We start from the raw sequence: 115,343 nt of genomic DNA on the forward strand, positions 1-115,343 counted from the left end.
GGCAGAGCGTTTACATGAATTAGCCTTCGAGGGGCTGCACTGGTTCGACTTAATTCGTTGGGGAGATGTTGATACAGCATTTAATGACGTAATTCAGGTTAGAAACTCTGGTGTCGATGCTAGTTATAGCGTTAAATACAGAACGGAAACTAAAGGTTTGGTTCCGATTCCTGAAACCGAAATGAGACTATTAAATGGAGTTTACAATCAAAATCCAGGTTGGTAATATTTAATAACGATTAAATAATTATAAAGATGAAAATTCACAATATAAAATATTTACTAATTGCTGTTTGTATGCTGGCCTTTTCAGCATGTGACCCCATTGTAGATGAACAGCATTTACAGAATTCTACTGACGTAGCTGGAGTTGAATTAACATCCAGCCAAAACCCTGCTGGAGGAAACAAAATAACCTTAAGCATGAACACCCCTGGCGTTACAGGTTATTGGAATTATAATTTAGGAAAAGCACTCACTAATGAAGTCACTATTGTTTATCCAATTCCAGGTAAATCTACTTTTACATTTGTAGGAACCTTAGGTGCCGAATTTTTTACTAAAACAATCGATGTGCAAGTTGATAGACTTGATACGCTGCTAGATCAGGATTGGTATGATTTGGTTAGTACCAACACTGCTGCTGGTAAAACATGGGTATTCGATGGTGCCGCTGGTACAGGAGCATTCTATTGGTTTATGTCTCCACCGGATAATCCTGATTCTGCTATGAGTGCTTGGTGGAATGCAGGAGATTGTTGCCCTCCTTTAGACGTTGCTGGCAAAATGCATTTTGATTTAAATGGAGCCGCAAATTATAACCATTATCAGAATGCTACTGCTGCTGCAGAAAAAGGTAGTTTTGTTTTAGATATTGCTAATAAAAAACTATTCATTAATAATTCCAAAATTTTAGGATATGAGGCTGGAAACACTGCCAATGAATATAATGTTATTACGCTTACGGAAGATAAATTGGTATTATATGTGCCAAGAAGTTTAAAGGATCCAGGTACTGGCTGGACATTTGTCTACAAACCTCAATAATATTTTGTGTTAGTTATTTCGAAAAAGGAAGACTTAACGATTCCTTTTTCGAATTTCAAACCTTTTATGCTTCGTTACGGAAATGAAGTGTATTAAAGATTTAAACTATGGTTAGTTTAAGTTAAGTTTATTGCCTGGGTAGCCCATAATTTCGATTATGGGCTATTTTTTTTGCCTTGATTTCAGATTGAAAAGGAGCAAGTTTAATGGTAAAATATATTTAAAATCCTTGACAGTGCATTTTATCAATCAATTTCTGTTAATATTTCTGTCTACTTCTTTTTGGTTTCATTTAGAGTACTATTTAGGAGGCTTTTTATAATGAACACCTTACAGCTTTTTTTAGGCCTTATTTAGTTTCGCCATTCTTGATATATGCTGAATGCTAAGATCATTAAAAGAGCATGCTTTAAATTAAGTAATCATTAAGTTGATTAAGGTCAAAATGAATCCTTCTTGTCATTTTGCGTTAAAATTTGACGTTTTTCCCTTTTTTTGGGATGCTATCTTTCATAAATACTACGCTTTTTTATCTTTAAAAGTAAATAAATTCTTTCAAATATTTTAAAAATAGGTTTTTTCTTATGTTAAAAATAATTATTAATAATGTAAAAAAAGTAGGGTAAAAATATCATATTCTCTTTTTTTTTATAATTGAAAAAAAACAAGGTATTGCTGTTGTAATTATTTGTTTAATAATGATTTAAGTGGTGTTTATGAGTACTACCACGTTGTAGTTTTACTAATTTTTGCCTCAGATTTATTCTAAAAATATAGTGTAGTGTTATTTTACAAAATTAACTTTTCATTAGTACTATTATTAATTTTTATAATTAACTGTATATTAAATAGTTGCTTTTTTTTTGATGTGTTTTTATAATATATTTTTTTTGTTTTTGATGTGTTTTTGTAATGACTCAAGGATGTGAAAAGTGAAAATTTAGTTTTAGTATTGCATCAAATTACTAATTAATTAACCAAAATTTTTAGAAAAATGAAATTAACAAAATTACTTGTTTTTTGTATTTCATCTTTGTTATTCTCGGTTATGGCTGTGGCTCAGGATGTCACAGTAAATGGAATAATAAATGATGAAAATGGTTTACCTGTTCCAGGTGCAACAGTTTTATTAAAAGGTACAACTAAATCTACTGCGTCAGACTTTGACGGAAAATTTCAGATTCAAGCGCCTTCAAATGGATCATTAACAATTACGTTTATTGGTTATACTACAGTAACAGAAGCGATAAACGGAAGAACGAAACTTACAATTCAATTAAAACCAGAATCGCAATCTTTAAATGAGGTTGTAGTTGTTGGATACGGTACTCAAAAGAAATCTGTTGTAACGGGGGCTATTTCTAGCGTAAAAGCTGTTGAACTTGAAAAAGTGCCAAACGGAAGAGTTGAGCAAGCTTTACAAGGTAGAGTAGCAGGGGTTTCTGTTGCAGCTACTTCTGGACAGCCGGGTGCAGCTTCAAAAGTTCGTGTAAGAGGTATTACAACCTTTAGAGAAGGTGGAAATGATCCTTTATGGGTTGTTGACGGTATTGCTATAGATGCTGGTGCAGTGGGTTTTATCAATCAATCTGATATCGAATCTATCGAGGTGCTTAAAGACGCTGCTTCTGCTGCGATTTATGGTACTCGTGCGGCTACAGGGGTTATTTTAGTTACTACTAAAAAAGGAAAATCAGGAAAAATTTCTGTTAACTATAATGGTTTTGCAGGTGTTTCCGCTCCAGCTAAAAGATTAGATATGTTGAATGCTACTCAGTATGCAACGCTTATGAATGAAAAATCTTTAAACGATGGTGGCGCTATTAAATATGCAAATCCAGCTGCCTTCGGTAAAGGAACAGATTGGCAAGATGCAATTTTTAACAATTCTGCTTTCAGATATACACACGAATTAAGTATTAGTGGGGGTGGTGAAAAATCTACTTTCTATGCTTCATTCGGAATTCAAGATCAGGAAGGTATCGTGGCTACTGATATTTCTAATTACACAAAGAAAAACTTCAGATTAAACTCTACGCACAAAATTTCCAAATATTTTACTTTCGGACAGACTTTTGGATACACGCATCAAAAAACGAAAGGTATTGGTAACGTAAACAGTGAATTTGGTGGACCTTTAAGTTCTGCAGTTAATTTAGATCCACTTACTCCATTAGTGGTTACTGATCCTAATGTAGCAAATACAGGATATTACACAAACCCAAATGTTGTTAGAGATGCAAATGGTAATCCTTACGGAATTTCTTCTTTAGTGCAACAAGAGATGACAAATCCCCTAGCATATACTCAAACTAGATTAGGAGGATTTGACTGGTCAGATGATTTTGTTGGTAATGCTTATTTGGAGGCTAACATTACTAGTCACTTAAAATTTAGAACTACTCTTGGTGGTAAGATCGCATATTGGGGGAACGAAATGTTTACTCCGGTTAACTTCTTAAACCCAAACATGAAGGCGGATAGAAATAATTATAATCAGAACAATGAAAAATCGCTTTCTTGGACTCTTGAAAACACATTATCTTATGCTAACAAATTTGGAGATCACAATGTAAGCGTTTTAGCTGGACAAGGTGCTTATGTAGAAAATATTGGTAGTACGATCGGAACAACAATGTTCGGTCTTCCAATTACAAGCTACAAAGATGCTTCTTGGAATTTTGATATCCCGCAAGCAGACAGAACTACAAGAACAAGCGATAAAGTAGAGCACAAATTGGCTTCGTTGTTTTTACGTGCCAACTACGATTACATGGAGAAATATCTTTTTACAGGTATTGTTCGTCGTGACGGTTCTACTCGTTTTGGAGAAAACAATAAATTTGGGGTTTTCCCTTCATTCTCTTTAGGATGGGTAGTTTCTAAAGAAGGTTTCTGGAAAGAAAATGAAGTTGTAAATACATTAAAATTCCGTGGAGGTTACGGAGTTGTAGGTAACGATAACATTGAAGATTTTAAATATAGAGCAACAGTTGTTGGTGGTTACAATTACACGATCGGAAATTCTGGAAGTATTACAACTGGATACGGAAACTCTACCTTGCCAAATGCTAACTTAGGATGGGAAGAAACATCTCAAACTACTGTAGGTCTTGATGCAAAATTATTTAATGATTTTTCTCTTACACTTGATTACTACAAAAAATCAACAAAAGGAATCTTAAGAAACGTTGTAATTCCTGGATATGTTGGAGCTACTGACGCACCTTCTGCAAATATTGCAGATATGGACAATAGTGGTTTTGAGGTTGAATTAGGATACAAGAAAAGACTTGGAGATTTCAACTTAGGAGTTAACGCCAACTTTGCGTACTTGAAAAACGAAATTACTTACGTGGGTTCATCTACTAATTTCATTGTGGGAGATGCTAGTTTCCAATCTATGGGGCCTGTAACTAGAACTCAAGTAGGACATTCATTTAACGAATTCTACGGATATAAAACAGCTGGAATTTTCCAAAATGAAGCTGAAGTTGCAGCATACAAAAACGCGAATGGAGGTTTAATTCAGCCAAATGCTAGACCTGGAGATTTTCGTTGGGTAGATTCTAATGGCGATGGTGCTATTACTGATGATGATAAACAATTCTTAGGAACAAACATTCCTAAATATACTTTTGGTTTCACAGTAAACTTAGACTACAAAAACTTTGACTTTATGGCATTTACTCAAGGAGCTGCAGGAAGCAAAATTTTCCAAGGTTTAAGAAGATTAGATGTTTTAAATGCAAATTACCAAACTAAAGTTTTAGAGCGTTGGGTTGGAGAAGGAACTTCAAACGATTACCCAAGATTGACAAACAACGACCCGAATAAAAACTACACTAACATGTCTGATTTTTACTTGGAAGATGGAAATTACTTACGCTTAAAAGTAGTAACTCTTGGATATACAATGCCAGTTAGTTTATCATCTAAAATTGGAGCAGATAAATTACGCTTTTACGTAACAGGAGAAAACTTAATCACTTTTACAAAATACACTGGATATGATCCAGAAATTGGAGGCCAAGTTTTTGGTATAGACAAAGGAGTTTATCCGCAAGCAAGATCTATTTTGTTGGGAGCTAACGTTCAATTTTAATAAATTAAAGAATCATGAAAACGATAAAATTTAAATATATATATGTGGCTGTAGCAATGGTCATTCTAGGATCTTGCTCTGAAGATTTTGTGACCACAAATCCAGAAGGGAAATTTGATACAAGTACATACTTTTCTAATGAACAACAGTGTTACGCTGCTTTAGTTGGAGTTTATGATCCGTTGAGAAAAAACACAGGAGGTTTTGAAAATTTAGTAGCAATGCTAAATGCTGGTTCTGATGATTTTTATGCTGGTGGAGGTAGTTCAACAGATGGAACAGGAATTCAAAATTTCTCTACACATTCACTTTCTTCAGTTACTATTCCTGCAAGTTATTGGAACGATCATTATCAAGGTATTTCTAGAGCAAATCTTTTATTAGTAAAGTTACCAGCTGCTTCAATGAACGATGCGGTTAGAAGCAGATTTGCAGCAGAAGCTAAAACTTTACGTGCATTTTACTATTTCAATTTAGTAAGATTGTTCAAAAACCTTGCATTAGTTTTAGAACCATTATCTACAGAAACGATCTATAATCCGGAGCAAGTTGCACCAGAGGTAATTTATGCTCAAATAGAAAAAGATTTAACAGAAGCAATTGCATCTTTACCAAATACGGTTGATCCAAAGACAGAAGCTGGAAGATTTAACAAAGGAGCTGCACAAGCACTTCTAGGAAAAGTCTATTTGTATGAAGGTAAAAAACCTCAGGCAGCAGCAGTTTTGGCTGAAGTTAATGGAACTCCAGGAGCTGTAAACCAATACGGTAATGAATTGTTGGAAGACTATAATGATTTATGGGTAACATCAAACAAATTTAACGCAGAGTCATTAATCGAAGTATCTCACAGTAGTGCTGGTAACTCAGATTGGACATTCTGGGGAAGTGGTAAAGACGAAGGAAACTCTTTAAACATCATGGTTGGACCTAGAGGATATTCTAGACCAAAAGGTTCAGATGCACCAGATCTTCCAGCAGGATGGGCTTTCAACGTACCAACTCAAAAATTATATGATGCGATGCAGGGAGATCCACGTAAAGATGCTACAATTTTGGATTTAAAAGCATTAAAAGCAGCAGGAAAGGCAGATTATATTCCGGCTTATCAAGATACTGGATATTTCTTGAACAAATATCTTCCAAGACAGTCAGATGTAAGTACAGGTGGAGGTAACTCAGAGCTGAACTATAAACAAAACTCTTATGTAATTAGACTTGCAGATACTTACTTAATGGAAGCAGAAGCTTTAGGATCTGGACCAAGAGCACAAGCTTTACTTGATGCGGTAAGAGCTAGAGTTGGATTAACATCAGTTCCTGTAACATTGGCAGCTATCAAACACGAAAGAAGAATGGAGTTGGCTGGAGAAGGACATAGATTTTTCGATTTAGTTAGATGGGGAGATGCAGCAGCAGCACTATCGGATAGAGGTTTTGATGCTGGAACAGATGAGATTTTCCCAATTCCGTACACAGAACTTAACGGTACTAAATTGAAACAAAATCCTAACTACCAATAGTATTTACTAATTAACCAAAACAAAAAGAAATGAACCTAAATATATATTTTAGAAAAAGTGTATACCTAATGCTAGCTTTAGCATTAGGAACACTAAACAGCTGTAGCGAAGAAGTTAATGAGAATCCACTTGTTGCTACAAATGTTGATGCTTCGTTTACAATAACACCAGTTGCAGGCGCTATGAATACTTATCTTCTAACGGCACAACCAGTAGGAGTTATTTCTTCAAAATGGGATACGGGTGACGGTGCTAGCCCTGGAAAAATGAATCAAGTGATTTCCTTACCAGATGCAGGAACCTATACAGTTACACATACAGCTATTGGAGCAGGAGCTGCAATGGCAACTTCTTCTCAGCAAATCGTAGTAGCTCAAACAGATCCTGCAAAAGGAAATTTAGTGCAAGGCGGAACTTTTGCAACTGCTGCAGATGTAGCTAAATGGACTAGTGCACAATTAAGCCCATCTGGTGCAGCTTTTTGGACTTTTGCTAATAAAAGTGCGACAATTTACTCTCCAGGCGGATGGGCTCAAGAAGGAATTTATCAAGCTATCGAAGTTGTAAAAGATAGAGAATACACTATCGATATGACGGTTTCTTGCCCTGCTGGTTTAGATCAAACCTTTTTTGAAGTATACGCTGGTAAATCTGTGCCAAAACCAGGTGTTGAATATAAAGACAACTTAGTGATGGGTATTGGTACTTGGGATGGTTGTGGAACAGCTAAGTTTTCAGGAAAATTATCTGGAATTGGATGTAAGAAAAACGCAGCTACAGATACAGTTTCTAACGTAGTTAAATTCTCTGAAAGCGGAACAATATATCTTTTAATTAGATCAGGAAGTAATGCAACTGGTAACGAACCAATTACTGTTACAAAAATTGAGTTCAGAGGAAAATAAAAAGTTAAGTTAAGTTTAAGTTTAAGTTTGGTTGTAAATAGCCCATAATCATTATGAGTATGGGCTATTTTTTAAATCCTTCAAAAGGGTAGAACTCGTTTTTTGATTTCTTCTAAACTTCAATTTAAAAACATAATAATTAGAAGCGAATGAAAAAAAATAGCCTAAAAATTATATGCCTTTTGTTTTCTGCTGCAGCTTTTGCACAACAGCCAAAAACAAAGAAAGAGTTTACAACCGACGGCAAAAAAATAACCGTTTATACTACAGCAGAAAACTCTAAGTTGCGATTAACTACTACAGATAATTTGACTTTTTCTGCAGCAAAGCAGCCTCTAGAAACTGAAACGTCTATTTTTGTACAGCCATCAAAAAAGTTTCAGACTTTTATGGGAATAGGAGGAGCTATCACAGATGCTAGCGCCGAGATATTTGCTAAACTTTCAAAAGAAAAACAAGCAGAATTTTTAAATGCTTACTACGATCAACAAAAAGGTATTGGCTATTCTTTGCTAAGAACAACGATTCAAAGTTCTGATTTTAGCAGTGGAAGCTATTCTTACATTGAAGAAGGAGATAAAGATTTGAAGACTTTTTCGATTGATCACGACAGGCAATACAGAATTCCTTTAATTAAACAGGCCATTCAAAAAGCAGGTGGAAAGCTTACAACTTATGTTGCGCCTTGGTCGCCAAATGCTTTTATGAAAAGCAACAAAAATGTATTGAAAGGAGGGACCTTACTTCCTGAATACTATCAAACTTGGGCTAATTTTTATGTGAAATTTATTAAAGCTTACGAAAAAGAAGGCATTCCGATTTGGGGGACTTCTACTCAAAATGAACCAATGGCGGTGCAGACTTGGGAATCTTGTATTTATACAGCAGAAGCCGAAAGGGATTTTATCAAAAATTACCTTGGACCAACTTTGAAAAAAGAAAACCTTGGAGATAAAAAAATCGTAGTTTGGGATCATAACCGTGATTTGATGAATTATCGCGCCAACGTAATTTACTCAGATCCTGAAGCATCAAAATATGTTTGGGGAATGGGATTTCACTGGTACGAAACTTGGTCTGGCGGTGCGCCGATGTTTGATAATGTAGGGAAAGTAAATGAAGCCTATCCAGACAAAAAACTGATGTTTACTGAAGGTTGCATCGAGAAATTTGACGCATCAAAATATCAATTTTGGGGTAATGCAGAACGTTACGGAATCAATATGATTCATGATTTTAATAACGGAACAGTGGCTTGGACAGATTGGAATATCCTTTTAGACCAAAATGGAGGGCCTAATCATGTTGGAAATTTCTGTTTTGCACCAATTCATGCAGACACTACAACAGGAGAATTAATTTACACTCCATCTTACTATTACATTGGGCACTTTTCAAAGTTCATTCGCTTAAATGCTGTTCGCGTAAGTACAGCTGCAAGCAAAAGCACTTTATTAAGCACTTCTTTCTTAAATGCTGACGGGACAATGGCAACCATTGTCATGAACCAATCAGCTAATGATCTTACATACAATTTAATTATTGGTGATAAAAAGGCAGAAGTAAAAATTCCGCCTCATGCTATACAGACACTTGTTTATTAATATTTTGTAGTGAAGTAATGAAGAAGGCTAATTTGAATTAGTTATTAGCCTTCTATTTGCTTTACCTTAAAACTGTTTATAGAAATATGAAAGTTACAACTCAAATATTGCTATCAACCTTTGCCTTTATTCTAGTAAGCTGTTTTAACTCAGAAATAATAGCTCAAAAAAATAATAAAATAAAGGTTTTTACTACTGCGGAAAACACAAACTGGAAATTGTCATTAACAAATGATTTGATTTCAAACAGCACAGCAAAAATACCAGCAGTATCTATTATTGTTAATACTAAAAAAACAGACCAAACCTTCCTCGGAATTGGAGGTGCAATTACAGATGCAAGTGCAGAAGTTTTTGCAAAACTTTCGCCTAAAAAACAGCAGGAATTCGTAACTGCTTATTACGATAAAAACAAAGGGATTGGATATACTTTGGCTAGAACAAACATTCACAGTTGCGATTTCAGCAGTGATAGCTATACTTATGTTTCTGAAGGAGACAAAGATTTGAAGACTTTTAATATAAACCACGATCGTAAATATAGAATTCCCTTAATTAAAAAAGCAATCGAAACAGCCGGCGGGAAACTAACCTTATTTGTTAGCCCATGGAGTCCCCCAGCTTTTATGAAAGACAATAATGATATTTTGCACGGCGGCGTTTTATTGCCTGAATTTGCTCCAGCTTGGGCAATGTATTATACGAAGTTTATAAAAGAATACGAAAAAGAAGGAATTCCGATTTGGGGCTTGACCGTTCAGAACGAACCAATGGCGAGACAAAGGTGGGAATCTTGTATTTACACTCCAGAAGCAGAAAGCGATTTTCTTAAAAATCATCTTGGGCCAACTTTAGAAAAAGAAGGTTTAGGTTCTAAAAACGTTATTATTTGGGATCACAATCGCGGAGATATGCTAACCAAAAGAGCTGATCTTGTTTTCTCAGATCCTGAAGTTTCAAGATATGCTTGGGGAATTGGATTTCATTGGTATGAAACTTGGAATGGAGGTCCGCCTCAATTTGAATCTGTCGCGAAAGTTCATGAAGCATTTCCAAACAAAAATCTTCTATTTACCGAAGGCTGTATCGAAAAGTTTGATGCTTCTAAATATCAATTTTGGGGCAATGCAGAGCGTTACGGAATCAATATGATTCATGATTTTAATAATGGAACTGTCGGTTGGACAGACTGGAATATTCTTTTAGACGAAAAAGGCGGCCCTAACCATGTTGGAAATTTCTGTTTTGCACCTATTCACGCCGATACAATAAAAGATGAGTTAATCTACACGCCAATGTATTATTATATTGGCCATTTCTCAAAATTCATTAGACCAAATGCAAAAAGAGTGGTGGAAACCATAAGCGATACATCTTTATTGAGTACTTCTTTTAAAAATTCTGACGGACAATTGATTATTATAATAATGAATCAATCTGAAAAAGAGATTGTTTATTCTATAGTAAATCAAACGAAAAAAACTACAATTACAATTCCGGCACACGCTATACAGACGGTAGTATACTAATCGTCAACTAACTAAATAACCGCGAAAAATGAAATTTAATTTAAAGAACTCCATAAAAGCATTTTTATTTATGGCTGCCGTATTGGCTCAAGTAAAATGCTCTTCTTCAAGCGATCCAGCAGAAAATCCGCCTGTAAATCCACCAGTAACGCCTCCAGTAGTGGTTACAAACGATGTTGATTTTTGGCTTACAAAAGGAAACCAAAGTGTTTTATTGGCAAAACAATCAGGAACATTAGGATTTGGTACAGCAGCAAATGCTTATGCAAATATTGAAGTGAACGCTGCGCAAAAATATCAGACTATTGATGGTTTTGGATATACGCTAACAGGAGGAAGTGTAGACGTTATAAATCAGTTAAACGCAACGAAAAGGACTGCTTTGTTAGAGGAACTATTTGGTTCTGGTGAAAATTCAATCGGAGTAAGTTACATCAGAATCAGTATTGGAGCTTCAGATTTAAGTGCGACCACTTATACTTATGATGACCTTGCAGCAGGACAAATAGATTTAAATCTGGAAAAATTCAGTTTGGAAAAAGATAAAAATCTAATTGCCATGCTAAAAGAAATTTTAGCAATTAATCCGAAGATTTTAATCTTGGCAACGCCTTGGTCTGCACCAGTTTGGATGAAAGACAATGCTAGCTTTAAAGGCGGAAAACTGAAAGTAGAATATTTTGATGTCTACGCTAAATATTTTGTGAAGTACGTTCAGCAAATGAAAGCAGAAGGAATTGCGATCGACGCTGTAACTCCTCAAAACGAACCTTTGCATGACGGAAATAATCCAAGTATGTATATGTCTGCTGTAGATCAAGGGAACTTTATTAAAAACAGTTTAGGACCTGCTTTTAAAGCTGCAAATCTAAACGTAAAGATTATTGCTTACGACCACAATTGCGATAATCCAAATTATCCAAAAGCAATTTTAGCAGATGCAGATGCATTTCCGTTTGTTGACGGATCGGCTTTCCACTTGTACGCAGGAGATATTAGTGCTTTAACTAATGTTTTTAATTCTTATCCCACTAAAAACGTCTATTTTACCGAACAATGGACTTCCTCAGAAGGCAGTTTTGATGGCGATTTAAAATGGCATCTTCGAAATGTAATTATCGGATCAATGAGAAACTACAGTAAGAACGCCCTTGAGTGGAATTTGGCCAACAATCAAAATTTTGGTCCCAATACCGATGGTGGCTGCACCATGTGCAAAGGGGCTATTACGATAACTTCTGGTGATAGTTTTCAACGCAATGTAGCGTACTATATTATTGCACATGCTTCAAAGTTTGTTCCAATGGGATCTACTAGAATTGAAAGTAATTCTGGTGGAAGCCTTCAGAATGTAGCTTTTATTACGCCCACAGGTTCTAAAGTATTGATTGTTGAAAATGACGGTGCTGCAACGGAAACTTTTAATATTAAATTTAATGGAAAATGGGTAACAACTTCGCTAGAGGCGGGATCAGTTGGAACGTATACTTGGAAATAGCCGTGTAAAAGTAAAATTCATTTTTAACCTGATTTTTTTTGTTATTAACAAAACAAAAAAGTAGAGGAAATAATATTTATCTTGATATTCAATTTATTAACTAAACCATTTAAATAGTAAAAAGATGAAAATGATTAATCTCGCAAATCGAGCAGGAGTATTTACTTTGATTCTATTGTTTATATTTCAGTCTTGCAGCAGTAACAACGATACAGCTACTAATCCTGAAACCGAAGTTCCAGATAAAATTTCTGTGCAAGTCGACGTAATTGGTAAAACCGCTGAAATGCCTAATGGAGACGGAAGCGGAAAAATTAATGTAAAGATTGACGCTCCAAATGCAAAATCATATAAGATTGTGGTGAACAACGAAACAAAAGAGTTTACAACGAACAATTTTACTTATGAATTTACGCAGCCGGGAACCAAAACATATGCGATTGAAGTTACTGCCTTTAATGGAGTAAAATATACGTACGCTTCTACAAACGTAAATATTTTTGTAGCAAGAAAATTAATCTGGTCAGATGAGTTTAATACAGATGGAGCTCCTGATTCTGATAAATGGGGATACGATTTAGGAAACGGAAACGGTTTTGGAAATAATGAATTGCAATATTACACCAACCGCCCTGAAAATGTAAAAATCGAAGGAGGCATTTTGAAAATTACAGCAATTAAAGAAAACTATCAAGGATTTCAATATACTTCAAGTAGAATGCTGACAAAAGGCAAGTTTTCTTTTAAATATGGAAGAGCAGAGATTCGTGCAAAATTGCCAGCTGGTGGTGGTACTTGGCCAGCTTTCTGGCTGCTTGGAGATAATATTGATACAGCAGGATGGCCATTATGCGGAGAAATTGACATTTTAGAATCGGTTGGAAATAATCCAAATGTTATCCATTCGTCACTGCATTCTCCTGGTCGCTCAGGAAATACGCCTGATACCAAAACAACAACAGCCTCAAATACGACAACTGAGTTTCATATTTATGCTGCTGAATGGGATGCCGAAAACATTAAATTTTATGTAGACGATAATTTGTTTTACACGTACAAAAACTCAAGTACAACTCCATTTAACGCTAAATTCTTTGTGATTGTAAATTTTGCAATGGGAGGAAACTTTGGAGGAACTGTAGATCCAAATTTTCAAAAAGCAACTTATGAAATTGATTATGTAAGAGTATACAATTAACATAACTTTTAAATAGATTTTTTTCTTTAAAGCCTCGTAAACACTAGCTTTACAAGATTAAAATTTTTTAACATGAAAAAGATAAACAAACTTGTTTTTGCAGTAATGCTGCTTTTAGCCGTGAACACATTTTATGGTCAGAATTTAAAGATTATGACTTACAATATCCGTTTGGATGTTGCTTCAGATGGAGAAAATGCGTGGCCAAATCGAAAAGATTATTTTACGTCTCAAATTGGTTTTTACAGTCCGGATGTTTTTGGAGTTCAGGAAGCAACACCAAATCAAGTGCTAGATATCGCATCGGCTTTGCCAAATTATAACAAGTTCGGAGTAGGAAGAGAAGAAGGTGGTTTAGGAGAAGCCTGCACGATCTACTATAAAAAAGACCGTTTTAAAGTCGAGCAGTCTAATACTTTTTGGTTATCTGAAACGCCAAACGTAGTTTCAAGAGGTTGGGATGCTGCTTGTAACAGAGTTTGCACATACGGACTTTTTAAAGATCTAAAAACTAAAAAAACATTTTGGGTTTTCAATTTGCATTTAGATCACATGGGTGAAGAAGCAAGAGTGAAAGGTGTACAGCTTGCTCTTTCTAAAATGAAGGAACTAAACACCAAAAATTACCCAGCTTTTTTAATGGGTGATTTCAATTCGGAACCTAACACAACACAAATTGGCGAAATCAAAAAAGTAATGGATGATACCAAAGACGTTTCAATAGAAAAACCTTTTGGACCTTCAGGAACTTTCAACGATTTCAAGCACAATGAACCCGTAACATTATTATTAGACTATATTTTTATTTCAAAAAATAGCGGTCTAAAAGTTCAAAAACACGCAGTGCTAAGTGATTCTAAAGATTTAAAATATCCTTCGGATCATTTGCCTGTCTTAATAGAAATAGATTAAAATGAAAAACATCAACAAAAAACTTCAAATCCTAGTTTTACTGCCTTTAATTGCAATGCAGTTCAACTGTGGATCTTCAACAAATGCTATAAAAAATACTGGAAAAGTTTCTTCTTGGATGACCACTACAGACGAAACTTCAAAACTTAAAAAACAAACCGATTTGGCTTTTGCATCAGAAACAAATTCAAATCAAACTATTGAAGTAAATCCAGTGGAGAAATTTCAAACTGTAGAAGGTTTTGGTTTTTCGTTAACAGGAGGAAGTGCTCAAGCCATTAAAAAATTGGATAAGTCAAAAAGAGAAGCGCTACTTCAAGAATTGTTCTCAAGAAAAGACAACGCAATTGGTTTAAGTTATTTAAGAATTAGTATTGGAGCATCAGATTTGAATGAAAAAGTTTTTTCGTATGATGATATGCCAGAGGGACAAATCGATTTGAAACTGGAACACTTTAATCTTGGACCAGATTTAGACGATGTAATTCCGGTTTTAAAAGAGATTTTAGCTATAAATCCTAAAATTAAAATTATGGGTTCTCCGTGGTCTCCGCCAGTTTGGATGAAAGACAACGGAAGCTCAAAAGGCGGAAGCTTACAGCCAAAATATTACCAAGTTTATGCAGAATATTTTGTGAAGTACATTCAAGCAATGAAATCTCACGGAATTGTTATTGATGCCATTACACCTCAAAACGAACCATTACACCCTGGAAACAACCCAAGTTTATTGATGTTGGCAGAACAGCAAGCCGATTTTATTGGAAATAATTTAGGTCCCGCTTTCGCGAAAGCAGGAATCAAAACCAAAATCATTGTTTACGATCACAACTGCAACAAACCAGAATATCCGTTGACAATTTTAAGAGATCCAAAAGCAAATCCGTTTGTAGCAGGATCAGCTTTTCACTTGTACGAAGGAGATATCAGTGCCTTGAGTACGGTTCATAACGAATTTCCAAATAAAGATTTGTATTTTACCGAGCAATACACAGGAACAGGAACCAACTTTGAAACAGATTTAAAATGGAGCGTGAAAAATGTGGTAATCGGGTCTATGAGGAACTGGAGTAAAAATGCACTTTCATGGGGTTTAGCAAATGATGAATTCTACAAACCTTTTACACCTGGAGGATGTTCCACTTGTAAAGGCGCTTTGATGATTGATCAAAATCAAAACATCAAAAGAGAAGTAGGATATTATATTATCGGGCATGCTTCTAAATTTGTTCCAGAAGGTTCGGTAAGAATTGGAAGTAATATTGCAGGAAACTTATACAATGTGGCTTTCAAAACTCCATCAGGACAAACTGTTTTAATTGTAGAAAACGATGGAGCTTCGGCAGAAACATTCAATATTAAATACAACCAACAACAAACCACAACCACACTAAACGCTGGAGCAGTCGCTACTTACGTTTGGTAAAAACTTAAACTATGAAAAAAGTAACCACAATTACGCTGTTTATGCTGTCCCTTATGGCGTCGGCTCAGCAGCAGTCAATAGATCAGAAAGTCAATGATCTGTTGAAGAAAATGACCATTGAAGAAAAAGTCGGCCAGCTGAATCAGTATACTGGAGACAATCAGGCAACTGGACCAATTACTATTAATCCGAACAAACAATCCGAAATCAAACAAGGTTTAATTGGTTCGATGTTAAATGTTATCGGAACCAAATATACCAGACAATATCAGGAATTGGCGATGCAGTCAAGACTTAAAATTCCGTTGTTGTTTGGACAAGATGTTATTCATGGTTACAAAACGACTTTCCCTCTTCCTTTAGCAGAAGCGGCAAGTTGGGATTTAGCAGCAATCGAATTAGGCGCAAGAGTTGCAGCTACAGAAGCAGCGGCGAGTGGAATTCATTGGACATTTGCTCCGATGGTTGATATTGGTCGCGATCCTCGTTGGGGACGTGTAATGGAAGGTGCGGGAGAAGATACTTATTTAGGTTCTAAAATTGCTTATGCACGTGTAAAAGGTTTTCAAGGAAATAAATTTGGTGAATTAAACTCTGTTATGGCTTGCGTAAAACACTTTGCGGCATACGGAGCAGGAGTTGGAGGAAGAGATTACAACTCAGTAGACATGAGTGAAAGAATGCTTTTGGAGACTTATTTGCCTCCGTTTAAAGCTGCTTTGGATGCTGGTGCTGCAACATTTATGAATTCATTTAATGATATTAACGGAATTCCTGCAACTGGAAATGCACATTTGCAAAGAGATATCTTAAAAGGAAAATGGAACTTTCAAGGTTTCGTAGTTTCAGATTGGGGATCAATTGGCGAAATGGTAGCGCACGGTTATTCTAAAGATTTAAAAGAAGCGGCTTACTCAGCTATTACTGCGGGTAGCGATATGGATATGGAGAGTAACGCATACCGTTATAATCTAGCTCAGTTAGTAAAAGAAGGACGAGTTTCTATTGATTTGGTTGATGATGCGGTAAGACGTATTCTTCGCAAGAAATTCGAATTGGGATTATTTGATGATCCTTACAAATATTCTGATGAAAAACGTGAAGAAAAAGCTTTAAATAATCCAGAGCACCGAAAAGTGGCCCGCGAAATGGCAGAGAAAAGTATTGTTTTGTTGAAGAACGAAAACCAGACTTTACCCATTTCTAAAAGCGTAAAAACAATTGCGTTTATTGGACCAATGGTAAAAGAATACAAAGCCAATATGGGATTTTGGGCTGTAGAATTACCAGAAGTAAATTATAATAAATGGGTAGTTTCACAATGGGACGGTCTTCAAAATAAAGTAGGCAAAAACACGAAGTTATTGTATGCAAAGGGTTGTGATGTTATTGGCGACAATAAAGATGGTTTTGCAGAGGCAGTTGAAACAGCCAAACAAGCTGACGTTGTCATTTTGAGTATTGGTGAAAGACATGATATGAGTGGTGAGGCAAAAAGCCGAAGCGATATTCATTTGCCAGGTGTTCAAGAAGAGTTAGTAAAAGCAGTTATGGCAACAGGAAAGCCTGTTGTCGTTTTAATAAATGCTGGAAGACCTTTAGTTTTTAATTATACAGCAGATAATGTTCCAGCAATTCTATACACTTGGTGGTTAGGAACAGAAGCCGGAAATGCAATTGCAAATGTATTGTTTGGAGATTACAATCCGTCTGGAAAATTACCTATGACTTTCCCAAGAGAAGTAGGGCAAGTGCCAATTTATTACAACCACTTTAGCACAGGAAGACCAGCTAAAGATGAAAATTCAACAAACTATGTTTCGGCTTATATCGACTTGAAAAACTCTCCAAAATTTCCTTTTGGATATGGTTTAAGTTATACAACATTTGATTATTCTGGTTTGAAATTATCTTCGACTAAAATAAAAAGCAATGAAACAATTAAAGTTTCTTTCCAACTGAAAAATACTGGAAAAGTAGCTGGAGAAGAAGTAGCTCAGTTGTATTTAAAAGATAAGTTCGGATCTGTTGTACGACCAGTTTTAGAATTAAGAGATTTCCAAAAAGTAAAATTAAATGCAGGTGAATCTAAAACAATAGAATTCACAATTGACAAAGAGAAGCTTTCTTTCTACAATAATAAATTAGAATGGGGAACTGAACCAGGAGATTTCGAAGTAATGATCGGAACTTCATCAGCAGATATCAAATTAAAATCTGATTTTGAATTAGTAAATTAAGTTTAAAAAAAACGGGGTCTTAAAAGGCCCCGTTTTTTTATGTCAAATTTTATTTTAGACGTTTCTTGAAACTGTATTTCAGCATATTCAATAAACCTTCTTCGATAATATCAATTCCGATTCCGAAATTACTATCCGCAACTTCATGATGCGCATTTCTAAAATCTTCAAAATCTTCACTTGGAATTTCTAAATTGATCAATGGTTTAAAATCAATACTTGTAGAAGCACCATTTTTAGTTACTTTTTTGCGACTTGTAAAATCAAAATAAGGATTTGTAATTGTACTTTCTTGAATTGTATATTTCTCCTGTGTATCTATTTTTTGATCTGTCGTTAAGTTGATTTCGTATTTCTCGTTATCAAAATTATGCCAGAACGAAAGATCGGTGTGCATAAAATCGCGAGCATTATTTTTAACTACATTGCGATCAAAATACATTAAAAAACGATTTTTTTCAGCATCTGTAAAGTATGGGTTCTCGATTGTGGCATTGTACTGAATGGTAAACTCGTTCAGTTTTTTGTCATCGCTTACAATTTCAATTGATGCCTCTTTAAAAATGGTTCTGATATCAGTTCCGTTTCTATCATTAGAATAATTTAAAGTATAAAACAAGAAATTATTCCAGCTGTCTATGATTTCTCTTTTGTTTGTATTTTTGAAATATTTGCGCATATAATTGGCACGATTTCCTTTGTAAGTCGTAACCAATTTTAATGTTCCAGTATTGTTTTGAGCAGTTAAATCAGCTTTCTCATTTATACCATAATAAGGAAATTTGTAAGGCTCTTTAATTTGTAATTCCAGATTTGGTTTCACTTCCAGATAATGCATAAAATAGATGTAACCGCGATTTTCAATTAATCCAAATTCATCTCTCGAAGTAGCATCAACAAAATAGGTTTCGCCTTTATAATTGATTTTTACAATTACGTGATTAAAAGTCAATAAAGACGGAAGGTAATATTTAATGTAATGATCAGAATTGAAATTAACCAAAACTACAGAAGAATCAATATTGATATAATCTAAAACCACTTTCAATAAAACCGATTTTGCTTTGCAATCTCCTTGTTTGTTTTCATAAGTTACCGATGGTTCTTGCGGTTTGTGGCCGTTCATTTCATCAGCATTAAAAATATAATAAACATGATTCTGTACATAATCAATTGCAAACTGTAATTTTTCGTCTTGATCGGCAATTGCATCCAGTTTCTCTACCAGTTTTGGAGCAAATTCGGTCAAAGAAGCTTTGCTGTAGATTTCTTCGTAAAGAGGAGAAATATAATTTGATAAATCAATCCAATTGCGATCTGTAGCAAAATCAATAAATGGAGCGATTTCTCGGTTAGAATCAAAAGAGTTAATGTAGTTTTCTTGTTCAATTACAAGTCTTTCTCCTTTTTTTAAGTGATTGATTTCTGGTTCCAAAACATTTCCTTCTTCATCTCTGTAAAATGTCTTTTTGTATGCGATTGGTTCTTTCCTGTCATTAATAAAAGAAAATTTGTACTTGCCGTAAGCCCAATATGTACTTGGCGTTACATATACATATTTAAGAAACTCTTTTCGCATAAAATCACGATCTGTAAAAACCTTTGTACGAGAATCTTCTGTAATTAAAACATCATAAAGACGCAAATCTTTAATAGTAATATTTACTTTCTTGTTGCTGCTTAGTATACCGCCTTCACTCTGGTTTTCACTGTCTAGAACTTTAATTTTAGTATCTTGAATTTTGTCAATCAAAACACCATCTCTTAAAACACTAATTCTGTGTATTACGTAAGTTTCATTTTCTTCTACAACAACATCACGTACCGAAGCACTTTCAAGATTTGAAGGTTCGTTAAGTGTATAAGCAACGCAAGCATATTCACTGTTTTCAGTATCGCTTGTGTAGTAAATTTTATCTAAGAAGTAGCAGAAATCGCGGCCTTCTTCAACTTGCTTGTTAGAGAAATCGGATTCTTTGATATATTCGATAAGCTGATCGTCATTAATTATTGGAGCCCAATTTTCTGGTTTTTGAATTTTGTAACTTTCTGAGTCAATGATATTTTCCATGTACTTTTTCTATAGGTGTATATTCTTACGTTCAAAACAGCTAAAATAAGTAATAAATAACCATTTTCTTTCATGCTAGTATGAAATTTATAATAAAAAACCTCACCGAAGTGAGGCCCGTATTATAAATTATAAAAATGCGTAGTATTATTTTAAGACTGTATTTATAAAATCCATTGCGCCAATTCCTTTATAAGATGCATACAACGCTTTTTCGTAAGCTTCTCTTTTTGCTTTTTTATCTTTTGCATCAGTTTCAACAATCATTTCGTTGAAAATTCGCTCCTGTTCTTCACTATATTTTAGAGATTCTTCCAGAAGATAGGTTTTCGAAACAAATCCGAACGAAGACCAGATTCTCGTTGTAATTTTTTTGTTGATGTCTTTTAAAGGATTGGTAATCATAACTTCTGTATTTAGATTTCTACGCTCACTTGAAGAAAAATGGAAACAGCTTGTATTATTTTTCTTTGTATTTGATCTTAATTTTAAAAATTAAAATCAATAATGTGTTATTATGACGCAATGTACTTATTTTTTTTAAATTTGATTTTAAATTTTCGTTAAAATTGTAGTTTCAACACTTCTGTTTTTTACTGAAAATTAGCCCTTTGTTTTTAGAAAATATTTGAGGTTTATAAAAATGAAGTAAATTGCAACGTTATTAAAATAAAGAATTCATACAAAATCGGATGTTAAAAGACATTTTAGATAATAACGAAAATTACCAACCAGGACTTTCGATAGATTGTGTCATTTTTGGTTTTCATGATAATCAGTTAAAAGTTTTATTGATTAAAGTGGAACGCGCCAATAAATGGTCTTTGCCCGGCGGATTTATTCCTGTAGATCAAGATATTGATACGGCAGCAATCACGGTTTTGAATGGTAGAACAGGTGTTGACGGTGTATTTTTAAGGCAATTTGCAACCTTTGGAAAAGTAAATCGAAACAAGCAGCATTTTGATAAAAAAGCGCTCGAATATCTGCAAATTGAAGAAGAAAAAGGAAAATGGCTCACTCGCCGTTTTGTTACAATTGGATATTATGCTTTGGTAGATTTTTCTAAAATTCTTCCAAATCCGACAGGAAGATATGAAGTCGTTGAATGGATTGATCATAACGAAGTTCCAGAATTGATTTTAGATCATAAAGAAATTCTCGACAAAGCATTGGATACTTTACGAACAGAATTGAATTTAATGCCAGTTGGTTACAATTTATTGCCAGAGAAATTTACCATTCCAGAATTGCAAAAATTGTATGAAACGATTTTGGATAAAAAACTAGATCGAAGAAACTTTTTACGCAAAATTACCAATATCGGAATCCTTACTAAATTGGATGAAAAGAAAAGTAACGTTGCGCACAAAGCACCAAATTTGTATTCTTTTGATAAAGAAAAATACGATGAGGTGCTGAAAAACGGCCTCAATCAGGGCTGGTAATAGTTAGTTTTAATCTTTAAAATGATATTTATGGTTTCAATTGAAGAATTCAGAAAATTAGCAATGTCATTTCCAGATGCAACCGAAGAGCCTCATTTTGAGAAAACTTCCTTCAGAATCAAAAAGAAGATTTTTGCCACTTTTGATGAAAAAAACAATCACGCCGTATTAAAATTAAACGAAATAGACCAGTCTGTTTTTTGTTCGTCAAGCGAAAAGATTTTCTATGAAGTTCCCAATAAATGGGGAAAACAAGGCTGGACCATTGTTGAACTTTCAAGAGTAAGACCCGAAATGTTTGAGGATGCTTTAATACTTTCGTATGAAAATGTTGCCACAAAAAAGAAATAACATGTTATCTCACAATCGTTCTAAAAGTCAGATTTACTCGAGGTTTTTGAGTGCTTTTTGTCGGAGGTAATCGATGCAACCAATACGTTTGCGTTTCATCTTTCATGACCAATAAACTTCCATGTTCCAAAATCATTGAAACTGTTTCTTTAGATTCTTTATGTTTAAAAGCAAACTTGCGTTCTGCACCAAAACTTACCGATCCAATGGCACCATTTTTCTTTAAATCTTTTTCAGCATCGCTGTGCCACGCCATTCCTTCTTCGCCAGTATGATATAAATTTAGTAGACAAGAATTGAACGTTTCTCCCGTTTTTTCTTCAATAATTTTCTTTAATTCCAAAAGTTCAGGAGTCCAAGGCAATGCTTTTTTGGTGGTATTCGAATACGTATATTCAAATTCCTCATCGCCGTACCAAGCCACTTTTCGTTTGGTTAAAATCAATTTTCCGAAGATAACAGCTTCATCATTTTTCCATTCGATGGTGTTCAATAAAGTATCACGATAGAAATCTGCTTCCTGTCTAGAGAAGCATTTTCCATAATAATTCACCGTCCCATCTTTCGGAAGCAGGTTTGTTGTTTCGTCTATTTGAGGATTAAATAAGTCCATTTTTCCAGTTTTGATATTCGGTTTTCATGCAATGTCCGCAAGGTCTGAAACCATTCTCTCGGGCTTCATTTTCAGATAGAAAGAAAACCCGATTTTCCCGTTTCATTCTCTTTCCCGAAGAACATTTCAGTGTTCCGTAGATTTTTAATTTTCGGTTGCCACCAAAGCAAATTTCGCCATTTTTAATTTTATTTCGAAGATCGGAATCTGAAATTTCATAATGTTGTACCATTTCTTTTTTAGGTGTTTTTTATCGTAGAGACGCACTGCAGTGCGTCTACGCAAAGATTGTCCAGCATCTAACTATAATTTATTAATTTTGCCACAGATTATATGGATTATAATGATTAAAAAATCTGTTTAAATCTGCCAAATCTGCGAGAAAAATTTCTTTGTAGATTAGCGTTGCGTAGACGCACTGCAGTGCGTCTCTACGATATGCTTTGTGTTAAGACAATCCGTCATGGAAAATAATCCCCAACGTATATCTTTCCCCCGAATGAATTTCACTTACACCATGTTTCATATTGACACGATAATACCCTTTTGTTCCTTTCACAGGTCTGAAGTTGGTTGTGAAAACGAGAATATCTCCCTTTTTAGGTTTTAAAACAATCGCTTTTGATTGCGCTCTAGGCGTTTGTTGTGTTAAAACAAATTCGCCTCCAGTAAAATCTTTGTCAGGTTCATTTAGAAAAAGTACAATTTGAATTGGAAAATAAACGTCTCCATATAAATCCTGATGCAAAGTATTGAAACCGCTTTTGCCGTATTTTAGAATTAAAACCGTCGCTTTCAATTGATTATTTTCATGACATTGCTGTAATAATTCGGAATGATGTATTGGAAAAACTTTACTGATATTCAAAGCTTTCATCCAAGAATTAGCAATCGGAGCCAGTTTAGGATAAATAGAAGAACGAATATCCTGAATCAAATCGGGCAAGGGATAATTGAAATATTTGTATTCTCCTAAACCGAAGCGATAGCGTTCCATAACTACGGTTTTTCGATATAAATTTGGATTGTCATAATCGAATTTTAAGTCTTCGCATTGTTCATTATTTAGGATATTTGGAATAATGGCAAAACCATTTTCGTGCATAGATTCGGTGATGCTTTCCCAATTTTGAGAAGCAATTTTTGATTGTATATTTTGCATAAAATGAGAAATTAATTTTTTTTATTGTAGAGACGCACTGCAGTGCGTCTACTCAAAGATTGGCCTTTTTTTGCCACAGATTAAAGGATTACAATGATTAGAAAATCTGTCTAAATCTGCGAGAAAAAATATCTTTATGGATTATGATTGCGTAGACGCACTGCAGTGCGTCTCTATTATCATTGGAATTTGGAATTTCTTCTTTTAAGGATTTATTTGCGCGCCTTCCCAGCCGATAATAGCTGTTTTTCGGGTATTTCCCCACATATAACCGCCAAATGTTCCTGAGGATTGGATAACACGATGACATGGAATTAAAAATGCAACAGGATTACTTCCAATAGCTGTTCCAACGGCGCGAGATGCATTTGGTTTCTGAATTTGATTTGCGATAGAACCGTAAGTAGACAATTGTCCCATTGGGATTTTGAGTAAAGCTTCCCAGACTTTTAGTTGAAAATCGGTTCCTTTTAAATGCAGTTTAATTTCGGATAATTTGCTCCAATCGTTTTGAAAAATAAATAGCGCATTTTGTTGCGATAAATCGAGTTTTTTAGAAAATTGGGCGTTCGGAAATTTATCTTGTAAAGCGATAAATCCAGTCGTTTCATCTTCGGCGAAAGCCATAAAACAAACGCCTTTTTGTGTTGAAGCCACAACAATATTGCCAAACGGACTTTCGGCAAAACTGTAATTTATGTCGAGATTTTTTCCTCCGTTTTTATATTCGGCAGGCGTCATTCCTTCGATGTTTACAAATAGATCATGAAGGCGACTGGTGCCCGAAAGACCTGTTTCAAAAGCGGTTTCAGAAACAGTTGCCTGATTTTCTTTGAGTAGTTTTTTGGCGTGTTCGATACTGGTATATTGCAAAAACTTCTTCGGACTTGTTCCTGCCCATTCGCTAAAAAGCCTTTGAAAGTGAAACGGACTCAAATGCACTTTTTCCGCAACTTCATCGAGATTGGGTTGATCCTTAAAATTAGCTTTGATATAATCTATAGCTTCAGCGATACGATTATAATTGATGGTTTCCTGTGTGTTCATCTTCTTTCCATTTTATAATACAAATATCGATTGGTTTTAGAAGGTATAAAATCTGAAACTTGCTTTGTTTTTTATAACCGCAAAAGGCGCTATGAATTACGCAAAGTTCGCAAATGTTTTTTTGGCTCGCAAAGTCGGGAAGGCGCAAAGTTTTTTTTAAAATTGTCATCCTGAGCGAAGTCGAAGGAACACAAAGATTGGTAAAACTTAAATAAAACCTTGCTCCCGAATTATCGGAATTGAGAAATGTATATTTATTGTAATTCCTTCTCCATTTTATAATTGATCAGCTCAACTCCCAAACGAATATTTTTTTGCTCGACTTTTACAACAAATCCTTTCTTTTGAAAAAAGGTTTTTGCTGTTATACTTACGTCTGAAGTTATAACTTTTGAACGATTATTTTTGGCTTCTAGTTCTAATTGGTTTAGGATTTTATATGCAATTCCCTGTCTTTGAAAATCTTTATGCATGTAGAAAAAATCAATGTAATTTCCATCTTTCAACGTTCCGAATCCTGTAATTTGATTTTCAATTATAGAAAGTAATACAAATTGATTTTCAATAACGTCAATCCAGCGCTCTTTGTTTTTTACACTAGAAATCCAAGCTTCAATTTGTTCTGGATTATAATCGTTTTTGCAAACCGATTGAATGGTTTCGACGTACAATTTTTGCATTTCTTCTAAGTCTGAAATTGTGGCTTTTTTGAAGATCATTATATAATTGATTTATAGTTGTTTTCAGGTCGTGATAGTATCAAATGATACTATCATAATACTCTAAAATGATTCAATGCGCTACAGTTTTTGAAAAAACATTAATTACAATTACACCAATTATAATCAATGCCAAGCCAATAATAGCTGGTAAATCAGGGATTTCTTTGAAGAAAATAGCTCCGATAATAGTAATCAAAACAATCCCAACTCCAGACCAAATCGCATAAGCAAAACCAACAGGAATTGTCCTGATTGCAAAACTTAAACAATAAAACGCGCCACAATAACCAATAGCAGTTATAATGCTCGGAAGCAGTTTCGTAAATTCTTCAGACTTTTTTAATGCCGATGTGGCAATGATTTCGAAGATTATGGCTGCGAATAGAAATAAGAAATTCTTCATGAGTTTGGCTTTTTGCAAAGATAAACTTTAAAGCGGAATGAATTATTTCAGATTGTCTTTTGCTGAAGAAACACTAATCAATTTATAACCGCTTTCTGTTCGCAAAAATTCAAAATGATCTTGTCCGTGATCTGTTTTGTTTTTCGGATTGATTATAATGTTCTTAACAGGATATTGCCAATCTTTAGATTCGTTGCAATTGTTGAAATAGATGTTATATTCGTCCGATTCAAAAATAAACGGATTTAATCCGTTAGAAGAGATAAAGTAATCTGAGTTTGTGTTTTTAAGCTCTTGAAGTTTTAGTTTTAAATAAGTGTAATTCTGACTGATGAATTTAGTTTTAGGTGCGTTGATCCAGCCATCAGGTTCTTTCCAATACGTAATTTTATCGAATGAATGTTTCTCTAAATTAGCCTTAGACAAATCCTTGAGCAAGGTATTTTCTAGCCAATATTTAAATTCTTTATCATAATTGATGAACGAATAATACAAACCATCAATGCCAAGAAAGCTATCTCTTTTTTTGTCTTTACTTGACTCTTTTGATTTTTCTAGGGAATAAAAATTAAGATCATCATTGTATGGGAAATTTTCAATTAAGATTTTATTGTTAATGTCAATGAGAAATTCTTTTCCTCCAGTCCATGTAAAATGTTCATCGTCAATTTTTGTTTTTATTGCGTCTTTTAAGACAATAATCATTCCGTTTCTTACTTTTGTTAAGTTGCTGTAAAGGGCTGGTATCGCGATTTTTCCTTTTCCATCGAAGATTCCCATTTTATTGGTTTTATAATCTGTAAATCTAATATATCCTTCGTTTTCGCAGTCTGGAGTATTATCAAAAAAATATAAGCTGTCTTGTCCAACAATTTTTCCTTGCTTAGTTAAATAATAATTTTTCCATATATCGTTTTCTTTTCCAGTAACGGCTATTATGTTTTCGAATTTGTTTGCCGTAATAGGGCCTGAAAATTTTGGTTCAATTTTAATAAGACCACTTTTGTCTTTAAATCCTATTAGCGTACTGTCTTTGTTGGAAAATGAAATCCAAATATCATTGCTTTGCCCAAATGCCAAAGAATTGAAGAAAAAGTATATAAGAAGTGCAAGATTTTTTTTCATAAAAAAATATTTAGCCTAAAGATAGGATAACGTTTTTGGAAATGAAATATTCTGGATTAACTAAATTACTTTTTTAAAAAACGTGAGCGTGAGGGATAGGAATAAGCTACCGAAGTAGCATGGATAGCCCGACAGCATCGCGATAAGAGGGCAAGTAAGCGTAAAGTGTATTTGCCCTCTTATCGTGATGCTGGCACGCCCAAATGATCTTTTTGTTTCAAGTTTCTGTTTTGTTAAAAAATGTGGCCAAACTTGAAACCTGAAACTTGAAACCTAAAACCTAAAACTTTTATTTTAAGGATTAAGAGACAATCCGACGCTGAAAAACAATCTTACTTTGTCTATATTATTTATCCAAGATGTATCAAAATGAATTGGACCTAAAATGGACTGATAGGAAATGGCCGCTCCTCCTGATATGACAAGGCTAGGTTCAATATTGTCGTCCCATTTTCCTTTAGGATTAAAGGCATGGTCGATGTAATTGTCAAAAGTATCAAAGCCAACGGTTGCAATATTAAAATGCGGTGTCAAATAGATTTTTCCAGTAATATTTACTTGAGAAGCGAGTTTAACTCCCATGTATTGCGTAACATTTAACTCATCTTCGTGAAGACCCGCTAACTGAAAGCGATTACTGCCAGAACTTGGAATTATTCCACCTAAGAAATATTTTGCGGCGAAACCCAAACCTGAAAATGAAAGTTCATTTTCTTTAAGTTTATCTTGAAAAATAAAATAAGAATCAAAGCCGGCAATTCCCGTAACTTTCTTTTTTAAAGTTACTCTTCTTTCAAAACTAAAACCAAATTTTGTATAGCCATTTGTTGAGCCCGAAATAGTGCTTAATTCTGGATCATTAAGAGAAGCCTCTATATCGGTGAGAAATGATCTTGAAATATTCGATTTTATTATGGTTCCGTTAGTAGCAAAGAAAACTTTATCCATATCGTTATAGGAATAGTGGAGGTTGAATTCGATATTATTAAAATTGTAGTTATTTAATGAAGGGGAGTTTGGATTGTACTCCCGATTGTACTTTGGTTTTAAATTGGTGTAATGATAATTTAAGCCAAAACCGAAGTAGCTTTTTAGAGAGTTTAAATTTCTGTTTATTTCATTGTTGAATTCGAAAGCATTGTAAAGCATATTATCTGAAGCCTTTCCATTGATGTAAATTTCTTGCCTCAAAAAAGCACCATAACCTTCAGTCATCCACCACCATTCTCTGTGCCCACCAAAATTTTTCTGATAATTGATTCTAGCTTTTGGCTGTTCTGCGATATCAGCGGTTATCAAGAGACGGGAAGCATCCGCGAGAACGTTTCTTCCAGTGTAATTAAAAATGATGCCAACACCTCTGTAGGTATCGTAATGAATTGAAGTGTTTAGCTGATTTTTGGCGCGCTCAAATCCAAATAAGGTGATTCCGAGTTTGTCTTCGTCTTTTATGAAATAGCTGTAGGTTATCTCTTCAAAAAGATTAGTTCCCATAGCTCTATTTAGCCCGTCAATTAAATCTTTTGTGGTGTATTTTACATTTGTTTTAAGATTTGCTCTCCCTATTACCAAAGGAAGGTTTTCTGGACTTATTTTTTTATAAACGATAGTGTCTAGAACAAATTCTTTGGGCATATCGGGCAATTGGTGAGTGCGTTGCCGAAATTTTTTTAGTTTTTCAGATAGCTCAATTAAGGCAGGAAGATTTTGATTTGTTGCAATTCTACCGTCTTTATAGATTTCATCGCTATCGGCAAAATCTGCCGTTGAGAAACGCAGGTTGGGCAGGTGATCTACTAATATCGTGCACAAATCACGATTTGCGGGATTTTTAATATTACTCGGAAACATGCTGGTTTGCATTAGCACAGTCATAATATTATTTAGTTTGTCGACAGGTTCCATTCCGCCACCCACGTCGCTACCAATAATAATGTCGGCACCCATTTGTTTGGCAACATCTGTTGGGAAGTTATTTAGTACTCCGCCATCTACCAATACTGATTTTTCGTATGGCATTGGTTTGAAAATCGCAGGCAAAGACATACTGGCTCTCATGGCATAAGCTAAACTTCCTTTGCTTAAAATAACTTCTTTTCCTTCAGCCAAATCTGTAGCCATTGCTCTAAAAGGTATCGGCAGACTGTCAAAATCTTTAACGTTATAGACAGGAAAGGTCAATTCGGAAAGATATTCTCTAAGATTTTGATCGTTTAGAAGGGAACCAATACTATTAAGTTTACCATCTTTAACACCTATTCCAACAAGATATCTTTGAAATTCTCTTTTTTCTTCAGCGCTTACAGCTCGCAACGATTGGCCTCCGCCAAGGAGTTTATCCCAGTTAATATTTTTGGTCATTGTTTCAATGCTGTCTCCAGAGTAGCCCATTGCATACAAACCGCCAATGATGCTTCCCATACTATTTCCAACAATAAGATCCGGGACAATGTGTAAAGAGTCAAGTTTTTGCAAAAGTGGAATATGAGCAATTCCTTTTGCTCCACCACCGCTTAAGACTAATACGACTTTTGGCTTTTTTTCCTGAGAAAAAGTAGTTTGAGAGAGACTTATTAAAAATAAGAAGACGAGTAAATAAGATGCTTTTTTCAAATCTATAACATTTATTACTTTGATAAATAGAGACTTATTTCAAACATTAAAAATAAGTAATATTTATAAAAGAATGATTTTTTGAGGAAAAATTGTTTCAAGTTTATGCAACGTCACTTGAAACCTGAAACAAAAAAGAAACCCGACAAGTTTTAAAAACTTGTCGGGTTTGATGTATTTCTAAAAATCAGAAATCTACAATCTTAAATCTAAAATTGATTTAGTATCTGTAGTATTCTGGTTTAAATGGACCATGAACTTCAACACCAATATAAGCAGCTTGATCTTCTCTTAGAACTTCAAGTTCAACACCTAATTTAGCTAAGTGTAAAGCAGCAACTTTTTCATCTAAATGTTTTGGTAACATGTAAACTTCATTTTTGTAAGCTGCACTGTTGTTCCATAATTCGATTTGAGCTAAAGTTTGGTTTGTAAATGAGTTACTCATTACAAAACTTGGGTGACCTGTAGCACAACCTAAGTTTACTAAACGACCTTCAGCCAAGATGATGATATCTTTACCGTTGATGTTGTATTTGTCAACTTGTGGTTTGATTTCGATTTTAGATGCACCGTGGTTTTTGTTTAACCAAGCCATATCAATTTCGTTATCGAAGTGACCAATGTTACAAACAACCGTTTTATCTTTCATTTGCTCGAAGTGCTCTCCAAGAACGATATCTTTGTTTCCTGTAGTAGTAATGATGATATCAGCATTAGCAATTACAGTGTTTAATTTTTTAACTTCATAACCGTCCATTGCAGCTTGTAAAGCACAAATTGGATCGATTTCAGTAACAGTTACGATAGAACCAGCACCTCTGAAAGAAGCAGCCGTTCCTTTTCCAACGTCACCGTATCCACAAACAACAACTCTTTTTCCAGCTAACATTAAGTCAGTTGCACGACGTACAGCATCTACAGCTGATTCTTTACATCCGTATTTGTTGTCAAATTTAGATTTAGTAACAGAATCGTTAATGTTGATTGCAGGCATTGGAAGAGTTCCAGCTTTTACTCTTTCGTAAAGTCTGTGAACACCAGTTGTAGTTTCTTCAGAAAGACCTTTAATTCCAGCAACTAATTCTGGGTAACGATCAATAACCATGTTAGTTAAATCTCCACCGTCATCTAAGATCATGTTCAATGGTTTTCTTTCTTCACCAAAGAATAAAGTTTGCTCGATACACCAGTCAAATGACTCCTCGTCAAGACCTTTCCAAGCGTAAACTGAGATTCCAGCAGCAGCAATAGCAGCAGCAGCTTGATCTTGAGTAGAGAAAATGTTACAAGAAGACCAAGTAACTTCTGCCCCAAGAGCAATTAAAGTTTCGATCAAAACAGCAGTTTGGATCGTCATGTGTAAACATCCAGCGATACGAGCTCCTTTTAATGGTTGTTCGTCTTTATATTCAGCGCGAAGTGCCATTAAACCTGGCATTTCAGCTTCAGCTAGTTCAATTTCTTTTCTTCCCCAAGCCGCTAGAGAAATGTCTTTTACTTTGAAAGCCACATAAGGCGTTGTTGTAGTACTCATTTATATTATATTTGTCTAATTGTAAATTTTTTGCAAATTTAAGCAATAGCTTTTGAATTTTACTATTTTCTGTAAGATTTGTGAAATCTTTAATTTCTTAATCTCTAGAATGTTAGTTTAGGAATCGTTTTTGAACCGTATAAGTAATATAAGTTCATTTAAAAAGGTTCTTAACTATTACCTTTGTCGCTAATTGCTTATGCTTTTTAAAATATATAAGTGATATAAGTTTATTTAAAAAGGTTTCTTAACCATTACCTTTGCTACTAATTGCTTATATTTACTAATACATTAATTTTAGCCACAGTTATATTTCCTTATATGACTTATATGGTTTAAAATTAAATTTACAATTCACCATTCATAATTTACATTTAAAAAGAAATGCCTTTATTTCAGACCATACAATTTAACAATACTACTAAAATTTTAATTTGGGAAATAACCGAATCCTTTGATGAATTGTACAGTCAGGTTACTTTGAAGGAAAAAACCCAACGAAGATTGGACGGGATGAAGTCTCAAATGCATCAGCGTGCTTTTTTAAGCGTTCGGATGCTGATTCAGGAAATGGGCTTTACGGATAAAGACCTGCATTATGACGAATTTGGTAAACCGTATTTCGACTGTCATAATCATATTTCAATTACGCATTCCTACCATTTTGCAGCGATTATCATCAGCCATGAAAAGGTTGGAATTGATATGGAATTGCAGCGAGAAAAGATTCAGAGAATTGCGGATAAATTTACAGATTTTGAATGCGATTATTTAGATCCGTCATCTGTAGAAGAATACATAAAAAAACTTACCGTAATTTGGGGAGCCAAAGAGGCGATCTTTAAAATCAGAAATGAAAAAGGTATTAGTTTTAAAGATCATATTAACGTAAATGATTTTTCTTTAAACGAAAGTAAAACCTTATCAAGCCTTCATTTTGATAATCTCATAAAAGACTTTGATGTGCATTATCAAGAAGTCCAATCAGATAATTTTGAAGGTAAGTTTACTTTGGTTTATGCTTTTGAGAAGTAACGACAAAGTTGGGCATTGCGAGGAACGAAGCAATCTCATTTGCTAAATCAATCTTAGTGTGATTAGCTTACGCTCCGTTCGCTTCACTCGAGTGCTTTGTTCCTCGCAAGGACTTATACTTCACTTTCTTTTTGTCTATGCTGAAACATACTCATATATAAAAAAGTGCTCATTTTTCTGGCACGTCTTTTTAATGTATCAGCATTTTCTCCTTCAAAATGCTCATCTATAGTTTGAAACCAGTGATTTAACCATATTCCAAATTCGTTTGTTGTGATTTTTTCGTCAAAATGAGCATCGACTTCATTATGAACCGCATGCGGATTCCCTTTGTATTTGCGAACGCCAAATAAATTGGTTTCCCAAAAATCAGTTAGTTTTTCGAGATGCGCATCCCAATCAGAAATCATTTCATTAAAATAAAAGCCGATTTCTTCATCGGCTCTTATTTTACCATAAAACTGATGAACCAAAAAGGAAACATCAGCTCTATTTTCTATTTGTTTTCTCATAGAATTAAACTATTTAAAAGTATAAAGAACAGGCTTAAAAATCCGCTTAACATTATAAGGTTGAAAACTACTTTGTGTTTCATTTGCGCCAAGATAGAGGTATTTGCGAAAACACAAGTTAAAACAATAATTCCTAGTTGAATCATTTGCGGAATTGAAGTTCCATTAGCTAGAACATACATTGCAGCGGCGCCTCCTAAACAGCTTTGTCCAATTACTGCCATTGCAGCAGAACCCATATAATTTCTATTGAAAATGTCGAATGTTGTTTGATATAGTGTCATGATATTCAGTTTTTTATATCAACAAATTTACGCCGACAATAGTGCTGCATTTTATGACTTTAATCATAAAAAGAGAATTTTTTTATCTGTATACTTTTCGATTTATAATCTTCAATTCGCCTTTTTTCTCTAACGCTTTTATGGTTCTAATGACGGTTTCGACGCGTAAACCAGTTAGATCTCCAATTTGTTGTCTAGTAAAATTAATCAAATAGCCATTTTTGTCTTTTTGAAAATTAAAATAGGCAATTCCGTGATCGATTAGTTTTAAGACACGATGTTCTGGTTCATGTGTCGAAATTTCTGCAGCCATAATTGATTTATAGTACAGTCGCTGTGCAAGGTTTTCAATTATTGTAATGCTGACTTTTGGATTTTCTTCTAAAAGCTTCATAAAGTTTTCTTTTGGAAGAATAAAGATCACAGCGTTTTCTACAGCAATTGCATTCGCAGGATATTTTTGATTCAAAAATAGAGGAGGCTCTCCAAAAGATTGACCGTTATAAAATATACCTTGAATAAATTCGCGTCCGTCATCATTATAATTACTCATCTTTACTTCACCAGAAATAATTTGATAGTAGTGCAATGGCAGATTTCCTTCTTCGAAAATAAAATCATTTTTGTCAAATGCTTTTTTTATAACACCGTATTTTTCTAGTAATTCAACTGTAATCATAATGTATTATTTACGTTATCAAAAAACGTTCAACAAATATAATTCATTCAAGATAGTTCTTCTACATTAAAAATCTTTTACTTTTACACCCTGTATGCAAGAACAAGTACTCACGATTAGACAACAAATTTTAGATGCTAAAAGTAACGGCCAAAAATTACTGGCAGTACTTTTGGATCCGGATAAAATTGAACTGGAAAATTTGAATTATTTAATTGACAAAATTAATCGGTCTCCGGCAACACATGTTTTTGTTGGAGGAAGTATTGTTCAGAATACAATTCTTGAGGAATTGATTGCTGCATTAAAACAAAAGACTAACCTTCCCGTTATTTTATTTCCTGGAGATCCATCTCAGATTTCGCCAAAAGCTGATGGCATTTTGTTTCTATCGTTATTGTCTGGCAGAAATCCAGATTATTTGATCGAATATCAAGTTCAAGCGGCGCCAATTCTTAAAAAGACTAATTTAGAAGTCATTTCTACAGGTTACATTTTGATCGAAAGTGGTAATGAAACGGCTGTTGCCCGTGTGAGCAAAACAAAACCTTTAAGCAGAGAAAATCTTGATTTGGTTCTGGCAACGGCTCAGGCGGGTGAAATGTTAGGAAACCAATTGATTTATTTAGAAGCAGGAAGTGGCGCAAAACAACCCGTTCCGACAGAAATGATTGAACTGATTTCTCAAAATGTAAAAATTCCTGTTATTGTTGGTGGGGGAATTGTAGATTTGCAAGGAATTCAAAAAGCATATATGGCTGGTGCAGATTTGGTCGTTATTGGAACTGCTTTTGAAAACAACAGTCATTTTTTTGACCTATAAATGCCTAATACCACTTTATCAATGATAGATTTTTTTCTAGACAGTTATAAGAATGCACCTTTATGGCATATTGCTTTAGAGTTTTTAGTTTTTGTTTGTGGGATTTTAAGTGTTTGGTTTGCTAAAAAAGAAAACATTTGGGTCTATCCAACAGGATTAATTGCTACTGTTATATCAGTTTATCTATTATATATTGCAGGCTATATAGGCGACATGATCATTAATGCGTATTTCTCCATTATGAGTATTTACGGATGGTATGTATGGGCTAAAGGAGGAACTGCAGAAGACAACCTACCGATTACCCGTACAAATTTTAATGAAAAAATAATCGGAATCTTACTGTTTATTGTAACCGTTTTTGTAGTTTTCGGGATTTATAAGTATTTCGATTATGAAATTCATAAAGACAATTATGTTGACATGATTTCGTCAGGGATATTTTTTGCTGGCATGTGGTACATGGCCAGAAAAAAAATAGAAAACTGGACACTTTGGATTATTGGTGATATTATTGTTGTGCCTCTTTATGCTTATCGCGGCTTAGGGATGTTGTCACTTCAGTATATAATTTTTACAATTTTGGCTATTTCAGCTTATTTAGAATGGAGAAAGATCTTAGACAGCAAAAAACAAACATCATAAAAATTGCTTTGTTTGGACCTGAAAGTACAGGTAAAACAACCTTAGCAAAACAGCTTGCAGAGTACTACGAAACAGAATGGGTTCCTGAGTTTGCACGTGATTATTTGCAAGAAAAATGGGAAGAGAATAAGCATATTTGTGTAGCTGATGATATGATGCCTATTGCTTATGGGCAGACTGCATTAGAAAACGAGAAATTGGCAAGGGCAAACAAATATTTGTTCTGTGATACCAATTTGATGGTAACCAAGGTGTTTTCTGAAATGTATTACGGTTTTTGTGATCCGCTTTTGAATGAAGCGGCATTAAAGCATGAATACGATTTGTTCTTCTTAACAGACATTGATGTTCCTTGGGAAAAAGACGATATTCGCGATACTCCTGAAGGAAGAGAAACGGTGTTTTCTGTTTTTAAGGAAACTTTAATTGATACAAAAAAGCCTTTCATAATCTTATCTGGTGATAAAGAAGCGAGATTGGCAAAAGCAACATCGATTATTGATAATTTGACTATTGCTAAAGAACATGATTTCTCATCTGCAGATTTTGTGCAGGTATATAATCGAGGAATTTCTTTTGATGCTATTTTAAAGCAGTTAGAGTTTTTTAATAACGGAATTGTAAAGAGTAATTTAGTAAATCCTGCGACAATTGGTAATGGAATTCTAAGTTTGTCAGAAAGTGACTTTGAAGAAAAAGTTTCTTTTTTTGATGACGAGAAAGAAAAATTAAAAATTAAAAAATTTGTTCCAGCTTCAGGTGCGGCAACAAGAATGTTTAAATTTTTAACTGCTTTCTTAAATGATTTTGATCTTCAGAAAGAAACTATAAATGCCTATATCAATAGAAAAAAAGATAAAGAATTAGCTCTTTTTATTGTTGGTATGGAGAAGCTTCCATTCTTTAACGAAGTAGACCAAAAATTAAGGGAAATTTATCCTGATTTTGAAACCCTTGAAAGAGATTACAAGAATTACTACTTTATAAAGTTATTACTTGCTCCTGAGTATTTTGATTTTGCGAATAAACCAAAAGCAGTATTGCCATTCCATTGGTATGAAACTCATATTGCGAATCCAATTGAAGAACATTTAAATGAATGTGTGCATTATGCTACTTCAAATATGGTTTCTAATTTGCATTTTACAGTTTCAGAAATCCACCAAAACTTATTTTACAAAGGAGTTGATGAGGTTATACAAAAAATTGAGGAGCCTTCAGGCGTAAAAATCAATATTGGATATTCATATCAAAACAAAAGCACAGATTCTATCACTATTTATGAGGATAATCAATTAGTAAAAGATAAAAATGGTCATTTAATTTTTAGACCAGGTGGTCATGGTGCTTTAATTGAAAATTTAAATAATCTGGATGCAGATGTAATTTTTATAAAAAATATAGATAATGTTATTCAGAATCATATAGACAAAATTACGTTGTATAAAAAGTCTTTGGCTGGTGTTTTAATTGAAATACAGCAAAAAGTTTTTTCTTATTTGAAAGCAATTGATCAAAATGAAATTTTAGAAAGTCATTTAGAAGGTATTGTATTGTTTTTAAAGGAGAAGCTTAATATTGAGATGAATAACGATTTTAATAAATTTACTTTTGAGAATAAATTAAGTAAGGTTAAAGAACTTTTAGACCGACCAATTCGTGTGTGCGGAATGGTTAAAAATGAAGGAGAACCTGGAGGAGGGCCATTTTGGGTTTTGAATGATAAAGGAGAAGTCTCACTTCAAATTGTTGAAACCTCTCAGGTAGATTTGACTAATAAAAAACAGCAGATTATTTTGGCTGAAGCAACACATTTCAATCCAGTAGATTTGGTTTGTGGTATTAAAAACTATAAAAACGAGAAATTCGATTTATTACAGTTTGTAGATCAGAAAGCTGGTTTTATTGTAGAAAAAAGTTTTGAAGGAAAAACAGTGAGAAGTTATGAGTTACCAGGATTATGGAATGGTTCAATGGCTAATTGGTTAACGATTTTCGTTGCTGTTCCATTGATTACTTTTAATCCAGTAAAAACGGTAAACGATTTATTGAAAGCGGCACATCAGCCACAATAATATGGAAGCAGAAAAAATCATATCAGAATTAAACTTTAAAGCTGTCCGCAGTAGTGGTTCTGGCGGTCAAAACGTAAATAAAGTTTCGTCTAAAGTAGTTCTAAGTTTTGATTTAAATGCGTCACAAGCTTTATCTGATGATGAAAAATTGCTTTTGAAAGAAAATATAGCGGCACGTTTAACATCTGAAAACATCCTGATTTTAAACTGCGACGAAGACCGAAGTCAGCTTAAAAACAAAGAAATTGTAATTAAAAGATTTCTGGAAATTGTCAAAAAAGGATTGTATGTTCCGAAAGTTAGAAAGGCTACAAAAGTACCTAAAGCGGCAATTAAAAAGAGAATCAAAGAAAAGAAAAACATTTCTGATTTGAAACAATCAAGAAGGAAACCAAAGTTAGAGTAAATACCAATTTTAAAATACCAAATTCCAAAACAGTCGTAGAAAGCTATTTTGGAATTTGGATTTTTTTTTTTTTGAATTTAAAGAAATCATATTTGGAATTTCACAAATTGGAATTTTAAAAAGAATTTCTTTTTTGGCGTTTTAAATATTTTAACACTAAATTTGCACTGTCTCAAAGGGGTGCTCTAAATAACGAGCTGAGATCATACCCAAAGAACCTGAGCGAGTAATGTTGCTAAGGGAAAAACGACACTATCGAGCTTACACACTTTATTTTGTCGGGAAACACATTTATTAATTTAACAAAAGAATAATTCCCCCTTTTATTCGTAATTCTTTACGAATGAAAACTATTTTTGAAGGTACTAAGGTACTAAGTTGTAAAGGTTCTAAGGTTGAAAATCTAAATAGAACCAAATCTATTTTCTTTACTCTATCCTCTATTTTCTTTACTCTGCACTCTTTTGCGCAACAACAGCAAAAAGACTCTACAAAAGTAAATTCTCTTGATGAGGTTTTGGTTTCTGCGGTTCGTGTTACTTCGAAGACTCCGGTGAGTTTTAGTAATATGGACAAAAAAGAAATTAAATATAGAAATTTAGGTCAGGATATTCCTGTTCTGATGAACTATATGCCTTCGGTTGTAACTACTTCAGACGCAGGAAATGGCGTTGGTTATACCGGAATTAGAGTGCGTGGAAGCGACGCAACACGTGTAAACGTTACCATAAACGGAATTCCATACAACGATGCAGAAAGTCAAGGAACATTTTGGGTAAATATGCCCGATTTTGCTTCTTCTGTAGAAAGTCTTCAATTGCAGCGTGGAGTTGGAACGTCTACAAATGGAGCGGGTGCGTTTGGAGCTAGTTTAAATTTATTGACAGATAATTATGCTAATAAAGCAACTGGCGAGATTTCAAGTTCTGCTGGATCATTCAATACATTCAAAAACACAGTGAAATTTAGCACTGGTTTGATGAATGATCATTTTGAAATTGCTGGACGTTTGTCTACAATAAAAACAGATGGTTATATTGATCGAGGAAGCGCAGATTTAAAATCGTATTTTCTTCAAGGAACTTATGTTGGCAAAACAACCTTGATCAAAGCTTTGGTTTTTGGTGGAACTCAAAAAACATATCAATCTTGGAACGGAATTGACGGAGAAACATTAAACGATAACAGAAAATATAATTCGGCAGGAGAATACACAGATGAGTTTGGTGTAACGCGTTATTATGATAATGAAACGGATAATTACAATCAAGACCATTATCAATTGCATTGGAGCGAATCTCTTTCTGATAAATGGAGTACAAATTTTGCGTTGCATTACACAAAAGGAAAGGGGTATTTCGAAAATTACAAAGAAGATGCAGACATGACGGAGTACGGTTTAAATCCCGTTGGAGCTGTGACAACTACAGATTTGATTCGCCAAAAATGGTTGGATAATGATTTCTACGGAACTACTTTTTCTGCTAAATATGTAACAGAAGATTTGAATGTTATAGTAGGCGGAGGCTGGAACAAATACGAAGGAGATCATTTCGGAAAAGTAATCTGGGCTAGATACGCTTCTCAATCTGAATTAGGAGATCATTATTACGATGATTATTCGGCAAAAACAGACGGTAATATTTTCGCGAAAGCAAATTATCAATTCACAGAAAAATTAAGTCTGTACGGAGATCTGCAATATAGAAATGTAACATATAAAGCGAATAGTGCAGAAACTGGTTTAGTAGACGATAACTTCAATTTCTTTAACCCAAAAGCGGGTTTAAATTATGCTTTTACTCAAAATAGCACTTTATATTTTTCGTACGCAAGAGCGAATCGTGAGCCAAATAGAACAGATTACGAAGGTGGAAACGTAAAACCAGAAAAATTAAACGATTACGAGTTGGGCTGGAGGTTTAATACAGAGAAATTCCAATTGAATTCGAATGTATATTATATGGCGTATAAAGATCAGCTAATCTTAACGGGAAGACTAGATGATGTTGGAAACCCAATTCGTGCCAATACGGAGAAAAGTTACCGTTTAGGTTTTGAGTTTGATGCTACAATTGCGCTTTCTGAGAAATTTACTTTAAGACCAAACTTTACTTTAAGCAGCAACAAAAATGTTGATTTAGCAGTTGATGGAGAATTTTACGGTACAACAAAAATTGCTTATTCTCCAGAAGTTATCGCAGGAAACGTTATCGTGTATAAACCAATTGAAGGGTTGTATCTTTCGTTATTGCAAAAATACGTTGGAGAACAATACATGAATAATATTGAACTTCCGGCAGCAAAACTGGCAGATTACTTTGTAAATGATTTTAATGCTTCTTACGAAATAAAACCTAAATCAATTTTCAAATCGATTGCCATTACTGCTTTAGTAAATAATATTTTTGATAAAAAATATGTTTCAAATGGATACATGTGGGATGTTTATCCATACTACTATCCCCAAGCGGGAACAAATTTCTTAATTGGTTTAAATTTGAAATTCTAACAAATTAAGACATAAAAAAGCCTGAAGAATAATTTTCAGGCTTTTTTTGTGTCTTAATTATATACATGAACAACAGTCCCGGAATATTCTACTCGATATTGTTTCATTGGATATTCTTTCCCTCCAAGTCCTGTAAATAAATTATATTGTGTTTTATCGCAAGAACAAACGGCATAAATTCCGTCTAGTGTCATGGCTGTGCAAGAAGTCAAAGCCTGATTTGGGCAAGCTGCATCAAATGCAGTATAAGTTCCTTCGCCTGTTTTCATAACAATAATTCCTTTTGCACCATAATTGGCTACATAAACAGGATTACTTACATATCTTAAATTATTATAAGTCGGAAGATTGTAGTCAAGATAGGCGTTTATAGAATAATTGGGAATGTAAGGATTGTTGTTGCTTCTGTTGTTGTCGCTACAAGAAAATAAAATAGCAGAAAATGCGATAAAAAACCAGATTTTTTTCATTATTTGAATCAGAATTAGTTAAAACAAAAATAATTTATTTAGATTTGAAATCTATATGATTAACATATAATTATGTACTATTAAAAATTATAGTATATTTGTGGTAAGAAAATCCCGTCGCGATGGGATTTTTTGTATTTATATAAACGATGAAGTTATGAGTAAAGTATCTTATTATACAGCTGAAGGATTAAAAAAATTAAAAGATGAATTGGAGCACTTAAAAAGTGTAATGCGTCCAAAAGCATCTCAAGATATTGCAGATGCAAGAGATAAAGGAGATTTGTCTGAAAATGCAGAATATGATGCCGCAAAAGAAGCACAAGGTTTATTAGAAATGAGAATTTCTAAACTAGAAGAAGTATATGCAAATGCAAGATTAATTGACGAATCTCAGTTAGATGTTTCTAAAGTTTTGGTTTTATCGAATGTAAGAATCAAAAACCAAAGTAACGGAATGGAGATGAAATATACGCTTGTTGCGGAAAGTGAAGCCGATTTAAAAACAGGAAAAATCTCTGTAACTTCTCCTATTGGTAAAGGTTTACTTGGGAAATCTGTTGGCGAGGTAGCTGAAATTACAGTTCCAAATGGAGTTTTAAAATTCGAAATTCTTGAAATTACAAGAGACTAATTCTAGTTTAACCGTTTAATCGTTAAAATCGGTTAAACGAATAAACGATTAAACAAATAAACGAAATGGCATCAATATTCACTAAAATAGTAAACGGAGAAATTCCTGCATATAAAATCGCTGAAGATGAAAATTATTTAGCTTTTTTAGATGTAAATCCAAATGCTAAAGGACACACGCTTTGTATTCCGAAGCAAGAAATCGATAAGATTTTTGATATGGATGAGGATTTGTATTTAGGTTTAATGAAATTTTCAAAAAGAGTTGCTGCAGCCCTAGAAAAAACAGTTCCATGCAAAAGAGTCGGCATCGCTGTTGTTGGGCTTGAAGTGCCTCACGCTCACGTACATTTAATTCCGTTAAACGAAATGGATGAAATGCGTTTCATTAATAAAGTATCGCTTTCAAAAGAAGAATTCGAAGCTTTAGCAAAAGATATTCAATCTAATTTGTAATACAGAATTGTCAGGCTGAGCGAAGTCGAAGCCATTAGTTATATATTTAAAGTGCAGTAAATTGATTACTGCACTTTTTTATTTAATGCAATCTGAAAAGTCGTTCCTTTTCCAATTTCAGAATTAAGGACTTTAATTTTTCCGTTGTGGTATTCTTCTACAATTCTTTTAGTTAAAGAAAGACCTAGTCCCCAACCACGCTTTTTTGTAGTATATCCCGTTTCAAAAATAGTTTTAAATTGCTTTTTAGGAATTCCGGTCCCTGAATCTTTAATATTGATTTTTACCTGATGCACATCTTGCTCGATCTGAAGATCTAGTGTTCCTTTTCCTTTCATAGCATCAATTGCATTTTTTACCAAATTTTCTATAGTCCAGCTGTGCAATGTTGGGTTTATCATTCCTAAAATGGGTTCATTTGGTGCTTGAAATGAAAAGGCAACTTGTTTAGAAAAACGAGATTGCAAATACTCATAAGCCGTTTTGGTTTCTTCCACTATGTCATGAAGTTCTAATACTGGAATCGAACCAATTTTAGAGAAACGATCTGTAATGGTTTGCAAACGTTCAATATCTTTTTCAATTTCGGTACTAATCGAGGAATCTATATTTTCGGTTTTTAAAATTTCTACCCAACCAATTAATGAAGAAAGTGGAGTTCCAATCTGATGTGCCGTTTCTTTCGCCATTCCCGCCCAAAGTTTGTTTTGGGTCGCCATTTTAGTGCTTTTGTAAAAATTATAAATTAAAGCAATACAAAGAAAAATAATTAGAAGCAACGCAATTGGATAATACTTCAGTTTGTTTAATAATGCAGAATTGCCATAATACAAGGTTTGATATTTTCCTGGAGCATATTCAAAAGTAATTGGTTCATTCTCGTTCTTTAGCTTATTTAAAAAAGCCGTTCTTTTTTTCTTATCATTGAGAATCTCATCTGGAACGTTTACAGAACTTACCACATTATCATAAAGCATGATAATGCCCGGAATAGAAGTATTGTTGCTAAAAATTTGAAGAGGTAGTTCTACGTCGGTGTTTTCGTTTGCATTTACAAGCGTAATCTGTGCATTTACAAACAAGTTCATTTTTAAACGCTCCTCATTTTTAAAAATTTGGAAGAAAGAATAAGTGTTCCAAAGAATTAGAGAAATGATTATAAAACAAACAGAGATAATAATCCAGCGGATTGTATTTGTTCTTTCAGAAAAAGACATATCAGTTATTTTGAGGTATAAATATAACGAAATATATACATTTTATATTTTGCCAGTGCCTAAAGATTTTTCGTTTTTATCTGTAAAACTATTTCTTCGAATTAAACCATTTCAATACTTTTGTAGTTGCAAAAATGAGATTTTGTCCAAATTTTAAAGTATGATTAGTATTAACCCAAAAGAGATTCCAACGGTCAAATTGCAAGGCTATCTGCAAAGCTCAATTGGTCCTAGGCCTATTGCTTTTGCAAGTACAATTAGCGAAGAAGGGATTCCTAATTTATCTCCATTTAGTTTCTTTAATGTATTCAGTGCCAATCCGCCAATTTTGGTTTTCTCTCCATCAAGACGTGTTCGAGATAATACGATTAAGCACACTTTAATTAATGCCGAAGCAACAAAAGAAGTTGTGATTAATGTTGTAAATTACGATATCGTACAGCAAACTTCTTTAGCAAGTACAGAATATGGAGATGGAGTAAATGAATTTATCAAAGCGGGATTAACGCAAATTCCGTCAGATCTTGTAAAACCATATCGAGTAAAAGAATCTCCAGTTCAGTTTGAATGCAAGATTACGCAGATTATTCCGTTAGGTACAGAAGGAGGAGCAGGGAATTTGATTTTGTGCGAAGTAGTGAAAATTCATATTGCAGAATCTATTTTAGATGAAAATGGAGCAATTGACCAACATAAAATAGATTTGGTTTCGAGACTTGGAAACAACTGGTATTCAAGATCAAATAAAGGGCTTTTTGAAGTGGCAAAACCCTTGACAACATTAGGAGTAGGAGTAGATGCGATACCTAGTTTTGTAAAAGAAAGCGATGTTTTTGATGGGAACGATTTGGGAAAATTGGGCAACATAGAATCCTTGCCTACAACAGAAGAAGTTACTATATTTGTGAAAGAAAATTTCGCAGTCAAAGGAGTTTTAAGCTCAGATGACCAGAGAAAAGTACACTTAGAAGCCAAAAAATATCTGGATAATGGCGATGTAGAATCGGCTTGGAAAGTGCTTTTGGCTAAGAAATAAAAAGAAATAGAAACAATAATTAATATAGACGAAGATGGAAGTTACAGGAAAAGTAAAAGTGGTTAACCCAGAGCAGCAAGTTAGTGCCTCATTCAAAAAAAGAGAGTTAGTTGTTACTACTGAGGAGCAGTATCCACAACATATTTTAATCGAATTTACACAAGATAAATGCGATTTATTGAGTAGCTATAAACAAGGAGATGCAGTAAAAGTTTCTATCAATTTAAGAGGAAGAGAGTGGGTTAATCCACAAGGAGAAACTAGATATTTCAATAGTATTCAAGGTTGGAGAATCGAAAGATTAGCTCCAGAAGGACCTGCACAAGGAGCGCCAATGCCAGCTGCAGAAACTTTCGCACCAGCAACAAGCATTAACGAAGACGAACCAGACGATTTACCGTTCTAAGAGTTTAGAAATTCTGATATTGAAAATTCCAAATTCCAATTCATACAACTGAATTTGGGATTTGGAATTTTTTATTATTCAAAGAGGGATTGGAATTTGGACTCGAGCGTTCGCGAACAGGCGAAGCAATTTAAAATTTGATTATTTTAAAAGATGTATTATTTATTCAATGATTTATTTTTTCCACCGGTAACCGAAGCCGATGAAGAAGGTGTTTTGGCTGTAGGAGGTGATCTAAGTTCAGAACGGTTGCAGTTGGCTTATAAAAGTGGTATTTTTCCTTGGTTTAATGAAGGAGAACCCATTCTTTGGTGGGCGCCAGATCCAAGAATGGTATTGTTTTTTGATGAATTGGTAATTTCCAAAAGCATGAAAAAGATTCTCAATAAGAAAATCTTTAAGGTTACTTACAATAAGAATTTCAGAGAAGTAATTTCTAATTGTCAAAAGATCAAACGTGAAGGTCAAGATGGAACTTGGATTTCTGATGAAATGATTGAAGCTTATTGCAAATTAAATAAAGAAGGAATAGCAAAATCTGTTGAGGTTTGGCAAGACGATGTTTTGGTTGGCGGTTTATATGGAATTGATCTGGGAGATATTTTCTGTGGAGAAAGTATGTTTTCTAAAGTTTCAAATGCTTCAAAAACCGCATTTATTGCTTTAGCCTTATATTTGAAGAAAGAAAATTACAAATTACTAGATTGTCAGGTTTATAATCCGCATTTAGAAAGTTTGGGTTGCCGCGAAATTGATCGCGAAGAATTTATGTCCATTTTAAAAAGTAAATAAAAATGAGTACAGTTTACAGTGTAAAAGAAATTTATATCTACCCAATAAAAAGTTTGGCAGGTATTAGTTTGAAAAGTGCTAATGCAGAAGAAATGGGCTTTGAAAATGATAGAAGATGGATGCTGATTAATGCTGAAAATGTTCATGTTACGCAAAGAGAATACCCAATCATGAGTCAGTTTTATCCAGAGATTTCAGGAGATAAAATTAAAATTACTTTTGAAGGAGAAACACATGAATTTTCGATTACAGAACATTTAGATACTGCCATAGAATCGCAGGTTTGGGATGATAAAAGTGAAGTTTTCGAAGTAAATAAAGATTCTTCAAAATGGTTTAGCGATAAATTAGGTTTTGATTGCAGATTGGTGAAAATCAATAAAATTGGTGCCCGTAAACATGAAAGTTCAAGAACAAATGAAATATACAATGTTAGTTTGGCCGATGGGTATCCCTATTTATTAATTGGAACGGAAAGTCTAGATTTTTTAAATGAAAAATTAGAAGAAAAAATTACCATTAAAAGATTCCGTCCAAACATCGTTGTAAGCACAAAAAATGCTCACGAAGAAGATGATTTTAAAAACTTTACAATTGGAAAAGTTCAGTTTAAAAACATAAAACCTTGCGGAAGATGCATTATGGTAAACAACGATCCGCAGAAAGGAATTGTAAAAAAAGAACCTCTAAAGACCTTGAGCAAATACAGGAATGTAGACAACTCCGTTTTATTCGGAACTAATATTGTTAGTCTGAATTCAGGAATTATCAGTGTAGGTGATGAGGTTGTTTTCTAAAAATTAAGCTTCGTAAAATTCCAGTTTAAAGTATTGAAAATTACCAATTCATTGTTTAAAGTTGGTAATTCTAGAATCAATTTAAGCGTTTCATGAGCCATCATATTGCCTATAATTCCAGGTAATGTTCCTAAAACGCCATTCAAATTGCAATTTGGAACATCTTTTGGATCTGGCATTTCCGGAAATAAGTCACGTAGATTTTTACTTCCATTATGATTGAAAACAGCAATTTGTCCTTCAAACTTTAAAATACTTCCATACACCAAAGGCTTTTTCATTTCAATACAAGTATCATTGACCAAATATCGAGTCGAAAAATTATCAGAACCGTCTACAACAATATCATATTGTTCAATAATTTTTGAAGCATTTTCAATAGTTAATTTTTCATTAATCGTAACAGCTTCAATCAACGGATTTAATTTAGAAACTACTTTTTGGGCAACAATAGACTTTTGCTGACCAATTTCACTTTCAGTATATAAAATTTGTCGGTGAAGATTATGAATTTCAATAGTATCAAAATCCATAATTCCGATAAAACCAACTCCAGCCGTAGCAATATATTGTAAAATTGGGCAGCCTAAACCGCCAGCTCCAATTACTAAAACTCGTGCTTTTTTTAATTTTTCTTGACCTTCGTCGCCAATTTCAGGAAGTATGGTTTGTCTGTTATAACGAAGGAATTCTTGTATAATGCTCATTTTATAATTTTAGATTTCTGATTTTAGAGTTTAGATTGGTGAATTGCGATTGAAAATCTGAAATCTACAATCTAAAATTTGAAATAAAACTTCGGTCCCAATCTTTCCAAACTGGTTCGTAGCCTGCATTTTTTATGATTTTTGAAATTTCTTCGGCAGAGCGTTCATCGCTGATTTCAAATTGTTCTAACGATTGTGGATCGACAACATAACCACCTGGATTGGTTTTAGAACCCGCGCTCATACTTGTCACGCCAATCGGAATAATATTGTTTCTAAATTTTTCATTTTCCCTTGTTGAAATAGAAATTTCTAAATCTTCATTCCACAATCTGTACGCGCAAATTAACTGTGTCAAATCTTTATCATCCATAATGAAATTCGGTTCGATAATACCTTCAGCAGGACGAAGACGCGGAAAAGAAACCGAGTATTTAGTCTGCCAATATTTCTTTTGCAAATAATCTAAATGCAAAGCGTTGAAAAAACTATCCGTTCGCCAATCTTCCAAACCTAATAAAACGCCCAAACCAATTTTATGAATGCCAGCAGTTCCAATTCGGTCAGGAGTTTCCAATCGATATTCGAAATTTGATTTCTTGCCTTTGGTATGATACTTTTTATAAACTTCTTGATGATACGTTTCTTGATAAACCAAAACAGAGTATACTCCAGCATCATGCAAACGCTCATAATCTTCTGTCGAAAGCGGCTGCACTTCAACAGAAATAATCGAAAATTCTTCTTTGATTAAGTTGATCGCATTCAGAAAATAATTGATGTTTACGGTATAATTTGCCTCGCCAGTAACCAATAAAACATGATCAAAGCCAGTATTTTTTAAAGCTTCCACTTCTAGTTTTATCTCGGCATCGGTTAGTGTTTTTCTTTTGATTTTATTGTCTAAACTAAAGCCGCAATAGGTGCAAATGTTTTGGCATTCGTTGCTCAGATATAAGGGAGCATACATTTGGATCGTTTTACCAAAACGTTTTTTGGTGATTTCATGGCATTTTTGCGCCATTTGTTCTAAATAATTTTGCGCAATAGGAGAGATCAAAATCAAAAAATCATCGAGATTGTATTTGGTTTTGGTCAAAGTTCGTTCGACATCTTTGGATGTGGTTTTGTATATTTTAGATTGGATTTCGTCCCAATTATATTGCTCAAAAATAGATTTGAATGTTTTCATGATGTTTAACCGCAAAGAGCGCAAAGGTTTACGCAAGGTTCGCAAAGCTTTGCGTTCTTGGCGCTTGTCTTTGCGAACTTTGCGGTTGAAAAAAATTATTCATAAAGAAAAGAAGTGAAAGGACTAGAAGCCGAAGCATAATTTTGTTGATTCGCAACTTTAGCCTCAAAAGCTTTTCTCCCGGCAATTACCGCTTCCTTAAATGCCTCAGCCATTAAACTTGGATTTCCAGCGACAGCAATCGCAGTATTCACCAAAACAGCATCAGCACCAATTTCCATAGCTTTTGCAGCATCAGAAGGCGCTCCAATTCCCGCATCGATGATAACTGGAACAGTGCTTTGTTCGATAATAATTTCTAAGAAATCAATCGTTTTTAGACCTTTATTACTTCCAATTGGTGAACCTAAAGGCATTACAGCCGAAGTTCCAGCGCTTTCTAAATGTTTGCACAAAACAGGATCGGCGTGGATGTACGGAAGCACTATGAAACCAAGTTTAGCTAGTTCTTCAGTAGCTTTTAAAGTTTCAATTGGATCCGGCATTAAATATTTCGGATCTGGATGAATTTCCAGTTTTACCCAATTCGTTTCCAATGCTTCACGAGTCAATTGGGCGGCAAAAACCGCTTCTTTGGCATTTCGTGCTCCAGATGTATTGGGTAATAAATTGATGTTCGGGTGTTTTAAGTGCGATAAAATAGCATCAGTATCGGTTTCTAGATCGATGCGTTTTAAGGCAACGGTTACCAATTCGCTTTCTGAAGCTAAAATGGCGCTCTCCATTTCTTCATTTGAACCAAATTTTCCTGTTCCCAAAAACAAACGGGATTTAAAGGTTTTATCTCCTATATTAAACAGTGATGTTTGCATATAATTTTTCGTTTAGTTGTTGAATCAATTTTTCTTTCTCATCACTTTCGGTAATGATTCCAGAAACGGCAATTCCGTGAATTCCAGTTTCCATCAGCGGACTCACATCTCGCAACGTAATGCCTCCAATAGCATAAACAGGGATTTCTATTTTATTTTTTTTCAATTTCTGAAGAATATCAAAATAGCCCGATAATCCTAAAATCGGGCTTAATTTTTCTTTTGTAGCAGTGAAGCGAAAAGGACCTAATCCGATATAATTACAGCCGTTTTTAACATGATTTTGAATGTCTTCAAAAGTATTGGCAGTTCCTCCAATGACTTTTGAAACGCCTAAAAAAGCTCTCGCTTCATCGATTTTGGTATCTGTTAAACCTAGATGAACGCCGTCTGCATCTATTTCTTTGGCAAGATGTAAATCGTCGTTTATGATAAAATTAGCGTTGTACTTTTCGCATAAAGGTTTTATTGCTTCCGCTAAAGTAAAAGCGTCTTTTGGTGTTTGATTTTTAAAACGCATTTGTACCCAATTACAGCCAGAATCTAGAGATTGGTGAATATTGTACAACTGCTTTTCAATGTTTTCGCCTTGCGAGATATATTGAAGTTTACTATACATAATGATATCCGATTAAAGTTGATGTTGAACTCAGGTAATTTTCGATATAGATTTTAGCATTTTTACAGGCCTCTTTTAGCGTTTGATTTAAAGCCAAATTGGAAGCAATTGCAGAAGAAAGCACACAGCCTGAACCGTGTTTTTCAAAACATTTTTTTTCTGTTGGAAGCAATTCTTCAACTTCATCTTTTAGAAATAAACGATCTGTTCCTAAAGCTTTTTCGTTATGCCCGCCTTTCAATAAAATATTCGTTGAAAATTCGTTTTCATTAGAAGTGAAATCAGGAAATAGGATTTCGGCTTCATGATAATTGGGTGTAATCAAATCGATTTTTGAAAGTGTTTTATTTAAATCGAGACGACTTTCAATATTCAGAAATTCAAATTTTGTTGTCGATTTCAAAACGGGATCCCAAACAATTTTCGTTGATGGAGAAAGCAGTTTTATAGTTGAAACAATTCGATTTAAATCATATAAAGAAGACAGGATGCCAATTTTTACTACGCTGATTTTATAATTCAAAAACAGCGTTTCAATAGAACGAATTACAAAACTCAAATCAGTCCACTGAATCTCATAAAACTGATTTTCAGTCTGGATTGTATTCGCTGTCGAAATTGCAAAACCAGTTATTTTATGCTGTTCAAATGTCTTGATATCAGCCAAAATTCCAGCTCCTCCAGATGGATCTAAACCTGCGATTGTAAGTACGAAAGGGCGATCTGTTGACATAATTTAAATTGTTTTAATGGATTTTCATTCTTCCAAATACTTCCTAAAAGCGCGACATCGTCAAAGCCTTTTTCTAAGACTTTTTGAATATTTTCAGAATCAATTCCGCCCAAAGCAACCATTTTTGTTTGATGATTTTTTCGTGATTTTATTTCTTTGAAAAGATCTTTTTCAGGATGATAATTTTCTTTAGAAATGCTTTTAAAAACAGGGCTTAAAAACGCGTAATTAAATTCAGTTGATAGAGAATTGAAATCGCTTATCGAATGTGTTGACGTTGATTTATACCTACAAGGTTTTGAAAACCTTGCAGGAGATTGAACTAGATTATTTCTTTCTTTTTCAGAAAAATGAAATCTTTCAATACCAAAATCCTCCGCTAAATGGTGATGATTATGCAAAACCAAATTTGCTCGAAATTCCAATTTGATTTGATCGATAAACTGTGCCATTTCCAACTCAGAAAAATCAGGTTTCCGAACATGAAGCAAAGGCAATCCTTCTTCCAAGAAAGAATGAAGGATGTCTATTTCATCTTCAACAAAAAAAGGATTCGTAATAAGTATCATCTTTCTTCTTGCTTCTTTTCTCTAGATGTAAATCTCTTTCCCCTGTTCAATAAATTCCTCTGATTTCTCTTGCATTCCTTTTTCTGCCGCAGCAACATCTCTGATTTCCTGAGATATTTTCATAGAGCAGAATTTTGGTCCACACATCGAACAGAAATGCGCCACTTTTGCACCATCGGCAGGAAGTGTTTCATCGTGGAATTCTCTCGCGGTATCTGGATCTAAAGCCAAATTAAACTGATCTTCCCAACGGAATTCAAAGCGTGCTTTACTCAACGCATTATCACGATATTGCGCTCCCGGATGACCTTTGGCCAAATCGGCAGCATGAGCAGAAATTTTATACGTGATTACGCCGTCTTTTACGTCTTTTTTGTTTGGTAAACCAAGGTGTTCTTTTGGCGTAACATAGCATAACATCGCGCAACCGTACCAGCCAATCATAGCGGCACCAATAGCAGAAGTAATATGATCGTAACCCGGTGCAATATCAGTAGTTAACGGACCTAAAGTATAAAACGGAGCTTCATGGCAATGTTCTAATTGTTTGTCCATGTTTTCTTTAATCATGTGCATTGGTACGTGACCTGGGCCTTCAATGAAAACTTGAACATCATGTTTCCAAGCAATTTTTGTCAGTTCGCCCAAAGTTTTTAATTCGGCAAATTGTGCGGCATCATTGGCATCCGCAATCGAACCCGGACGCAAACCATCTCCAAGAGAAAAAGCGACATCGTATTGTTTCATGATTTCGCAGATTTCTTCAAAATGTGTGTACAAAAAGTTTTCTTTATGATGAAACAAACACCATTTTGCCATAATCGATCCACCTCGAGAAACAATTCCCGTAACTCGATTTGCGGTTAAATGAATATAACGAAGCAAAACTCCAGCGTGAATCGTAAAATAAGAAACACCTTGTTCTGCCTGCTCAATCAACGTATCACGGAAAATTTCCCAAGTTAAATCTTCGGCAATTCCTTTTACTTTTTCTAATGCTTGGTAAATTGGAACGGTCCCGATTGGAACAGGAGAGTTACGGATAATCCATTCTCTAGTTTCGTGAATGTTTTTTCCTGTAGATAAGTCCATAATCGTATCAGCTCCCCAACGGCAAGCCCAAACCGCTTTTTCAACTTCTTCTTCAATGCTTGAAGTCACAGCGCTGTTTCCGATATTGGCATTGATTTTTACCAAGAAATTACGACCAACAATCATCGGTTCGCTTTCTGGGTGATTGATGTTGTTTGGAATAATTGCTCTTCCGCAAGCAACCTCAGAACGAACGAACTCTGGAGTGATTTTATTTTTTGGAGTGTTTGCACCAAAGCTGTTTCCGCCGTGTTGGCATTGCATGGCTTTGGTTTGCTCGTTTAATAGCTCGATACGCTGGTTTTCACGAATCGCGATATATTCCATTTCAGGAGTAATGATTCCTTGTTTGGCGTAATATAATTGTGTAACGTTTGCGCCTTTTTTAGCACGTTTTGGCTGATGCAAATACTCAAAACGAAGATGATTCAAGCTTTCATCTTTTAATCGGCTTTGTCCATAATCTGAAGTGATTTCGTCAAGAATTTCAACATCATTTCGGTCAAGAATCCAACTTTCGCGTAAGCGTGGCAATCCTTTTCTAATATCAATTTCAATGTTCGGATCTGTGTAAGCACCCGAAGTATCGTAAACAGTTACAGGTGGATTTTTCTCAATTCCGCCATTGGAAAGTTTGGTGTCGCTTAATGCAATTTCGCGCATCGCTACTTTGATCGGATGAATTTCTCCATCGATATATACTTTTTTAGAATTCGGAAACGGGGTTCTGGATATTTGTTCTTCTTTCATAATATTTTTGTTTCAAGTTTCAGGTTTCAAGTTGATTCTAATCGTGTTTATTTTTTTCAAAGTTTTCCCGTTGAGACGCACCGCAGTGCGTCTAACGTACAGTATGAAAATTGGAATTTGGAATTTCAATATTGAAATTTAACCGCCTTGAGTGGCAGAAATAATCAAAATATCATCAGTTTCGTGTAGGAGATATTCGTTCCATTTGGTTTTTGGAACAACGGTATTGTTGACAGCAACGGCGATTCCGTTTTGTTTTTGCGGAATTTCGAGATCGAGCAATGATTGAACGCTTAGCGATTCAGCATTGAATTTTTTGGTTTGTTGATTGATTTTAAGTTCCATTCCTTTTGAGTTTAGTGTATAGATACACCTTAGGAATGGCTACAAGAACGCATTAAAATGCGTGCAGAAGTCATCTTACTTTTCCCTACGCTAGTATGAACTAGATCAGGTTCAGAGGGTAAAATCTCAGCCTACAACTTTGTAGACACCCCTAAAGTGTGAAGCAAATATATGTAATTTTTGTTTAAAGTTTCAAGTTTTAGGTTTCAAGTTGTTTGTAGAGCATCTTTTTTTGTGCTTATTACGGTTGCAATATAACTTGAAACTTGAAACTTGAAACAATTTTTTATTTTGTTCTCGTCCAGCAATCTTCCGTATGATCATTGACCATTCCGGTGGCTTGCATGTGTGCGTAAATAACGGTTGAACCAACAAATTTAAATCCTCTTTTCTTTAAATCTTTACTGATTTCATCTGAAAGTGGAGTAGTTGCGGGAGCATCTTTTGAATTTTTTAAATTGTTTATGATTGGTTTTCCATCCGTATATTTCCAAATATAATCAGAGAAAGTTCCAAATTCTTCTTGCACTTTCATAAAAGCTTGAGCATTAGAAACGGCAGCTTTAATTTTTAGTTTATTTCGAATAATTCCAGTATTCTGCATTAATTCTTCGATTTTATCTTCGGAATAATTGGCTATTTTTTTGTAATCGAAGTGATCAAAAGCGGCTCTAAAATTTTCTCTTTTATTTAAAATCGTAATCCAGCTTAGTCCTGCTTGAAAGGTTTCTAGAATTAAAAATTCGAATAAAGTCGGGTCGTCATAAACAGGAACACCCCATTCTTCGTCATGATATTTTTTGTATATATCGCTGGAAGTGCACCAGCTGCATCTTATTGGTTCCATTTATTTCTTTCAAGAATAAAAAACTCTTACAGTTTGATTTGAGGTTTTATAAATTTATGGTTATTATTATCTTCCAATCTGCCAGCTATATCCTTTTACGCTTGGAATATAAGCTGAACGTCCAACAATAACTAAATTGGTGTAGATTTTTCTGTTGTATTTTATGCCGATCGCATTACCAGAAGTGTACATTTTATTGGCTTTAAAGACTACTTTCATTTTGCCATCTTCAAGTTCGGCATCAGAAACTTTTTCAACAAACCAAGTCGACTGCCATTTTACGGCCAGTTCATTTTCGGCTGTTTTGGTTACACTTTTTACTAATTTTACAGCTTCTTCTGGTATTTCAAAATGTTCTGTTAGCTGTTTTTGAGTCATCGTTTGGCCCAATTTGCATTTATCTAGTATTTTACGAACATTAACAAAATTCAATAACTCCTCGTTTGCTTGTTTTTTTATGGAAACGGACGGACTTGGGGTATGGGTGGGTAAGTTGGGACTTAAAGTATTGATCGTTATCGGATTTTTAACCTCAAAAGGATTTTTTTGGACAACCGTTTTTTGTGAAGCAAATTCTTTTGAAGCAGTAATGGTTTTTGAAGAAACTTTGCGCGGTATCTTCACGGAAGCTGGTGTCAACTTATTGACAGACTGAATGATTTTTTTGGGCTGTTTTTTTTCTTCATTGCCACAGCTGAAAAAGAAATAGGTAACAGAGAATAAAACGAGAAGATAATTTTTTTTCATGACCTAAAATTTTGTTTTTATTCTTTATGTGCAGGGTCTTCGTCTAAATATTTTTTAATCAGATAATGACCTAAATAAATTGCTGGCGTTAATAAAATAGCTATTGCTAGTTTGAATGTGTATCCTATTAATCCTGAAGATATAAAGGTGTCAAAATCAATTTTTCCAGGAAGCCAAAAAGCAATTCCTAAAACAATAAATGAATCAAATAATTGCGAAATTACAGTAGAGCCAGTCGCTCTCAGCCATATTTTCTTTTCGCCAGTTCTATTTTTAAAAAACCAAAATATCCAAACATCAATAAGCTGAGAAGCCATAAATGCTATTAAACTTCCCACGATAATCCACATGCTCTGTCCAAAAACCGCCTGAAACTGATCGTCGTTTACAGGACTTATTCCTTTTGCAGCCGGAATAGTAATGGCCATAAAGAGTATTAAAAAAGCATAAGCAATCAAACACGCTGTTATAAAAGAAAGTTTTTTTACTCCTTTTTCTCCAAAATGATCGTTAATCAAATCGGTAGTTAAAAATACAATTGGCCAAGGCAAAATACCTATGCTCATTACAAAAGGTCCAACTTGAATTAACTTTCCCCCAATTAACTCAGCCACAACGGCATTGGTGATAAATATTCCTGATAAAATTACAAAAACAATTTCTCTTCTGGTTCTAAACATTTGATTTTTGGTATTGATATTTCAAAAATAAACTATTTCTGTTTAAATCTTAGGGACGGATTAATTTTTATAATCTGTTAGAATATGAAGTTTGCTTTCGATTGGTTAATTTTGAGATTCTGTTCCATTTTTTTGTTAAAAGGATTTTGCGCAGAATTAATTAATGTATTTATTATGAAAACACCAATAGAATTAGATAATCCATTGTTAAAAGACTGGACAGGTCCTTATGGAGGAGTTCCGGATTTTAATGCATATAAAGTTTCAGATTTCAAACCTGCTATAGAATTTGCTATTCAGGAAAAGTTAGAAGAAATAGAAGCAATTTCAAATAACGGTGCAAAACCGACTTTTGAAAATACAGTCAAAGCTTTGGAGCTTTCGGGCAAAAAAATGGATCGAATTTATGCCGTTTATGGAATTTACAGATCTAATTTGAGTACTCCAGAATTTAATGTCGTAGATACGGAAATGTCGCCAAAATTGGCAGAGATTAGCGATAAGCTTTATCAAAATGAGAAATTGTTTTCTCGAATTGAAGCTTTGTACAAATCGGAAGAAAAAGAAAATCTGACAAAGGAGCAACAACGTTTGCTTTGGTTGTATTACACTGATTTTGTTAGAGAAGGAGCAGAGCTTAACGAACAAGATAAGGCAAAAGTTGCGAAGATAAACCAGGAATTAGCGGGACTTTTTACCGCTTTTAGTCAAAAATTGCTGGCAGAAGAAAATGATCAGTATATAGAATTAAAAACAGAAGGTGATTTTGATGGTTTGCCTGAAGAATTCAAAAATGCCGCTATAGCTGAAGCAAAAGAAAGAAATCTGAGTGTTCTTGGATGTATTGGAAACACAAGATCTTCCATAGAGCCATTTTTAACTTTTTCTAATAAAAGAAATTTAAGAGAAGAAGCCTTTGAGATTTTTGTAAAACGAGGCGATAATCAGAATGAAAATGACACCAATGAAACTCTTGTTTCTATTTTGAAATTAAGAGCAGAAAAGGCTGCTATTTTAGGTTTTGCCAATTTTGCAGAGTGGAGTTTGTCTAATAAAATGGCGAAAGATCCGCAGAAAACGCTTGATTTGATGCATTCTGTATGGAAGCCTGCTGTAGAAAAAGTCAAAAATGATGTTGCGGCCATGCAGGAAACGGTAAATAATGAAGGGGGAGATTTTAGAATTCAGCCTTGGGATTATCGTTTTTATGCTGAAAAAGTGCGTAAAGCAAAATACGATTTAGATCAGAATGAAATTAAACAGTATTTGCAACTGGAAAATTTACGTGAAGGAATGTTCTGGACGGCGGGTGAATTGTTTGATTTAGGTTTCAAACAATTATTTGATGTTCCAGTGTATCATTCTGATGTTCGCGTTTGGGAGGTGAATAATAAAAATACAGGCACACCAATTGGTTTGTGGTATTTTGATCCCTATGCGCGTGTAGGAAAGCGTTCTGGAGCTTGGATGAACTCACATAGAGAGCAGCAAAAAATAAAAGAAAATGTGCTTCCTATTGTATCAAATAATTGCAATTTTATTAAAGGAAATAGTGATGAACCGGTTTTAATTTCGTGGGATGATGCGACAACTTTGTTTCATGAGTTTGGTCACGCTCTACACGGATTATGTTCTAATGTGACTTATCCGAGTCTTTCTGGAACTTCGGTGGCTAGAGATTATGTTGAATTCCCTTCGCAGTTGTTAGAGCATTGGCTGGCAATTCCAGAGGTTTTAAATAAGTTTGCACTTCATTATAAAACAAACGAACCTTTGTCTCCATCATTGGTAGATAGAATAGGAAAAGCGGCCAATTTTAATGAAGGTTTTGCAACAGTAGAAACAATTTCAAGTTCTTTTGTTGATATGAAATTGCATTTGACAACTGACATAATTGATCCGCATGCTTTTGAAAGGAAAGTTTTAAGCGAAATTAATATGCCATCAGAAATTGTAATGCGACACAGAATTCCGCAATTTGCTCATATTTTTTCAAGTGATGGATATGCTGCGGGGTATTACAGCTATTTATGGGCAGATGTGATCAATGCAGATGCTTATGAAGCTTTTCTTGAAGCTGGAGGTCCATTTGATAAAAATATTTCTGAACGCCTTTATAAAACGGTTTTAAGCGTAGGAAATACGATTGATAATGAAGTAATGTATGAGAATTTCAGAGGACATGCACCGCAATCAGATGCGCTGATGCGAGCAAGAAATTTTCCTGTTGAAAGTTAAAGAATAAAAAAGCCCGAATAACTAAATATTCGGGCTTTTTAATATTGAAAAAATAATATATTAACCTAAAGTAACTCTTTTGAAACCTGTGATTTCAACGTTGAATCCTTTAACGTAATCGCCTACTTTTTTACTGTCATCTTTGATGAAGTTTTGGTCTAATAACGCTTTTTCTTGGTCTAAAGTTGTGTTATCAGAGATAAAACGTTGAACTTTTCCTGGAAGAATTTTGTCCCAGATTTGCTCTGGTTTTCCTTCAGCTTTTAATTCAGCTTTAGCATCTTCTTCAGCTTGTTTGATAACTTCTGGAGTTAATTGAGAGAAAGAGATGTATTTAGGAACATTTTTTAAAGTTTTTCCTAAACGTTTTGCTTCTTCATTGTCTTTTTCGATTACAGCAATACGAGCTGCAAGTTCAGATTCAACGAAAGCTGGATCAAAATCTTTGTAAGATAATGTGTCAGCACCCATAGAAGCAACTTGCATAGAAATATCTTTTGTTAACGCTTCAGCGTTAGCAACTGGAGCAGAAATTGCAGTTAAAGCAGCAATTTTATTAACGTGAACATAAGATCCAACGTAAGCACCTTCTAAAATTTCGAAACCACCGATTTCGATTTTTTCACCGATAACACCAGTTTGCTCGATTAATTTCTCTGCAACGGTAATTCCGTTGAAATCAGAAGCTAGTAATTCTTCTTTAGAAGAGAAATTGATAGCTCTTTCAACTAAATCTTTAGCTAAAGTAACGAAAGCCTCATTTTTACCTACGAAGTCAGTTTCGCAGTTTAAAGTGATGATAGCTCCTTTAGTGTTGTCAGCATTGATAAAAGAAACAGCAGCTCCTTCAGAAGACTCACGGTCAGAACGGTTAGCAGCAACTTTTTGTCCTTTTTCTCTAAGGATTTGGATCGCTTTATCGAAATCTCCTTCAGCTTCAACTAAAGCTTTTTTACAGTCCATCATTCCGGCACCTGTAGATTGTCTTAATTTATTTACGTCTGCAGCAGTAATTGTTGCCATAATATTTTGAATTTTAATGTTAAAAGTAAAAATTCCATCTTCTAAATCCCAAACTCCAATTTTATTAAATTATCAACATAACGTTTTTAATTTTTTATTTTGGAATTTGGAATTTAAAATTTGGAATTTAAAATTTGATTTATTCTTCAGTTTCAGTTGCAGGAGCAGCTTCAGCTTCAACAGCAGGAGCTTCTTCAGCAGCTTCAACTTCTTTCTCAGCACCTCTGTCAGAAAGACCTTCGATTACTGCAGTAGTCACTAAAGATAAAATTTTGTCAATTGATTTAGAAGCATCATCATTTGCAGGAATCACGTAATCAACCTCTCTTGGGTCAGAATTCGTATCAACCATTGCGAAAACTGGAATGTTTAATTTTTGAGCTTCTTTTATTGCGATGTGTTCAGCTTTGATATCTACTACGAACAATGCTGCAGGTAGTCTAGACATATCAGCAATTGAACCTAAGTTTTTCTCCAATTTAGCACGTAGACGATCAACTTGCAAACGCTCTTTTTTAGATAACGTGTTGAATGTACCATCTTTCTTCATTTTATCGATAGAAGACATTTTTTTAACTGCCTTTCTGATAGTAACGAAGTTAGTTAACATTCCACCTGGCCATCTTTCAGTGATGTAAGGCATGTTTGCAGCTTTTGCTTTATCAGCAACGATGTCTTTTGCTTGTTTTTTGGTAGCTACGAATAAAATTTTTCTACCTGATGCAGCGATTTTTTTCAAAGCTTCGTTAGCTTCTTCAATTTTAGCTGCAGTTTTATATAGATTGATAATGTGAATACCATTACGCTCCATATAAATGTAAGGAGCCATGTTTGGATCCCATTTTCTAGTCATGTGTCCGAAGTGAACACCTGCTTCTAGTAATTCTTTTACTTCTATTTTGTTTGCCATTTTTGTACTAGTTTACGTTCTGTTGATTAGCAATGTGTTGTGACTTTAAGGCTTTCGACTTTCAGACTTATAACCCATTTAGATGCTAAACTATATCCTACCTCGGTAGGAGAGCAACAATAACTGTGTTTTTTAATTTCAATAAATAATTGATAATGTCTTGTCCCATCTGAACAAGACAGGTAATATTAACGTTTAGAGAATTGGAATCTCTTACGAGCTTTCTTCTGACCGAATTTCTTACGTTCAACCATTCTAGGGTCTCTTGTTAATAAACCTTCTGGTTTAAGGATTCCTCTGTTTTCAGCGTTAACTTCACACATTACGCGTGCTAATGCCATTCTAACAGCTTCTGCCTGACCAGTTGTACCACCTCCGTAAACATTCACTTTTACGTCAAAGTTACCAGCGTTTTCTGTCATAGAAAGCGGCTGTAACACTTTGTACTGTAAAGTTGCAGTTGGAAAGTAAGTTGCGAATTCTTTTTTGTTTACAGTGATGTTTCCAGTTCCTTCAGAAACGTAAACACGTGCAACAGCGGTTTTTCTTCTACCGATTTTGTGAATAACTCCCATTACTTAAGATCATTTAGGTTAACAGTTCTAGGTTTTTGAGCTCCGTGAGTGTGCTCAGATCCTACAACAACATTTAGATTTCTAAAAAGTTCAGCTCCTAATTTGTTTTTAGGTAACATACCTTTTACAGCTTTTTCTACTAATAATGCAGGGTTTTTAGCTTGCAATACTTTAGCAGTTAAAGTTCTTTGTCCTCCTGGGTAACCTGTATGACGCATGTAAATTTTGTCATTCAATTTTGTACCTGTAAGGTTAATTTTTTCTGAGTTGATAACAATTACGTTATCTCCACAGTCAACGTGCGGTGTGTAACTTGGTTTGTACTTACCTCTTAAAATCATAGCAACTTTAGAAGCAAGACGTCCTAAGTTATGACCTTCAGCGTCAACAACAATCCACTCTTTAGTTACAGTGGCTTTACTTGCTGAAACCGTTTTGTAGCTTAATGCGTCCATAATATTATTTTAATTAAACATTCCATCCCCAATAAAGGGGATGCAAAAGTACAATTAATTATTTTAAAACCAAATACCTGAAAGAATATTTTATCTGCTGAAAATCAGGGCTTCAGTTTTTTAATTGTTTAAGGAATAAAAAAACCGTCTCTGCAATAAAGTAAAGACGGTTAAATATTTAGAAGAAAAATCGCTTATACGATAAATATATTGGCAATATCAACTACTTGTTGTGTGGTAAGTGGCTCATCATAAGCCTCTGAACCTGCAGCGGCTCCAAAAGCAGTTGCGGTATTAAAGCCTGCTTGCATCGTAACACCTTCGCCATCGTAAACGGCTTGGGTAGCAGCCGGCATACCTGCACCTCTTTCCGAATTTGAAATCCATCCTTTTAAACCTCGTAATCTTCTTACTTCGGAGGCGTGACGCGCTTCAACAGAATGAATTTGTAATGCAGCAGTTAATAGGTCTGGTGTGGTAATTAAGTTTGCAGCTTGTCCTTTATACGCTCTAACTCCTGTATCTTCAAAGGCTTGTGCCAAAGCTAAAAAGGTTGGATAATCTCCAAAAGGATTAAAAGCGCCTCCAACTGTAAAGTCAAAAGTTGGTTTTGGAACAAAGTTGGCGCTGGCAGTTCCGCCTAATCCTGCAATTAGAAATTTCACGTGATCAGATTCGTGTGCTGCGATTTGTTGAAAAACTTTTAAATCTCTTCCGCCGTTTTCAGAAGCAGGAATTACCCCTGAATCTAATGCCATGGCGTAAAATTCGTTTTCAAGATATTCTAAGGTTAAAGCAAATTGCAAAGCCCCAATTGGAGTTGCAGGCGTTGCTGTAATGTCTTTTGCGAAAGCTTTATTAGTTAGAGCTGATAATCCGAATGGGATTGAGGCTAGAGCTAAATTCTTTCCAATATTCCCGAACTGAGTAAAACTGTCTCTTCGTGTACCTTTATTGTTTATCAAATTGTCATCAGTAAAGGATTCTATAAATTTTAAAATGTTCATAATTTCTACGTTTTAGCGGTTAAGATTAAGGTAAGTATTTAGCTGTGAATTTTGTGGTTATAAAATTGGCAGCGATTGGCAGGATTTTAGAAGGATCTTTTGCATCGTCTAAACCTGTAGTCATATTTACAATATCGTCTCCAGCAAAATCTTTAGAATTCGGATTAATTAAGCTTCTGATGGCAGACGCATGTCTTGCTTCAACAGAAACAATTTTTCCTGCCAATAATAAATAATCTGCTGTTTTAATCAGTTTGCCTGCACCATTGTAGGCTGCTACTCCAGTGTCTTCTAATGCTTTTGCAGTGGCAAGTACTTCGGTACGGCTGTTGAAATTTAAAGAGCCATAATTAAACGCTAAAGAAGGTAGTAATTGTGAACTAGGATCTGGAAGTGCTCCAGTTAAAGCAGCTTTAAAGAAATCTCTATGAACTACTTCGTGATGATATAAATCGGTTAAAACTTCTCTTTCAAGACTGCTAAATACAGTATTGAAGCTACTGGCATTTACTACTTTTGTGTAAAAGTCAGCTTCTAGTTGTTCGAGAGCATACGCATAAGTCAATACTCCAAAATCTCCAGAGCCTAAATCAAAAACGCCATTTTTTATTCCAGGTAAGGAATTGTCTGGCATATCATTATCGTTGTCATTGTCGCTGCAGCCAGCTAGAACTAAACCTGTGGTCACTAATGTTAATCCACTGAGCTTAAGAAAGCTCCTTCTGCTATTCAATGAAGGGTCAACTTCATGAATTTTAACTTCGTTTTTCATAATCAAGTTTTTATTAGGTTAACAACATTGGTTCTTAGTTAATTGGTATTTAGTTATTAACGAAATTTTAGGAAGTGCGGTTTTGAAATAGTGGTTTAATTTATTATTATTTCGAAAAGACTTATATTTTTAAATACTAATAGCTTCTTTTTGTTTTATTTTCGGTAATTCTACTATATTTGTATTAATTACATAAAATTCAATTGGATGAAAGCTAAAGCAACTCTAAAACAAATTGCGAAGGAACTGGGCGTTTCTGTTTCGACTGTATCTAAAGCGTTGAATGACAGCCCAGAAATTAGTGAACAAACCAAGGTGAAGATTAAAGAGTATGCCAAACTCAAAAATTATAAGCCGAATGTTATTGGTTTGAATCTTAAGAATCGTAAGACAAAAACGATCGGGGTAATTATTCCTAATATTTTAAATTCTTTCTTCGCGAAAGTTTTTAGCGGTATTGAGAAAGTTGCCGATAAAAAAGGATATAATGTAATTACCTGTATCTCTAACGAATCTTTAGAAAAAGAAATTCATACGCTTGAAATGTTGAGCAACGGAACTATTGACGGATTTATCCTTTCGGTTTCTCAAGAAGCTCAAAAACTTCAAGATTACAATCATTTTTCTGAAATAATTAACGACGGAACACCAATTGTAATGTTTGATCGTATTGCAGATGAAGTTGATTGTGATAAAGTTGTGGTAGATGATTTTGATTCGGCATTAAACTCAACGCAGCATTTAATTAATTTAGGATGCAAAAACATTGCTTTAATTTCGTCTGTAGATAATTTAAGTGTTGGAAAATTGAGAGCCGATGGATATTTGAAAGCGTTAGCGGACAATAATATTCCGGTAAACGAAAAAATTATTCTTCGTACTGATTCTGAAGAGGACATGAAAGCTAAAATTGATTCAATTTTTGACAATAAAATTGACGGAATTTTTGCTTTGGACGAAAATGATTCGGTTGCCGCTTTAAGGGTAAGTTTGAAAAAAGGGTATAGAGTTCCAGAAGATATTTCTATTATTGGTTTTGCTGATGGTATTTTGGCTTCAAGACGTTTATCACCAAGTTTGACAACAGTAAGTCAGCATGGAGTTGAAATTGGAGAAGTAGCGGCAAAAAGATTAATCGAAAGATTAGAAGAGCCAGAAGGAACGGTTTCTGAATACGAAACAATCGTAATCAAGACAAAATTGAAAGAAAGAGAATCAACTCGAAAAAAATAAAACTAAAAATCCCTTCATTAAGAAGGGATTTTTTTATTTAAGCTCATAAGGGAATTTTGGATTCTTATATTTTTTCAATTTCTCAAACGGGACGAGAAAAGATTCTTCACAATTCCTTGCTGCTCGGTAAAAGATAGGAGTAAATTCAATTCCTTTTTCTGTATAATTCCAAGATGGAAAATCCCAATATTCTTCATTAGTGTAATCGCAACCATCATCTTCATTTTTTGGCTTTTCAAAATGTTCCTGCGAATTAATTACAGCAAGTAATTTAGGCGCAAAATAATCACTTCGGTATTTAGAATAAGCATCAAAATTATTTTCGCTATCTCCAGTTACACTTTTGTCAAAAGCAAGAATATCATCAATTCCATATTGTTTTCCGTTGTTTAAATCTATCAAATAACCGCTGCTTCCAAAATCTGGATGCGCGCCTCCACAATACCAAGAATCAGAAATTTGAAAGCCTAATAAATTTGTGTTTAAATAATTTATTGTAGTGTTGCTTTCTATTCCCTGACCATTGCTATATTCAAAACTCGAAGAACAATTAAGCTGACTTAAAGTATTCTCGATATGAATTTGCTCTAAAATCGGATTAATCAAGCTTTTGTTTTTCTCAGAAAAATTAGCTCCTAATCTAAAGAAATCTGACGTACAATGTTTTTCAGAATACCAAACAAATTCTTTGTTGTTGTAAAGTGTAGTTTTCTGTTTTTTAAATTCGAGAAATTTATATTTTACCAAGTTTAGTTTTTCATCATCAAATCTAATTTTGATATTCGATTTGTAATTGTCAAAATTTATAGGTTCAAGATGAACGGCTAATTGTTTGTCTTTGGCGTCATACCAAAAGCCATTGAAATTACTGCCTGATTTTTTCAGATAAAATTTTTCGGTAATAGCATCTCCAGGTTTAAAATAGAAAGTATAAGTATTGCTGTCTGTTAATTTAGCTTCAAGTTTAATGTCTTTTAATGAATTCTTGTAGAAATAAATGGCACTTAAACTGGTTTCGTTATTTGATTTGTAAACCTGAAGCGTCATAAAAATGATGCTTTTGCCTAAAGTTCCTTCCAGGTAATAAGTTTTATTTTGGCAAAACATAATCGCTGAATAAAGTAGAAATAGGTGCAAAAAATATTTTTTCATTTTGCTTTCTTTTTAAATTTTAAAGATCTTTAAAGTAATTATAAATGTAAAAAAAGCCATTCAACTTGAATGGCTTTTGGAATATAATAATTTAATTTTTAGTGCGCTTCTAACCAATCTTTACCAAGACCAATTTCAACCTCTAAAGGAACCGACATTTTAAATGCATTTTCCATTTCGTGTTTGATCATAGGTTGGATTTTTTCGAGTTCATCGTTGTGAACATCGAACACAAGCTCATCATGTACTTGAAGCAACATTTTAGATTTCCAGTTTTCGTCACGAAGTTTTTTATGAATGTTGATCATCGCAATCTTAATTACATCGGCAGCACTTCCTTGAATTGGCGCATTTACGGCATTTCGTTCGGCAGCACTTCTTACAACAGCATTGGCAGAGTTAATATCTTTTAAATAACGGCGACGGCCTAAAATCGTCTGTACATAACCTTTTTCGCGAGCAAACTCAATTTGTTCTGAAATGTACGATTTAAGACGTGGATATGTTTTGTAGTAAGCATCTATCAAAGCGGCGCTTTCGCTTCTAGAAAGTGAAGTTTGATTACTCAAACCAAAAGCAGAAACACCGTAGATAATTCCGAAGTTTACAGTTTTGGCATTGCTTCTTTGTTCGCGAGAAACTTCTTCAAGCGCAACATCAAATACTTTTGCTGCGGTTGCTCTGTGAATATCTTCTCCGTTTTGGAAAGCCGCAATCATATTTTCTTCACCACTTAAAGCGGCAATAATTCGCAATTCAATTTGAGAGTAATCGGCAGAGATTAAAGTGTAATTTTCATCGCGCGCGACAAAAGCTTTACGAATCTGACGTCCTCTTTCGGTACGAATTGGAATATTCTGCAAGTTCGGATTATTAGAACTCAAACGACCAGTTGCCGCAACCGCCTGCATATAATCGGTATGAACGCGTAATGTCTTCTTGTCAACTTGTTCTGGTAAAGCCAAAATATAAGTACTTTGAAGTTTTACCATTTGGCGCCAGTCCAAAATATCTTTTACAATTGGGTTATCATTAGCCAAATAAGTCAAAACTTCTTCGCCGGTTGCATATTGGCCCGTTTTGGTTTTCTTTTGTTTTGCTCCGCCAATTTTAAGTTTTTCGAATAAAATATCTCCTAATTGCTTTGGAGAAGCTAGATTAAATTTCTCTCCAGCAGTTTCGTAGATTTTTTGTTCTAAAGATTTGATTTCGACATCCATTTCTGTTGACATTGCTTTTAAGAAATCAACATCTAAACGGATACCTTCCATTTCCATATCAGCCAAAACGCTTACTAACGGAATTTCGATGTCGTCAAATAACTTTTTAGTGCCCGTTTTGTCTAATTGTGTCGTAAAGATTTCTTTTAGCTGTAAAGTAACATCAGCATCTTCGGCAGCATATTCTTTAATATCTTCTAAAGGAACATCGCGCATATTCAGCTGATTTTTCCCTTTTTTACCAATTAAAGTTTCAATAGATTTTGGAGAATATTTTAAATACGTTTCTGCCAAAATATCCATATTATGACGCATATCTGGATTAATCAGATAATGTGCGATCATCGTATCAAACAGTTTTCCTTTTACAGTAACACCATAATTAGAAAGGATTTTTAAATCATATTTTAAGTTTTGTCCGATTTTTTCAATGTTTTCATTTTCAAAAAACGGAACAAATTTTTCAATTAAAGCTTTTGCTTCTTCTTGATTTTCCGGAAACGGAACATAAAAGGCTTTTCCTTTTTCGTAAGAGAAAGACATTCCGACCAATTCTGCATGCAGCGCATCAATTCCTGTTGTTTCGGTATCAAAACAGACTGCTGGCTGTTTTTGTAAATTTTGCAAAAGCAATTTAATTCCTAAATCGCCTTGAATAGTTTGGTACGAATGTTCTGTATTTTCTAAAGTACTATAAAAAGAAGTTCTTGCGTCTGTGTCTTCATCTGAGTCAGCACCTCCAAAAAGATCAAATTGGTCTTCGTTTTTAGCGGCAGCTTTTTTAGCAGGTTTAGCATTGGCATCTGGAGTTGCAGTCTGTGTTCCATCAGTTTTGAATAAATTGTCAAACTGCTCAGCCATTCTTCTGAATTCCAATTCTTGAAAAATAGCATCTGTTTTTTCAATATCTGGACGAGAAAGTTCGTAATCTTCTTCATTAAAAGTAACATCGCAATCTGTAATAATTGCTGCGAGTTTTTTAGAAAGAATACCTTTGTCTTTATTCGCTTCAATGTTTTCTTTCATTTTGCCTTTTAGTAAATGCGTATTTTCTAAAAGGTTTTCCATTGTTCCAAATTCTTTCAGGAACTTTTTAGCAGTTACTTCTCCAACACCTGGCAATCCTGGAATATTATCAATCGCGTCGCCCATCATTCCAAGAAAATCAATTACTTGTTCTGGTCTTTCAATTTCAAATTTTGCTAAAACTTCAGGAACACCCCAAATTTCGATTCCGTTACCCATACGGGCTGGTTTGTACATGAAAATATTTTCAGAAACCAATTGTGCAAAATCCTTATCTGGAGTTACCATAAAAACTTTGTAGTTCTGTTTTTCGGCTTGTTTTGCAATAGTTCCAATTAAGTCATCGGCCTCACAGCCTTCAAGCTCAATAATCGGAATATGCATGGCACGTAATAATTCCTGAATATACGGAACAGCAATTTTAATTGCTTCTGGTGTAGCATCACGGTTTGCTTTGTATTCAACAAACATTTCAGATCTTACATGACTTCCGCCTTTGTCGAAAGCTACTGCCAAATGATCTGGTTTTTCTCTTTTAATAACATCCAAAAGCGAGTTCATAAAACCCATAATTGCAGATGTATCCATTCCTTTTGAGTTGATTCTCGGGTTTTTTATAAAGGCATAATACCCGCGAAAAATTAGTGCATAAGCATCTAGAAGAAAAAGGCGTTTTTGAGTTGACATATTAAAAATATTAGTCTGTAAAAATAAACAATTGGCTTTTAAAAAACGATTTGGTTTCCGAAAATTAATTTTTTGAACCCTATAAGTTATATAAGTTCATTTTAGTACAGGCGCACTGCAGTGCGTCTAGATCTGTGTCGTTTAATTAAATGAAATTATATAACTTATATGGTTGAAAACAAGAGAAGAGTTAATATCAAGTTAAAATTTTTTATTCCGTGATTTCTTCATTTTGGCTTCATTTTGAGGAGGTAATTTTGATCTGTAAAATAAAAGGTTATTAATTCTTAAATCTTAGAAATCATGAGAAATTTATTAATGTTACTAGTGGCAGTTTTAGGAACAAGTGCAATGGTTCACGCATTTCCTGCAAAAGATGGAAAAGAAGCTCCAACTAAAGAAGTAAAAGCAACTAAACATCCTAAACACAAATCTGATAAAAAAGTAAAAACAGCAAAAACGGAAGCTGCTAAACCAGCTGCTATGAAATCAGAAGCTGCTAAACCAGAAACTGCAAAAGCAAAAAATTAAGTATTGCTCTCGTTTTGTTTTCGAAGCATTGTAACGAAGGCAAAACAGGAATAATGATTATGAGAATGCGATTGAAAAAGGCTGATGAAGAAATTTGTCGGCTTTTTTACATTCGTTAATTTTTTAATAATGCGCTACACAATTTTTGATAATTCACTAATTTTAATTGCGCTTAAAAGCTGAGTTTATGAATGTTTTAATTGTTGAAGATAATAAAGAACTGGCGGTAGAAGTGTATGACTTTTTATGCAACGCAGGTTACATTTGTAAAAGTGCAAATAATTGCGCCGATGCTCTAGAAGAATTTGGAAGTAATGATTATGATGTTATGCTTCTGGATCTTGGATTGCCAGACGGCGATGGTTTTGAAGTTTTGCAGGCAATTAGAAAAACAAAATCAAAAATCGCAGTAATCGTGCTTACTGCCAGAGGAGAATTGGATGACAGGATAAACGGACTTCATCTTGGAGCTGACGATTATCTGACTAAACCTTTTGCTTTGACAGAATTGGCAGCAAGAATATTTGCTGTAGTTCGTAGAATTCATGGATTTACTCTTAACAATTTAAGCATTCACGGTTTTTTACTGCAATTGCAAGATTACAGAGTGAGTTTTAGTGATCAGCCTATCAATCTTACCAAAAAAGAATTTGATATTTTTCAGTATTTAGTCTTAAATAAAAACCGAGTTATCACGAGATTGCAATTGACAGAGCATATTTGGGGAGATATTCTAGAAGTCAATTCAGATTCTAATTTTATAGATGTGCATGTTCGTAATCTCAGAAAAAAACTAGACAAGCATACCGCTATAGATTGGTTTGAAACTGTTCGAAATGTGGGCTATCGTATAAACGAATAAAACGATTCTCGTGAAAATAAAACACCAATTAGCCATTTTTAACGCATTAACCAGATTACTGGTCATTTTGATTTTATGGCTAATGCTTCCTATTTTGGTTGAAAATGTTGTGTATCATCATATCAATAACACTTTATTAGAAAAAAAGAAGAAGTTTATTGAGCATTTGAATAAAGAGGAAATAAATGATTTTATAGAAAATCCAGACGATTCAACCGATACTTTTTCTGAGTTTTCGACACTTCACAGTGAGTTTTTGGTGTTGTCTCGAGCAACTATAAAACCACATCAGAAAAAAACAACATTCAGTAACGAATATAGAAAAATTGAAGGAGAAGAAAGCGAGTATCGAATCTTGCAGCATCATTTTACCTACGAAGGGCAAGATTACCAGCTTGAGATAGGCAGTAGTTTAAGCGAGGTTAACGATTTGACTTTTGTAATTAAACTGTTTATTATAATTGTTTTTGTGGTCATTCTTTTCATGACCTTTTTGGCGGATACTTTTTATATTGAATATCTTTTAAAACCATTTTACAAAATTATCGATACCAAAATAAGGCGTGTAAACGAGCCAGAAACATTTGATCATACGCCGATAAAAGCGACTTCAAGAGACTTTAGAGAATTGGATTTTGTTCTCAATCAAATGATGGATCGAATTACTGAAGTTTTTAAAAAAGAAAAACAGTTTATTTCTAATGTTTCCCATGAACTTTTAACGCCAATAGCACTTCTTAAAAACAAGCTTGAAAACTTGTTGCAAAATGAATCTTTGGATGATCATGCGGTTGACAAAATTGCAGGTTCATTGAAGACCTTAGATATGCTGAAAAAAATCATTAATAATTTATTGCTGATTTCCAGGATAGATAATAATCAATACGAAGCAAATGAAGAAATCAATCTTCGAGAAATCGTTTCTGATTTGCAAGAAGATCTGCAGGACCGAATTGAGGATAGAGATATTCAGTTTACAAATGAAATGGAGAACGATTTTGTTTTTATAGGAAATAAAACCTTGGTTCATATTCTTATATATAATCTCGTAACGAATGCTATAAAATATAATAAGCCTAAAGGCGGAATAATTATAGAAGACGGTTTTACCAACGAATATTATTTTATTTCGGTAAAAGATTCAGGAATAGGAATGGATGAATCGCAGCTCGAGAAAATATTCAGCCGTTTTGCTAGAATCAGTTCAGACCAAGAAGGACAGGGGCTAGGGCTTGCCATTGCACAAAGTATTGCTTCTTTTCATCATATTCAAATCAAGGTTAAATCGGCTTTAAATCAAGGAACTACTTTTACATTATTGTTTGAAAAAGCCAATTAAAAGTTAAAATTTCCTGTAAGACTTTTTCTTCATTTTATCTTCATTTTGCGATTATATCTTTGACTTATAAATAATGAAAATAACAATCATAAAAATTTAAAGTCATGAAAAAATTAGCAATTTTAGCAGTAGCAGTTTTAGGAACATTTGCAATGGTAAACGCACAAACAACAACTCCAGCGCCAGCAAAAAAAGAAACAAAAACTGAAAAACACGATAAAAAAGCAGACAAAAAAGCTAAAGGTGAGAAAAAAGCAGAAGCTGCAAAACCAGAAGCTCCAAAAGCAAAATAAACGAGATTTTAAGTCTTAAGATTAAATAGTTTTAAAGGTTGGTAGGTTAAAGCTGAAGGAAGCCATTCTTTCAGCTTTTTTATTTTAACAGCGTTAAATTTTTTATAATAAAAAGAAATAGAATTTTCATTCTTTGTTACTTTGTTTAAAACTATAAATTAAATGATCTTTCGTTTTATAATATTATGCGCTCTTTTATTATTTATTGAGTTCTATTCTTATCAGGCTTTTCGAACATTAATTAAAACACGTTGGGTTTTGATTAGTTACCAAGTTATAAGCTTGCTGGTTTTAATCTTTATTATTTATTCTTTTTCGCAGGTTGACCGATCAGTTGGTCAAACTAGACAATTTATGTTTACTACAGGCTTGATGCTTACGGTGTATGTGCCAAAAATTGTGCTTACCTTAATCATGTTTGGCGAAGATATTATTAGAATAGGAGCTAGTATTCTGAATTATTTTGTTTACAATACGCCGCGAAAAGAAATGATGCCTGACAGAAGAAAATTTGTGAGCCAGATTGCTTTAGGATTGGCAGCGATTCCATTTCTGTCTATCATTTACGGGATTTTTGAAGGAAAATATAATTTCAAAGTAATCAAGCAAACTGTATTTTTTCCAGATCTTCCAGATGCTTTCGACGGATTTAAAATTACGCAGATTTCAGATGTTCATAGCGGAAGTTTTGACAATCCAGAGAAGATTAATTACGCAATTGATTTAATTAATGCACAGGAAGCCGATTTGATTTTGTTTACGGGAGATATTGTAAATACGCACGCTAAAGAAATGCATCCTTGGTTGGAAACATTCAATCGGATAAAAAATTATAAATATGGGAAGTTTGCTGTTTTAGGAAATCATGATTATGGAGAATATGTAGCATGGCCTTCTGAGAAAGAAAAAGATGAAAATTTTCAGCAAATTAAAAACTTGTACAGTCAAATTGGATTTAACTTGATGCTGAATGAACATACTTATATCCAAAAAGGCGATGATAAAATTGCTTTGATTGGTGTAGAAAATTGGGGTGTGAATTTTAAGAAAGCAGGCGATTTAAATAAAGCTTCTGAAAATGTGCATCAAGACGATTTTAAAATTTTAATGAGCCATGATCCAAGCCATTGGGAAGCGGAAATTAAAGACCATCCAAAGAATTTTCATCTGACATTTGCAGGCCATACACACGGTATGCAATTCGGAATTGAAATTCCAGGATATTTTAAATGGAGTTTGGCGCAATATATTTATAAACAGTGGGCAGGATTGTACGAAAACGTCGGAAGATACGTTTATGTTAACCGCGGGTTTGGTTTTCATGCTTATCCTGGACGAGTTGGAATTATGCCTGAAATAACAGTAATTGAACTAAAAAAAGGCCGTAATGTCGCTTAATTCGTTAAAAATGCTACATTTGTATAATATTTATTTCTTTTAAGAGATTTAAAAAACTTAAATTTTTGGTTTTATGTCAAAATTTGGAGAATTAATAAATGCTCAAGTTCCAGTGTTAATTGACTTTTACACAGATTGGAATGAATCTTCAGTTTCTATGCATCCTGTTATTAAGGACGTAGCTGCTGCGCTTGGCGATAAAGCCAAAGTAATCAAAATAGACGTAGATAAAAATCAGGAACTAGCAGAAGCACTTCGTATTAAAGGACTTCCAACTTTAATGATTTACAAAGAAGGACAAATGATCTGGAGGCAGTCTGGAGAGCTTGATGCCAATACTATAATCGGAATTGTTCAGGAACAATTTAGCGTTTAAAATAACTTCTTTTTTGATGTTATTTAATGTATAATGTCAAATTTATATCCATTTTCTTTTAAAAAATGCAGTGTTCTAGGCAAGGCAAATCTTAAGTTTGGAGAAGCCTTGATGCTGTCATGAAATACAATTACGCTACCTGATTTTACATTTTTTGTCACGTTTTCAAGACATTTTTCTGGCGTAATGCTTTGATCAAAATCTGCACTTAAAACATCCCACATTACAATTTTATAGCCTAAACTTCTAAGGATTTTGGACTGTGCTTTTTTGATTTTTCCGTAAGGAGGACGAAATAACAAACGGTGAGGAGCTTTTTCCTGTTCGTCCAAGATAGCAGCACAGTTTTGCACATTTTCGATGTATTCATTGGTATGACTTTTCCATCCATTAACATGGTTCATGGTATGGTTTCCTATAGAATGTCCGTCGGTAATTAGCTTTTCAAATAAAGCGAGGTTTGCTTTAATGTTTTTTCCAATGCAGAAGAAAGTTGCTTTTGCATCAAATTTTTTTAATTCAGATAAAACCCAGTCTGTAATTTCTGGAGTTGGGCCATCGTCAAAAGTGAGGTATATTTTCTTTTCGTTGTTAGGAATGTCCCAGCAATATTTAGAAAATACCTTTTTGATAAATGCGTTAGTTTTTACCCAATAGAAGCTCATGTTTGAATTAAAATTGTATTATATGTATAAAATTAAAAAATGCAGCGCTATTTATCAAACAGCGCTGCATTTTTTTAATAAGTAAGATTTTCGTATATTTTATTTATTCTTTTTCACGTCCAAAACGCTCAAAAACATTTACGTAAGTATTAAACGTAGTTTTATGCTGGTTGTAAAAAGCAGTGTCTTTATTTGCTTCCATTACGTGCAGCAAGCTTCTGTAGCGTTCAATATCAGTAATAATATCTACTGCAAGATCTGTTTGGTCACCAGGAGGCAATGTGCTGTAATAGTTTAAATTCTCTTTATATTTCTGAACCAATTTGTTTAAAAGATCTTGTGCTTTAGCTTTTTCTCCAACTTTATAATAACCATCGCCAAAAGCTTCAACTAAAGAATAATATCCAAATTTATCTAAAGGCATTTTGGTCATCGCTAAATTAATTACATTTTTAGCTTTGTCAATTTTACCTTCTTCAATAAGCTGGTTCATTAATCTAGAAAGATTTGTACGGTATGTGATGCTGTTTCTTCTAGTTTCAGGATCGTGATAGATATTTCCATCGCTGTTCCCCCAATCCCATTTCATTACGATATCGTACATTTTATCAGAATCGATTTGCCCCATATCTAATGGCCCTCCATCTTTAGAAGGAGCATTTTTAATTGGAACCAATTTGTAAACCATTCCGTCTAGTTGCAGATAATCTTTTAACCATAAATAATCTTCATCATCAAAAGCTCCACCGCTAAAGTAGATTGGTCTTTTCCAGTTGTTGTTTGCCAAGATATCAAGCATCATTAAACGGTTTTTATATAATGCGCTTCCTTTGATGTCAATATCTAAATAAGGAACAATAGAATCGTAGTATTTAGGGTTAACAACTTTATTTTGGATAATAAGATTTTTGTCTACGTTTACTCTAATCTTATTTGTCGGGTAGAAATGGATAGTTTGTCCGTTTTGCAATCCAACAGTCGATTTAGGGTTTTTAATGAAATCGATAAAATCTTTAATATTCCAACGAGTGTCAATTTTTTGAATATAAGCTGTATAGTCCAAATTATCTCCCACATATTGGCTGTGTACAAAAGAAATTGGTAACGGATTAGATTCATAAGATTTCGCTTTCATTTGATCGATGTACCAATCTGTCATAAATAAACTCGTATTTACGATCTTCACATCGGTTCTAAAGTGCTCAATTTCTTGGGCATACCAAAGCGGGAAGGTATCATTATCTCCAATCGTGAATAATATAGCATCTTTATCGCAAGAACTCAAATAAGCTTTTGCCATTGCAACTGCTGTGTATCTTCCTGATCTGTCGTGATCGTCCCAGTTTTGAGCGGCCATTAAAACAGGCGCGGCCAACAAACTTCCGGCTATAAGCACTGGTCCGGCAATTTTTGGAGCCAAGTATTTCTGCAGGCTTTCATAGAGCGAATAAACACCAAATCCGATCCAGATGGCAAAGACATAGAATGAACCAACAAGGGCATAATCTCTTTCACGTGGTTCAAAAGGCCTTTCGTTCAAATATATTTTTAGTGCAATTCCTGTAAATAAAAATAAAGCCAAAAGAACATAGAAACTCTTCAAATCTTTATTGGCGTGGTACATTATACCAATTAATCCTAAAATAAACGGAATGAAATAATAAGCATTACGTCCTTTATTATTCAATACATCAGTAGGCAAATTGTCTTGAGAGCCTAAGTGAACAGAATCTAAAGGTTTGATACCGCTAATCCAGTTTCCGTCCAGATTATCATATTTACCTTGAACATCATTTTGTCGTCCAACAAAATTCCACATTAAATATCTCCAGTACATGTATCCGAATTGATATTCGAACATAAAACTAAAATTGTCTGCTGTAGAAGGTTTTTCGATAAGTAAATATTCGCCGTAACTTCTTAAGAATTTTACATAGCCTTCGTTGTCAATTTGTTTTTGAGCATAAGCTTTTCTGAATTCAGAAACTGTTTTCTCAACTTCGTTACGCAATTGAGCTGTAGCTTTATTGTATTCATCCTCACTTAATTGGCTAGCGTCGATTCCGTATTTTGCCAAATCATCATCATAGTTGTAATTAGGATTGATTCTGAACTTCGGAGGATTTGTAAAGTTGATATAGTTTTGGATATGGCCAGTTTCCGTGCTCCACATTCTAGGCAAAATTGCTTTCTGGTTGTCGTCAGAATTTTGTTCTGCATTCTTATAATTATTGGTAATAATGTATTTACCTGTTTTGTAATCTCTCTCGTAGTTTGGTTTTTTATCTAAATAAGGGGTTTTAGCATCAAGACCAGCAAAAAGTTCCGTGTATTGAGGTCCATAAAACAAAGGATTCACGCCATATTGTTCACGATTGTAGTAAGCCAAAACCTCAGTAGCATCCGATGGTTTATTTTCGTTAATAACGGTATTGGCATTTGCACGAACAGGAAGCATTAACCAAGTTGAGAAACCAATCAAGATGAATAAAATGCACAATATAATAGTGTTGTAGAATATAAAACCTTTTTGTTTGGTGTATTTTAGTCCAAAATAGAAAAAGGCGATAAATAGTAATGCTACAAAGATAGTTCCTGAGTTGAATGGAAGTCCCATGCTGTTTACCATGAAAATTTCGGTTTTTCCGAAAAATGCCATCGTAAGAGGTAGCAATAATTTGAAAATGAACAATAAAATTCCAATAACTACAATGTTAGCAATAATGAAATTTTTGATTGTAACTTTTTCGTAGTGTTTGAAATAGTATAAGAATCCAATAGATGGAATAGTTAAAAGAGCCATGAAGTGAACTCCAAACGAAAGACCAACAACCAACGAAATAATTAAAAGCCATTTGTTTCCTTTTGGTTTATCCATGTCTTGTTCCCAACGTAAACCAAGCCAAAAAAGCAATGCAATTAATAAAGAGGCCATTGCATAAACTTCGGCTTCTACTGCATTAAACCAAAAACTATCAGAAAATGTGTAAGCTAAAGCACCTACAAAAGAACTTCCTAAAATAACAATTGAGTTGTTTTGGTCGATTTCTGTAAAACGACCTACGATTTTTTTCAAAATCATAGACGATGACCAGAACATAAATAATATGGTAAATGCACTAGAGAAAACAGACATCATGTTAACCATTACTGCTACATGCTGAGCATCTATTGCAAACATGGCAAAAAATGCACCCATCATCTGGAAAAGCGGAGCTCCCGGTGGGTGGCCTACTTCAAGTTTGGCTGCGGTAGCAATATATTCTCCGCAATCCCAAAAGCTCATTGTAGGTTCAACTGTTAATGTATAAGTTATTAAAGCGATTGCAAATGCAAACCAACCAATAATTGTATTCCATTTATTGAAATTGAATTGTGCCATATTTAGGTGTTAAAAATTTGAATGTTTTTCTATCCTACAAAGAAAATGTTTTTTTATGTAAAGAAACGAGCATTAACAAAAAATTCTATAAAACTATGCCTAGATGGCAATGTGTTGTTTATGAGGAGATTCTGTTGCTGTTGGGAGTTTTGGACTAAAAAAAATTGAAAAAAACGAATTTTTTTGCTCAAAAAGTTTGGATAAACTAAATAAAGACTTAAATTTGCACTCGCTAATAGCACTGCTGGTCTATGGTGTAATGGTAACACTACGGTTTTTGGTGCCGTCTTTCTAGGTTCGAGTCCTAGTAGACCAACAGAAAAGTCTCTCAGAAATGAGAGACTTTTTTTTATTTAAAAAAGTTTCGATTAAAATTTGCATAAATTAAATAAAGTTTTAATTTTGCACCCGCTTAACCGCACTGCTGGTCTATGGTGTAATGGTAACACTACGGTTTTTGGTGCCGTCTTTCTAGGTTCGAGTCCTAGTAGACCAACAGAAAGCCTCTCAGAAATGAGAGGCTTTTTTTTATGGTGTAAATTTAAGTTGTGTTTTTTACTTGTGATTTAAAGAAGATGGAACAATTCCGAATTTCTTTTTAAACGAAAATGAAAAATGCGATAGATCTTCAAAGCCAACTCCAATATATACGTCTGAAGGAGAATTTCCTTGGCTAATTAAATAATAAGCTTCCTGAAGTCTTTTGTTTAAAAGCCATTTTCCAGGTGCTTGCTGAAATACTTTTTGAAAATCTCTTTTAAAGGTAGCCAAGCTTCTTCCGGTGAGATAAGCAAATCGATGCATTTGAACGTTGAAGTGGAAATTTTTATTCATAAAAGCTTCCAAGTCGATTTTGCCAGGTTCGTTAAAGTCAAATAAAATATCTTTTAATTCTGGGTTTGCTTTTAATAAAAGGTGAATAGCTTCTTTAATTTTTAAATTGAATAAAGCTTCATTGTTTTCTTGTTCGACTTCAAGATAAGAAAGCAGTGATTCCATGAAGGATTTGTAAAGTGGGTTAGGAGCTAATGTAAACATAGCTTCTGAGTCTGATTTTTTATCCGATTTTAAATTGTATTCTTTGCTGATTTCTCTTAAGATTTCCTGATCAAGAAAAAGAGAAATAGTTTTGAATTCGCCTCCTTCTGGAGGAATTTTAGTAAATTTTGCTAAATGATTTCTTCTGCTAAAACGAAAATCTCCAGGTTTGGTGATAAAAGTGCTTTTGCCATCTGAAGCAATCATTTCGCCTGAAATTTGATAGCTAAAAACATGTTCGGGTATAAAATGCTCGCCTTCACGACTGCGTGAATAATAACACGAGTAGAGAATTTTAGGCTTTGTATTTGATTTAGTGCTCATAATTGTAAAAATACTAAAAGATCTGGAAATCTTTGCTTGTAAAGATTTCCAGATCGAACAAGATTATTTTTGTTGGATTAATGCTCTGGGCTCTAAATAAGCTTCAAGTCCAATTGTTCCAAATTCGCGACCAATTCCAGATTGTTTAAATCCGCCGAAAGGTGCCATTGGGTCGTGGCTGATTCCGTTTATCTGAACACGCCCTGCATTAAGTTGTGAAGCGACATCGTGCGCTCTTTCAGAATTTGATGAACTTACATAGGCTTGCAGTCCGTAAGTGGTGTCATTAGCGATTTCAATGGCTTCTTCTTCGGTTTTATAAGTTATGACAGATAAGACGGGGCCGAATATTTCTTCTCTTGCAATACGCATCTGATTGTTTACGTTGATAAAAATAGTTGGTTTGACGAAATTTCCATTTTCTAATCCTTCAGGTTTTCCTAGTCCGCCAGTTAATATTTCTGCGCCTTCGCTAATTCCGGCTTGAATATAATCTTGGACGCGATTGTATTGTTTAGTGCTAACCATAGGTCCAATAGCGGTATTGGAATTTTTAGGATCGCCAACGACAAGATTAGAGGCTGTTTCTTTAATTAGGAGTTTTGTTTCTTCTAATTTGTTTTCTGGAATCAATAATCTGGTTCCGGCGATACAGGCTTGTCCGTTGTTCATAAATGCTGCGGCCATTGCAAGCGGAATGGCTTTTGAGAAATCAGCATCATCCAAAATGATATTTGGAGATTTTCCGCCAAGTTCAAGAGTGACTCTTTTCATTGTGTTGACTGCTTCTTTAGCAATAATTTTCCCAACGTTGGTAGATCCTGTAAAAGAAACTTTGGAAATGTCTGGATTTCGACTGATTTCTGCACCAACGACTTCTCCCAATCCGTTTACAATATTCACTATCCCTTTTGGAAGTTGTGCGTCGTGTAAGCATTCCGTCATTAATTGTGTTTGTTGTGCGCTCATTTCGCTTGGTTTTATAACAGTTGTGCAGCCTGCTACAATCACTGTTGCTAATTTGCTGGCAATAAAACCATTGCTGGAATTCCATGGAATTATGATTCCGACAACGCCAATTGGAGTCATTTGAACTTCAGATTGTCCCATTGTTTTAATGAAATCATAGCTGTTTAATAAGTTAATTGCTGAATCAAATCCTTTTATCATGTATTCGTAGCTTACGGTTGCAAATTGCAATGTACCTCCGTATTCTTCTGTCATTACATTGATAAAGTCGTTTTTTCTTTTTTCGACAGAAGATTTGATGTTTTTAAGATATTGAATTCTTTCTGAAGGTGTTGTTTTTGAAAAAGTTTTAAAAGCATTTTTTGCTGCTTCGATTGCGTTTTGAGTGTCTTCGGTATTTCCTAAACGAACTTTTCCTAGCTTTTCATTTGTTGTTGGACTAATAAGATCGAAGTGTTCTGTTCCTTGAGGAGTTGCAAATTCGCCGTTAATGTAAATTTTGTCTATTGTCTTCATGTTGTTGTTTTTAATGAATTTCTATTTGACAAATTTCCGCATTATATATGCTGGCGGCTTTGTTGTTAAGCTCAGTTAAACTTTGTTGAGAAGCTCACTTTTTTTGTTTTGCTAAAAAAAAGCTTCTCGTTTGAGAAGCTTTTTGAAAGTATTGTGGAATTAGAGTTAGATTTTTAAAGTGATGACGGGTTTTACAGCATGGTTAACCAGGCCTTCGCTAATGCTTCCGTTGAAAAAGTGTGCAAAACCAGTTCTTCCATGTGTGCACATTCCAATTAAATCTGCGTCTATTCGGTTAGAAAAATTAATAATTCCTTTTTCGATATTGGTGTCATTATAGATTTGAGTAGTATAATTGGTAATATCAAATTCAGCTACAAAATCGGCCATTGCTTTTTCGCTCACATGAGTTGGTTTAAAGCTGTTTGGTGTGCAGATAGTAACGAGGTGTAATTTTGAATCGAATAGTTTGGTGAAATTTAAAAGTTTTTCGAATGGTTTTTTTGCTTCTTCCGAAAAGTCAGAAGCAAAAACAATATCGGTTGCGTTAAAGTTTGGAATGTTTTTCTTGATAACTAAAACGGGTATTTCGGAGTTTCTAACTACTTTTTCTGTATTAGATCCTATTAATAATTCTTCAACTCCAGAAGAGCCATGAGATCCCATAATAATTAAGTCAATGTCGTAATCTTTGCTTATTTGAGTAATTCCGTGTATCGGTTTGTCCATTTTTACAATTTCGGTTACCGGAATTCCTTCTAGGTAGTTTCTGGAGGCAACTTCGTCGAGTGTTTCGTTGGCTTTTTTCATGAAAAGCATGGTTTCGGGAATGCTTGTTCCACCCATTATAGCGTCGTTTGATTGCTGTGGCAATTCGAGCATATGAAGTAAAATGAGTTCAGAATTGTTTTTTTTGGCAATTTGAGCAGCAACTTTTAGAGCGTCTTCTGCGTGTTCGGAGAAGTCGGTAGGTACTAAAATTCGTTTCATGATTTTGAGGGTTAAAAATTATGAATGATTCTGTGTTTTAATGCTATTATAAAGATAAGAAATTATTTTAGAGCAATCAATTTATTTGATTTATAAAAAAAACACTATATTTGCACTGTTATTTATTAAAATCTAAATAATGAGGGGACTAAGTGTCCCCTCTTTTTATAAAATTATGACATTTAAAGAAAAAGTAAACGGATTAATTACGGAAGCTCTTCTGGAAAAACCATCAATCTTTTTGGTTGATTTGGCTGTTTCGGATTCTTTTAAAATTAGTGTTGGTTTAGACGGAGATAATGGAGTGGCGCTGCAAGATTGTATTGATGTCAGTCGTGCAATCGAAAATAATCTGGATCGTGAAGAGCAGGATTTTTCGCTTGAAGTAGCATCAGTTGGAGTAGGGACACCTCTGAAAATGGTAAGACAATACAAAAAAAATGTTGGTAGGACGTTGATTGTTACCACAAATACGGAAAAAATTGAAGCAGAATTGGTTGAAGCTAACGATGTTTTTATAATTTTGTCTTGGAAAGCAAGAGAACCGAAAAAAGTAGGAAAAGGAAAAGAAACAGTTCAAAAAGAGCAACAAATACCTTATACAGAAATTAAAGAGGCAGTTGTTACGGTAACATTTTAATTTTAATTAAAAAATTCGCATGGAAAATTTAGCATTAATCGATTCATTCTCAGAGTTTAAAGATAATAAACTTATTGATCGTGTAACGCTTATGGCAATTTTAGAGGACGTATTTAGAAATGCATTAAAGAAAAAATACGGTTCAGATGAAAATTTCGATATCATTATCAATCCTGATAAAGGTGATATGGAAATCTGGAGAAGAAGAGTAATTGTTGCCGATGAGGATCTTGATTTTGAAAATGAGGAAATTACATTGACTGAAGCAAGAAAGATCGAAGCGGATTTTGAAATTGGTGAAGAAGTTTCTGAAGAAGTAAAATTGATTGATTTAGGAAGAAGAGCTATTTTAGCGCTACGTCAGAATCTAATATCTAAAATTCACGAACACGATAATACAAATCTTTACAAGCAATTTAAAGATATTATCGGTGATATTTATACAGCCGAAGTACACCACGTGCGTCCAAGAGTAGTTATCTTAGTTGATGATGAAGGAAACGAAATTGTGCTTCCAAAAGAAAAACAAATTCCATCTGACTTTTTCCGTAAAGGAGATAACGTTCGTGGAATTATTGAAAGCGTTGAACTAAAAGGAAACAAACCTCAAATTATTATGTCTAGAACTTCAGAAAAGTTCTTAGAGAAATTATTTGAGCAAGAAATTCCAGAAGTTTTCGACGGATTAATTACAGTGAAAAACGTAGTTCGTATTCCTGGAGAAAAAGCAAAAGTGGCTGTTGATTCTTACGATGATAGAATTGATCCAGTTGGAGCTTGTGTGGGAATGAAAGGTTCTCGTATTCATGGGATTGTTCGTGAGCTTGGAAATGAAAATATTGATGTTATCAATTATACAAACAATATTCAATTATTTATTACAAGAGCTTTAAGCCCTGCAAAAGTTTCTTCTATCAAAATTGATGAAGATAATAAGCGTGCTGAAGTTTTCTTGAAATTGGAAGAAGTTTCTAAAGCAATTGGTAGAGGCGGTCACAATATTAAATTAGCAGGTCAATTGACAGGTTATGAATTGGATGTTATCCGTGAAGGAGATGTTGCGGGAACAGTTGCAGATGAAGACGATGTTGAATTAACAGAGTTTTCAGATGAAATTGAAGAGTGGGTAATTGAAGAATTTGCAAAAATAGGTTTAGATACTGCGAAAAGTATCTTAAAACATGACGTAGAAGATTTAGTAAGAAGAACAGACTTAGAAGAGGAAACAATTCTAGATGTTATGAAAATACTAAAAGAAGAGTTTGATAGCTAGCCAATAGCTGACCATCTGCTCTAACAACACACAACGAAAAAGGTAATAATAAAAAGGTTATATGTCTGAAGAGAGAGTAATAAGAATAAACAAGGTTTTAAGGGAATTAAATATTTCGTTAGAAAGAGCTGTAGATTATCTAAAAGATAAGGGAATTGCTATTGATGCAAATCCTAATGCAAAAATTTCTGATAGTGAATTTAATATCCTTCAAAGCCAATTTGCGGGCGATAAGGGGAATAAGGAGGCTTCTAAAGAGGTTGGAGAAGAAAAAAGAAAGGAAAAAGAAGCATTGCGTGTAGAGCGTGAGAAAGAAATTGAAGACAAACGCAGACAAGAAGAAGAGCGTCAAAAACAGCAAGAAATAATTAAAGCAAGAGCCGTTGTTTCGGGACCTGTACAAGTTGGTAAAATTGACTTGAATCCTAAAAAACCTGCCGTTACTCCTTCTGAGGAACCAGCTAAGGTTGAAGAGCCAAAAGCTGTTGTTGCGCCTGCGCAACCAGAAAAACCTGTTCAAAACGAAACAGTAAAATCTGAACCAGTTGCTTCAACTCCTGTTTCTGAAACAAAAAAAGAAGAACCTATTATTACTGAGAAAAAAGAAGTTAAAGCAGAATCTAAAGTTGCTCAAGAGCCTATCGTGTCTACTGATCCAACAACTTCAGAGGAAACTATTACGACTCAATATCAAAAGCTTACAGGAACAACTCTTACAGGTCAGACAATTGATTTGTCTCAATTTAATAAGCCTAAGAAAAAGAAAGAAGATCCTAAAGCGGCTCAGAATAAGCCTGGAGCTCCTGGAGTTGGTAATAACAACAACGCAAATAATAAAAATAAGCGTAAAAGAATTGGTCCAAAACCAGGTACGCCTGGTGCGCCAAAACCTGCTACAGGAAATGCGCCTGGAACGCCAAATCCAAATAATAAACCAGGTCAAAATAATAATGGCGGAGGTTTCAATGCTAACAGAAGTCAAAGACCAGGTTTTGTAAAAGGGAATCGTCCTGCAATTGTGGCTAAAGTTGAGCCAACAGAAGAAGAAGTAAAAAACCAAATTAGAGAAACTCTTGAAAAACTTCAAGGTAAAGGAGGGAAATCTAAGGCGGCTAAATATAGAAGAGATAAAAGAGAAACGCACCGTCAGAAATCTGATGATGAGCAAAGAGCTCTTGACGAAGGAAGTAAAACTATTAAGGTTACAGAATTCGTTACTGTAGGCGAAATTGCAATTATGATGGATGTGCCGATTACTAAAGTAATCGGAACTTGTATGTCTCTTGGTATCATGGTTACTATGAATCAGCGTCTAGATGCTGAAACACTGACTATTGTGGCAGATGAATTTGGTTACGATGTTGAATTCATTACGGTAGATATTGAGGAAGCAATAGAAGTTGTAGAAGATAAAGAAGAAGATTTAGTAACAAGAGCGCCAATTGTGACTGTAATGGGGCACGTTGACCACGGTAAAACATCTTTACTGGATTATATTCGTAAAGAAAATGTAATTGCTGGTGAGTCAGGAGGTATTACACAGCACATTGGAGCGTATGGAGTTACTTTAGATAACGGACAAAAAATAGCATTCTTAGATACTCCGGGTCACGAGGCGTTTACCGCGATGCGTGCGCGTGGAGCTCAAGTTACAGATATTGCTATTATTGTGGTTGCGGCCGATGATGATATCATGCCGCAAACAAAAGAGGCAATTTCTCACGCACAGGCTGCGGGAGTGCCAATTATTTTTGCAATCAATAAAATTGATAAACCAAATGCTAATGTTGATAAAATTAAAGAGCGTTTGGCTGGTATGAATTTGCTTGTTGAAGATTGGGGTGGAAAAATTCAGTCGCATGATATTTCTGCTAAAGTTGGTACAGGTGTAAAAGAATTGCTAGAGAAAGTTTTATTGGAAGCTGAAATCTTAGATTTAAAAGCAAATCCAAACAAAGCAGCTCAAGGAACTGTAGTTGAGGCGTACTTAGATAAAGGAAAAGGATATGTATCTACAATTTTAGTACAACAAGGTACTTTGAAAATTGGAGATTATATGTTGGCTGGAAAACACCATGGAAAAGTTAAGGCAATGCATGATGAAAGAGGGCACACGGTATTATCAGCGGGTCCTTCAACTCCGGTATCTGTTTTAGGTTTAGATGGAGCGCCAACAGCGGGTGATAAGTTTAATGTATTCGAAGACGAAAAAGAAGCAAAACAAATTGCATCGAAACGTTCTCAATTAATGCGTGAACAATCAGTTCGTACACAAAGACATATTACGCTTGATGAAATTGGACGTCGTATCGCTCTTGGTCAGTTTAAGGAATTGAATGTAATCCTTAAAGGGGACGTGGATGGTTCTGTTGAAGCATTATCAGATTCGTTCTCTAAACTTTCTACAGAAGAAGTTCAGATCAATATTATCCATAAAGGAGTTGGTGCAATTACAGAAACCGATGTTAACTTGGCTTCTGCATCAGATGCGATCATTATTGGATTTAACGTTCGTCCTGCTGGAAATGCGAGACAGCTTGCTGATAAAGAAGAAATAGATATCCGTTACTACTCAATTATCTATGCTGCTATCGATGACTTGAAAGATGCGATGGAAGGAATGCTTGCGCCAGAGATGAAAGAAGAAGTTTTAGGAAATGCTGAAATTCGTGAGATATTCAAAATTTCTAAAGTAGGTTCAATTGCTGGATGTATGGTGACAGATGGTAAAATCTTAAGAACTTCTAAAATTAGAGTTATTAGAGATGGAGTTGTAGTTCATACAGGTGAGCTAGTTGCTTTAAAGCGTTTCAAAGATGATGTTAAAGAAGTGACTAAAGGTTACGATTGTGGTATCCAGATTAAAGGATTTAATGATATCGAAATTAATGATGTTATTGAAGCTTACCACGAAGTAGCGATTAAAAAGAAATTGAAATAATATTCAATGATATAATAAGAAGTCCCAATGCAAATTGGGACTTTTTTGTTTGCGGAATTTTGATTTAAAAATTAATCAGGAAAGATACGATGTAAATATGTACTTTAGCTTTTAAATTTTAATGTGTTGGATAAAAATAAAGAAATATGGAAAAAAGATTTTACTCGATGATTTTATTTATGTGTTTTTCTGCTTTGACTTTTGCTCAAGAAGCAGTAGAAAAACCAGCTCCGCCAGCAGGTAACGCTTTGGTTGGCGATTATTTTGGAGAAGATGTTTCGAATGCTTTAGTAAGTAAAGCAATTTCAGTGGGTCAATTGCAGAAAGATCTGCAGGGTGTAAATAAGATAGAAAGTGTTGCTGTTAGAGGGGAAGTTACAGATGTTTGTCCAAAAAGAGGTTGTTGGGTCAGTGTTAAGACAGAGAATGGCGTATCTTTCTTTGTTAAAATGAAAGATTATGCTTTTTTTGTGCCAACTGCTTTAAAAGGTAAAAATGTGGTTTTAGAAGGGAGTGCGAAGAGGGAGATTACCTCTGTAGAAGAGTTAAAGCATTATGCAAAAGATGCGAAGAAATCAAAGGTAGAAATTGATGCTATTAAAGCGCCTAAAGAAGAAATTCGTTTCGTGGCTAGTGGAATAAAAGTTGTAAACTAAAGTTTAAAATAAGCTATTTTTGATTTCTGATTAATGTCTAATTTTTTGAGATAAAATGTTAAAAAAGACAAAAAAAAGGCGAGATGAAAATCTCGCCTTTTTTTGTCTTCTGAATAGATCATTTTCCTGGTTTAAGTAAAAAAACGCTTTTGTATCTTTTTTTGATTTCTGCTAAGTTTCTTTCGGCTTCTATTCTAGTTTTGAAATTTCCAACAATTACTTTGTAATTAGGAGTGCTAAAAATAATGGTTCCGTCAATGTCTGAATTTTCTCTTTTAAAATCCGATAACGTTTTTTTTGCCTCGTCACTTTTCCCGCTAAAGATTTGGATTCTGTAAGTATCGTTTGTATTTATTGACGTGTTAATTTTACGCTTCTCATTCAGCAATTGCTCAAATTTAGGATCTTGATTCAATGTTAAATTTTGGTCTTGAGCATTAATATTGCGTGCAAAAGCAATCGTTGTAATTGTTAAGAAAAGGTTTTTTGAAGGACTTAAAATTCTCATAATGTGATGGTTTTTATGCAAAAATACTATTTAAAGTTTGAGTGTGAAATTTTAATATTATTTAGAATTGATATAAATTGATAATTAAGACTATTTTAAGGTTTTGAGAATAGCACATAAGTCGTATTTTTGTGCAAGTTTTAAAAGAGGGTATAGGTTTTTAGTGCATTTAGTACAGAAAAAATCATACCAAAAATTAGTAGACAATTATTTATACTATATGAAAAAGGTGGGTAACCATAATTCGATCTCAAGAAAATTGCTGTTTGGCTTATCGCTAACGTTAATTTTCTCCCTAACTTCATTTGCTCAAGATGCTGCTGCTCCGGCTGCGCCTGAGGCTGCTGCGGCTGCTCCAGCTGCTGGTGGTGGTGATCCAGTAAAAGGGAAAGAACTTTTTAATGCAAATTGCGCTGCATGTCACAAATTAGATGCTAAATCAACTGGTCCTGCTTTAAGGGGAGTTGCTGGTAAGCATGATATGGCTTGGATTTACAAGTGGGTGCATAACAGTTCTGACATGATTAAGTCAGGCGATCCTGTTGCTGTTAAACTTTTTGAGGAAAATAACAAAGCTGTTATGACTTCGTTTCCTCAATTGTCTGAAGGGGATATTGATAATATTATAGCTTATACTTCTGAGCCTAAGGCTGAGCCAGCTGCGGCTGCAGGAGGTGCTGCTACGCCTCCGGGGACTAACGTAGAAAGTGGTGCTATTTCAAATAACATTATTTTAGGGGCTCTTGCTCTTGTGATGGCTATTTTAGTTGTGATGTTGTTTATGGTGAACAAGGTTTTAACTAAAGTTGCAAACAAAAACGGTATTGAAGTTGCTCCAAAAGAAGCAAGGCTTCCAATCTGGAAAGCTTTCGCTAAAAACCAATTCTTGGTTTTGGTAACTGCAATCTTCTTGCTTTTGGCTAGTGGTTATTTTGTATATGGATACTTAATGCAAGTAGGTGTAGATCAGAATTATGAGCCAATTCAGCCAATTCACTACTCTCACAAAATTCATGCTGGTGATAACGAAATCAATTGTAAATATTGCCACTCTGCTGCTCGTGTAAGTAAAACAGCTGGTATTCCTTCATTGAATGTTTGTATGAACTGTCATAAAAACATTTCTGAGGTTGCTGAAACAACTGCTACTCCTGAGTACAGCAAAGCATTCTACGATGCTCAAATCCAAAAATTATATGATGCTGTTGGATGGGATAAGACTAAACAAGCTTATACTGGAAAAACACAGCCTGTAAAATGGGTTCGTATTCATAACTTGCCTGACTTCGTTTACTTCAACCACTCTCAACACGTTTCTGTTGCAGGTATTGAATGTCAAACTTGTCACGGACCAGTACAAGAATTTGAAATCATGAAGCAATATTCTAAATTAACAATGGGATGGTGTGTTGATTGCCATAGAAAAACTGATGTTAAGATGGAAGGTAATGCTTACTATGACAAAATTCATGCTGAGCTTTCTAAAAAATACGGTGTAGAGAAATTAACTGCAGCGCAAATGGGAGCTTTAGAGTGTGGTAAATGCCACTATTAATCGATTTATTAAGATTTTAATATATATATACAATGTCATCAAACAAAAAATACTGGAAAAGTGTTGAGGAGCTAGAAAATAGCTCTATTGTTGAGGCGCTTAGAAATAACGAGTTTGTTGAAGAAATTCCTACTGATGAGTTTTTGGGTAACGCTGAGGCTTTATCTACATCTGGGACTTCACGTCGTGACTTTTTAAAGTACGTAGGGTTTAGTACGGCGGCTGTAACATTAGCTGCTTGCGAAGGTCCTGTTCACAAGTCTATCCCTTATGTATTACAACCAGAACAAATCATTCCTGGTGTTGCAGATTACTATGCAACTACAGTTTTTGATGGGTTTGATTTTGCTAATCTTTTGGTGAAAACTCGTGAGGGTCGTCCAATTAAAATTGAAAACAATACAATTGCAGGAGCTAAATTTTCTGCGAATGCTAGAATTCACGCATCTATTTTAGGATTGTATGATAGCGCTCGTTTGAAAGAGCCAAAAGTAGATGGTAAAAATTCTACTTGGTCGGCTGTTGATTTAAAAATTAAATCAAGTTTAGCAGATGCTAAAGCTAAAGGAGGACAAGTAGTATTATTGACTAATACTTTAGCGAGTCCTTCTACAGATAAATTAATCGCTGAGTTTATTGCAAAAAATCCAAATGCTAAACACGTTGTTTATGATGCAGTATCATCATCAGAAGCTTTAGATGCTTTTGAGGCTGCTTACGGTCAAAGAGCTTTAGTTGATTATGATTTTTCAAAAGCTTCATTAATTGTATCTGTTGGTGCTGATTTCTTAGGGGACTGGCAAGGTGGAGGATATGATGCAGGATATGCGCAAGGTCGTATTCCTCAAAACGGAAAAATGTCTCGTCACTTCCAGTTTGAATCAAATATGACATTATCTGGAGCAGCTGCTGATAAGCGTGTTCCAATGACTGTAGCTGCTCAAAAGCAAGCTTTAGTTCAAATTTACAATATTATTGCAGGTGCTTCTGTTCCTGTAGCTTTAGATGAGAAATTTAAAGTTGAAGTAGTTAAAGCTGCTCAACAACTTAAAGCTGCTGGTTCTAAAGGAGTTTTAGTATCTGGAATTGAAGATAAAAATGCTCAATTATTAGTTTTAGCTATCAATCAAGTATTGGCTAGTGAAGCTTTTAATACTGCTGGAGCTAGACAAATTAGAAAAGGTTCTAATGCTGCAGTTGCGCAGTTAATTAAAGACTTGAATGCCGGAAGTGTTCATACTTTAATTATGAGTGGAGTTAATCCTGTTTACACTTTAGCTGATTCAGCTTCTTTTGTGTCTGGATTGAAAAAAGTTAAAACGTCTGTTGCTTTTTCATTAAAAGAAGACGAAACTGCATCAATTGTTTCAATTGCTGCACCAGCTCCTCACTACTTAGAATCTTGGGGAGATTTAGAGTTAACTAGCGGAACTTACAGCTTAACTCAGCCAACAATCCGTCCTATCTTTAATACAAAACAATTTCAAGATGTTTTATTATCGGTAAATGGTACAGCAGGTACTTTTTATGACTACTTAAAAGCAAATTCTGGAGCTTATACTGCAGGTGCTTCTTGGAATAAAGTATTGCATGATGGTGTAGCTGTTGTTGGAGCTTCAGCTTTATCTGGTGGTGCTATCGACGCTGCTACTGCTGCAAGTGCTGTTGCAAGTTCAAAAGCTGCTGGTGATTTTGAATTAGTATTATATACTAAAACAGGATTAGGAGATGGCCAACACGCTAATAACCCTTGGTTACAAGAGTTTCCAGATCCAATTACAAGAGTTTCTTGGGATAACTACGTTACTGTATCAAACGCTGATGCTAAAAAACTTGGGTTGACTAACGAAATTGTTGCAAACGGAGGTTTAAATGGTAGTTATGCTACTATTACTGTTGATGGAGTTAAATTAGAAAACGTTCCAGTTATTGTTCAGCCAGGACAAGCTGTTGGAACTGTAGGTTTAGCTCTTGGATACGGACGTAAAGCATCTCTAAAAGAAGAAATGCAAGTAGGTTTAAATGCTTACGCTTTATATAAAGGTTTCAATAATGTTCAATCTGTTTCTATCGCTAAAGCTGGTGGAGTTCATGAGTTTGCTTGTGTTCAAGGTCAGAAAACTTTAATGGGTAGAGGAGATATTATTAAAGAAACAACTTTAGAAATATTCAATACTAAAGATGCTGAACATTGGAACGAAAAACCGATGGTATCTTTAGATCACCAAGAAGTAGAGGCTACTACTGTAGATCTTTGGGAATCATTTGATCGTACAACTGGTCACCACTTCAACCTTTCAATTGACTTAAATGCTTGTACTGGTTGTGGAGCTTGCGTTATCGCTTGTCACGCTGAAAACAACGTTCCAGTTGTTGGTAAAGCAGAGGTAAGAAGAAGCCGTGATATGCACTGGTTACGTATCGATAGATACTACTCTTCTGAAAGTACTTTTGAAGGTGATAATGAAAGAAAAGAAGGAATAGCTGGTTTATCTAGTTCATTATCTACATTTAATGAAATGGAGAAAGCAGGAGATAATCCTCAAGTTGCATTCCAACCTGTAATGTGTCAACACTGTAACCACGCTCCTTGCGAAACAGTTTGTCCTGTTGCTGCAACTTCTCACGGTCGTGAAGGCCAAAACCATATGGCTTACAACAGATGTGTTGGTACTCGTTACTGTGCAAACAACTGTCCATATAAAGTACGTCGTTTTAACTGGTTCTTATACAACAAAAACACTGAGTTCGATTATCATATGAACGATGATTTAGGCCGTATGGTATTAAATCCTGACGTTAACGTACGTTCTCGTGGTGTTATGGAGAAATGTTCTATGTGTATCCAAATGACACAAGCGACTAAATTAAAAGCTAAAAACGAAGGCCGTCCAGTTAGAGATGGTGAATTCCAAACAGCTTGTTCTAGTGCTTGTTCTTCAGGAGCGATGATATTTGGTGATGTAAATGATAAAGAAAGTAAAGTTGCTAAATTAGCTGCTGACGAAAGATCATACCACTTATTAGAGCATGTAGGTACAAAACCTAATGTGGTTTACCATGTTAAAGTTAGAAATACTTAGTAAAATTATTAATTAAGAAACAATATAAAGGATTATGTCGTCTCACTACGAAGCACCCATTAGAAAACCTTTAGTTATAGGTGATAAATCTTATCACGATGTAACTGTAGATGTAGCTGCACCTGTTGAGGGGCCTGCAAACAAGCAATGGTGGATTGTATTTTCAATCGCATTAATAGCCTTCCTTTGGGGGTTAGGTTGTATAATTTACACCGTATCTACCGGTATCGGAACATGGGGATTAAATAAAACAGTTGGCTGGGCTTGGGATATTACTAACTTCGTTTGGTGGGTTGGTATTGGTCACGCCGGAACATTAATTTCTGCGGTATTATTACTTTTCCGTCAACGTTGGAGAATGGCTATTAACCGTTCTGCAGAAGCAATGACTATCTTCTCAGTAGTTCAAGCAGGTTTATTCCCAATTATTCACATGGGTCGTCCATGGTTAGCATACTGGGTGTTACCTATTCCAAACCAATTTGGATCTTTATGGGTTAACTTTAACTCACCATTACTTTGGGACGTATTCGCGATTTCAACGTATCTTTCAGTATCATTAGTTTTCTGGTGGACTGGTTTATTGCCTGACTTTGCAATGTTACGTGATAGAGCTATTACTCCATTTAACAAGAGAGTTTATTCTATCTTAAGTTTTGGATGGAGCGGTAGAGCAAAAGACTGGCAACGTTTTGAAGAAGTATCTTTAGTATTAGCTGGTTTAGCTACTCCACTTGTACTTTCTGTACACACGATTGTATCTATGGACTTTGCTACTTCTGTAATCCCAGGATGGCATACAACAATTTTCCCTCCTTACTTCGTTGCAGGAGCGGTTTTCTCTGGATTCGCGATGGTAAACACATTGTTGATCGTTATGAGAAAAGTATCTAACCTTGAAGCATACATCACATTACAGCATATCGAGTTAATGAACATCATTATCATGATTACTGGATCTATCGTTGGTGTAGCTTACATCACTGAGTTATTCGTAGCTTGGTATTCAGGTGTAGAATATGAGCAATATGCATTCTTAAACAGAGCTACTGGACCTTACTGGTGGGCATATTGGTCAATGATGACATGTAACGTGTTCTCTCCTCAGTTCATGTGGTTCAAAAAATTAAGAACAAGTATCATGTTCTCATTCATCATCTCGATTGTTGTAAACATCGGTATGTGGTTCGAAAGATTTGTAATTATTGTTACTTCTTTACATAGAGATTACCTTCCATCTTCTTGGACAATGTTCTCACCAACATTTGTTGATATTGGAATTTTCATTGGAACAATTGGTTTCTTCTTCGTATTGTTTTTATTATACTCTAGAACATTCCCTGTAATTGCTCAGGCAGAGGTTAAAACAATTTTGAAAGGAACTGGAGATAATTACATTAGAGAAAGAGCAAATAGTAAAGATTCACATCATGAGTAATAAAGTAATATACGCCATTTATAATGACGATGACGTTTTGATGAATGCAGTAAAGAAAACTAGAGCTGCTCATCATCATATTGAAGAAGTTTTTACTCCATTCCCAGTTCACGGATTGGATAAAGCTATGGGACTAGCACCGACAAGATTAGCGATATGTTCTTTTTTATACGGATGTGTTGGTATCTCTGTTGCAACAACTATGATGGGATACATCATGATTCACGACTGGCCACAAGATATTGGAGGTAAACCAAGTTTTAGTTTCATCCAAAATATGCCATCTTTTGTGCCAATTATGTTCGAGATGACAGTATTCTTTGCAGCTCACTTAATGGTAATTACTTTTTACATGAGAAGTAGATTATGGCCTTTTAAAGAAGCTGAAAACCCAGATGTAAGAACAACTGATGACCACTTTTTAATGGAGGTTGCTGTAAATGATAACGAGACTGAATTAGTTTCTTTCTTTGAAGGAACTGGAGCTGTTGAAGTTAAAGTAATAGAAAAGAATTAATTGTAGCTATGAAAAGGATATATAAAATAACACTTTTAGTTGGTATAACTATTTTAGTTTCATCTTGCCACAATAATTCGGCACCGAACTATCAGTATTTCCCAAATATGTATGAATCTGTTGCTTACGAGCCATATTCAGAAGCAAAAATATTTAAGGGAGGAAAAGAAGGACAGCTTCCTGTTGCAGGAACTATCAATAGAGGTTTTGAACCTTATGAATATGAAAATTCAACTGCTGGTTATGAATTAGCAAAAGCTAATTTGAAATCACCTTTAACTGAAGAAGAAAGAAATTCTGGAAAAGGTAAAGAGCTTTTTGAAATTTACTGTATTAGTTGCCACGGTGCGACTGGTAATGGTAAAGGTAAATTGGTTGAAAGAGAAAAATTTCTTGGAGTACCTAGCTATAAAGACAGAGAAATCACTGAAGGAAGCATCTTTCATGTTGAGACTTATGGTCTAAATGCAATGGGTTCACATGCAAATCAATTAAGTGCTCACGAACGTTGGTTAGTTGCTGACTATGTTCTGAAACTAAGAAGCCAATTATAATTGTTGAACAAACTGATCGTAATAGATATGTATACATTTTCAAGTAAATTAAAAACTTTTTCTATCATCTTAATGGCCGTTGGTTTATTAGGAATTGGGTATGGTTTTTTAAGTGCACCAAAAGATATTAAAGAAGTTGAAAAAATACTAGCTGCAGATGAACATGGTTCTCATGGTGCGGCGCATGAAGAAAAAGCGGAGGCATCTCACAAAGAAGCAGGTCATCATGAGGCTGCTGAAGTTGCACATGACTCTCATAAAGGAGCTGAGCATGCAGAAGTTTCTGGTGCAAATGAGCACGAAAAACATTTAGAGCACGTATTGCACCAATTACAAAATAAGCCTTGGTCAGCAGTATATGTAGCTTGTATTTTCTTTTTACTGCTTTCAATGGGAGTTTTAGCTTTTTATGCTATTCAACAAGTTGCTCAGGCAGGTTGGTCTCCAGTTTTATTTAGAGTTATGCAAGGTATAACAGCTTACTTGCCAGCTGGTTCTATCATCTTTTTCATAATCTTAGTTTTATGTGGATTGCACTTTAATCATATCTTCGTATGGTTAGGTGAAGGTGTCACAGATCCTAAAAACGCTAATTATGATGCTATTATTGCAGGTAAATCTGGTTATTTAAACTTTCCTTTCTGGATCGTAAGAGCTGCTATCTTTTTATTAGGATGGAACTTATACCGTTATTATTCAAGAAAAAACTGTTTAGAGCAGGATGAAGCAAATGATGATCTTTACTACAAAAAGAACTTCAAAGCTTCTGCAGGGTTCTTAGTATTCTTCATCGTTTCTGAGTCTATTATGGCTTGGGATTGGATTATGTCTTTTGATCCACACTGGTTTAGTACTTTGTTTGCTTGGTATGTATTTGCTTCTTTCTTCGTAAGTGGTATTACAGCTATTGCATTAGTAACGATTTATTTAAAATCAAAAGGATATTTAGAGTATGTAAATACGAGTCATATCCACGATTTAGCTAAGTTCATGTTTGGTATTAGTGTATTCTGGACTTATTTATGGTTCTCTCAATTCATGTTGATCTGGTATGCTAACATTCCAGAAGAGGTAACTTATTTTGTAACAAGAATTCAGTTATATAACCTTCCTTTCTTTGGAGCGGTTGTTATGAACTTTGTTTTCCCATTATTAATATTAATCAATACTGACTTCAAACGTCTTAACTGGGTTATCGTTATGGCTGGTGTTGTAATATTATTAGGTCATTATGTTGATTTCTTTAATATGATTATGCCTGGTACTGTAGGAGACAAATGGTTTATTGGAGTTCCTGAAATTGCATCGATTCTTTTCTTCTTAGGTTTATTTATATTTGTTGTATTTACTGCATTAACTAAATCTCCTTTGCTTGCAAAAAGAAATCCTTTCATCGAAGAAAGTAAACATTTTCATTATTAATATTTAAAGAAGTAAACAGATGACAAGTTTGTTGGTAATTATAGTTGTAGTTTTATTGGCGGTTGCATTATGGCAATTGACGAAGATATTTGATCTTACCCAAGTAGGAGCTTCTTCTTCGAGCGATTCTCAGGTTGCATCGGATAATGATAATAACATTCAAGGATATATTATGTTTGGCTTTTTGGCTTTCATTTATATATTTACTATCTACGGTCTATTAAAATGGGGAGGTTTAGCTTTGCATACTCCTGCATCAGAGCACGGGCTTTTAGTAGATAATTTAATGAATATCACTTGGGTTTTAATTTTCTTAGTTCAATTTATTACACAAGGTTTATTATACTGGTTTTCTTTTAAGAATAGAGGTAATAAAGATAAAAAAGCATTATTTTTTGCTGATAGTAATAAATTAGAAGCAATTTGGAGTATTATTCCTTCTGTTGTTTTAGCTTGTTTAATTCTTTACGGATTATATGCGTGGAATAACATTATGTTCGTTGATAAAGATGAAGATGTAATCGAAATCGAATTATATGCACAGCAATTCAAATGGACAGCAAGATATGCTGGACAAGATAACGTTTTAGGAAAAGCTAACGTACGTTTAATCGAAGGAGTAAATACATTAGGAGTTGACATGTCAGATCCAAATGCTCAAGATGATATCGTAGTTTCTGAATTACATATTCCTAAAGGTAAAAAAGTTCACTTTAAAATGCGTTCTCAGGATGTATTGCACTCAGCTTATTTTCCTCACTTTAGAGCACAAATGAACTGTGTTCCTGGTATGGTTACTGAGTTTGCTTTTGTTCCAACTTATACTACTTCAGAATATAGAGAATTACCATTTATGGTTGAGAAAGTTGCTCACATCAATAAACTTAGAGCTGAGAAAAGTGTGGAGTTAGTTGCAAAAGGAGGTACAGCTTTAGATCCTTATACATTTGACTATTTATTATTATGTAATAAAATTTGTGGAGCTTCGCACTACAACATGCAAATGAAAGTGGTAGTTGATACCCCAGAGGATTACAAAAAATGGTTAAGCGAAAAAACTACTTTAGCTCAAGATATTAAAGCGGCTGCTGCTGCTGAGAAACCAGCTGAAGGAGCTGCACCAACTGCAGATACTGCTGCAAAAGTTATCGATACAGTAAAAACTGTAGTTGATACTGTAAAAGCAGCTGTAGCTAAAGTTGCGATGAAATAATATTATTAAGAAAATTTAAAGTACAAATATATGTCAGCAGAAGCGCACGGTCACGATCACGGACACGATCACGAGCACGAACATCATCATAAAGACACGTTCATTACTAAATATATTTTTAGTATTGATCACAAAATGATTGCTAAACAATACTTGATTACTGGTATTGTTATGGGAGTAATTGGGATTGCAATGTCCTTGCTTTTCAGAATGCAATTAGCGTGGCCAGAGGAATCTTTCAAAATATTCAATGTTTTATTAGGGGATAAATTTGCACCTGATGGTGTAATGGCAAATGATATTTATCTGGCTTTAGTTACAATTCACGGTACCATCATGGTATTCTTTGTACTGACGGCAGGTTTAAGTGGAACATTTAGTAACTTATTGATTCCACTTCAAATTGGAGCAAGAGATATGGCATCTGGATTTATGAATATGATTTCATACTGGTTGTTTTTCTTATCTGCAGTTGTAATGTTATGTTCTTTATTTGTTGAAGCTGGACCAGCGTCTGCAGGATGGACAATTTACCCTCCTTTAAGTGCATTGCCACAAGCAATTCCAGGATCAGGAACAGGTATGACTTTATGGTTAGTATCTATGGCTATTTTCATCGCATCTTCTTTGATGGGATCTTTAAATTACATCGTTACTGTACTTAACTTAAGAACAAAAGGAATGTCTATGACTAGACTTCCTCTTACAATCTGGACATTCTTTGTAACAGCTATTATAGGTGTTATTTCGTTCCCAGTTTTATTATCTGCAGCTTTATTATTAATTTTTGATAGAAGTTTTGGTACTTCATTCTTCTTATCTGATATCTATATTGCTGGAGAAGTTTTACACTACCAAGGAGGTTCTCCTGTATTGTTTGAGCACTTATTCTGGTTCTTAGGTCACCCTGAGGTTTATATCGTAATTTTACCAGCGATGGGTCTTGTATCTGAAATTATGGCTACAAATGCTCGTAAACCAATTTTTGGATACAGAGCGATGATTATGTCAGTTCTTGCAATTGCATTCTTATCAACTATCGTTTGGGGTCACCACATGTTTATTTCAGGTATGAATCCTTTCTTAGGATCTGTATTTACTTTTACAACTTTATTGATTGCAATTCCATCTGCTGTAAAAGCTTTCAACTGGATTACTACTTTATGGAAAGGTAACCTACAGTTCAACCCTGCAATGTTGTTCTCTATCGGAATGGTTTCTACTTTCATCACTGGAGGTTTAACAGGGATTATTTTAGGAGATAGTACATTAGATATTAACGTTCACGACACTTACTTCGTAATTGCTCACTTTCACTTAGTAATGGGTATCTCTGCACTTTATGGAATGTTTGCTGGTATTTACCACTGGTTCCCTAAAATGTACGGAAGAATGTTAAACAAAAACTTAGGTTACATTCACTTCTGGGTAACAGCAGTTTGTGCGTACGGAGTTTTCTTCCCGATGCACTTTATCGGATTAGCTGGTTTACCAAGACGTTACTATACTAATACAAACTTCCCATTATTTGATGATTTACAAAATGTGAATGTTTTAATTACAACATTTGCTCTTGTAGGAGGTGCGTTCCAATTAGTATTCTTATACAACTTCTTTAGCAGTATTTTCTACGGTAAAAAAGCAGTTCAAAACCCATGGAAATCTACTACTTTAGAGTGGACTACACCAGTTGAACACATCCACGGAAACTGGCCAGGAGAAATTCCTCATGTATATCGTTGGCCGTATGACTACAGTAACCCAAATCATGATGTAGATTTTGTACCTCAAAATGTACCAATGAAAGAAGGTGAAGAAGTTTTACACCACTAAAAATAATATAAAAAAGGCTGTCAGAAATGACAGCCTTTTTTGTTTAGTTAAAGTTCTAATCGTTCAGTTGAACTGTTTTACAAACTAATTAGTTTATATATCTTTGTAGGATGAATGAAAATCTAGATCCTACTACTAAAGGATATAACTCAGAAGAATTAGATCTTGAAAAAAGATTGCGTCCGCTGTCATTTGATGATTTTGCCGGACAAGATCAAGTTTTGGAAAATTTAAAAGTCTTTGTTGCCGCTGCAAATCAACGTGGTGAAGCGCTTGATCATGCACTTTTTCACGGGCCTCCTGGTTTAGGGAAAACTACTTTGGCTAATATATTAGCAAATGAATTGCAAGTTGGAATTAAGATTACTTCGGGTCCAGTTTTGGATAAACCTGGCGATTTAGCAGGTTTACTGACAAACTTAGATGAAAGAGACGTTTTGTTCATTGATGAAATTCATAGATTAAGTCCAGTTGTTGAAGAGTATTTATATTCGGCAATGGAAGATTTCAAGATTGATATCATGATTGAATCTGGACCAAATGCTAGAACTGTCCAGATCAATTTGAATCCTTTTACTTTGATTGGAGCTACAACGCGTTCTGGATTACTTACTGCTCCAATGCGTGCCCGTTTCGGAATATCTTCTCGTTTACAATATTATACTACTGAACTTTTAACAACTATTGTAGAGAGAAGTTCTTCTATTTTAAAAACACCTATTGATTTGGAAGCTGCGATTGAAATTGCAGGAAGAAGCCGTGGAACTCCTCGTATTGCAAATGCATTATTAAGACGCGTTCGTGATTTTGCTCAAATTAAAGGAAATGGAAGAATTGATATAGAAATTTCTAAGTACGCTTTGAAAGCACTAAATGTAGATGCTCATGGTCTAGATGAAATGGATAATAAAATATTGCTGACTATTATCAATAAGTTTAAAGGAGGTCCAGTTGGACTTTCAACTTTGGCTACAGCTGTTAGCGAAAGCAGTGAAACAATTGAAGAAGTATATGAACCTTTTTTAATTCAGGAAGGATTTATAATGAGAACTCCTCGTGGAAGAGAGGTTACCGATAAAGCCTATAAGCATCTTGGAAAAATAAATATTAATAATCAGGGTGAGTTGTTTTAATACTGATAGAAATGTCTATAAGTAAAAAATACAATTATCCACCGCAACTTTCTATTTTTAGATTTTTTGTGGATGCCGAAGGAGTTCGTAGAAATCCGATACCCTATCATAAAAAATACTTTGAGCGTTTTGGAGATTCTTTTTCTATAAAAATTGGAAAGTCAAGACACATCATTTTATCGAGAGATAATGATGTGGCTCAATATATTTTAGTGAAAAATCAAAGAAATTACAACAAGTCAAAATTCCAATCTGTATACCTTTCAAAATATTTAGGAAAAGGACTTTTAACGAGTGATGGTGATTTTTGGTTAAAACAAAGACGTCTTATTCAGCCTACATTTCATAAACAAAAAATGAATCAGCTGGTTAATAATATGAACAAAACGATTACTTCTGAAATTGATAATTTAATAGAAGATAAATTTTTGGATGTCTTCCCGGCAATGAGCCAGCTTGCTTTTAATGTTGTTGCGAAGTCTTTATTTGAATTTTCAATTTCGGAAGAAAAACTTCATAGGATAAAATTCATAATAGAAGAAGTTCAGACATTTTTAGTTAAGGAAATCAGACTTCCTCACAAGGCATTATGGTTTTCATTAAGCGGACAAGTTAGAAAACATTTAAACTTAGCAGAAGAAAATAATAAGATTATTCAAGAAATTATTGAAGGAAGAAATGCTTCGAAAGAGGAATTCAATGATCTTCTTAATATGCTTATGGAAACCCGATATGAAGATACGGGAGAGAGCATGTCTGTGCAGCAATTGATTGACGAAATTAAGGTTTTGTTTATTGCTGGTCATGAAACCACAGCTAATGCTTTAACTTTTACACTTCACTTTCTAGGAAGATATCCCGAAATCCAACAAAAGATTTTAGATGAAATCACTGAGATAGAATCTCAGACTGATAATGTTATTGAACAGCTTCAGAAAATGACTTATACAAATGCGGTTTTAAATGAATCGATGCGTTTGTATCCTCCTGCTTGGATTACAGATAGAGAAAATGTTGAAGATGATGTGTTGACTGAATTTAAAATCAAAAAAAAGACATTAATTGGAGTGTCATTTTATGAGTTGCATCGCAATCCAAAGTATTGGGATAACCCAGATGAATTCATTCCAGAAAGATTTTTAGGCGAAAAAAAGAAAAAGTCAATGCAGTACTTTTATCCTTTCGGCGCAGGTCCAAGAATGTGTATAGGAACTGGTTTTGCTATCTATGAAATGTGTTTAGCAATTTCGCAGATTGTCAAAAGGTATAAGATTAAAACTAAAAACGAAACAGTAAAGTTTAATCCTTTAGTGACTTTAAAACCAGTCAACATTGAAGTTTCATTTTCAAAAAGATGAGTATTAATTCGAAAGAGACATATTCGAAGTTTATAAAAGAAGAAGCCAAAAGGCTTGGCTTTCTTTCTTGCGGTATATCTAAAGCAGGTTTTTTGGAACAGGAAGCTCCTCGACTAGAAAATTGGTTAAAGAACAATCGCAATGGTCAAATGGCTTATATGGAAAACCATTTTGATAAGCGCTTAGATCCAACTTTATTAGTAGCTGATGGCAAAAGTGTAGTTTCGCTTTTGCTTAATTATTATCCAGATTCGGTACAAAATCAGGAAAGTTTTAAGATCTCTAAATATGCTTACGGTCAAGATTATCATTTTATAATTAAAGATAAATTGAAGGAGTTGCTCCATTCGATTCAAGAAAATATTGGAGATGTGTCAGGACGTGCTTTTGTCGATTCTGCACCTGTTTTAGACAAAGCTTGGGCGGCAAAAAGCGGGTTGGGATGGATTGGAAAAAACAGTAATTTGATTACTCAAAAAGTCGGCTCTTTTTACTTCATTGCCGAGCTTATCATTGATTTAGAATTAGAATACGATCATGCTGTTACAGATCACTGTGGTTCTTGTACAGCTTGTATAGACGCATGTCCGACACAAGCAATTGTTGCCCCATATATTGTAGATGGAAGCAAATGCATTTCTTATTATACTATCGAATTAAAAGATAATCTTCCTGAAGAAATGAAAGGAAAGTTCGATGAATGGATGTTTGGCTGTGATACCTGCCAAGATGTTTGTCCATGGAATCGATTTTCTAAGCCACATTCAGAACCTTTGTTTAATCCTAATCCAGATTTACTTTCCTTTACTAAAAAAGATTGGTTAGAGATTACAGAAGAAACTTTTAAACTAGTTTTTAAAAACTCTCCTATTAAAAGAACCAAATTTGATGGTTTGAAACGCAACATCAAATTTTTGCAGTAATTTGTTTTTTATTATGCTGATTATCAGTGTTTTTATTGGAAAGAACGCTGTGATTTTATGATTTTTACTTCCTACGTTTTATTACCTATTTGTCAATATATTTTGTAAGAATTTAGAATTTCCTTAATTATTTAAGAAAATTCTACTATTTGATTGTCAAATGTTTACAAATTTTTGATTTTCAACCGATGAACAGTTGTTAAAAAATGTTGTTCAACGACTTTATGTGCACTTTGTCGGCATAATGATAATTGATTTCCTTGCTCGATATACTTTCGCGCTTTCCAAATCTACTTAATTTAAAACCAAGAGGACTTTTATAGTCTGTAATTTACTATATGACAATGGTCTACATAATTTCTTTTTTATGTGCAAGTCTTGAAAAAACTGTTTCAGTTTTTTTTAAATCCATTTTCTATTTTTTCACGTATCTCATCAAAGTGTTAAAAGCAATCATCTGTTTTTTAGCATTCAATATTTCTGTTCCACAAACCAAAGTTGTCTATGCGTAACTCTACTTTTTGTAAGTCTGGATTTTCTAGGCTAATTTTTCTTATCGTTTTTTTATTATTCACGGCTTATAATGCTTCTGCTCAGTTTTATACAAAGCATTATATTGCGCCAGCACCTTGGCAGTATTTTAGTAAAGCAAATGAAATTGTAATTTCTACAAATTCGCTAACAAATGTTGATATTACAGTCGCAAAAAGTGATGGTACAACAGTGACAACTTTGAAAGCTAAAAAAGGAAGTCCAGCAGTTTATAGGTTTTCACTTTTAGCGAGAGATCTTCCAATGAATGCTTTGAATACTGTTCTTAACGGAGCAGGACTAATCATAACAAGCACGGGACCAACAGCTGTAAACTTGAGAAATATTGCTTCAGATGATTATAAGGACGACGAAAATAGAGATGCCAATATTAAGGGAAATGCAGCTTTAACAAGTTTTGGAGATGCTGGGCTTGGAATAAGATTTAGAGTAGGTTATTATAGAGATGGTTCATTGGGAACTTTTAGCACTTTTGGAGAGCAAAGGCCTATATATAGTATTATGGCTACAGCCAATAACACTACAATAAAAATTAATAACGCTGTTAAAGCTACATTAAATCAAGGACAGAGTTATTTGTTTAAAGCGCCGATTGGAACATTGGTAGAATCTTCTAATCCGATTGTTATGAATACGTCGGCAGCTATAGATGTACCTGGTGGTTGTGGAGATGGCGCTTACAATCAAATACCTCCCGAATCTGTTTTAGGAACTGAATATTTTCTTGAAAGAGGAACGGGTAATGACACTGCTGAACAAACTACTGTTGTGGCAACTAAAGATGATACTAATATTACTGTGGAGAGTTATTCAACTACAGGAGTTTTAGTAAATAGAACAACCATAAATTTAGCATCGGCAGGATCCTTTCACACTTTTATAAATGGTGTAAAAAATACAAGTTTTACTGCATCAAGAATTATTGCTGATAAGAGAGTGGCAGTTTATTCAGGTACGGCACAAAATTGCGAAGTTGATATTTCGACAATTGCACCAGTATCAGAATGTGGAGGTTCAGAGTTTGTAGAAACATCAAAATTTAAAAACTATAAATTAGAAAACTTAGACTATTTTGGATATATTTTATTAAGAAGTGCTACTGAGGATGTTACTATCAATGGTGTGAAAACTACTAGTATATCTGGAGTTGGAGCTCGTTATCAGATAGGTTCGACAGGCTGGTATATAATAAATTTTAATAGTGAACAAATAGGAAGGCCTGAAGTTCTCTCTATTGAGAGTAAAGCTAAACTTACGGTTTCCATTGTGCAGCAAGCTGGAGGATTTTCTATGGCAGGATTTTTCTCGACTTTTGCAGCCTTGCCAGATGATCCTACTTTAACTTATATTGAAGGAGGTGGATGTACAAACAATACAGCCAAATTAACAACGCAATCAGGCTATGATCCTTATCAATGGTATTACAATGGGGTAGCAATTAATGGTGCTAATTCTTCGACATATATTGCAACAAAGACAGGTAATTATTCAGTGTCTTATACATTGGCATGTGGGGCTCAAACTCCTTCTAAAACAGCTTCGGTAACTTTATGTACTGATTTAGGAATTACTAAAACAGTTGATAATGCTGTACCTTGTATTGGGTCTAATGTAGAATTTTCGGTTAAAGTTAGTAATTTGGGAGGAAACAATGTGTCTGGAATTTCAGTGACTGATTTGCTTCCTTCTGGTTATACTTATGTAAGTTCGACACCTTCTGTTGGAGTATATGATGCAACAACAGGGATTTGGACTATTGGTGATGTGGAGGCTCAAACATCAATGACATTAAAAATTGTTGCTACAGTAAATGCATCTGGAAATTATACCAACACGGCATCTTTACCAAGTGGAATAGATAGCAATACAGCAAATAATTCAGCTAGTGCAGCGGTAAATCCAAAGTCTGCTAATCTTGTAATAACAAATCCTGCTGCAGTCTGTGCACCTTCAACTATAAACTTAACAGCTTCAGCTGTTACAGGAGGAAGTTCTTCAAATCTGACACTTACTTATTGGACAAACCAAGGAGCAACATCAGCATTATCTTCACCAAATGCTGTTACAGCTTCAGGAACTTATTATATAAAAGCGGTTTCTGCCGATGGATGTACATTTATCAAGCCAGTTGTAGTAACAATTAATCCAAGACCTTCTACTCCAAAAATTATTGTTAGTTCAGGAAGTTTATGTACAACTTCGGGCAATACAGTATTAAAAGCAGAAAATATTGCTTCTTCATATAATGGAAGTTCTTTTTTATGGTCAAATGGAGCTACTACACAAAGTATAACAATTACTGCCGAAGGAACATATACTCTTCAAATTGTAAATAGTTCAGGTTGTGTAAGTATTAGTTCAGATCCTGTAACGGTTTATTTTTCGCCAGCTCCCACAGTATCTGACCAAACATTCTGTTCTTCTGAAAATAAAACTGTTGGTGATTTGATTGCTACGGGTAGTAATATAAAATGGTACAGTAGTACTAATAGTAATAATAACACTCCCTTATCATCAAATCAAATATTGGTTAATAAAGGAAATTATTATGCAACTCAAACTTTAAATGGTTGTGAAAGTTCAAGAGTTAAAGTTATTGTAACTATAAATGATAATTCTTCAGCTCCAGTTGCTGCCGCATCTCAGTCATTTTGTGCTGCTGATAATAGTACAATTAATAATCTACAGGCTACAGGTGCTAATTTAAAATGGTATGGTTCATCTTCATCAAATACAGAACTTCAAAAAACACAAGCTTTAACTAATGGAGATTATTATGTAAGTCAGAAAGTAAATAGTAGTTGTGCTGAAAGTGCAAGAACTAAGGTTACCGTTACTATTAATGCAATACCATCTGCACCAGCGGTTTCTTCGCAAACATTTTGTATTAATGATAATAAAAAAGTTAATGATTTAACGCCTTCAGGATCTGCTTATAAATGGTACAGTGCAGCTACAGGAGGTACTTTATATACGGGAAATGAAACTTTATCGTCTGGAAATTATTATGTAAGCCAAAGCAATAATTGTGGCGAGAGCTCAAGAACTCAAGTAGCTGTTATTGTAAATACGACAGATGTACCTACAGTTTCAGCTCAAACGTTTTGTTCTGGAGATTTAAAAAGAGTAAATAATTTATCTCCTTCGGGAACATCATATAAATGGTATAGTGCTAGCACAGGTGGTACTTTATATACAGGAACAGAGACACTTGTAACAGGAACTTATTATGTTAGCCAGACAGCAAATGGATGTGAAAGTTTAAGAAGAGCTGTAAGTGTAACTGTAAACGAAACTCCAGCAGCACCGACAGCAGTTGCTCAAGCTTTTTGTTCAGGAGATAATAAAACAGTAAATGACTTAAAAGTTATTTCAGGAAGTAATTTGAAATGGTATAATGCTAGTACAGGAGGGACACTATATTTAGGAAGTGAAATTTTAACTTCAGGTAATTATTTTGTGAGCCAAACAGCCAACAGTTGTGAGAGTACAAGAACTTTGGTAGGTGTAACAGTAAACCCTACGCCAGCAACGCCTTCTATTTCGGCAGATGGGGCAACAACATTCTGTCAAGGAGGAACTGTAACTTTAAAGGCGACAGGAGGAAGCAGTTATTTATGGTCAACAGGAGCGACAACGCAATCTATTACGGTATCAGCTTCAGGAGATTACAGTGTTCAAGTAACAAATGATTCTGGATGTCCTAGTGCATTTTCAACTCCAGTTACTATAAAGGTTAATCCGATACCATCTGCACCGACAGCTTCAGCTCAGACATTTTGTTCATCAGAAAATAAGAAAGTTAGCGATTTAACGGTTACTTCGGGAAGCAACTTAAAATGGTATGCTGCAGCAACAGGAGGTAGTGCATTAGATTTAACAGAAGTGCTGACAACAAAAAACTATTTTGTAACCCAGACTTCAAGCGGATACGAGAGCACAAGAACTTCGGTATCTGTTGTTGTAAATCAGACACCATCTGCACCGACAGCCTTAGCTCAAGCATTCTGTTCATCAGAAAATAAAAAAGTAGGCGATTTAAAGGTTACTTCAGGAAGCAACTTAAAATGGTATGCTGCATCAACAGGAGGAAGCGAATTGGATTTGACAGAAGTGCTGACAACAAAAAACTATTATGTAAGTCAGACTTCAAACGGATGCGAGAGTTCTAGAACTTCAGTATCGGTTACTGTAAATTCGTTGCCTACAGCAACTATAACTGGAAATTTAACAGCGTGTTTAACGACGACATTAACAGCAAATTCAGATGTAACTACTGTAACTTATGTTTGGTATAAAGATAATGCTATAATATCTAGTCAAACGAATAAGACATTGACAGTAACTCAAGATGGTGATTACAAAGTTAAAATTACAAATACATCAACAGGATGCGAGCAAACTTCTGCTACTTCAACAGTAAAAGTTAGTGACACTGAGAAGCCATCAATCACCTGTCCAGCGACAGTAACAGTTTCAGCAGATGCTAATTCATGTGTTGCTACAGGAGTTGCTTTAGGCACTCCGACAACATCAGACAACTGCACGGGAACTGTAACGGTAACCAATAATGCGCCATCAAGCTTCCCAATCGGAAATACGACAGTGACTTGGACGGCGCAAGATGCTGCAGGAAACACTCAGACCTGCACTCAGACGGTAACGGTAAACGACACTGAGAAGCCATCAATCACCTGTCCAGCGACAGTTACGGTTTCAGCAGATGCTAATTCATGTGTTGCTACAGGAGTTGCTTTAGGCACTCCGACAACATCAGACAACTGCACGGGAACTGTAACGGTAACCAATAATGCGCCATCAAGCTTCCCAATCGGAAACACGACAGTGACGTGGACGGCGCAAGATGCTGCAGGAAACACTCAGACCTGCACTCAGACGGTAACGGTAAACGACACTGAGAAGCCATCAATCACCTGTCCAGCGACAGTTACGGTTTCAGCAGATGCTAATTCATGTGTTGCGACAGGAGTTGCTTTAGGCACTCCGACAACATCAGACAACTGCACGGGAACTGTAACGGTAACCAATAATGCGCCATCAAGCTTCCCAATCGGAAATACGACAGTGACTTGGACGGCGCAAGATGCTGCAGGAAACACTCAGACCTGCACTCAGACGGTAACGGTAAACGACACTGAGAAGCCATCAATCACCTGTCCAGCGACAGTTACGGTTTCAGCAGATGCTAATTCATGTGTTGCTACAGGAGTTGCTTTAGGCACTCCGACAACATCAGACAACTGCACGGGAACTGTAACGGTAACCAATAATGCGCCATCAAGCTTCCCAATCGGAAACACGACAGTGACGTGGACGGCGCAAGATGCTGCAGGAAACACTCAGACCTGCACTCAGACGGTAACGGTAAACGACACTGAGAAGCCATCAATCACCTGTCCAGCGACAGTTACGGTTTCAGCAGATGCTAATTCATGTGTTGCTACAGGAGTTGCTTTAGGCACTCCGACAACATCAGACAACTGCACGGGAACTGTAACGGTAACCAATAATGCGCCATCAAGCTTCCCAATCGGAAATACGACAGTGACTTGGACGGCGCAAGATGCTGCAGGAAACACTCAGACCTGCACTCAGACGGTAACGGTAAACGACACTGAGAAGCCATCAATCACCTGTCTAGCGACAGTTACGGTTTCAGCAGATGCAAATTCATGTGTTGCGACAGGAGTTGCTTTAGGCACTCCGACAACATCAGACAACTGCACGGGAACTGTAATGGTAACCAATAATGCGCCATCAAGCTTCCCAATCGGAAACACGACAGTGACTTGGACAGCGAAAGATGCTGCAGGAAACACTCAGACCTGCACTCAGACGGTAACGGTAAACGACACTGAGAAGCCATCAATCACCTGTCCAGCGACAGTTACGGTTTCAGCAGATGCAAATTCATGTGTTGCGACAGGAGTTGCTTTAGGCACTCCGACAACATCAGACAACTGCACGGGAACTGTAATGGTAACCAATAATGCGCCATCAAGCTTCCCAATCGGAAACACGACAGTGACTTGGACAGCGAAAGATGCTGCAGGAAACACTCAGACCTGCACTCAGACGGTAACGGTAAACGACACTGAGAAGCCATCAATCACCTGTCCAGCGACAGTTACGGTTTCAGCAGATGCTAATTCATGTGTTGCTACAGGAGTTGCTTTAGGCACTCCGACAACATCAGACAACTGCACGGGAACTGTAACGGTAACCAATAATGCGCCATCAAGCTTCCCAATCGGAAACACGACAGTGACGTGGACGGCGCAAGATGCTGCAGGAAACACTCAGACCTGCACTCAGACGGTAACGGTAAACGACACTGAGAAGCCATCAATCACCTGTCCAGCGACAGTTACGGTTTCAGCAGATGCTAATTCATGTGTTGCGACAGGAGTTGCTTTAGGCACTCCGACAACATCAGACAACTGCACGGGAACTGTAATGGTAACCAATAATGCGCCATCAAGCTTCCCAATCGGAAACACGACAGTGACTTGGACAGCGAAAGATGCTGCAGGAAATATAGAGACCTGTACACAAACAGTCAAAGTAATTGGTGCTATTATAGCAAATGATGATACTATCTCTTCATCAAAAGGGGTAGCTGGAGGAGTTGTTATTTCTAATATTTTTGATAATGATGATTTAAATTGCAATAAAGTAAATATTAACGATGTTGATGTTAAATTGACAAGTTCTTTGCCATCAGTATTAACATTTAATAGTGCAAATGGTGCTGTTTCGGTAAAACCAAACACTCCAACAGGGACTTATACTTTTGATTATTCAATCTGTGAAATTGTAAATAATGGAAATTGTGATTCGGCAACTGTAACAATTGAAATAGTAAATGATTTGGTTGCCATTAAAGATGACTTCGGAACAACAGCTTCGGGAGCAACAGCAGTAAAAATCGGAAATGTAAAAACAAACGACACTTTAGACGGAATAGCGGTTAACGATACAAATACAGTTGTAACAATTGGCAGCGATGCGCCATTGAGCGTTGACGCGAACGGAGATGTGACTCTAGCGGCTAACACTCCAAGCGGAACATACACAATTACATACGAAATCTGCGAGAACGGAGCAGCTCCTGCAAACTGTAAGACAGCAACAGCAGAAGTTAAAGTTGTAAATACAATAGACGCAGTACTAGATACTATTGATCCAATTAATGGAAATATAGGTGGAACAACAGTATCTCTAATAGGAAATGATACATTAAATGGAAAACAAGCTGTAATTGGAATCAATTCTGGAGAAGTTGCAATAAATATTGTTGGCACTTTGCCATCAGGATTGACATTAAATGCAAGTGGGACTATTACTGTTGCACCAAACACGCAAAAAGGGAATTATAATATAGAGTATAGAATTTGCGAAATAGGTGCAGTTCCTGCTAATTGCGACTCGGTAACCATTACCGTTCCGGTTACGGCAGGAAACCTTGTGGCAAACGCAGATGCTATTCCATCGGTTTTAGGATCGGATGCTTCCCAGACTTTAGGAAAAAATGTTTTTGATAATGACACTAAAAATGCACAGCCGTTAGACCCGGCAGATGTTACGCTGAAAACTCTAACGCCAGATCCAAAAGGATATCTGACTGTAGATAAAGACGGAAACATTGTTTTAGGAGCCAATCCTCCAGCGGGCGAATATGAGCTGACGTATGAAATCTGCGAGAAACTAAACCCGGACAACTGCAGTTCAAATACTGTGAAAGTAACGGTTGGAATGCCAGTAATCGATGCGGTTGAAGACGTGATCGCTTCAATCAACGGAAACATCGGAGGAAAAACCATTTCACTAATCGCAAATGACAAATTGAACGGAAATGCAATTGTGGTTGGAACAGCAGCAGGAGAAGTTAAGTTTGAAATCATCGGAACGCTTCCAGCAGGATTGACTCTGAGTTCAGACCATACGATAACTGTTGCGCCAAATACTCCAAAAGGAGATTACAAAGTAGAATACAAAATCTGCGAAATCAATAATCCGTTAAACTGCGATTCAGCAATCATTACCGTTCCGGTTACGGCAGGAAACCTTGTGGCAAACGCAGATGCTATTCCATCGGTTTTAGGATCGGATGCTTCCCAGACTTTAGGAAAAAATGTTTTTGATAATGACACTAAAAATGCACAGCCGTTAGACCCGGCAGATGTTACGCTGAAAACTCTAACGCCAGATCCAAAAGGATATCTGACTGTAGATAAAGACGGAAACATTGTTTTAGGAGCCAATCCTCCAGCGGGCGAATATGAGCTGACGTATGAAATCTGCGAGAAACTAAACCCGGACAACTGCAGTTCAAATACTGTGAAAGTAACGGTTGGAATGCCAGTAATCGATGCGGTTGAAGACGTGATCGCTTCAATCAACGGAAACATCGGAGGAAAAACCATTTCACTAATCGCAAATGACAAATTGAACGGAAATGCAATTGTGGTTGGAACAGCAGCAGGAGAAGTTAAGTTTGAAATCATCGGAACGCTTCCAGCAGGATTGACTCTGAGTTCAGACCATACGATAACTGTTGCGCCAAATACTCCAAAAGGAGATTACAAAGTAGAATACAAAATCTGCGAAATCAATAATCCGTTAAACTGCGATTCAGCAATCATTACCGTTCCGGTTACGGCAGGAAACCTTGTGGCAAACGCAGATGCTATTCCATCGGTTTTAGGATCGGATGCTTCCCAGACTTTAGGAAAAAATGTTTTTGATAATGACACTAAAAATGCACAGCCGTTAGACCCGGCAGATGTTACGCTGAAAACTCTAACGCCAGATCCAAAAGGATATCTGACTGTAGATAAAGACGGAAACATTGTTTTAGGAGCCAATCCTCCAGCGGGCGAATATGAGCTGACGTATGAAATCTGCGAGAAACTAAACCCGGACAACTGCAGTTCAAATACTGTAAAAGTAACCGTTGGAATGCCAGTAATCGATGCGGTTGAGGACGTAATCGCTTCAATCAACGGAAACATCGGAGGAAAAACCATTTCACTAATCGCAAATGACAAATTGAACGGAAATGCAATTGTGGTAGGAACAGCAGCAGGAGAAGTTAAGTTTGAAATCATCGGAACGCTTCCATCAGGATTTTCGTTAAATCCAGACTACACGATTGCTGTTGCGCCAAATACGCCAAAAGGAGATTACAAAGTAGAATACAAAATCTGCGAGATCACCAATACGACAAACTGCGACTCGGTAACCATTACTGTTCCGGTTACGGCAGGAAACCTAGTGGCAAACGCAGATGCTATTCCATCGGTTTTAGGATCGGATGCTTCCCAGACTTTAGGGAAAAATGTTTTTGATAATGACACTAAAAATGCACAGCCGTTAGACCCGGCAGATGTTACGCTGAAAACTCTAACGCCAGATCCAAAAGGATATCTGACTGTAGATAAAGACGGAAACATTGTTTTAGGAGCCAATCCTCCAGCGGGCGAATATGAGCTGACGTATGAAATCTGCGAGAAACTAAACCCGGACAACTGCAGTTCAAATACTGTAAAAGTAACCGTTGGAATGCCAGTAATCGATGCGGTTGAGGACGTGATAGCTTCAATCAACGGAAACATCGGAGGAAAAACCATTTCACTAATCGCAAATGACAAATTGAACGGAAATGCAATTGTGGTAGGAACAGCAGCAGGAGAAGTTAAATTTGAAATCATCGGAACGCTTCCATCAGGACTTTCGTTAAATCCAGATTACACGATTGGTGTTGCGCCAAATACTCCAAAAGGAGATTATAAGGTAGAATACAAAATCTGCGAAATCAATAATCCGTTAAACTGCGATTCAGTAATCATTACTGTACCGGTTACAGGAAGTAAACTTTTAGCAAACGAAGATCTTGTACCTGCAGTTGGAGTTAATATTCCGCAGAAAGTAATCAATGTTTTTGATAACGATACAAAAGATGGAAAAAAATTAGTGCCTTCAGATGTAAACCTTACTGTAACTAAAGCTGATCCAAAAGGATATTTAACTTTAGATGCTGACGGAAATGTTTCTTTAGCACCAAATGCGCCAGCAGGAGAATATGAACTGACGTATACGATTTGCGAGAAATTGAATCAAGATAATTGTGACTCAAATGTTGTAAAAGTAACGGTAACAGAACCAAAAATGACAATTGTAGCAAACAGCTATTGTTCAAACAATGTTCCTTATGTTAAGTACACTGTTACGCCAGATAATTTCGCAGCTAATAATTTATTAACTGTTAAATGGATTGACGGTAACAATAATGTTGTTGCAACTCAGACTGATTTGCCATTAAATGGAGATCTTTTATGGCCAGGAGCAGAAGTTGATAGCAATGGAAATGGAATTGATTGGCCAGGATGGGTTTTAAATAATGGTATTTGGACAGAAGGTGCTGATGGATTTGAAGCTACCAGAAATGGAGTAAAAATAGAGTTTTCTTTAAATCCTACGGTTACAGTTTCTGTTGCTTATCCGCCTGCAACACCAGATTGTAATGCGCGTCCAACATTCTCTATTAAAGCAAATAATGATGAGACAGGACCTGTAAATGTGAAAAAAGGAGCAAGTGCTACAGTTAATATTTTTGAAAATGACGTATTGAACGGAGCAAAAATTAAACCTTCAGATGTTGTTTTATCAGTACCTGTGGTAAATCCAAACTTCTCATTAAATGCAAATGGTTCAATCAATATTGCTGCAAATACGCCAGATGGAGTTTACGAATTGATTTATCAGATTTGCGAAGCGGCAAACACATCAAATTGCAGTCAAGCGGTAATTAAAATTATTGTTGACAATGTTGCAGATCCAGCTCCGCCAACGGTAAATGAGATTGTTTTAAATAATGATAATGATGTAAGTGCAGACGGAATTAACGGTTCTCTAGAATTTGTAAATGTTTTAGACAATGATTTAATAAACGGTAAACCAATAAATCCAGCAGATGTTGTAGTTAAACCTGTAACAAGCAGTCCGTATTTTGAATGGAATGCCGACGGAACTGTAAATGTTAAGCCAAACACACCAGGCGGAAATTATCCGTTGACGTATCAAGTTTGCGAAAAAGGAAACAATACAAATTGTTCTACGGCTACATTGAATGTTTTTGTTGAAGTTCCTTCTATTTCTGTCATCAAAACAGCAGTTTTCAATGATGAAAATAAGAGCAGTTTTGCAAATGCAGGAGAAACAATTACATACAAATTTACTGTAACCAATACAGGAAATGTGCCTCTTGTTGGAATCACAATAAACGACCCATTGCCAGGAGTAGTAGTTTCTGGACAAGCGATAAGTTTAGCAGTTAACGAATCTAACGAAACTAATTTTACAGCAGTTTACAAAATCACTCAAGAAGATATTAATCGCGGAAGTGTGAGTAACCAAGCAACTGTAAAAGGAAGCAGTGTAAGAGGAGTAGTGGTTGAAGATGAGTCAGACGATGCTAGCAATAATGGAGATAATCCAACAGTACTAGACTTAAACGGATGTTCTATTAAAGTAATGAATGCATTTTCTCCAAACGGAGACAGCAAGAATGCGAGATTCTATATTAGAGGAATAGAATGTTATCCAGATAATACGGTTGAAATTTATAACCGTTGGGGAGTTTTAGTATTCACTATAGATCAGTACAACAATAACGATCGCGTTTTTGTTGGATATTCTAACGGACGTTCTACGATTAAACAAACAGACGGCCTTCCAGTTGGAACGTATTTCTATGTCTTAAAATACAAAGATAGTGCTCAAAAGTCTCATCAAGAATCGGGCTACTTATATCTTAATAAATAAAATTGGACTACGGCTTAGTTAGCGCTAAGCCGTTCTAAAGCTTAATAAATGAAAAAGTTAATTTTAGTTTTTATGTTTTTTTCGATTGTGTCGCATGCGCAGCAAGACGCGCAGTATACGCAATACATGTATAACACAATCGAAGTCAATCCAGCGTATGCAGGTTCACGAGGAGCTTTAAGCGTTTTTGGTTTGTATCGTACACAATGGATTGGGTTAGATGGAGCGCCAGAAACGAGTACATTTTCTGTTAATACACCTTTAAAGAATAGTGATTTAGGACTTGGTGTTTCGTTAGTAAATGATAAAATCGGGCCAACGGTAGAAAATACGTTATCGGCAGATTTATCCTATACAATTCCAACTTCAGACACTTGGAATTTATCTTTCGGTATAAAAGGAACAGCCAATCTTTTCAATATCGATATCAATAAATTGAGTTATGAAGATCAAGACGATCCGCAGTTTCAGAATCTTAAAAATAAGTTCTCGCCAAATGTTGGAGCCGGACTTTATTTTCACTCAGATAGAGCATATGTTGGATTATCGGTTCCCAATTTTATCGAAACCAACCGTTATGACTCAGATGATGTGGCTATTTTCAAGGAAAAAATCAATTATTATTTAATAGCAGGTTACGTATTTAATCTAGATCGTTTAGAATACATAAAATTCAAACCAGCTTTGATGACCAAAATAGTAGAAGGAGCTCCTTTGCAGGTAGATGTTTCGGGGAATTTTATGTTTAATGATAAATTTGTTTTAGGACTAGCTTACCGTTGGAGTGCATCTGTTAGTGCAATGGCAGGATTTCAGGTTACAAAAGGAATGTATATAGGTTATGGTTACGATCATGAAACTACACAATTAAGAAAATACAATTCTGGATCTCACGAGATTTTCCTAAGATTCGAATTCTTCAATAATTATAATAAAATGATATCTCCAAGATTCTTTTAATTCAACCTATGAAAGCTAGAAAATTAATTTTAATTGTTTTACTGTTCAGTTTTGTTTTCAATGTAAATGCACAAAACCCATTTACTACAATGAACATAAAGTATGCAGATAAAAAATACGAAGAGTACGCTTACGCGGATGCCATAAAAGTATACGAAACTTTAGTAAATGACCAAACAACCAATGAAGGTGTAATTCAGCGTTTAGCCAATTCCTATTATTTTAATGGAGAGTTAAAAAAAGCATTAAAATGGTACGAACAATTATTTGTGATAAACGAAAGCCAAGATGCTGAATATTTATACCGATATGCACAATCGTTAAAATCGACGGGAGATTATCGTAAGTCTGATGAGATTTTGCAGAAATTCAATCAGAAAGCAACTGCAGAAAAAAGAGCAGATCTTATAAGAAGCGACAAAAATTATTTAGAAGAAATAAAAGAAAACTCAGGTAGATTTCAAATTGCTGATGCTGGAGTTAATTCTCGCTATTCAGATTACGGAAGCGCTGTTTACAACAATAAAATCGTTTTTACTTCTGCGCGCGATACAGGCGGAGTGGTAAAAGCCAATTTTCAATGGACAAACCGATCTTTCTCTAGATTATACGCGGCAGATTTAATGCCAGACGGAAGCGTTGGAAAACCGCAACTTTTAGTAAAAAGAAAAAAAGACAATTTCAATGAGTCAAGTCCGATTTTTACAAAAGACGGACGAACAATGTATTTTACCCGAAATAATTTTACAGACGGTAAAAGACGAAGCAATGACAAAAATGTAACGTTATTAAAGTTATACAAAGCAGAATTTATCGATAACGAATGGAAAAATGTTGTAGAACTTCCGTTCAATAGCGATCAATACAGCACGGCACATCCAGCTTTAAGCGTAGACGAAAAAACACTTTATTTTGCATCAGATATGCCGGGAACGTTAGGACAATC

At 34.9% G+C, this 115,343-nt stretch carries 93 protein-coding genes, 2 tRNA genes and 1 riboswitch (2 of these 96 running past the window's edge); of the genes, 54 read left to right on the forward strand and 41 right to left on the reverse strand.

Going from position 1 to position 115,343, the window contains the following annotated elements:
* The 12 genes from ABTV69_RS07580 to ABTV69_RS07635 form a co-directional block, all read left to right on the forward strand.
* A protein-coding gene (locus ABTV69_RS07580; protein WP_433835060.1) for a RagB/SusD family nutrient uptake outer membrane protein crosses the window boundary here: on the forward strand, positions 1–226 show its final stretch. It extends 1,484 nt beyond the left edge of the window; the window shows 226 of its 1,710 coding nt (coding positions 1,485–1,710); the start codon falls outside the window, past its left edge; its stop codon occupies positions 224–226.
* Between the two features lie 29 nt (positions 227–255).
* A complete protein-coding gene (locus ABTV69_RS07585; RefSeq protein WP_433835062.1) occupies positions 256–1,047 on the forward strand; it encodes a hypothetical protein in 792 nt (263 codons plus the stop codon).
* A 994-nt stretch (positions 1,048–2,041) separates the two neighbouring features.
* Positions 2,042–5,152 carry a SusC/RagA family TonB-linked outer membrane protein gene (locus tag ABTV69_RS07590; RefSeq protein WP_433835064.1) on the forward strand — a complete coding sequence of 1,037 codons (3,111 nt, stop codon included), beginning with the start codon at positions 2,042–2,044 and terminating at the stop codon, positions 5,150–5,152.
* Positions 5,153–5,166: 14 nt separating this feature from the next.
* Positions 5,167–6,675 carry a RagB/SusD family nutrient uptake outer membrane protein gene (locus tag ABTV69_RS07595; RefSeq protein ID WP_433835067.1) on the forward strand — a complete coding sequence of 503 codons (1,509 nt, stop codon included), beginning with the start codon at positions 5,167–5,169 and terminating at the stop codon, positions 6,673–6,675.
* A 29-nt stretch (positions 6,676–6,704) separates the two neighbouring features.
* On the forward strand, positions 6,705–7,580 hold the full coding sequence (locus ABTV69_RS07600) for a hypothetical protein (RefSeq protein ID WP_433835068.1): 876 nt from the start codon (positions 6,705–6,707) through the stop codon (positions 7,578–7,580).
* A 149-nt stretch (positions 7,581–7,729) separates the two neighbouring features.
* The gene (locus ABTV69_RS07605; RefSeq protein WP_433835070.1) at positions 7,730–9,184 is read left to right on the forward strand and encodes a glycoside hydrolase family 30 protein; all 1,455 of its coding nucleotides are present in this window, start codon (positions 7,730–7,732) and stop codon (positions 9,182–9,184) included.
* 86 nt (positions 9,185–9,270) lie between these two features.
* Entirely contained in the window at positions 9,271–10,713 is a 1,443-nt protein-coding gene (locus ABTV69_RS07610; RefSeq protein WP_433835073.1) for a glycoside hydrolase family 30 protein, read from the forward strand.
* Between the two features lie 28 nt (positions 10,714–10,741).
* Complete coding sequence (locus ABTV69_RS07615; RefSeq protein WP_433835075.1) at positions 10,742–12,211, forward strand: glycoside hydrolase family 30 protein; 1,470 nt, start codon at positions 10,742–10,744, stop codon at positions 12,209–12,211.
* Positions 12,212–12,335: 124 nt separating this feature from the next.
* Positions 12,336–13,409, forward strand: a complete 1,074-nt coding sequence (locus tag ABTV69_RS07620) for a glycoside hydrolase family 16 protein (RefSeq protein WP_433835077.1) — start codon at positions 12,336–12,338, stop codon at positions 13,407–13,409.
* A gap of 72 nt (positions 13,410–13,481) precedes the next feature.
* Positions 13,482–14,321, forward strand: coding sequence for an endonuclease/exonuclease/phosphatase family protein (locus ABTV69_RS07625; protein ID WP_433835079.1), 840 nt, complete (start codon positions 13,482–13,484; stop codon positions 14,319–14,321).
* Between the two features lies 1 nt (position 14,322).
* Complete coding sequence (locus tag ABTV69_RS07630) at positions 14,323–15,747, forward strand: glycoside hydrolase family 30 protein (protein ID WP_433835081.1); 1,425 nt, start codon at positions 14,323–14,325, stop codon at positions 15,745–15,747.
* An 11-nt stretch (positions 15,748–15,758) separates the two neighbouring features.
* Positions 15,759–17,987 (forward strand): glycoside hydrolase family 3 N-terminal domain-containing protein, encoded by a 2,229-nt coding sequence (locus ABTV69_RS07635; protein WP_433835083.1) that lies wholly within the window; start codon positions 15,759–15,761, stop codon positions 17,985–17,987.
* 49 nt (positions 17,988–18,036) lie between these two features.
* Here the strand turns inward: ABTV69_RS07635 and ABTV69_RS07640 are convergent, their stop codons facing one another.
* Both ABTV69_RS07640 and ABTV69_RS07645 read right to left on the reverse strand, forming a co-directional pair.
* The gene (locus tag ABTV69_RS07640) at positions 18,037–20,058 is read right to left on the reverse strand and encodes a hypothetical protein (protein ID WP_433835085.1); all 2,022 of its coding nucleotides are present in this window, start codon (positions 20,056–20,058) and stop codon (positions 18,037–18,039) included.
* 147 nt (positions 20,059–20,205) lie between these two features.
* Positions 20,206–20,463: a hypothetical protein gene (locus ABTV69_RS07645; protein ID WP_433835087.1), complete on the reverse strand. Its 258-nt coding sequence runs from the start codon at positions 20,461–20,463 to the stop codon at positions 20,206–20,208.
* 287 nt (positions 20,464–20,750) lie between these two features.
* Here ABTV69_RS07645 and ABTV69_RS07650 point away from each other — a divergent pair, with 287 nt between their 5' ends.
* Both ABTV69_RS07650 and ABTV69_RS07655 read left to right on the forward strand, forming a co-directional pair.
* A complete protein-coding gene (locus tag ABTV69_RS07650; protein ID WP_433835089.1) occupies positions 20,751–21,506 on the forward strand; it encodes an NUDIX hydrolase in 756 nt (251 codons plus the stop codon).
* A gap of 30 nt (positions 21,507–21,536) precedes the next feature.
* Positions 21,537–21,857 (forward strand): MmcQ/YjbR family DNA-binding protein, encoded by a 321-nt coding sequence (locus ABTV69_RS07655; protein WP_433835091.1) that lies wholly within the window; start codon positions 21,537–21,539, stop codon positions 21,855–21,857.
* 4 nt (positions 21,858–21,861) lie between these two features.
* Here the strand turns inward: ABTV69_RS07655 and ABTV69_RS07660 are convergent, their stop codons facing one another.
* The 9 genes from ABTV69_RS07660 to ahcY all read right to left on the reverse strand — a co-directional run bounded on the left by ABTV69_RS07660 (position 21,862) and on the right by ahcY (position 31,079).
* Positions 21,862–22,470, reverse strand: coding sequence for an alpha-ketoglutarate-dependent dioxygenase AlkB family protein (locus ABTV69_RS07660; RefSeq protein WP_433835093.1), 609 nt, complete (start codon positions 22,468–22,470; stop codon positions 21,862–21,864).
* Positions 22,457–22,702, reverse strand: coding sequence for an Ada metal-binding domain-containing protein (locus ABTV69_RS07665; protein ID WP_433835095.1), 246 nt, complete (start codon positions 22,700–22,702; stop codon positions 22,457–22,459). Before ABTV69_RS07665 ends, ABTV69_RS07660 begins: the two co-directional genes overlap by 14 nt.
* 216 nt (positions 22,703–22,918) lie before the next feature.
* On the reverse strand, positions 22,919–23,632 hold the full coding sequence (locus tag ABTV69_RS07670; RefSeq protein WP_433835097.1) for a 2OG-Fe(II) oxygenase: 714 nt from the start codon (positions 23,630–23,632) through the stop codon (positions 22,919–22,921).
* 204 nt (positions 23,633–23,836) lie between these two features.
* The gene (locus ABTV69_RS07675) at positions 23,837–24,679 is read right to left on the reverse strand and encodes a bifunctional helix-turn-helix domain-containing protein/methylated-DNA--[protein]-cysteine S-methyltransferase (protein ID WP_433835099.1); all 843 of its coding nucleotides are present in this window, start codon (positions 24,677–24,679) and stop codon (positions 23,837–23,839) included.
* A 254-nt stretch (positions 24,680–24,933) separates the two neighbouring features.
* The gene (locus ABTV69_RS07680; RefSeq protein WP_433835101.1) at positions 24,934–25,398 is read right to left on the reverse strand and encodes a GNAT family N-acetyltransferase; all 465 of its coding nucleotides are present in this window, start codon (positions 25,396–25,398) and stop codon (positions 24,934–24,936) included.
* 73 nt (positions 25,399–25,471) lie between these two features.
* Positions 25,472–25,804 carry a DMT family transporter gene (locus ABTV69_RS07685; RefSeq protein WP_433835103.1) on the reverse strand — a complete coding sequence of 111 codons (333 nt, stop codon included), beginning with the start codon at positions 25,802–25,804 and terminating at the stop codon, positions 25,472–25,474.
* A 42-nt stretch (positions 25,805–25,846) separates the two neighbouring features.
* Positions 25,847–26,929: a hypothetical protein gene (locus ABTV69_RS07690; protein ID WP_433835105.1), complete on the reverse strand. Its 1,083-nt coding sequence runs from the start codon at positions 26,927–26,929 to the stop codon at positions 25,847–25,849.
* A 294-nt stretch (positions 26,930–27,223) separates the two neighbouring features.
* A complete protein-coding gene (locus tag ABTV69_RS07695) occupies positions 27,224–29,542 on the reverse strand; it encodes a patatin-like phospholipase family protein (RefSeq protein WP_433835107.1) in 2,319 nt (772 codons plus the stop codon).
* Positions 29,543–29,762: 220 nt separating this feature from the next.
* Entirely contained in the window at positions 29,763–31,079 is a 1,317-nt protein-coding gene (gene ahcY, locus ABTV69_RS07700; protein ID WP_433835109.1) for an adenosylhomocysteinase, read from the reverse strand.
* A gap of 384 nt (positions 31,080–31,463) precedes the next feature.
* Between ahcY and ABTV69_RS07705 the strand changes: the two genes are divergently transcribed.
* Complete coding sequence (locus ABTV69_RS07705) at positions 31,464–32,114, forward strand: 4'-phosphopantetheinyl transferase family protein (protein ID WP_433835111.1); 651 nt, start codon at positions 31,464–31,466, stop codon at positions 32,112–32,114.
* 113 nt (positions 32,115–32,227) lie between these two features.
* On the opposite strand, the gene ABTV69_RS07710 is transcribed toward ABTV69_RS07705, so the two are convergent.
* From ABTV69_RS07710 to ABTV69_RS07720, 3 genes are all read right to left on the reverse strand, one after another.
* Positions 32,228–32,626 (reverse strand): group III truncated hemoglobin, encoded by a 399-nt coding sequence (locus ABTV69_RS07710; protein ID WP_433835113.1) that lies wholly within the window; start codon positions 32,624–32,626, stop codon positions 32,228–32,230.
* Positions 32,623–32,910, reverse strand: a complete 288-nt coding sequence (locus tag ABTV69_RS07715; protein ID WP_433835115.1) for a hypothetical protein — start codon at positions 32,908–32,910, stop codon at positions 32,623–32,625. The genes ABTV69_RS07710 and ABTV69_RS07715 overlap by 4 nt, the downstream gene beginning before the upstream one ends.
* 82 nt (positions 32,911–32,992) lie before the next feature.
* Positions 32,993–33,589 (reverse strand): Crp/Fnr family transcriptional regulator, encoded by a 597-nt coding sequence (locus tag ABTV69_RS07720; RefSeq protein WP_433835117.1) that lies wholly within the window; start codon positions 33,587–33,589, stop codon positions 32,993–32,995.
* Positions 33,590–33,683: 94 nt separating this feature from the next.
* Between ABTV69_RS07720 and ABTV69_RS07725 the strand changes: the two genes are divergently transcribed.
* The 5 genes from ABTV69_RS07725 (at position 33,684) to ABTV69_RS07745 (ending at position 40,050) form a co-directional block, all read left to right on the forward strand.
* Positions 33,684–34,412, forward strand: a complete 729-nt coding sequence (locus ABTV69_RS07725; protein ID WP_433835119.1) for a geranylgeranylglyceryl/heptaprenylglyceryl phosphate synthase — start codon at positions 33,684–33,686, stop codon at positions 34,410–34,412.
* Positions 34,413–34,433: 21 nt separating this feature from the next.
* On the forward strand, positions 34,434–35,057 hold the full coding sequence (gene pnuC / locus ABTV69_RS07730) for a nicotinamide riboside transporter PnuC (RefSeq protein WP_433835121.1): 624 nt from the start codon (positions 34,434–34,436) through the stop codon (positions 35,055–35,057).
* Positions 35,018–37,132: a DUF4301 family protein gene (locus ABTV69_RS07735; protein WP_433835123.1), complete on the forward strand. Its 2,115-nt coding sequence runs from the start codon at positions 35,018–35,020 to the stop codon at positions 37,130–37,132. Before pnuC ends, ABTV69_RS07735 begins: the two co-directional genes overlap by 40 nt.
* A gap of 1 nt (position 37,133) precedes the next feature.
* The gene (arfB, locus tag ABTV69_RS07740; protein ID WP_433835125.1) at positions 37,134–37,538 is read left to right on the forward strand and encodes an alternative ribosome rescue aminoacyl-tRNA hydrolase ArfB; all 405 of its coding nucleotides are present in this window, start codon (positions 37,134–37,136) and stop codon (positions 37,536–37,538) included.
* Positions 37,539–37,881: 343 nt separating this feature from the next.
* Positions 37,882–40,050 carry a TonB-dependent receptor gene (locus ABTV69_RS07745; RefSeq protein ID WP_433835127.1) on the forward strand — a complete coding sequence of 723 codons (2,169 nt, stop codon included), beginning with the start codon at positions 37,882–37,884 and terminating at the stop codon, positions 40,048–40,050.
* Positions 40,051–40,103: 53 nt separating this feature from the next.
* On the opposite strand, the gene ABTV69_RS07750 is transcribed toward ABTV69_RS07745, so the two are convergent.
* Positions 40,104–40,520 carry a hypothetical protein gene (locus tag ABTV69_RS07750; protein WP_433835129.1) on the reverse strand — a complete coding sequence of 139 codons (417 nt, stop codon included), beginning with the start codon at positions 40,518–40,520 and terminating at the stop codon, positions 40,104–40,106.
* A gap of 157 nt (positions 40,521–40,677) precedes the next feature.
* Here ABTV69_RS07750 and greA point away from each other — a divergent pair, with 157 nt between their 5' ends.
* Complete coding sequence (gene greA, locus ABTV69_RS07755; protein WP_433835131.1) at positions 40,678–41,154, forward strand: transcription elongation factor GreA; 477 nt, start codon at positions 40,678–40,680, stop codon at positions 41,152–41,154.
* Positions 41,155–41,219: 65 nt separating this feature from the next.
* A complete protein-coding gene (locus ABTV69_RS07760; RefSeq protein ID WP_433835133.1) occupies positions 41,220–41,609 on the forward strand; it encodes an HIT family protein in 390 nt (129 codons plus the stop codon).
* Between the two features lie 65 nt (positions 41,610–41,674).
* Here ABTV69_RS07760 and ABTV69_RS07765 read toward each other — a convergent pair whose 3' ends face one another.
* On the reverse strand, positions 41,675–42,826 hold the full coding sequence (locus ABTV69_RS07765; protein WP_433835135.1) for a sensor histidine kinase: 1,152 nt from the start codon (positions 42,824–42,826) through the stop codon (positions 41,675–41,677).
* 160 nt (positions 42,827–42,986) lie between these two features.
* On the opposite strand from ABTV69_RS07765, the gene ABTV69_RS07770 reads away from it, so the two are divergent.
* The 4 genes from ABTV69_RS07770 (at position 42,987) to ABTV69_RS07785 (ending at position 45,857) form a co-directional block, all read left to right on the forward strand.
* Complete coding sequence (locus tag ABTV69_RS07770) at positions 42,987–43,862, forward strand: flavin reductase family protein (protein WP_433835137.1); 876 nt, start codon at positions 42,987–42,989, stop codon at positions 43,860–43,862.
* A gap of 34 nt (positions 43,863–43,896) precedes the next feature.
* Positions 43,897–44,268 (forward strand): DUF3127 domain-containing protein, encoded by a 372-nt coding sequence (locus ABTV69_RS07775; RefSeq protein ID WP_095927972.1) that lies wholly within the window; start codon positions 43,897–43,899, stop codon positions 44,266–44,268.
* Between the two features lie 153 nt (positions 44,269–44,421).
* Entirely contained in the window at positions 44,422–45,060 is a 639-nt protein-coding gene (gene aat / locus ABTV69_RS07780; RefSeq protein WP_433835139.1) for a leucyl/phenylalanyl-tRNA--protein transferase, read from the forward strand.
* Positions 45,061–45,062: 2 nt separating this feature from the next.
* Positions 45,063–45,857 carry an MOSC domain-containing protein gene (locus ABTV69_RS07785; RefSeq protein WP_433835141.1) on the forward strand — a complete coding sequence of 265 codons (795 nt, stop codon included), beginning with the start codon at positions 45,063–45,065 and terminating at the stop codon, positions 45,855–45,857.
* On the opposite strand, the gene ABTV69_RS07790 is transcribed toward ABTV69_RS07785, so the two are convergent.
* From ABTV69_RS07790 to ABTV69_RS07840, 11 genes are all read right to left on the reverse strand, one after another.
* Positions 45,854–46,564 carry a HesA/MoeB/ThiF family protein gene (locus tag ABTV69_RS07790; protein WP_433835143.1) on the reverse strand — a complete coding sequence of 237 codons (711 nt, stop codon included), beginning with the start codon at positions 46,562–46,564 and terminating at the stop codon, positions 45,854–45,856. The two genes, ABTV69_RS07785 and ABTV69_RS07790, sit on opposite strands and share 4 nt — an antisense overlap.
* A 64-nt stretch (positions 46,565–46,628) precedes the next feature.
* Entirely contained in the window at positions 46,629–47,756 is a 1,128-nt protein-coding gene (gene thiH, locus ABTV69_RS07795) for a 2-iminoacetate synthase ThiH (RefSeq protein WP_433835145.1), read from the reverse strand.
* Positions 47,757–47,851: 95 nt separating this feature from the next.
* Positions 47,852–48,628 (reverse strand): thiazole synthase, encoded by a 777-nt coding sequence (locus ABTV69_RS07800; protein ID WP_433835147.1) that lies wholly within the window; start codon positions 48,626–48,628, stop codon positions 47,852–47,854.
* On the reverse strand, positions 48,609–49,247 hold the full coding sequence (locus tag ABTV69_RS07805) for a thiamine phosphate synthase (RefSeq protein WP_433835149.1): 639 nt from the start codon (positions 49,245–49,247) through the stop codon (positions 48,609–48,611). The genes ABTV69_RS07800 and ABTV69_RS07805 overlap by 20 nt, the downstream gene beginning before the upstream one ends.
* Positions 49,240–49,980: a hydroxymethylpyrimidine/phosphomethylpyrimidine kinase gene (locus ABTV69_RS07810; protein ID WP_433835153.1), complete on the reverse strand. Its 741-nt coding sequence runs from the start codon at positions 49,978–49,980 to the stop codon at positions 49,240–49,242. Before ABTV69_RS07810 ends, ABTV69_RS07805 begins: the two co-directional genes overlap by 8 nt.
* Positions 49,938–50,549, reverse strand: a complete 612-nt coding sequence (locus ABTV69_RS07815) for a thiamine phosphate synthase (protein ID WP_433835155.1) — start codon at positions 50,547–50,549, stop codon at positions 49,938–49,940. Before ABTV69_RS07815 ends, ABTV69_RS07810 begins: the two co-directional genes overlap by 43 nt.
* 21 nt (positions 50,550–50,570) lie before the next feature.
* Positions 50,571–52,391 carry a phosphomethylpyrimidine synthase ThiC gene (gene thiC, locus ABTV69_RS07820; protein ID WP_433835157.1) on the reverse strand — a complete coding sequence of 607 codons (1,821 nt, stop codon included), beginning with the start codon at positions 52,389–52,391 and terminating at the stop codon, positions 50,571–50,573.
* 138 nt (positions 52,392–52,529) lie between these two features.
* On the reverse strand, positions 52,530–52,736 hold the full coding sequence (gene thiS, locus ABTV69_RS07825; RefSeq protein ID WP_433835159.1) for a sulfur carrier protein ThiS: 207 nt from the start codon (positions 52,734–52,736) through the stop codon (positions 52,530–52,532).
* Between the two features lie 65 nt (positions 52,737–52,801).
* Positions 52,802–52,899: riboswitch (TPP riboswitch) on the reverse strand.
* A 123-nt stretch (positions 52,900–53,022) separates the two neighbouring features.
* Positions 53,023–53,583, reverse strand: coding sequence for a DNA-3-methyladenine glycosylase I (locus tag ABTV69_RS07830; RefSeq protein ID WP_433835161.1), 561 nt, complete (start codon positions 53,581–53,583; stop codon positions 53,023–53,025).
* Positions 53,584–53,649: 66 nt separating this feature from the next.
* A complete protein-coding gene (locus ABTV69_RS07835) occupies positions 53,650–54,330 on the reverse strand; it encodes a hypothetical protein (protein ID WP_433835163.1) in 681 nt (226 codons plus the stop codon).
* 17 nt (positions 54,331–54,347) lie between these two features.
* Positions 54,348–55,010 (reverse strand): queuosine precursor transporter, encoded by a 663-nt coding sequence (locus tag ABTV69_RS07840; RefSeq protein WP_433835165.1) that lies wholly within the window; start codon positions 55,008–55,010, stop codon positions 54,348–54,350.
* 174 nt (positions 55,011–55,184) lie between these two features.
* Here ABTV69_RS07840 and ABTV69_RS07845 point away from each other — a divergent pair, with 174 nt between their 5' ends.
* Positions 55,185–57,248, forward strand: coding sequence for a M3 family metallopeptidase (locus ABTV69_RS07845; protein WP_433835167.1), 2,064 nt, complete (start codon positions 55,185–55,187; stop codon positions 57,246–57,248).
* A gap of 60 nt (positions 57,249–57,308) precedes the next feature.
* Here the strand turns inward: ABTV69_RS07845 and tsf are convergent, their stop codons facing one another.
* The 6 genes from tsf to ABTV69_RS07875 all read right to left on the reverse strand — a co-directional run bounded on the left by tsf (position 57,309) and on the right by ABTV69_RS07875 (position 61,990).
* Positions 57,309–58,271 (reverse strand): translation elongation factor Ts, encoded by a 963-nt coding sequence (tsf, locus tag ABTV69_RS07850; RefSeq protein ID WP_433835169.1) that lies wholly within the window; start codon positions 58,269–58,271, stop codon positions 57,309–57,311.
* A 139-nt stretch (positions 58,272–58,410) separates the two neighbouring features.
* Complete coding sequence (rpsB, locus tag ABTV69_RS07855) at positions 58,411–59,181, reverse strand: 30S ribosomal protein S2 (RefSeq protein ID WP_008466790.1); 771 nt, start codon at positions 59,179–59,181, stop codon at positions 58,411–58,413.
* Positions 59,182–59,369: 188 nt separating this feature from the next.
* Positions 59,370–59,756: a 30S ribosomal protein S9 gene (gene rpsI / locus ABTV69_RS07860; RefSeq protein ID WP_035645327.1), complete on the reverse strand. Its 387-nt coding sequence runs from the start codon at positions 59,754–59,756 to the stop codon at positions 59,370–59,372.
* Complete coding sequence (gene rplM, locus ABTV69_RS07865; protein ID WP_095927953.1) at positions 59,756–60,211, reverse strand: 50S ribosomal protein L13; 456 nt, start codon at positions 60,209–60,211, stop codon at positions 59,756–59,758. Before rplM ends, rpsI begins: the two co-directional genes overlap by 1 nt.
* 194 nt (positions 60,212–60,405) lie before the next feature.
* Positions 60,406–61,218: a ferritin-like domain-containing protein gene (locus tag ABTV69_RS07870; RefSeq protein WP_433835172.1), complete on the reverse strand. Its 813-nt coding sequence runs from the start codon at positions 61,216–61,218 to the stop codon at positions 60,406–60,408.
* 25 nt (positions 61,219–61,243) lie between these two features.
* Positions 61,244–61,990, reverse strand: coding sequence for a ferritin-like domain-containing protein (locus ABTV69_RS07875; protein ID WP_433835174.1), 747 nt, complete (start codon positions 61,988–61,990; stop codon positions 61,244–61,246).
* A 207-nt stretch (positions 61,991–62,197) separates the two neighbouring features.
* Between ABTV69_RS07875 and ABTV69_RS07880 the strand changes: the two genes are divergently transcribed.
* A complete protein-coding gene (locus ABTV69_RS07880; protein WP_433835176.1) occupies positions 62,198–63,223 on the forward strand; it encodes a LacI family DNA-binding transcriptional regulator in 1,026 nt (341 codons plus the stop codon).
* A 33-nt stretch (positions 63,224–63,256) separates the two neighbouring features.
* Here ABTV69_RS07880 and ABTV69_RS07885 read toward each other — a convergent pair whose 3' ends face one another.
* A complete protein-coding gene (locus ABTV69_RS07885; RefSeq protein ID WP_433835178.1) occupies positions 63,257–64,375 on the reverse strand; it encodes a hypothetical protein in 1,119 nt (372 codons plus the stop codon).
* A gap of 98 nt (positions 64,376–64,473) precedes the next feature.
* A complete protein-coding gene (polA, locus tag ABTV69_RS07890; RefSeq protein WP_433835180.1) occupies positions 64,474–67,308 on the reverse strand; it encodes a DNA polymerase I in 2,835 nt (944 codons plus the stop codon).
* 303 nt (positions 67,309–67,611) lie between these two features.
* Here polA and ABTV69_RS07895 point away from each other — a divergent pair, with 303 nt between their 5' ends.
* The 6 genes from ABTV69_RS07895 (at position 67,612) to ABTV69_RS07920 (ending at position 72,107) form a co-directional block, all read left to right on the forward strand.
* On the forward strand, positions 67,612–67,839 hold the full coding sequence (locus ABTV69_RS07895) for a hypothetical protein (RefSeq protein WP_433835182.1): 228 nt from the start codon (positions 67,612–67,614) through the stop codon (positions 67,837–67,839).
* A gap of 187 nt (positions 67,840–68,026) precedes the next feature.
* Entirely contained in the window at positions 68,027–68,701 is a 675-nt protein-coding gene (locus tag ABTV69_RS07900; protein ID WP_433835184.1) for a response regulator transcription factor, read from the forward strand.
* 10 nt (positions 68,702–68,711) lie between these two features.
* Positions 68,712–70,040 carry a sensor histidine kinase gene (locus ABTV69_RS07905; RefSeq protein WP_433835186.1) on the forward strand — a complete coding sequence of 443 codons (1,329 nt, stop codon included), beginning with the start codon at positions 68,712–68,714 and terminating at the stop codon, positions 70,038–70,040.
* A gap of 104 nt (positions 70,041–70,144) precedes the next feature.
* Positions 70,145–70,333, forward strand: a complete 189-nt coding sequence (locus ABTV69_RS07910) for a hypothetical protein (RefSeq protein ID WP_433835188.1) — start codon at positions 70,145–70,147, stop codon at positions 70,331–70,333.
* A gap of 162 nt (positions 70,334–70,495) precedes the next feature.
* Positions 70,496–71,731, forward strand: a complete 1,236-nt coding sequence (locus tag ABTV69_RS07915) for a metallophosphoesterase (protein ID WP_433835190.1) — start codon at positions 70,496–70,498, stop codon at positions 71,729–71,731.
* A gap of 73 nt (positions 71,732–71,804) precedes the next feature.
* Entirely contained in the window at positions 71,805–72,107 is a 303-nt protein-coding gene (locus ABTV69_RS07920) for a thioredoxin family protein (protein ID WP_059117840.1), read from the forward strand.
* Between the two features lie 23 nt (positions 72,108–72,130).
* Here the strand turns inward: ABTV69_RS07920 and ABTV69_RS07925 are convergent, their stop codons facing one another.
* On the reverse strand, positions 72,131–72,772 hold the full coding sequence (locus tag ABTV69_RS07925; protein WP_290965332.1) for a polysaccharide deacetylase family protein: 642 nt from the start codon (positions 72,770–72,772) through the stop codon (positions 72,131–72,133).
* A gap of 103 nt (positions 72,773–72,875) precedes the next feature.
* On the reverse strand, positions 72,876–76,154 hold the full coding sequence (locus ABTV69_RS07930; RefSeq protein ID WP_433835193.1) for a glycosyltransferase family 117 protein: 3,279 nt from the start codon (positions 76,152–76,154) through the stop codon (positions 72,876–72,878).
* A gap of 245 nt (positions 76,155–76,399) precedes the next feature.
* Between ABTV69_RS07930 and ABTV69_RS07935 the strand changes: the two genes are divergently transcribed.
* Together ABTV69_RS07935 and ABTV69_RS07940 are read left to right on the forward strand one after the other, a co-directional pair.
* A tRNA-Gln gene (locus ABTV69_RS07935) sits at positions 76,400–76,470 on the forward strand.
* 109 nt (positions 76,471–76,579) lie between these two features.
* Positions 76,580–76,650 (forward strand) — tRNA-Gln (locus ABTV69_RS07940).
* A 59-nt stretch (positions 76,651–76,709) separates the two neighbouring features.
* On the opposite strand, the gene ABTV69_RS07945 is transcribed toward ABTV69_RS07940, so the two are convergent.
* The 3 genes from ABTV69_RS07945 to ABTV69_RS07955 form a co-directional block, all read right to left on the reverse strand.
* Positions 76,710–77,516: a helix-turn-helix domain-containing protein gene (locus tag ABTV69_RS07945; protein ID WP_433835195.1), complete on the reverse strand. Its 807-nt coding sequence runs from the start codon at positions 77,514–77,516 to the stop codon at positions 76,710–76,712.
* Positions 77,517–77,579: 63 nt separating this feature from the next.
* Entirely contained in the window at positions 77,580–79,001 is a 1,422-nt protein-coding gene (locus ABTV69_RS07950) for an aldehyde dehydrogenase family protein (RefSeq protein WP_433835197.1), read from the reverse strand.
* 165 nt (positions 79,002–79,166) lie between these two features.
* The gene (locus tag ABTV69_RS07955) at positions 79,167–79,991 is read right to left on the reverse strand and encodes a universal stress protein (RefSeq protein ID WP_433835199.1); all 825 of its coding nucleotides are present in this window, start codon (positions 79,989–79,991) and stop codon (positions 79,167–79,169) included.
* A gap of 175 nt (positions 79,992–80,166) precedes the next feature.
* Here ABTV69_RS07955 and rimP point away from each other — a divergent pair, with 175 nt between their 5' ends.
* The 4 genes from rimP to ABTV69_RS07975 all read left to right on the forward strand — a co-directional run bounded on the left by rimP (position 80,167) and on the right by ABTV69_RS07975 (position 85,501).
* Positions 80,167–80,631, forward strand: coding sequence for a ribosome assembly cofactor RimP (gene rimP, locus ABTV69_RS07960; protein WP_433835201.1), 465 nt, complete (start codon positions 80,167–80,169; stop codon positions 80,629–80,631).
* 19 nt (positions 80,632–80,650) lie between these two features.
* The gene (nusA, locus tag ABTV69_RS07965; RefSeq protein WP_109191786.1) at positions 80,651–81,904 is read left to right on the forward strand and encodes a transcription termination factor NusA; all 1,254 of its coding nucleotides are present in this window, start codon (positions 80,651–80,653) and stop codon (positions 81,902–81,904) included.
* Positions 81,905–81,965: 61 nt separating this feature from the next.
* A complete protein-coding gene (gene infB, locus ABTV69_RS07970) occupies positions 81,966–84,845 on the forward strand; it encodes a translation initiation factor IF-2 (RefSeq protein WP_433835204.1) in 2,880 nt (959 codons plus the stop codon).
* A 146-nt stretch (positions 84,846–84,991) separates the two neighbouring features.
* Positions 84,992–85,501, forward strand: coding sequence for a DUF4920 domain-containing protein (locus ABTV69_RS07975; RefSeq protein WP_433835206.1), 510 nt, complete (start codon positions 84,992–84,994; stop codon positions 85,499–85,501).
* A 118-nt stretch (positions 85,502–85,619) separates the two neighbouring features.
* On the opposite strand, the gene ABTV69_RS07980 is transcribed toward ABTV69_RS07975, so the two are convergent.
* On the reverse strand, positions 85,620–86,009 hold the full coding sequence (locus ABTV69_RS07980; RefSeq protein WP_433835208.1) for an SPOR domain-containing protein: 390 nt from the start codon (positions 86,007–86,009) through the stop codon (positions 85,620–85,622).
* Positions 86,010–86,229: 220 nt separating this feature from the next.
* On the opposite strand from ABTV69_RS07980, the gene ABTV69_RS07985 reads away from it, so the two are divergent.
* From ABTV69_RS07985 to ABTV69_RS08050, 14 genes are all read left to right on the forward strand, one after another.
* Positions 86,230–87,564, forward strand: coding sequence for a cytochrome c3 family protein (locus tag ABTV69_RS07985; protein WP_433835210.1), 1,335 nt, complete (start codon positions 86,230–86,232; stop codon positions 87,562–87,564).
* Positions 87,565–87,596: 32 nt separating this feature from the next.
* On the forward strand, positions 87,597–90,647 hold the full coding sequence (locus ABTV69_RS07990) for a TAT-variant-translocated molybdopterin oxidoreductase (RefSeq protein WP_433835213.1): 3,051 nt from the start codon (positions 87,597–87,599) through the stop codon (positions 90,645–90,647).
* Positions 90,648–90,681: 34 nt separating this feature from the next.
* Entirely contained in the window at positions 90,682–92,085 is a 1,404-nt protein-coding gene (gene nrfD / locus ABTV69_RS07995) for an NrfD/PsrC family molybdoenzyme membrane anchor subunit (RefSeq protein ID WP_008466839.1), read from the forward strand.
* Positions 92,078–92,602 carry a DUF3341 domain-containing protein gene (locus tag ABTV69_RS08000; RefSeq protein ID WP_433835215.1) on the forward strand — a complete coding sequence of 175 codons (525 nt, stop codon included), beginning with the start codon at positions 92,078–92,080 and terminating at the stop codon, positions 92,600–92,602. Before nrfD ends, ABTV69_RS08000 begins: the two co-directional genes overlap by 8 nt.
* An 8-nt stretch (positions 92,603–92,610) precedes the next feature.
* A complete protein-coding gene (locus tag ABTV69_RS08005) occupies positions 92,611–93,156 on the forward strand; it encodes a c-type cytochrome (protein ID WP_433835217.1) in 546 nt (181 codons plus the stop codon).
* A 27-nt stretch (positions 93,157–93,183) separates the two neighbouring features.
* Complete coding sequence (locus ABTV69_RS08010; protein WP_433835219.1) at positions 93,184–94,578, forward strand: quinol:cytochrome C oxidoreductase; 1,395 nt, start codon at positions 93,184–93,186, stop codon at positions 94,576–94,578.
* 19 nt (positions 94,579–94,597) lie between these two features.
* Complete coding sequence (locus tag ABTV69_RS08015; protein WP_433835221.1) at positions 94,598–95,791, forward strand: cytochrome c oxidase subunit II; 1,194 nt, start codon at positions 94,598–94,600, stop codon at positions 95,789–95,791.
* 30 nt (positions 95,792–95,821) lie between these two features.
* Positions 95,822–97,624, forward strand: coding sequence for a cytochrome c oxidase subunit I (locus ABTV69_RS08020; RefSeq protein WP_111368034.1), 1,803 nt, complete (start codon positions 95,822–95,824; stop codon positions 97,622–97,624).
* 110 nt (positions 97,625–97,734) lie between these two features.
* The gene (gene ruvB, locus ABTV69_RS08025) at positions 97,735–98,757 is read left to right on the forward strand and encodes a Holliday junction branch migration DNA helicase RuvB (RefSeq protein WP_433835223.1); all 1,023 of its coding nucleotides are present in this window, start codon (positions 97,735–97,737) and stop codon (positions 98,755–98,757) included.
* A gap of 11 nt (positions 98,758–98,768) precedes the next feature.
* Positions 98,769–100,115 carry a cytochrome P450 gene (locus ABTV69_RS08030; RefSeq protein WP_433835225.1) on the forward strand — a complete coding sequence of 449 codons (1,347 nt, stop codon included), beginning with the start codon at positions 98,769–98,771 and terminating at the stop codon, positions 100,113–100,115.
* Positions 100,112–101,038, forward strand: a complete 927-nt coding sequence (queG, locus tag ABTV69_RS08035) for a tRNA epoxyqueuosine(34) reductase QueG (protein WP_433835227.1) — start codon at positions 100,112–100,114, stop codon at positions 101,036–101,038. The genes ABTV69_RS08030 and queG overlap by 4 nt, the downstream gene beginning before the upstream one ends.
* 504 nt (positions 101,039–101,542) lie before the next feature.
* The gene (locus ABTV69_RS08040) at positions 101,543–113,437 is read left to right on the forward strand and encodes an HYR domain-containing protein (protein WP_433835229.1); all 11,895 of its coding nucleotides are present in this window, start codon (positions 101,543–101,545) and stop codon (positions 113,435–113,437) included.
* A 48-nt stretch (positions 113,438–113,485) separates the two neighbouring features.
* Positions 113,486–114,397 (forward strand): PorP/SprF family type IX secretion system membrane protein, encoded by a 912-nt coding sequence (locus ABTV69_RS08045; RefSeq protein WP_433835231.1) that lies wholly within the window; start codon positions 113,486–113,488, stop codon positions 114,395–114,397.
* Between the two features lie 8 nt (positions 114,398–114,405).
* On the forward strand, positions 114,406–115,343 hold the 5' end (the start) of the coding sequence (locus ABTV69_RS08050; protein WP_433835233.1) for an OmpA family protein. 1,075 nt of this gene lie beyond the right edge of the window; the window shows 938 of its 2,013 coding nt (coding positions 1–938); it begins with the start codon at positions 114,406–114,408; the stop codon falls past the right edge of the window.

The organism is Flavobacterium anhuiense (assembly GCF_050990855.1).
Classification (GTDB): Bacteria; Bacteroidota; Bacteroidia; order Flavobacteriales; family Flavobacteriaceae; genus Flavobacterium; species Flavobacterium anhuiense_C.

What these genes read in the sequence shown, in the direction of transcription:
- ABTV69_RS07585 (WP_433835062.1), top strand. Translation starts at nt 256, where the DNA reads ATGAAAATTCACAATATAAAATATTTACTAATTGCTGTTTGTATGCTG.
- ABTV69_RS07590 (WP_433835064.1), top strand. Translation starts at nt 2,042, where the DNA reads ATGAAATTAACAAAATTACTTGTTTTTTGTATTTCATCTTTGTTATTC.
- ABTV69_RS07595 (WP_433835067.1), top strand. Translation starts at nt 5,167, where the DNA reads ATGAAAACGATAAAATTTAAATATATATATGTGGCTGTAGCAATGGTC.
- ABTV69_RS07600 (WP_433835068.1), top strand. Translation starts at nt 6,705, where the DNA reads ATGAACCTAAATATATATTTTAGAAAAAGTGTATACCTAATGCTAGCT.
- ABTV69_RS07605 (WP_433835070.1), top strand. Translation starts at nt 7,730, where the DNA reads ATGAAAAAAAATAGCCTAAAAATTATATGCCTTTTGTTTTCTGCTGCA.
- ABTV69_RS07610 (WP_433835073.1), top strand. Translation starts at nt 9,271, where the DNA reads ATGAAAGTTACAACTCAAATATTGCTATCAACCTTTGCCTTTATTCTA.
- ABTV69_RS07615 (WP_433835075.1), top strand. Translation starts at nt 10,742, where the DNA reads ATGAAATTTAATTTAAAGAACTCCATAAAAGCATTTTTATTTATGGCT.
- ABTV69_RS07620 (WP_433835077.1), top strand. Translation starts at nt 12,336, where the DNA reads ATGAAAATGATTAATCTCGCAAATCGAGCAGGAGTATTTACTTTGATT.
- ABTV69_RS07625 (WP_433835079.1), top strand. Translation starts at nt 13,482, where the DNA reads ATGAAAAAGATAAACAAACTTGTTTTTGCAGTAATGCTGCTTTTAGCC.
- ABTV69_RS07630 (WP_433835081.1), top strand. Translation starts at nt 14,323, where the DNA reads ATGAAAAACATCAACAAAAAACTTCAAATCCTAGTTTTACTGCCTTTA.
- ABTV69_RS07635 (WP_433835083.1), top strand. Translation starts at nt 15,759, where the DNA reads ATGAAAAAAGTAACCACAATTACGCTGTTTATGCTGTCCCTTATGGCG.
- ABTV69_RS07640 (WP_433835085.1), bottom strand. Translation starts at nt 20,058, where the DNA reads ATGGAAAATATCATTGACTCAGAAAGTTACAAAATTCAAAAACCAGAA.
- ABTV69_RS07645 (WP_433835087.1), bottom strand. Translation starts at nt 20,463, where the DNA reads ATGATTACCAATCCTTTAAAAGACATCAACAAAAAAATTACAACGAGA.
- ABTV69_RS07650 (WP_433835089.1), top strand. Translation starts at nt 20,751, where the DNA reads ATGTTAAAAGACATTTTAGATAATAACGAAAATTACCAACCAGGACTT.
- ABTV69_RS07655 (WP_433835091.1), top strand. Translation starts at nt 21,537, where the DNA reads ATGGTTTCAATTGAAGAATTCAGAAAATTAGCAATGTCATTTCCAGAT.
- ABTV69_RS07660 (WP_433835093.1), bottom strand. Translation starts at nt 22,470, where the DNA reads ATGGACTTATTTAATCCTCAAATAGACGAAACAACAAACCTGCTTCCG.
- ABTV69_RS07665 (WP_433835095.1), bottom strand. Translation starts at nt 22,702, where the DNA reads ATGGTACAACATTATGAAATTTCAGATTCCGATCTTCGAAATAAAATT.
- ABTV69_RS07670 (WP_433835097.1), bottom strand. Translation starts at nt 23,632, where the DNA reads ATGCAAAATATACAATCAAAAATTGCTTCTCAAAATTGGGAAAGCATC.
- ABTV69_RS07675 (WP_433835099.1), bottom strand. Translation starts at nt 24,679, where the DNA reads ATGAACACACAGGAAACCATCAATTATAATCGTATCGCTGAAGCTATA.
- ABTV69_RS07680 (WP_433835101.1), bottom strand. Translation starts at nt 25,398, where the DNA reads ATGATCTTCAAAAAAGCCACAATTTCAGACTTAGAAGAAATGCAAAAA.
- ABTV69_RS07685 (WP_433835103.1), bottom strand. Translation starts at nt 25,804, where the DNA reads ATGAAGAATTTCTTATTTCTATTCGCAGCCATAATCTTCGAAATCATT.
- ABTV69_RS07690 (WP_433835105.1), bottom strand. Translation starts at nt 26,929, where the DNA reads ATGAAAAAAAATCTTGCACTTCTTATATACTTTTTCTTCAATTCTTTG.
- ahcY (WP_433835109.1), bottom strand. Translation starts at nt 31,079, where the DNA reads ATGAGTACTACAACAACGCCTTATGTGGCTTTCAAAGTAAAAGACATT.
- ABTV69_RS07705 (WP_433835111.1), top strand. Translation starts at nt 31,464, where the DNA reads ATGCCTTTATTTCAGACCATACAATTTAACAATACTACTAAAATTTTA.
- ABTV69_RS07710 (WP_433835113.1), bottom strand. Translation starts at nt 32,626, where the DNA reads ATGAGAAAACAAATAGAAAATAGAGCTGATGTTTCCTTTTTGGTTCAT.
- ABTV69_RS07715 (WP_433835115.1), bottom strand. Translation starts at nt 32,910, where the DNA reads ATGACACTATATCAAACAACATTCGACATTTTCAATAGAAATTATATG.
- ABTV69_RS07720 (WP_433835117.1), bottom strand. Translation starts at nt 33,589, where the DNA reads ATGATTACAGTTGAATTACTAGAAAAATACGGTGTTATAAAAAAAGCA.
- ABTV69_RS07725 (WP_433835119.1), top strand. Translation starts at nt 33,684, where the DNA reads ATGCAAGAACAAGTACTCACGATTAGACAACAAATTTTAGATGCTAAA.
- pnuC (WP_433835121.1), top strand. Translation starts at nt 34,434, where the DNA reads ATGATAGATTTTTTTCTAGACAGTTATAAGAATGCACCTTTATGGCAT.
- ABTV69_RS07735 (WP_433835123.1), top strand. Translation starts at nt 35,018, where the DNA reads ATGGAGAAAGATCTTAGACAGCAAAAAACAAACATCATAAAAATTGCT.
- arfB (WP_433835125.1), top strand. Translation starts at nt 37,134, where the DNA reads ATGGAAGCAGAAAAAATCATATCAGAATTAAACTTTAAAGCTGTCCGC.
- ABTV69_RS07745 (WP_433835127.1), top strand. Translation starts at nt 37,882, where the DNA reads ATGAAAACTATTTTTGAAGGTACTAAGGTACTAAGTTGTAAAGGTTCT.
- ABTV69_RS07750 (WP_433835129.1), bottom strand. Translation starts at nt 40,520, where the DNA reads ATGAAAAAAATCTGGTTTTTTATCGCATTTTCTGCTATTTTATTTTCT.
- greA (WP_433835131.1), top strand. Translation starts at nt 40,678, where the DNA reads ATGAGTAAAGTATCTTATTATACAGCTGAAGGATTAAAAAAATTAAAA.
- ABTV69_RS07760 (WP_433835133.1), top strand. Translation starts at nt 41,220, where the DNA reads ATGGCATCAATATTCACTAAAATAGTAAACGGAGAAATTCCTGCATAT.
- ABTV69_RS07765 (WP_433835135.1), bottom strand. Translation starts at nt 42,826, where the DNA reads ATGTCTTTTTCTGAAAGAACAAATACAATCCGCTGGATTATTATCTCT.
- ABTV69_RS07770 (WP_433835137.1), top strand. Translation starts at nt 42,987, where the DNA reads ATGATTAGTATTAACCCAAAAGAGATTCCAACGGTCAAATTGCAAGGC.
- ABTV69_RS07775 (WP_095927972.1), top strand. Translation starts at nt 43,897, where the DNA reads ATGGAAGTTACAGGAAAAGTAAAAGTGGTTAACCCAGAGCAGCAAGTT.
- aat (WP_433835139.1), top strand. Translation starts at nt 44,422, where the DNA reads ATGTATTATTTATTCAATGATTTATTTTTTCCACCGGTAACCGAAGCC.
- ABTV69_RS07785 (WP_433835141.1), top strand. Translation starts at nt 45,063, where the DNA reads ATGAGTACAGTTTACAGTGTAAAAGAAATTTATATCTACCCAATAAAA.
- ABTV69_RS07790 (WP_433835143.1), bottom strand. Translation starts at nt 46,564, where the DNA reads ATGAGCATTATACAAGAATTCCTTCGTTATAACAGACAAACCATACTT.
- thiH (WP_433835145.1), bottom strand. Translation starts at nt 47,756, where the DNA reads ATGAAAACATTCAAATCTATTTTTGAGCAATATAATTGGGACGAAATC.
- ABTV69_RS07800 (WP_433835147.1), bottom strand. Translation starts at nt 48,628, where the DNA reads ATGCAAACATCACTGTTTAATATAGGAGATAAAACCTTTAAATCCCGT.
- ABTV69_RS07805 (WP_433835149.1), bottom strand. Translation starts at nt 49,247, where the DNA reads ATGTATAGTAAACTTCAATATATCTCGCAAGGCGAAAACATTGAAAAG.
- ABTV69_RS07810 (WP_433835153.1), bottom strand. Translation starts at nt 49,980, where the DNA reads ATGTCAACAGATCGCCCTTTCGTACTTACAATCGCAGGTTTAGATCCA.
- ABTV69_RS07815 (WP_433835155.1), bottom strand. Translation starts at nt 50,549, where the DNA reads ATGATACTTATTACGAATCCTTTTTTTGTTGAAGATGAAATAGACATC.
- thiC (WP_433835157.1), bottom strand. Translation starts at nt 52,391, where the DNA reads ATGAAAGAAGAACAAATATCCAGAACCCCGTTTCCGAATTCTAAAAAA.
- thiS (WP_433835159.1), bottom strand. Translation starts at nt 52,736, where the DNA reads ATGGAACTTAAAATCAATCAACAAACCAAAAAATTCAATGCTGAATCG.
- ABTV69_RS07830 (WP_433835161.1), bottom strand. Translation starts at nt 53,583, where the DNA reads ATGGAACCAATAAGATGCAGCTGGTGCACTTCCAGCGATATATACAAA.
- ABTV69_RS07835 (WP_433835163.1), bottom strand. Translation starts at nt 54,330, where the DNA reads ATGAAAAAAAATTATCTTCTCGTTTTATTCTCTGTTACCTATTTCTTT.
- ABTV69_RS07840 (WP_433835165.1), bottom strand. Translation starts at nt 55,010, where the DNA reads ATGTTTAGAACCAGAAGAGAAATTGTTTTTGTAATTTTATCAGGAATA.
- ABTV69_RS07845 (WP_433835167.1), top strand. Translation starts at nt 55,185, where the DNA reads ATGAAAACACCAATAGAATTAGATAATCCATTGTTAAAAGACTGGACA.
- tsf (WP_433835169.1), bottom strand. Translation starts at nt 58,271, where the DNA reads ATGGCAACAATTACTGCTGCAGACGTAAATAAATTAAGACAATCTACA.
- rpsB (WP_008466790.1), bottom strand. Translation starts at nt 59,181, where the DNA reads ATGGCAAACAAAATAGAAGTAAAAGAATTACTAGAAGCAGGTGTTCAC.
- rpsI (WP_035645327.1), bottom strand. Translation starts at nt 59,756, where the DNA reads ATGGGAGTTATTCACAAAATCGGTAGAAGAAAAACCGCTGTTGCACGT.
- rplM (WP_095927953.1), bottom strand. Translation starts at nt 60,211, where the DNA reads ATGGACGCATTAAGCTACAAAACGGTTTCAGCAAGTAAAGCCACTGTA.
- ABTV69_RS07870 (WP_433835172.1), bottom strand. Translation starts at nt 61,218, where the DNA reads ATGAACATTTTAAAATTTATAGAATCCTTTACTGATGACAATTTGATA.
- ABTV69_RS07875 (WP_433835174.1), bottom strand. Translation starts at nt 61,990, where the DNA reads ATGAAAAACGAAGTTAAAATTCATGAAGTTGACCCTTCATTGAATAGC.
- ABTV69_RS07880 (WP_433835176.1), top strand. Translation starts at nt 62,198, where the DNA reads ATGAAAGCTAAAGCAACTCTAAAACAAATTGCGAAGGAACTGGGCGTT.
- ABTV69_RS07885 (WP_433835178.1), bottom strand. Translation starts at nt 64,375, where the DNA reads ATGAAAAAATATTTTTTGCACCTATTTCTACTTTATTCAGCGATTATG.
- polA (WP_433835180.1), bottom strand. Translation starts at nt 67,308, where the DNA reads ATGTCAACTCAAAAACGCCTTTTTCTTCTAGATGCTTATGCACTAATT.
- ABTV69_RS07895 (WP_433835182.1), top strand. Translation starts at nt 67,612, where the DNA reads ATGAGAAATTTATTAATGTTACTAGTGGCAGTTTTAGGAACAAGTGCA.
- ABTV69_RS07900 (WP_433835184.1), top strand. Translation starts at nt 68,027, where the DNA reads ATGAATGTTTTAATTGTTGAAGATAATAAAGAACTGGCGGTAGAAGTG.
- ABTV69_RS07910 (WP_433835188.1), top strand. Translation starts at nt 70,145, where the DNA reads ATGAAAAAATTAGCAATTTTAGCAGTAGCAGTTTTAGGAACATTTGCA.
- ABTV69_RS07915 (WP_433835190.1), top strand. Translation starts at nt 70,496, where the DNA reads ATGATCTTTCGTTTTATAATATTATGCGCTCTTTTATTATTTATTGAG.
- ABTV69_RS07920 (WP_059117840.1), top strand. Translation starts at nt 71,805, where the DNA reads ATGTCAAAATTTGGAGAATTAATAAATGCTCAAGTTCCAGTGTTAATT.
- ABTV69_RS07925 (WP_290965332.1), bottom strand. Translation starts at nt 72,772, where the DNA reads ATGAGCTTCTATTGGGTAAAAACTAACGCATTTATCAAAAAGGTATTT.
- ABTV69_RS07930 (WP_433835193.1), bottom strand. Translation starts at nt 76,154, where the DNA reads ATGGCACAATTCAATTTCAATAAATGGAATACAATTATTGGTTGGTTT.
- ABTV69_RS07945 (WP_433835195.1), bottom strand. Translation starts at nt 77,516, where the DNA reads ATGAGCACTAAATCAAATACAAAGCCTAAAATTCTCTACTCGTGTTAT.
- ABTV69_RS07950 (WP_433835197.1), bottom strand. Translation starts at nt 79,001, where the DNA reads ATGAAGACAATAGACAAAATTTACATTAACGGCGAATTTGCAACTCCT.
- ABTV69_RS07955 (WP_433835199.1), bottom strand. Translation starts at nt 79,991, where the DNA reads ATGAAACGAATTTTAGTACCTACCGACTTCTCCGAACACGCAGAAGAC.
- rimP (WP_433835201.1), top strand. Translation starts at nt 80,167, where the DNA reads ATGACATTTAAAGAAAAAGTAAACGGATTAATTACGGAAGCTCTTCTG.
- nusA (WP_109191786.1), top strand. Translation starts at nt 80,651, where the DNA reads ATGGAAAATTTAGCATTAATCGATTCATTCTCAGAGTTTAAAGATAAT.
- infB (WP_433835204.1), top strand. Translation starts at nt 81,966, where the DNA reads ATGTCTGAAGAGAGAGTAATAAGAATAAACAAGGTTTTAAGGGAATTA.
- ABTV69_RS07975 (WP_433835206.1), top strand. Translation starts at nt 84,992, where the DNA reads ATGGAAAAAAGATTTTACTCGATGATTTTATTTATGTGTTTTTCTGCT.
- ABTV69_RS07980 (WP_433835208.1), bottom strand. Translation starts at nt 86,009, where the DNA reads ATGAGAATTTTAAGTCCTTCAAAAAACCTTTTCTTAACAATTACAACG.
- ABTV69_RS07985 (WP_433835210.1), top strand. Translation starts at nt 86,230, where the DNA reads ATGAAAAAGGTGGGTAACCATAATTCGATCTCAAGAAAATTGCTGTTT.
- ABTV69_RS07990 (WP_433835213.1), top strand. Translation starts at nt 87,597, where the DNA reads ATGTCATCAAACAAAAAATACTGGAAAAGTGTTGAGGAGCTAGAAAAT.
- nrfD (WP_008466839.1), top strand. Translation starts at nt 90,682, where the DNA reads ATGTCGTCTCACTACGAAGCACCCATTAGAAAACCTTTAGTTATAGGT.
- ABTV69_RS08000 (WP_433835215.1), top strand. Translation starts at nt 92,078, where the DNA reads ATGAGTAATAAAGTAATATACGCCATTTATAATGACGATGACGTTTTG.
- ABTV69_RS08005 (WP_433835217.1), top strand. Translation starts at nt 92,611, where the DNA reads ATGAAAAGGATATATAAAATAACACTTTTAGTTGGTATAACTATTTTA.
- ABTV69_RS08010 (WP_433835219.1), top strand. Translation starts at nt 93,184, where the DNA reads ATGTATACATTTTCAAGTAAATTAAAAACTTTTTCTATCATCTTAATG.
- ABTV69_RS08015 (WP_433835221.1), top strand. Translation starts at nt 94,598, where the DNA reads ATGACAAGTTTGTTGGTAATTATAGTTGTAGTTTTATTGGCGGTTGCA.
- ABTV69_RS08020 (WP_111368034.1), top strand. Translation starts at nt 95,822, where the DNA reads ATGTCAGCAGAAGCGCACGGTCACGATCACGGACACGATCACGAGCAC.
- ruvB (WP_433835223.1), top strand. Translation starts at nt 97,735, where the DNA reads ATGAATGAAAATCTAGATCCTACTACTAAAGGATATAACTCAGAAGAA.
- ABTV69_RS08030 (WP_433835225.1), top strand. Translation starts at nt 98,769, where the DNA reads ATGTCTATAAGTAAAAAATACAATTATCCACCGCAACTTTCTATTTTT.
- queG (WP_433835227.1), top strand. Translation starts at nt 100,112, where the DNA reads ATGAGTATTAATTCGAAAGAGACATATTCGAAGTTTATAAAAGAAGAA.
- ABTV69_RS08040 (WP_433835229.1), top strand. Translation starts at nt 101,543, where the DNA reads ATGCGTAACTCTACTTTTTGTAAGTCTGGATTTTCTAGGCTAATTTTT.
- ABTV69_RS08045 (WP_433835231.1), top strand. Translation starts at nt 113,486, where the DNA reads ATGAAAAAGTTAATTTTAGTTTTTATGTTTTTTTCGATTGTGTCGCAT.